This window comes from Rossellomorea aquimaris, from assembly GCF_008180865.1.
Classification (GTDB): Bacteria; Bacillota; Bacilli; order Bacillales; family Bacillaceae_B; genus Rossellomorea; species Rossellomorea yichunensis.
Map to the genome: position 1 here is coordinate 173015 of NZ_VTEX01000006.1, position 115343 is coordinate 288357.

Sequence of the window (115343 nt, forward strand, 5' to 3'; positions counted from 1 at the left end):
AATACTTCATCGATCATAAAGTACGGAACTATTACTCTGTATCGATTTCAGGCTATCATATCGCTGAAGCGGGAGCGAACCCGATTTCACAGCTTGCCTTCACATTGGCGAACGGGTTCACTTACGTTGAATACTATTTAAGTCGCGGAATGGACATCAATGCGTTTGCACCAAATTTATCGTTCTTCTTCTCGAACGGACTCGATCCCGAGTATACGGTGATCGGACGTGTGGCCCGCCGCATTTGGTCAACGGTGATGCGTGATAAATATGGCGCAAATGAAAGAAGTCAAAAACTGAAGTACCATATTCAAACATCCGGGCGCTCTCTTCATGCCCAGGAGATTGACTTCAATGATATCCGTACGACGCTTCAAGCCTTGATGGCCCTGCAGGATAACTGTAACTCCCTGCACACCAATGCCTATGATGAAGCCATCACGACACCTACAGAGGAATCGGTCCGCCGTGCCATGGCGATTCAGATGATCATCACGAAAGAACACGGATTATCGAAAAATGAAAATCCGCTTCAAGGATCGTTCATCGCAGAAGAACTGACCGATCTGGTGGAGGAAATGGTTCTGACAGAATTTGATCGCCTGAATGATCGAGGCGGCGTACTTGGATCGATGGAAACTCAGTATCAACGAGGCAAAATCCAAGAAGAATCCATGTACTACGAAATGAAAAAGCATTCCGGGGAACTTCCGATCGTAGGAGTGAACACGTACCTGAATCCAACTCCACCTTCAGAGGAACAAATGGACAGCATGGAACTTGCACGTGCAACGAAGGAAGAAAAAGAAACACAAATTCATAATCTGCGAGACTTCCAATCACAACATAAAGATCAATCCGAAGAAGCACTGACCCGCTTAAAACAAGCAGCAGTGAACGGAGGAAACATCTTTGAAGAACTCATGGAAACAGTAAAAGTGGCCAGTCTCGGCCAAATCACACGGGCCTTATATGAAGTTGGCGGACAGTACCGTCGCAATATGTAAAGAAATCATGAAGAAGATGAGACTACTGTGGGGGTGCAGTGGTCTCTTTTTCACTCAGTGGGGACTTCTATATGGTGGTCAATGGATATATTCATAGCGATGGGTGGGTTGTATTTTTTCTAAGACTGTTTTCTATATTAATTAGGTCTGCCTTGTGAATTTGAAAGTAATATTAGCTAAGTTGATTGGAGCGGAAGGTGCTCGACTCCTGCGGGAATAGTGGGACAGGTGAGACCCCACAGGCGAAGCCGAGGAGGCTCACCGCCCACCCCGCGGAAAGCGAGCATCCTGGAGCGGAAATCAACCACTACTCGCTCATGGGGAAGTAGCAACAAAGTCTAAGAAAAGAACCTAATCAATACAGAGCTATGTTAAATAATCGAAAATAAGTTTAAAAAGTCCATAAACAGTCTATCCTTTAAACAAAATCAACCAATTTTTAACACGATCTTAATAGTAGTCGGGTATCATTTCCTATATAATGAGAATTGTCAGATTAGTGAGAGGATAAGAACGATACATACGTTTGGATGTGAGACTGTGAAGACCATTTTTCGTTATATACTATTAGCCATCATCCTATTTGCTGCAGTACTTCTATATCAGCTGCAATTAGGAGCGATTCCTTTTCTTCTACTCTCTTTCTATCTTTTCTATGAAGCGTTCCGTGTAATTCGAAACGGTGAAAAAGAAGAGAAATGGGAAAGCGGCAGACCTTCCTGATTCCAGTTGTGAAAAAAATGCAAGAAAAACCAGATAGGTATAGCATAAAGTCTTTTCTATTGTTTATAATGATGAATATGGTTAGAATTGATAATGGAGAATTTTTGCCCTTTTTTACTCTACTTAGTAGAGTGTGAAATAGAGAAAGGAAGTGCGTTAATTGAGTCTTAAGCAGTTATCCAAAGAAGAATTACGTCAAACATCATTCATTGAGTTGGCACATGAGATTTTAACAGAGAAAAAGAAAGCGATGCCCTTCGAAGACTTAGTCAAGGAAATTAAAGGTTTGCTTGAAATCTCTGAAAAAGAGGTTCGCAGCCGCTTACTTCAATTCTACACGGACCTTAATGTCGAGGGACGTTTTATTGCAATGGGCGATAACAGTTGGGGATTAAGAGAATGGTATCCGGTGGATCAAATCGAGGAAGAAACGGTTCCAACGATGAAGTCCAGCAAAAAGAAAAAAGCGAAGAAGAAAGACGATGACGATTTAGATCTTGAAGATTACGATGATCTGGACGATGAAGATCTTGATTATGATGATCTTGATGACACGGACGATGACGATGATCTGACAGATGACGACGATGTAGACGCCGTTGACGACGATGCAGATGAAGATCTGGACATCGATGAAGACGAGGAAGAACTTGAAATCGATGAATTCGATGAAGTCGATGAAGACGAAGAAGAAGAAGAAGATCTTGATGAGGAAAAGGACGATAAATAATCCTCACCTCTTATAAGCATCAGACAAACCTATCAAAAAGGCGTTTTTTCCTTTTTGATGGGTTTTTTTATGGTCTCGAGCCTTGTGCATCGAGTGATGCCATTGATTGAAAATTCCCTCATCATTCTATGCTTGACTTCTTTCTTTGAGGAAGGTAGTATTTTATTTGGGCTCCTTAAAAAAGGACGAATTACGTATACAATGCTCCCCTTACATGTTTTGTAAGCGGGGCTTTTTTTATTTTATAAGAAGAAAGCTTTGACGTAACAGGGTATTTTCTATTCCTTTATGTGTGGCGGATCGATTCTTAAAGACCCCTTACATTTTTATGTATATTGATAATAAGAGGCTGTCTTAAAGCTTGAGTATGCAGATGAATTTATATTAAGAGAATGGACTTGTCCTTCTTTGAACAAGATAAATTCATGACATACCTACAATAGACACCCTCTACTTTTTTTGAACCAAACTTACTTTGAAGGGGGACATATACATGACTAAGTATATTTTCGTAACAGGCGGCGTAGTGTCGTCACTAGGGAAAGGGATCACAGCAGCGTCCCTTGGAAGGCTATTGAAAAACCGTGGCGTGAGTGTCACGATCCAGAAGTTCGATCCATACATTAACGTGGATCCGGGAACGATGAGTCCCTATCAGCACGGTGAAGTATTCGTAACAGATGATGGTGCAGAAACGGATCTTGACTTAGGTCACTATGAGCGTTTCGTTGACATTAACCTGACGAAATACAGCTCTGTCACAACAGGTAAAATCTATTCAACTGTACTGAAAAAAGAGCGTCGCGGTGATTATCTTGGTGGTACTGTACAAGTTATCCCACACATTACAAACGAAATCAAAGAACGCGTATACCGCGCTGGACGCGAGACGAATTCAGATGTCGTGATCACGGAAATCGGTGGAACGGTCGGGGATATCGAATCTCTTCCTTTCCTTGAAGCGATTCGTCAGATCAAGAGCGATGTAGGCCGTGACAATGTGATGTACATCCACTGTACTCTTGTACCTTACATCAAAGCAGCCGGTGAAATGAAAACAAAACCGACTCAGCATAGCGTAAAAGAGCTTCGCAGTCTAGGTATCCAGCCAAATGTCATCGTCGTGCGTACAGAAATGCCAATGACTCAAGACATGAAAGACAAAATCGCGTTATTCTGTGATATCGATAAAAATGCTGTAATCGAAGCAATGGATGCAGACACACTATACTCTGTTCCACTTGCGCTACAGGATCAAAAGCTTGATGAAATCACATGTCAGCACTTGAAGTTGAACTGCCACGAAGCAGATATGACCGAGTGGAATGAACTCGTTGATCGCGTGAAAAACCTGTCTCGTAAAACAAGAATCGCCCTGGTTGGGAAATATGTCGAGCTGCAGGATGCGTATATCTCAGTAGTGGAAGCCCTTCGTCATGCCGGTTATCATTTCGATAGCGACATCGAGGTAAGATGGTTGAACTCTGAGCTGATCGACAGCGCAAACGTAGCAGAAAAACTGGCAGATGTAGATGGAATCCTTGTACCAGGCGGTTTCGGTGACCGTGGGGTAGAGGGGAAAATCGCTGCCACTCAATATGCCCGTGAAAACAAGGTACCTTTCCTTGGAATTTGCCTAGGAATGCAGCTGGCATCTGTAGAATATGCACGTAACGTTCTTGGGTTGGAAGGAGCTCACTCAGCTGAGTTAAATCCTGAAACGCCATACCCTGTCATCGACCTTTTACCAGAACAAAAGGACATCGAAGATCTTGGTGGAACACTGCGCCTCGGACTATACCCATGTAAGCTGACAAAAGGTTCAAAAGCCTATACAGCCTATGATGGAGAAGTGGTATACGAGCGTCACCGCCACCGCTTCGAATTCAACAATCACTACCGTGAGCAAATGGAAAAAGCCGGCTTTATCTTCTCAGGCACAAGTCCTGATGGCCGTCTAGTGGAAATCATCGAGCTAAGCGACCACCCATGGTTCGTCGCGTCTCAATTCCATCCTGAATTTACATCACGCCCGACACGTCCACAGCCTCTATTCAGAGACTTCGTGGAAGCGTCACTTGCATATGGTGAAAAATAAGATTTGATTATGGAACTGCTCTCTCTGGTTTGGGAGGGCGGTTTTTTTGTTTGATAGGGTGGGGGTGGCCGATTTTTTTTAGGGGAATCGGAATTTATCGACCGTTATTGAAATGTATCAACCGAAATCCAAAATTATCGACCGTTAATCGGATTTATCAACCGTATTTTCAATTTATCAACCTAATTTTCACGATATAGATTGTTCTATAATAAACGACAAATTTCGCGACTTTCCTCTTAACTCTTGTCTAGAAAATTCCCTAAAAAGAATATTGACAATATTCCCACATATCGTTAATATATCGTTTATAGCGCATGCGAACTATATCAAATTTCATATTCTCTTATAAAGAGTTGGCAGAGGGACTGGCCCGATGACGCCCGGCAACCTACCGTACACACGGAAAGGTGCTAAAACCTGCAGGAAGAATTTCCTGAGTGATAAGAGTACGTTTATTTATACATAAACCTCTTTTCTCTTGGGAAAAGGGGTTTTTTTAATTGAAAAATTAAGGTATATCACCTCGGGAGGAGAAAAGAACGATGAAAAAAACGGCATCAATACTCGTATTACTCGCACTTATTTTCAGTTTAGTGGCTTGCCAGCCAAAGGTATCCCAGGAGGCGGACGCAGACAGTGGTAACAAAAAGGAAGCAACGTCTGATCATCCGCTAGCCAATAAAAAGATCGCACTAATTATGCAAATCAATTTAGGGACATTTTCCGCTCAATACATAGAAGGTGTCAAAGAACAGGTAGAGAAGTTCGGAGGAAAGGTTCAAGTATTTACGTCTGAAGGAGATTTGGCAAAAATGTCTTCCAACCTGGATGCGGCCATCAACCAGAAGTTTGATGGTATCCTCATCGATCATGGAACGAAAGAAGCACTGCAATCAGGGGTGGAAAAGGCGAAGGAACAAAACATCCCGGTTGTCGTATTCGATGCGGATGTTGCATCAAAAGGGGTGACGGTCCTCGAACAGGGTGATCAGCAAATGGCTGAACAGACCTTGACGAAGCTTTCAGATGAGCTTGGCGGCAAGGGTGAGATTGTGAAGATTTGGGTTGCAGGCTTTGCCCCGATGGAAAGACGCCAAGTGGCCTATCAGGAATTTTCAGAAAAAAATCCCGATATTAAAGAGGTGGCAGCCTTTGGAGCGGCTACTCAGAATACGGCACTCGATACACAGGCTCAAATGGAGGCGATTCTGAAACAGTATCCGAACAAAGGTGACATCGATGCTGTCTGGGCTGCATGGGATGAATTTGCAAAAGGGGCCGTTCGGGCAATCGAAGCGGCAGGACGAGATGAAATCAAAGTATATGGAATCGACATGAGTGATGAAGATCTGCAAATCATTCAAAAAGATGGAAGCCCGTGGGTGGCATCGGCAGCGGTCGACCCGAAAGATATCGGCCGAGTGCAGGTCCGTTTCTTATATCAAAAGCTAAACGGCGAAGAAACACCTGAGAAAGTAAAGCTCGAACCGGTCTTTATTGAAAAAGAAGCATTGCCTGAAGAAACGATCACCACAGATCAATTACACGAGCACTTAGATGGCTGGGGAGCAAGTGAGCAAGGCTATACAGATGATTTGAAAAAGCTTGAAGGATCATTCACAGAGTAGAAAGGAGTTAGAAGAGATGACGTCTCCACTGTTAGAAATGATCGATATCAATAAAACCTTCTCAGGAGTGAAAGCCCTAAAGAATGCAAGCTTCGATGTGAAAGAGGGAGAGGTTCATGCTCTGTTGGGGGCGAATGGTGCAGGTAAAAGCACGCTGATGAAGATTTTATCAGGAGCCTATGTGCAAGACAGCGGAGATATCATCCTTCACTCCGGGAAAAGAGACTATCAATCTCCGAAAGAAGCGAAGGAGCATGGGATTCATTGCGTATACCAGGAAGTGGACACGGCCATTGTCCCGGAACTTTCTGTAGCAGAAAATATCGTCCTTGATCAGTTTTCACAAAAAGGCTCCTTCTTTATTACAAAGAAGTCATTAAAGAAAGAAGCATTGGAGGCACTCAGACGAGTTGGGGCAGAAGCGATCCCCCTCGGGCAGCCTGCGTCACACTTAAGTCTCGCTGAAAAGCAGCTGGTGCTCATTGCCAGAAGCCTGCTTCAAAAAGCGAAGATATTGATTTTAGATGAACCAACAGCACCACTAAGTTCTTCTGAGACGGAAAAATTATTCCGTGTCATAGAAGATTTAAAGAAAGAGAGAGTGGGGGTCATTTTCATCTCTCACAGGCTCCCGGAAGTATTTCAGATTTCCGATCGTATTACTGTCATGCGAGACGGTGAGACCGTTGAAACGTATGAAACCTACCATACCACCTCCCAAAAGATCATTGAAGCCATGCTTGGAGGAACATATAGAGAGGAGTTTCAGAAAAGAAGGCTGCCAATCGGTGAAACGCTTTACGAAGTGAGAGGGCTGGCAGACGGGAAAAAGGTGAAGGACATCCATGTATCCGTGAAGGCAGGAGAAGTAGTCGGAGTGGTCGGACTTGTGGGAGCTGGAAAAACCGAGCTTGCCAAAGCCTTATTTGGAGCCTCTCAGGTAGAATCCGGTGACCATTTTCTGAAAGGAAAGAAGCTCACAATCCATTCTCCCCGGGACGCGGTTCAAAATGGCTTGGCGCTCATCCCGGAAGAAAGACGAAAAGAAGGATTGTTCATTCATGAATCTGTTCAGCACAACCTAAGCTTTCCATCTTTAAGAAAAGTCTCCAACTGGTTATGGATCAACGGTCGCAGAGAACGTGAGCTGGCTCGTGAAAAAATCCGATCCCTGGGAATTAAAACTGCTCATGAAGGAATCCAGGCTAACTTTTTAAGTGGAGGAAACCAGCAGAAGGTTTCAATAGGGAAATGGCTATCCGATGAAGCTTCGGTGTTTTTATTTGATGAACCGACGAAGGGTGTGGACGTGGGAGCGAAGAAGGAGATTTTCTCCCTGATTCAATCCCTTGCAGAAAAAGAGAAAGGCATTCTCTATTTTTCCTGTGAAATACAAGAAATCCTGGTGATCTCGGACCGGATTCTCGTCATGTATGATGGCCGGATCGTCAAAGAACTGACAAAAGAAGAAGCAACTCAAGAACTCATATTGTTTTATGCTTCAGGAGGGATCCAAGCGCATGAAAGGCAAGATACTCGACTTACTATTTAAATACGGAGCCATCGTGTTGATGGCTGCAATTCTTCTGTTTTTCAGCTTATATAACCCGTTTTTCTTCACATATGGAAATCTATCAGACATTCTCCGCTCGATTTCCATCGTCACATTGGTCGCCATAGGGGTCACCTTTACCCTTGTCGTTGATGGCTTTGACTTATCAGTGGGATCGACGGTTTCCCTGTCTACCGTTGTGACGGCTTCTTTGATGGTCTGGTATGAAGCGCCGTTGTGGATCGTGCTCTTTGTTCCATTGTTGGTGGGAGCGGGAGTCGGGTTATTCAATTCTCTATTGATCGTGAAGTTTGGAATTCCGGATTTGCTTGCTACATTAGGGGCGATGTATATCATTTCAGGTGTTCATCGGACGTATACAGAAGGATACTCGATCTACAATAATATGCCGATGACAACTGGCGGGACGGCCCCGGGGGAATTTTCCGAAGCGTTTCTCTGGATCGGCCAGGGAAAGTGGCTAGGGTTGCCGGTACCGGTATGGATCATGCTCGTGTTGGTCGGAATCGTCTATGTGATCATGCATTTCACTAGATGGGGACGGATTTTATACATGACAGGAGGTAACGCGGAAGCGTCACGCTTATCAGGTGTCAGAGTGACGCGGGTGAAATTGATTGCCTACGTTCTCTCAGGAGTATTCGCATCGATTGGGGGAATCCTGTTCACGGCCCGGGTCGGATCAGGACAGATGGATGCCGGTGCCCCGCTCCTGATGGAAGCGGTCGCCGCTGTGTTTGTCGGCTTTTCCGTCTTGGGTGCAGGAAAACCGAATATCCTCGGAACCTTCTTTGGAGCAGCCTTGATCGGGGTCCTGCTGAATGGATTGACGATGATGAATCTACCATACTATGCATTTGAAATTATTAAAGGAAGCGTACTGGTATTGGCACTGGCAGTGACGTATGTGCATGCCAAGAAAGTGCGTGGGGGTTGAAGATAGTAAGAGAGGCATCCTATTTGGATGCCTCTCCTTCTTTTAAGGGGGGATTACTCCTCATACTCCTCCAACATCTCACGGATCACAAACCCCAGGGCGAAATAAAGATAAAGCGCCGCCATGCTGGAAGGAAAGCTCACTCGCTCACCTATTTCATCGCCTGGAAGCATGCCCTTGACCACTTTTGTATCCAGGTGAACACCGGCTAAGTCCAGCAGGTTCTCTCCACCCTCTACCAATCCAGAAACTGCCACGAACGGCACACCTTCATCAGCCAGTTTTTTTCCTAACTCCACGGCATCCTCATCAGTTGAAAAGCGGCTGACGACTAATACTCGGTCAGCTTCCGTCAGCTCGGTGGAATCTTCGTATCTTTTAGCGGAAGGTAGAGGTTCAGCACCAAACAAGGCCTCGGCTGTGACAGCTTCCATTTCCCCGTAGCCCTTAATATAGATATTTCCTTGTCCGATGGCGGCTTGGGCCAGCAGGCGGGCACCGTCTTCGATTTCGAATTCCTGCTTATCATAAATGCGTTTGAACAGTCCCGTTAACTGTGTCGTGAACATTTTTATCATGGAATAAACTCTCCTTATATATTTAGCTTCGACATTTGTCATCGTAACGCTTATTATAAAGGGGAAAAAGGTCTTAAGTAAAATCTTGATTAAAAGCAGGATTTTTTACAGTAAAAAGAGAATTAGTAATAAATATACAATTATTAGTCGGTTATTTAGCTCAGTAATACATAATTTACTTTAATACGAAGGGGATTGGGATGAATGAACGAGAAAATTCTTATTGTAGACGATCAATTTGGTATTAGGATTCTATTAAATGAAGTATTACAAAAGGAAGGCTACCAAACATTTCAGGCAGCGAACGGTATCCAGGCGCTTGAAATTGTAGATCAGCATTCCCCTGATTTGGTTTTGCTGGATATGAAGATCCCGGGTATGGATGGGATCGAAATTTTGAAGAGAATGAAGCAGAAGGATGCTGATATCCGCGTCATTATTATGACGGCATACGGGGAACTGGACATGATTCAGGAAGCAAAGGATCTGGGGGCGCTTACTCACTTTGCGAAACCGTTTGATATCGATGACATCAGGCAGGCTGTGAAACAATATATTCCAGCTTGATAGTATTATTTGAATAGTGAAAATAGTAGTATTTTTATCAATTCGCCTCTGCAGTTGGTAAAATCAATTCTGTTTTGGTATGATACAAGTGAAATTGTAAACAATGTCACATGGTGCTATGAATATCACCGCCATTTCTACTAGAATGGTTCACTGACTGAATAAAAGGAGGAAATTACTATGCCTTTAGTTTCAATGAAAGACATGCTAATTCAAGCAAAAGAAAATAGCTATGCGGTAGGTCAATTCAACCTGAATAACCTTGAGTTCACTCAAGCGATCCTACAAGCTGCTGAAGAAGAAAAATCACCTGTCATCCTTGGTGTTTCTGAAGGGGCAGCACGTTACATGAGCGGTTTCAAAACAGTTGTGAAAATGGTCGAAGGTCTTATGGAAGACTTGAACATCACAGTACCTGTTGCGATTCACTTAGACCACGGTTCAAGCTATGACAAATGTAAAGAAGCAATCGATGCAGGTTTCACTTCTGTCATGATCGACGCTTCTCACGGTCCTTTCGAGGAAAACATTGAAATCACTTCTAAGGTGGTTGAATATGCTCACTCTAAAGGTGTTTCTGTTGAAGCTGAGCTTGGAACTGTTGGTGGACAAGAGGATGACGTAGTAGCAGATGGCGTTATCTATGCAGATCCTAAAGAGTGTCAAGAATTAGTAGAGCGTACTGGTATCGATACACTTGCGCCTGCACTTGGTTCTGTTCACGGTCCTTACAAAGGTGAACCGAATCTTGGATTCAAAGAAATGGAAGAAATCGGTGCAGCGACTGGAGTACCTCTAGTACTTCACGGTGGTACTGGAATTCCGACAAAAGACATCCAAAAAGCGATTTCTTACGGAACGGCGAAAATCAACGTAAACACTGAAAACCAAATTGCTTCTGCCAAAGCGGTACGTGAAGTACTTGCAGCTGACACAGAAGTATATGATCCACGTAAATACATGGGTCCTGCCCGTGAAGCGATCAAAGCGACAGTTGCTGGCAAAATGCGCGAATTTGGTTCTTCTAACCAAGCTAAATAATAGGTAATGTTTGGAAAGTTCTTGATGATAGATTACAGGCTTTCCGAATGTGGTAGAAATAGAATGAAGCTGTAGGATGGGACTGGCACCAGGAAAGGGTTGATACCTTTTTGGGTCAGTCCCTTCCGTTCATTAAAAGATGATTGAAAATTTTGTCGAAAATGGGGTATAGTTAATGAAATTTTTCATAGACACAGCAAACATGAGTGAAATTCAAGAAGCATTTGAATGGGGGATTCTTTCAGGAGTGACAACGAATCCGTCGCTTGTAGCGAAAGAAAAAAACGTGACATTTGAAGATCGTTTAAAGGAAATCACAGATTTAGTGCCTGGATCTGTAAGCGCTGAAGTCATCGCGACAGACGCTGAAGGAATGATCAAAGAGGGCAGGGAGCTTGCAAAGATCGCGCCTAACATTACGGTTAAGCTTCCTATGACGCCGGATGGCTTGAAAGCGACATCTACTTTTGCTAAAGAAGGAATTAAGACAAATGTGACGCTGATTTTCAGTGCGAACCAGGCGCTTTTAGCGGCTCGTGCTGGAGCGACGTATGTTTCGCCTTTTTTAGGAAGATTAGATGATATCGGTCATGATGGCCTTGAGCTTGTATCCAAAATCGCTGAAATCTTTGCGATTCACGGCCTGGAAACAGAGATCATTGCGGCATCGACCCGCCATCCACAGCATATTACAGAAGCCGCTTTAAGAGGGGCTCATATTGCGACAGTGCCTTTGAAAGTGTTGAAGCAATTGTTCCAGCATCCCCTTACGGATAAAGGAATCGATGCATTCCTGAATGATTGGAACAACCGCTAATTTAAGTCAATTTGTCTAAGCCAAAAAAAATTCGTTTATCCTATACATGTTTTGACGAATTATGTATACACTAGTAGACAATACCTCTTAGAACGTCTTCTTTTGGAAAAATAATCCTTTTTGTTTTTGGTGTGCGGAGTCTGACAGCCATTGGGTCTTCCTCATCAATGAACAGTGGAAGGGAGTTTAATATGGAAAAGCTAAAAATTGCAGGAGGTTATCCCCTTGAAGGTACCATTAAAGTCAGTGGGGCCAAAAATAGTGCGGTAGCCTTGATCCCGGCAACCATTCTTGCTGATTCACCAGTCACAATTGAAGGGTTACCAGACATCTCTGATGTACGGACGCTGAAAGATCTATTAGAAGAGATCGGTGGTTCCGTCAATTTGGAAGATGGGGATATGAGTGTAGATCCAAGTCAAATGGTGTCCATGCCTTTACCGAGCGGGAAGGTAAAAAAGCTTCGTGCTTCTTATTATTTAATGGGAGCGATGCTTGGACGATTCAAAAAAGCGGTCATCGGATTACCAGGTGGATGTCATCTTGGTCCACGTCCGATTGACCAGCATATTAAAGGCTTCGAGGCTCTCGGAGCAGAAGTGACGAATGAACAGGGTGCGATATATCTTCGTGCCGAAGAATTAAGGGGTGCCCGTATTTACCTGGACGTAGTCAGTGTAGGAGCAACGATCAACATCATGCTTGCGGCAGTACGCGCAAAAGGCAGAACGATCATTGAAAATGCGGCAAAAGAACCTGAGATCATTGACGTAGCTACATTACTAAGTAATATGGGTGCGAAGATCAAAGGAGCAGGGACCGATGTGATCCGTATTGATGGTGTAGACGAGCTTCACGGCTGCCGCCACACAATCATTCCTGACCGCATTGAAGCAGGAACGTTCATGATCCTTGCAGCAGCTGTCGGTAAAGGCGTACTTGTTGACAACGTTATCCCGTTACATATGGAATCGGTCATCGCCAAGCTGCGTGAAATGGGCGTACCCGTTGAAACAAACGACGACCAGATCTACATCGGAAGAGCGGACAAGCTCAAATCCGTTGATGTGAAAACACTGGTGTATCCTGGTTTCCCAACAGATCTGCAGCAGCCGTTCACCACGTTATTGAACCGGGCAGAAGGTTCCGCTGTCGTAACAGACACCATCTATTCAGCCCGCTTCAAGCATATTGATGAACTGAGAAGAATGAATGCGACGATCAAGGTGGAAGGTCGCTCGGCCATCGTCAATGGACCTGTACAATTACAAGGTGCCAAAGTGAAAGCAAGTGACCTCCGCGCAGGAGCAGCTCTTGTCATCGCCGGCTTAATGGCAGAAGGAATCACTGAAGTAACCGGTCTCGAACATATCGACCGCGGATACAGCGACCTCGTTGCCAAACTCGAAGGCCTTGGAGCAACAATCTGGCGTGAAAAGATGTCAGCGGAAGAACTGGAGCAGATGAAGTCGTAGTTTCGTAAAGCTGTACTATTGTAAAGGTGGTTAATTCCCTTAAATTTTTCCAATATGACCAGTTCTTTTTCGCCTGAATGAACCATTGTGTCCTACTTTTTTCTAAAAAAAGTCTCTCCATCCCCTTTAATGTGTTACAATAAATCTGTTAATATGTTATACAATTAAAGGATATTGTAAAACAAAAGGGAATACGGGAGGCTATATACATGGAAAGAAGTTTATCAATGGAGCTTGTTCGAGTAACAGAAGGGGCTGCCCTTGCATCAGCCCGCTGGATGGGTCGCGGTAAGAAGGATGAAGCAGATGATGCTGCAACCTCTGCCATGCGCGATGTATTCGACACAGTACCGATGAAGGGAACAGTTGTCATCGGGGAAGGTGAAATGGATGAAGCTCCAATGCTTTATATCGGTGAGAAACTAGGGACAGGCTATGGTCCACGTGTTGATGTGGCCGTCGATCCGTTGGAAGGAACGAATATCGTTGCTTCCGGAGGCTGGAATGCACTTGCGGTACTCGCGGTGGCAGACCACGGAAACCTACTGAACGCACCGGATATGTATATGGATAAAATCGCAGTAGGACCGGAAGCGGTTGGGGAAATTGATATCAACGCTTCTGTTATCGATAATCTGAAAGCCGTTGCAAAAGCAAAGAACAAGGACATTGAAGACGTAGTTGCTACCGTCTTAAATCGTCCTCGTCATGAGCATATCATCCAGCAGCTGAGAGAAGCGGGAGCCCGTATTAAACTGATCAATGATGGTGACGTAGCAGGAGCTATGAACACAGCATTCGATCATACGGGTGTAGATATTCTATTCGGTTCGGGTGGCGCTCCAGAAGGAGTACTTGCTGCCGTTGCGCTGAAATGCTTAGGTGGAGAAATTCAAGGTAAGCTTTTACCACAGAACGATGCCGAACTGCAGCGCTGTATCAGCATGGGGCTGGATGTGGACAAGATTCTTCGAATGGAAGACCTCGTATGCGGTGATGATGCGATCTTTGCAGCAACAGGTGTGACGGACGGCGAACTGTTAAGAGGTGTTCAGCTTAAAGGGACATACGGATTGACCCATTCGGTCGTTATGCGTGCGAAGTCTGGGACTGTCCGCTTCATAGACGGCCGCCACAGTCTTCAGAAAAAGCCAAACCTGGTCATGAGATAATATATATAAGAAACATTGAGAGAGAAACCAACTCTTCTTAATAAGAGATGAGGGATGGGCAGAGTGTCTTACCATTTCTGCCCATGACCACTCTTATCACTCACTTTTTTTCTTCATAGGTGAAAAAATGCTGCCTATCTACAAATTTACCTTCCTTTTTTTACCCAGTCATTGATTCTTGATTAAAAGTATGGTTACAATAGATAAGGTTTTTATCTTCAGCATTTTTTCTATTTGTTTATGCTTCAACATATTTCTTCATTTTTAGAAAAATCTACCCATATTTGGCTCTTTTCTAAAAGATAGATATTTATTTGTGAAAGAGATTAAAAGTAAGTTGATTGGAGCGGAAGGTGCTCGACTCCTGCGGGAATAGCGGGAAAGTTGAGACCCCGCAGGGCAAAGCCCGAGGAGGCTCAACTCACGCCCCGCGGAAAGCGAGCATCCTGTAGCGGAAATCAACCTCTACTCTCTCGTGAAAAATAACAACAAAGTTTTATTTTAAGGTAGGACAAATTAATAAAGCGTGGTGTCATGATGGAAGAGTTAACAATTTCTAGCTTAGAAAATATGAAGCTTAAAGAGCTTTATGAGCTGGCCAAACAATACAAAGTTTCTTATTATAGTAAATTAACAAAAAAAGAATTGATATTCGCTATCCTTAAAGTTCGAGCAGAACAAGAAGGCTTCTTCTTTATGGAAGGGGTTCTTGAAATCATCCAATCAGAGGGCTTCGGTTTCTTACGACCGATCAACTATTCTCCAAGCTCTGAGGATATTTATATCTCTGCGTCACAGATCCGCCGTTTCGATCTTCGTAACGGGGATAAGGTATCGGGTAAGGTGCGCCCTCCGAAGGAAAACGAGCGTTATTTCGGACTGCTTCATGTTGAAATGGTCAATGGAGAAGAGCCTGAATCTGCGAAAGAACGTGTCCATTTCCCAGGTCTCACGCCTTTATATCCTGACCGTCAAATGAAACTTGAAACAACGCCAAACAAAATCTCCACGCGTATCATGGATCTTATAGCGCCTGTCGGTTTTGGTCAACGTGGTCTAGTCGTTGCGCCACCTAAAGCTGGTAAGACGATGCTGATCAAAGAAATTGCAAACTCGATCACGACGAATCATCCTGAAGCAGAATTAATCATTCTTCTGATCGATGAGCGTCCAGAGGAAGTAACGGATATCGAACGTTCAGTCGAAGCAGAAGTCGTAAGTTCAACATTCGATGAAGTGCCGGAAAACCACATTAAAGTGGCAGAACTCGTTCTTGAGCGCGCCATGCGTTTAGTGGAGCACAAGCGTGATGTCATTATCCTGATGGATAGTATCACTCGTTTGGCACGTGCTTATAACCTCGTCATCCCGCCAAGTGGACGAACTCTTTCCGGAGGTATCGATCCTGCTGCGTTCCACCGCCCGAAACGATTCTTTGGTGCTGCACGTAACATTGAAGAAGGCGGAAGCTTAACGGTTCTCGCAACTGCGTTAGTGGATACAGGATCCCGTATGGATGATGTGATTTATGAAGAGTTCAAAGGAACAGGGAACTTAGAACTTCATCTTGATCGCTCTCTTGCTGAAAGACGTATCTTCCCGGCCATCGACATCCGTCGTTCCGGAACTCGTCGCGAGGAACTTCTCATCAAACCGGATCATCTTGAAAAGCTGTGGGCGATTCGTAAAGCGATGTCCGATCAGCCTGATTTCGCTGAGAAGCTTATGCGCAAGCTGAAGCAATCGAAGACGAATGAAGAGTTTTTCAATGTGTTGACAGAAGAGTCGAAGAAGCGTTAATCTAGTAATCGAATGATTTTCTTTAGGAGAATGATGTCTGTAACTTCCAATTTTTCAGGTTGCAAATATCACTTGTCCTTGTTATAATAGTGTCAATGTGTTTTAAAAAATGGATGTGGTAAGGGGCTGGCTATAACTCTCATGCTTATGCTCATATCACATATATCTTCGTAATAAATTACTCTGTCTCAGATGATTCAGGGCGGAAGGAGATGAAAGAAATGAAATCAGGAATTCATCCTAAGTACAACACGATCAAAGTTAGCTGTGCTTGCGGTAACGAATTTGAAACTGGTTCTGTAGCGGAAGAAATGCGCGTTGAGGTATGTTCTGAATGCCATCCATTCTACACAGGACGTCAGAAATTCGCTGACGCTGGTGGACGTGTTGACCGTTTCAACAAAAAATACGGTCTTAAAAATCAACAACAATAATGAAGAGCTGAAAGGTCATATCGAATTTCTTTGTGCGTAAGGCATAAATATATGAGATTGGCACTTCTCTTCTATTAGAAAAACAGGCAAGGATCTTCATGCTTGCCTGTTTTTTATTCTCTTTAAAGCAAATGGTTGAAGAAATAGAGGCAGTTCCAATTGAGCTGTGCCTCTTTTTTTCTGCCAAATTACAGGATTCTGAGCATTTTTCCCGTACATAAAGGAATGCTTTATACTAAAGAGTAGTCCGTTTTTACTAACAGTCAGACTGTTTTATTATAGAATATTGCATAAGGAAGGAGAGGCGCTTTCGTGTATGTCATGAAACAAACGGGTTGGGTAGAAGTCATTTGCGGCAGCATGTTCTCAGGGAAATCCGAGGAACTGATCCGCCGGGTAAGACGCACTCAATTTGCTAAACAAAAAATTGCTGTGTATAAGCCAAAACTAGATAATCGCTATAGCGATGAGTCGGTTGTATCTCATAATGGTACCTCTGTCATTGCCAAAGCAGTCGAGGGATCAAATGTGATCCTCGATGATCTGAATCCAGAGGTGGATGTCGTTGCTATTGATGAGGTCCAATTTTTTGACGAAGGCATTGTAGAGGTCGTCCAAAAATTAGCGAACAGTGGATATCGTGTCATCATAGCAGGACTTGATCAGGATTTCCGCGGAGAACCATTCGGTCCTATGCCGGACTTAATGTCCATTGCAGAACAAGTGACAAAACTTCAAGCCGTTTGTGCAGTATGCGGCTCTCCCGCAAGTCGAACACAACGTTTAATCAACGGCGAACCAGCTTGCTACGATGATCCCGTCATCCTTGTAGGTGCGTCTGAAGCATATGAGCCAAGATGCCGTCATCACCATGAAGTTCCGACTGGAATGAGCGTTACACCTGATATGGTGAAGGAAGTATAAATGAAAAGTCCCATGTTTGGGGCTTTTTTTTATTTCTGGTTATGGTCATTTGCCGAGTTATATTACCCCCTGGACTTTTGTATGAATAAGCACTTTCCTGTGGGAAATCCTAAAAGCAGGAGGTGTGAAAGTATGAAAAAGTTAGTATTAGTTTTATCCTTTACCGTATTCTTCATTTTAATCACCGCGTGTGGAGTGAATCAGGAATCGGAATTCGGTATGCACGAGGATCAAAATGGAACACGGTTCATTGATAATCGAAAAGATGATATGAATGATCGTCAAGATAGAAGCGTCCGAAATACGACAAATGAAAACCCGAACTTCCCTAACCTGACGAACTCACCAGGCACAACATCGACAACGACGGGTGTGTATGAAGATAAAGCGCGTGAGGTTGTGAAGGAGTATTCCAACTTCGAACCAGATGAAGTCTGGATCAATGGCGAACAAATGTGGGTCACGGCCCATACCCAAAATGAAATGAGTATGGCTGAGACGGATAAAGAAGAAGCGATGTTAAAAGAGAGACTGGAAAAAGCCATTCCAAAGTACGATATAAATGTGAAAATCACCGAAAGATAAAAAAGTGCAAGCGGGTCTGGATGCTGATCTGCTTGCCATCTACATAAAATCCACCCGTTTATGCCTTCTGCCCATTCCTGATCCTCCTTGTGTTTACATACTCCATATAATATAATTAGACTGTTATGGACTAAAATTGAGGTGAATAGCTGTGTTCGATCGTTTACAAGCAGTGGAAGATCGCTATGATAAGTTAAATGAACTATTGAGTGATCCAGAAATTGTGAATGACCCAAAGAAGCTAAGAGATTATTCGAAAGAGCAATCAGACATCCAAGCAACGGTAGAAGCATATCGAGAATATAAAGAACTTACTGGGCAGTATAAAGACGCTAAGGCGATGCTGGATGATAAGCTTGATGCTGATATGCGTGAAATGGTGAAAGAAGAAGTTTCCGAGCTTGAAGAACAAATTGAAGCATTGGAAGCCCGTCTGAAAATATTATTGATCCCTAAAGATCCGAACGATGATAAGAACGTAATCATGGAGGTTCGTGGTGCTGCAGGTGGAGATGAAGCAGCCCTGTTTGCCGGTGACTTATACCGTATGTACAGCCGCTATGCAGAATCACAAGGTTGGAAGACTGAAGTAATGGAAGCGAACTCGACTGGCGTTGGTGGATATAAAGAGATCATCTTTATGATCAACGGAAATGGCGCATTCTCCAAAATGAAATACGAAAACGGGGCACACCGTGTGCAACGTGTACCTGAAACAGAATCCGGCGGACGTATCCATACGTCGACCGCAACAGTTGCCTGCCTGCCGGAAGCGGAAGAAGTCGAAGTGGATATTCACGACAAAGATATCCGTGTCGATACCTTCGCATCCAGTGGCCCGGGAGGACAAAGTGTTAATACAACCATGTCTGCTGTCCGTCTGACTCACATGCCGACAGGAGTAGTCGTGTCATGTCAGGATGAAAAGTCACAAATCAAGAACAAAGAGAAAGCAATGAAAGTATTGCGTGCCCGCGTTTACGATAAATTCCAACGTGAAGTTCAAGCTGAATACGATGCAAACCGTAAATCAGCCGTTGGTACAGGTGACCGTTCCGAACGTATCCGTACGTACAATTTCCCACAAAACCGCGTAACGGATCATCGTATCGGATTGACGATTCAAAAGCTTGACCAAATTCTTGAAGGAAAGATGGATGAAGTCATCGATGCGTTAATCATCGAGGATCAATCCAAACTTCTTGAGAGACTGGAAGAATAGTGACGTCTGTTACCATATTTGAAGCCCTAAAATGGGCTTCTTCTTTTTTAGTCGAAAATGGCCGTGATGAAAATGTGGGAGAAATCTATTTGCGGCACTTAGTAGGGATGTCCCGTGCCCAGTTATTGGCTGAACAGCGAAGGTCCGTCCCGGGGGAGAATTGGGAAGAATTCCAGGAGGGGATTCGCCGGCATGTTGGTGGAGTGCCGATTCAGCATATTATCGGGGTTGAGGAGTTTTATGGTCGGGAGTTTGTGGTGAATGAGCATGTGCTGATTCCGAGACCTGAAACGGAAGAACTGATTTATTATGGCTTGCAGAAAATGAAGGGTCTGTTTAGTGATTCGGACACTTCTTTGCAGGCTGCTGATGTTGGAACGGGTAGTGGGGCGATTGCGATTACGTTGAAGCTTGAGGCGGATCGTTTCCCTCTTGATATGATGGCTGTGGATATTTCTCGTGAAGCGTTGGCAGTTGCCCGTGAAAATAGAGAGAGACTCGGAGCTGAGATTCGTTTTTTTGAAGGGGACTTACTGCAGCCTTTAATTGAAGAAGGAGTCAAGCTCGATATCCTCTTATCGAATCCCCCATATATTCCCCTGACAGATCGTGAAACGCTATCAGATGTAGTCATCGAGCATGAGCCTGAACTCGCTTTGTTTGGCGGGGAAGATGGTTATGATTTATACAAGAGATTAATGGATGAACTGCCATTGGTGATGAAGGAAAAATGTTTGATCGGTTTCGAAGTCGGAGTCGGACAGGGCGAGACGGTGGCTGACTTACTACGGGATACATTTCCTGATGCAGTAGTGGAAGTCGTTCATGATATCAACGGGAAAGATCGAATGGTGTTTTGTGAGAGAAAATAAGGATGTTGACCCTCGATTCGTGTGATCGGGGGTGTTTTTTGTGGAAAAGAGACTATTGTGGGATTAATTCAGAAATTGTAAGGTAGGTAGAATATAAAAAGTTGTTCTCATTATTTATCTCTGTGAAAGATAGATTCTAAGAAAGTTGATTGGAGCGGAAGGTGCTCGACTCCTGCGGGAAAAGCTGGACAGGTGAGACCCCGGAGGCGCAGCCGAGGAGGCTCACCGCCAGCCCCGCGGAAAGCGAGCACCTGGAGCGGAAATCAACTAGCACTCGCTTTTTTAAAAGTAACTATATTTTTAAAATTGAAATTCAGCAGATTTTCCAAACAAAAATGTTATTTTACTAGTTTAAGATTTCCCCTTTTTGACTAGACTGTTTTACTGAGGGGGAGAGGAAATGAAAACAAAACATACGGTTTTATTGTATATCTTGATTCTATCATTAGGAACGATTCTAAGTTTATATATACCGAAGCAGGAAATGGCGGCTCAGGAGACGATGGTGATTCCGGAAGAAGCGATTCGACTGCGGATCCTGGCAAATAGTGATCTGGAGCAGGATCAAAATGTGAAGAGACTCGTTCGTGATGAAGTAAATAAAGAGATTACGAATTGGGTAGCGACTCTTACATCACAGGATGAAGCGAAATCAGTGATTCAAGCAGGCTTGCCGCAGCTTCAGAAGATTGCAGAAGAGGTTATTGCTGAGCAGGGCTTGGATCAATCGGTGAAAATAGATTTCGGAAAAGTTGAGTTTCCTACTAAATTATATGGTCAGTATTTATACCCGGCAGGCGAATACGAAGCGGTGTTGATCACTCTCGGTGCAGGAGAAGGGGCGAACTGGTGGTGTGTTCTTTATCCTCCTTTATGCTTCCTTGATTTCTCGACTGGAAATGCAGTAAGAAGTCCTGGGTTTGAAACGAAAGTGGAAGCAAGTGGGAATGAGATTACTGAAGTGGATCCGGAAGATGTAGTTGGTGAAACGTCAGAAGTGGATTCAAGTACTAAATCAGTAGATACCCAAACTCCTGAAATCGTTATGGAAGATGTTATTGCCTTTAAAGAGGTCGAGATGGAAACAGTGGAAGCGGCAACGACGGAAGAGGCAGTAGTAGTTGAAGAGCATCAGAAAGAAGAACTTCCTGTAACTGAAGAGATAGAAACGGCGAAAGCACAAGAACAGCCAGTCTTTGTTGAAGAAGGAGATGAGGAAGAAGTAGAGGTTCGATTCTTTGTAGTCGATTTTTTCAAAGGATTATTCAATAAGTAAAATGTAGAGCTTCATCTACCTGAGATGGAGCTCTTTTTATGTTTGAAGGAAATCTATCGTTCTAGTATTTTTTCACAACAACTTGTTCTATTCTCTTTTTCCCCTCATACATTAACATTAGGGGATGATAGAAAAGGGAGGATGAAATGTGATGTTAAAAGTGATTCGCCAAGCAACACAGGAAGATATCCATGAAGTTGTAGCCTTCTTAATGAAAGCAGGATTAAGCACAGAAGGCATTAAAAATAGTATTGATTGCTTTTTAGTAGTAGAAGACTCGGACAACCAGTTAATTGGGACTCTCGGTATTGAGGTTCAAGAGAAGATTGGACTTCTTCGCTCCCTCGTTGTGACTTCATCATTTGAAAGTGAAGAATTGTTTGCTCTATTTCAAGAAATATTAAAGTTGGCACAAGAAAAAGAACTTACGCGTCTTTACTTGATCTCCAATCGAAAAGCGTCGCTGAACTTCTTTGACCTGCTGGGTTTTCAACAGGAAAAGGAGCCTTTTGTGGATGAGTTGCAGAAGTTTGTTCATGCGCAAAAGTTATCCACTGTGGATAACTGTATTACGATGAGGCTTGACCTATAGGATTTCGACAAATTCCACCTAGAAGAAATTAGTTTGCCATAGCAGTCTGCTAGTAGACTGAATCATTTTTATTTAGAAATGATTCAGTTTTTTTATGTGGAAAATTCGACAAAATGCGTGAAGTCCCGATTAATAACGTAAATATCTCTTTTTTCAGAATTATTCACACCATCCACAGGTTTATCCACAGTCTGGAGAGTATGTTTCACGTTTTGTGGACAATACTTGAGAATTTGTGGGGTTTCTTTTATACTTTCAAAAGAGTAAAGTAGTTGAACGCTTGTTAATTCTGTATCTATACACAGATATGAGTGTTGATAATAGAAGGTGGATGACGGAAATGATGAAACATTGGATTGTGGAAAGAGATGTGGATAACAATGAAAGTTATCCACAAATTGTGGATGCAGCGAAGGTTCTTCAACAGAATGAAGTGGTGGCATTCCCGACAGAGACGGTTTATGGTCTGGGTGCCAATGCGAAATCGGATACGGCTGTAGAGAAAATCTTCAAAGCGAAAGGAAGACCTTCGGATAATCCACTGATTGTCCACATATCAAATATAGATCAGCTGGATGAACTGGTGGAGGAGGTTTCTGATGATGCAGCGAAACTCATCGATGCTTTCTGGCCGGGTCCATTAACGATTATTTTGGAAAATAAGGAAAACGTACTTTCTGAAAAAGTAACAGCGGGATTACCTACCGTAGGGATCCGGATGCCTGATCACCCAGTAGCCCTGGCAATCATTGAAGCGTCAGGGCTCCCGATTGCGGCCCCAAGTGCCAACCGCTCGGGAAAACCAAGTCCGACAACCGCTCAGCATGTCATCGATGATCTGAAGGACCGGATTGCGGGAGTCGTCGACGGAGGCGAAACGGGTATCGGTGTGGAATCGACGGTAGTGGATTGCACCGGACCAAGCCCGATGGTTTTGCGTCCCGGAGGTGTCTCGATCGAACAGCTGGAAGAAGTACTCGGTAGAGTGGATGTGGATCCTTCTTTAAAAGAGGGAAAGGGGGCTCCGAAATCCCCGGGCATGAAATATACGCACTACGCACCTGATGCTCCTGTGTATTTAGTGGATGGTACGAGGGCAGATCTTCAGAAATTAGTGGATAACAAAAAAGCAGAAGGTCTCAAAGTAGGTGTGTTAACAACGGAAGAATTCATGGATGACTTCCGTGCAGACGTCATTCTCTCGGTTGGACGAAGAGAGGACCTGACAACAGTCGCTCGAAATCTCTACGATTCGCTGCGTGCTTTTAATAAAAGCGACGTAGATATAATTTTTGCCGAAATGTTTCCCGAAGAAGGAGTCGGACTGGCGATTATGAACCGGCTTCAGAAAGCTGCCGGATATCGGGTGATAAAAGGATAATCGTTACCCCTACGGTTTGAAAGAACTGTAGGTTTTTTTGTTTGAATGCAACGCTTTACAATAATGCCCAATTTTCAAAATCATTTACCATTCTATTTCCCTTTGGACGTGCATAAATTTGTTCTGTAGGCATGTCCGGAGGGGGAAAAACAAAAATGACAACGATAATTGGTGAACTGATTACCTTGATGTTAATGGCATTTGCTCTTGGGATGGATGCCTTTTCGATCGGAATCGGGATGGGTATGTTTCAGCTGAGATTAAAGCAAATCTTCTATATAGGATTGGTTGTAGGAATCTTTCATGTCTGGATGCCCCTCTTAGGGATGATGACGGGGAAATTCTTATCAGAAACATTCGGTGCCTTTGCAGGGTATGCCGGCGGGCTCCTTTTGATTGTATTAGGAATACAAATGTTCATGTCCAGCTTCAAAGAAGATGAGACGACGCTCATTTCCCCGGTAGGATTTGGTTTAGTGCTCTTTGCTTTGAGTGTAAGCCTGGATAGCTTTTCTGTTGGCTTGACCCTGGGGATATTCGGTGCCAGGACAGCTGTTGCCATCTTCTGTTTTGGAATAGCGGCGACGGTGTTGACCTGGGCTGGTTTATTCATAGGTCGTAAATTTCAAGGGGTGCTCGGGACGTATAGCGAAGCCCTTGGGGGAAGTATTTTGTTTGCATTTGGGATTAAGCTGCTTCTGCCGTTGTGAAATAAGGTGGTGGGCTGGAAGGTTGCGATTTAATTGAGGAAGTCCGTCCCTCTTGGGTGGGCTTTTTTTTGTGTCCAGCTCCAGGGCTTTGAGGCTCGAGGTCATAAGTCAAGCCGACCAAAAAGGCAAAGAGCACCGTTTTGGCCGCCTCCACTTTTCTTTTGTATTCTTTATGAATGGACTATGGGTCGATTGGAAAATATTTTATAATAGGTTGTAAGGAGGATGACGTGATGAAAATTTTATTTGTTTGTACGGGAAATACGTGCCGAAGTCCTATGGCAGAGGCAGTTTTGAAGCATAAGGGTGCAGAGAGGTTTGATGTGAAATCTGCAGGTGTTTTTGCCATGGACGGAAATGATGCTTCATTTCAGACTAAAGAAGTGCTGAAAGAGAACGATATAATACATAGACACCAATCGAGTTCGCTCTCAAAAGAGAATCTGGATTGGGCTTCCTATATTTTCACGATGACTTCGAATCATAAGCGGGCAATTGTGGATCAGTATCCACATGTGGCGGACAAAATTTTCACATTGAAAGAGTTTGTCCTTGAAGATCCTGCAGATTTGGATGTATCGGATCCTTACGGGGGAAGTGTGGACATCTATAGACATACATACAGAGAGCTGGATTCATTGATTGAGGAGTTAATTAAAAAGCTGGGTTGAGACAGGGAGAGAGAAAGAATGGGGAAAGAGAGAAGCTACAAATCGGGTCTTAGAAAGAAATTGGTCTTCTTTATCACGCTTCTTGCGATGGTGACGTATTCCACAAGTGCACTTTTTATTTATTTTATCAAACCTACTTTTGCACCTGAAATGAACGAATTTTTATTTACGAGCATGACGCTTGGGATGGGTGTGTTCTGGTCAGGTGTGCTTGCCTTTTTTGCAGCCGGATTCATCGTCAAACCACTTCAGCGTTTGGAACAGGCTGCGTTAAAAGCGGCTGAAGGGGACATTGCCGTAGAAGTGGAGGTACCTAAGTCGGATGATGAAATCCGCTCACTCGCATTGGCCTTCAATCGCATGCTGCATAATTTAAGAGACATGGTGTCGAGTATCGACGAAAACTTCACCAAGACAAATTCCAATGTCATCGAGCTGTCGAAAGCATCGGAATCAGCTTCCATTCAAGCGGATTCCATTTCCAAAACGATCAGCGAAATTTCAGCAGGTGCCGAAAGTTCGGCGATGGCGATTCAAACGACGGCTGAATCTGTTGAGGACGTGATCCGGATCGCACAGGAAGTACAGAATCACTCCAAATCATCAGAACAAATGTCCAAGCATATGGTGACGGAGCTCCAAGGAAGCAAGGAAGTCATTCATTCCCTCGTAGAAGGAATCAGTCGACTTGCAAGGGGAAATGAAGATTCCTTAGACGCTGTTCGCCGATTGGAAGACAATGCGAAAAAAGTGGAACAGATCATTCAATTGGTCGGTGATATCGCGAACCAAACCAATCTTCTCGCTTTAAATGCTTCCATTGAAGCAGCACGTGCAGGAGAGCACGGTAAGGGGTTTGCAGTTGTAGCAGAGGAAGTCCGCAAACTGGCAGATGAAAGCGGCAAGGCAGTCCAGGGAATTTCGGATCTCATCAAGAACATTCAAACCGAGGTTGGAAATGTAGTTGGACAAATCACGACTCAAGTTGACTCTGCAAATTCTGAAGTAAAAAAAGGAACTCAGACCAATGAGATGATCGAAACGATGACGAAAACGATCCATGAAGTAGCTGATGCGGTTCAAAATATATCCGTTCTTGTAGATCAGCAAATGAACAGCATCCAATTGACTTCCCAGCAATCACAGGAAGTTGCCGCCATCGCAGAAGAAACCTCCGCGGGGGCGGTGGAAGTGTCAGCCTCCACAAAAGAACAAGCGGCTGTGATGGGTGATGTAGAGAAGCTTGCGTTGAATCTGAAAGAGCAGGCAGAATCATTGAAGGGTACGATTACGCGTTTTCATCTATAAAAAAGACGGACATGAGGGACGGACCTCATGTCCGTTTTTTTGTAGTTGTCTGGCTTTCGACTCATTCTCTCAAAAACAATCCGAAAAACTTTATATAATCACGAGTGTGTGGCAAAATAATACGTATCAAAGGCTATAGGGAGTGGGATTAATTATGAAGATTGCAATTGCATCCGATCACGGCGGGGTAAATATCAGGGAAGAAATAAAATCACTACTGGAAGATCTGGGGCTGGAATATGAGGATTTCGGTTGTGAGTGTGGAACGTCCGTTGACTATCCGGACTATGCAGTGCCTGTTGCGGAGAAAGTAGCCAGCGGTGAATTCGATCGTGGAATCCTGATTTGTGGAACGGGCATCGGGATGAGCATTTCAGCTAATAAGGTCAAGGGAATCCGTTGCGCCCTTGTACATGATGTGTTCAGTGCGAAAGCAACGCGTGAGCATAATGACAGCAATATGTTAGCCATGGGTGAACGTGTGATTGGACCTGGGCTAGCGCGTGAAATCGCCCAAACGTGGCTGGTAACAGAATTTGAAGGTGGCCGTCATGCGAACCGTGTAGGGAAAATCACGGCATACGAAGACAAACAATAGGGAGTGGATTTCATGGAAATCGCTCAAATGAAGGAAGAACTGCAAACGATCCTGCAAGATTTCAGCAAACAGGTTCCAATGAAAAAAGGACAAGTGTTTGTTGTAGGCTGTTCAACATCAGAAGTGATGGGGGAGCGGATCGGAACATCAGGAACCATTGAAGTAGCGGAAATGATTTTTGATGAGTTAAAAGGATGGTCGGATTCAATAGGTGTATCGCTTGCTTTTCAATGCTGCGAGCACTTAAATCGTGCCATCGTTTTGGAAAGAGATGTGGCTGAAAGAAAAGGCTTGGATGAAGTCACAGTCATTCCTGTGCGAAAAGCAGGAGGAGCGATGGCGACCCAAGCGTACCATTCCTTTGAAGATCCCGTCATGGTCGAGCATATTAAAGGCGACGCCGGCATCGACATCGGGGATACCTTCATCGGCATGCATCTGAAACACGTAGCCGTCCCGGTCCGGGTATCACAAAAAAGCCTCGGTGAAGCCCACGTCACACTGGCCAAGACCAGACCAAAACTCATCGGGGGAATCAGAGCCGTATACGAATAATATTCTCTACTAAAAGGTCCGTCCCTCTGATTTGAGGGACGGACCTTTATTTCGGTGTTATCTTATATCAAGGTATAAATCCCGAACTATAAAGGAAGACATGGAGAATATGATTATGTTAAAGGTGAGTGAGGGAAATATATAGAACTTAATAAAATAACGGCACATGTGCATCTTCATTCGACAAGGTTAGTCATAATGCTACTTTTGGGAGTGTGTAGGAGAGCGGTGGAGGTGTTTGTGAATAAAATCACACGAGGTCCGTCCCTCTCAATACGCTCTAAACACGAACATTACGTTTTGACTAGAGGTTTTTATTTCGCGTTTTGCGGAATCGTGTTAGAATGAGAGTGAATGAATCAATGAGGCACCTAGAGCAGTTGTGCCTATGAATTAAAGGGGGATATGTATGAGTAAGATTGCCAAGCAAGATCCGGAAATTTATGCAGCGATTCAAGATGAATTAGAGCGTCAACGAACAAAAATCGAGTTAATTGCATCTGAAAACTTTGTCAGTGAAGCGGTTATGGAAGCACAAGGCTCCGTTCTGACAAACAAGTATGCAGAAGGGTACCCAGGTCGTCGCTATTATGGTGGCTGTGAGCATGTGGACGTAGCCGAGAATTTGGCTCGCGATCGTGCGAAGGAACTATTTGGAGCAGAACATGTAAACGTTCAGCCTCACTCAGGAGCACAAGCCAATATGGCAGTCTACTTCACGATCCTCGAACAAGGTGATACGGTTCTTGGAATGAACTTATCTCATGGTGGACATCTGACTCACGGAAGTGCCGTCAACTTCAGTGGAATTCAATATAACTTCGTAGAGTACGGTGTGGACGAAGAGAAGCACCTGATCAATTATGAAGATGTTAGACAAAAAGCGTTAGAGCACAAGCCGAAGCTGATCGTAGCCGGAGCAAGTGCATACCCAAGAGCGATCGATTTCGCGAAATTCCGTGAAATCGCAGACGAAGTGGGGGCCTACCTCATGGTTGATATGGCTCACATCGCTGGTCTTGTAGCAGCCGGTCTTCATCAGAACCCGGTTCCTTATGCAGACTTCGTGACAACAACGACTCATAAAACATTGCGCGGACCTCGTGGCGGTATGATCCTATGCAGAGAAGAATTTGCAAAGAAAATAGACAAGTCTATTTTCCCTGGAATTCAAGGTGGCCCGCTTATGCACGTGATCTCAGCTAAAGCTGTTGCTTTCGGTGAAGCGCTGCAGGATTCTTTCAAAGACTATGCGCAGAACATCATCGACAATGCGAACCGTTTAGGTGAAGGTCTTGTAAAAGAAGGAATCAATCTTGTATCAGGCGGATCTGATAACCATCTATTACTGATCGACCTGCGTTCACTAGGACTGACTGGTAAAATCGCAGAGAAAGTGCTTGATGAAATCGGTATTACCGTTAATAAAAACACGATTCCATTCGATCCTGAAAGCCCATTCGTTACAAGCGGTGTCCGTATCGGAACGGCAGCCGTTACATCCAGAGGCTTTGGACTCGAGGACATGGACGAAATTGCTTCCATCATGGCATTGACACTTAAGAACCATGAAGACGAGGCGAAACTGGAAGAAGCACGCAAACGTGTCATCGACCTGACGAGCAAATTTGAATTATATCCGGAAAAATAATAGATGACCTCTCCGCCAGGGACGGACCTCCCTGGTGGAGGGGTTTTTTTGATGGGAAATTAGTAGGGAAGTAGATTTTCAAACTTATAGTTGTCGGCTATAAAGCGATTTTGGGTAGAATCCAGCCTAAATATGTAATAATCCGGCCGTTTTTTCAGAGAATCCAGAGGCTTTTCAAGAAAATCCAGCCGATTCAGGCATTAATCCAACCAATTAACAAAATTAACCAGAACCAAACCGGATTCGCTCCAGCCCACACCCATCATCTCAATTCTAACGATTCCATTACACTTCCCATCTCATGTTGCTCTTAAATTGTCTTTTATGTACAATAGTCTGAGGTGTAAAGGAAGTAGACAAACTATTTTTACATAAAATCGAATTTAAAGGAGAGAGTCGAATGGGCAAAGTATATGTATTTGATCATCCGTTAATTCAACACAAATTAACGTTTATTCGTGATAAAGAAACAGGTACGAAGGAATTTCGTGAGCTTGTTGATGAAGTAGCGACATTGATGGCGTTTGAAATCACACGTGATTTACCGTTAGAGGATATTGATGTGGAAACACCAGTAAGCAACGCCAAGGCCAAGACTCTTGCAGGTAAAAAATTAGGGATTGTTCCTATTCTGCGAGCAGGGTTAGGGATGGTCGACGGAATTCTTAAGCTGATTCCGGCTGCAAAAGTAGGACATGTTGGTTTATATCGTGACCCGGAGACTCTTAAACCGATTGAATATTACGTAAAGCTTCCAAGTGATGTGGAAGAGCGTGACTTCATCCTGGTCGATCCAATGCTTGCAACAGGAGGATCTGCCGTTGAAGCCATCAACTCATTAAAGAAGCGTGGTGCGGTAAGCATCAAGTTCATGTGTCTCGTTGCTTGTCCTGAAGGGGTAGACGCAATCAAGGAAGCGCACCCTGACGTTGACATCTTCATCGCGGCTCTTGATGAGAAGCTGAATGAAAAAGGATACATCGTTCCTGGTTTAGGGGATGCTGGAGATCGTTTGTACGGTACGAAATAATTTGAAATAAGACAGGAAAGCCGGAGTATCTATAATTGATAACCCGGCTTTTCTATTTATATAACGACATAATTCCTACTGTTATTTAGTTGGAAGTATTTACATTAAATTCAAGGGTTACTCATAAAAAGAATTTTCTATATAATGGAGGGGCATGTGAAGGTAGAATCTATACATGAGCGAGACCACAGTCGCCTCCGCTTTTCTGTATGTTCAGCTCCGGCGGGTAATCCCTCGAGGTCACAACTGAAAAATCCCAAAAGGCAAAGAGCGCCTTTAGGGATTTTCCAGTTGTGCTTGTCGGGCCTGACCAACCCGCCTCCGCTTTTCTGTAAATGTGTTAAAAATGTGAACAATTTGGAAACGCGTGGATAGGTTGTGAACTTTTTAACTTGAACTCATTGACATAGATAATACCCTATTGTATGCTTACAAAGGGTATCAAATGATAAGGTTTTCACAAGGGTTGAACCCGTATGGAAACGGTTTTTCATCATTTGTACAGTGTGAACGATTTTCCACTAAATCACATGTGTGGAGATGAAAAAAATGCGTCAAAATGATCGACGCCCTTATCAATCGATGGTCTTGTATTCTGCTATTCTTTCCCAGCTTGTTGGTTCTATCTTAATAGGAATCTTCGGCGGGAGATGGTTAGATGGAATATGGAGCACCACACCACTTTTCTTAATTATTGGACTACTCCTTGGGCTCGCAACAGGAATCTACACCATGCTCCGTACAGTCCAACATTTCAATTCGGGAGATTAATGTATGCCAGAACTTCAGCAATTGTTTAACAGGCATCGTAAGTACATATTTTTCCTCCTTTCCCTTTACGTCCTCGGTTGGGGTTTTACTTCCTATCAGTCTATTTTCCTTGGGCTTTTTTTGGGGACAGGCATCAGTCTGTTTAGTCACTGGCTGATCATGAGGAGAACCGTGCGATTCGGTGATGCAGTAGAATCTGGTCAAAAGGTTCGATCTTTAGGAACCTTCTCAAGGATGGCAGGTGCGGCCTTTGCAGTCATTATTGCAACGGAATACCCTGAGCACTTTCATCTCCTGAGCGTCATTATGGGATTAATGACAATTTACCTTGTCATTATGATAGATTATTTTATTCAGCAGCTTTTAGCTCATAAATAGCGGGGAAGAGAGGTGAATTTCATTGCATCATGAAAATCCTACAGCCGAGTTTCTAGGGTTAACTTTTAACCTGGCGAACGTACTGATGATCACAGTGGCGAGTGCCGTTGTTTTCCTAATCGCCGTTCTGTCAACTCGTAGACTGGCCATGAAACCAACAGGAGTGCAAAACTTTATGGAATGGGTCATGGACTTTGTCAAGAATATCGTGAAAAGTAATATGGATTGGAAAACAGGTGGTCGTTTCCATCTCCTTGGACTTACTTTACTCATGTACATTTTCGTTTCAAACATGTTAGGACTTCCGTTCTCGGTAGTCATTGACCACGAATTATGGTGGAAGTCACCAACAGCGGATCCAGTTATCACTATGACCCTGGCAGTTATGGTCGTTGTGTTAACACATTATTATGCAATCAAGATGAAGGGCTTCGGTGAATACGGTAAAGACTTCTTCAGACCTATGTCGTTCTTATTCCCGCTGAAGATCATTGAAGAATTTGCCAACACACTAACGCTTGGTCTTCGTCTTTACGGTAACATCTACGCCGGGGAAATCCTGCTTACACTACTGGTAGGAAGCCTGGCACATATGGGAGCAGCCGGATTACTGGGTGCCATAATCCCAACGATTGTATGGCAAGCTTTCTCAATCTTTGTCGGCGCAATCCAATCATTTATTTTTGTTATGTTAACGATGGTTTATATGGCTCACAAAGTCAGCCTAGACCATTAATATATACCCTGTTCAAAATTGAACAAAACTACTCAAAACATTTTTTCATACATTTAAAGGAGGAAATTCAGAATGGGTCTTTTAGCAGCAGCAATTGCAATCGGTTTAGCAGCACTAGGTGCAGGTATTGGTAACGGTCTTATTGTTTCACGTACGGTAGAAGGTATGGCTCGTCAACCGGAAGCTCGTGGAATGCTTCAAACTACAATGTTCATCGGGGTTGCGTTAGTAGAGGCGATTCCTATCATCGCAGTAGTTATCGCATTCATCGTAATGGGTCAATAATAGCAGTTTAAAGTTCAAGATGGCGAAGATCATTCGATAAGAACCTTCGCCATTCCTTTATGTTTAGTACTTATGAACAATTGACTATGAATGATACGGCATTTGCCGATATTGTACAGCTTTCTTATGGAAGGCATTGACTCTTGAAGGGAGTGAAACCGCGTGCTTACAAACGCATTTGTCCTTGGAGCTGGTGGCGGCTTTACAGGTGGAGATATCGTATTCCAGCTTGCTATGTTCCTTATCCTTCTTGCGTTACTGAAGAAGTTTGCCTGGGGTCCTTTGATGGGCATCATGCAAGAGCGTGAGAATCACATTGCAAGCGAAATAGAAGCGGCTGAACAAAGCCGTCTAGAAGCAAATAAGAGCTTAGAAGAACAGCGTCAACTTTTAAAAGAGGCTCGTCAAGAAGCGCAAGCGATGATCGAGAACTCTAAGAAGCAGGGCGATGAGCAACGTGAACAAATCATCATTGCCGCTCGTCAGGAATCCGAGCGCTTGAAAGAATCTGCGAAACGTGAAATCGAGACGCAGAAAGAACAAGCGATGGCAGCATTACGCGAGCAGGTTGCTTCACTATCTGTTCTGATTGCATCGAAAGTGATTGAAAAAGAACTTTCTGTTCAAGATCAACAGAAGCTGATCAACGATTATATTAAAGAGGCAGGAGAAGAGCGATGAGCTACTCTACAGTCGCAAAACGCTATGCGTTAGCTCTTTTCGATATTGCCAAAGAACAGAATCAATTAGAAGCGATTGAACAAGAGCTTCGTGCAGTGAAATCCGTTTTTATCCAAAATAAAGAATTAAGCATTCTTTTGGAAAATCCGAAGTTTTCGACGGATAAGAAGAAAGACATGTTGAAAGAAGCGTTCTCAAGCGTTTCAGTACCAGTATTGAATACATTGCTTCTTATGACTGATCGTCATCGTGAAGATCAGGTAGTGGGCGTTGTCGATGCATTCATCGAGCTATCTAATGAAGCTAGAGGAATTGCAGAAGCAAAGGTGTACTCCGTACGTGCTTTAACAGAAGATGAGAAGACAGCAGTCTCAGCTTCTTTTGCTAAGAAAATTGGTAAACAATCATTAAGAATTGAGAATGTGATAGACGAGAACATACTTGGCGGACTTAAGGTCCGTATCGGCAACCGTATTTATGACGGAACACTTGCTGGCAAGTTGGATCGTCTTGAGCGTGAACTTGTTCGTTAACTTTCGTATAAATGAGGGGTGAAATTCATGAGCATCAAGGCGGAAGAAATCAGCGCGCTGATAAAAAAGCAAATTGAAAACTATCAGTCTGAGATGAAAGTAAGCGATGTAGGTACAGTTATCCAAATCGGTGACGGTATCGCTCGTGCTCATGGCCTCGACAATGTCATGGCTGGAGAGCTTGTTGAATTTTCTAACGGTGTCATGGGTATGGCGCAGAACTTAGAGGAAAACAACGTAGGTATCATCATTCTCGGACCATTTAAAGACATTCGTGAAGGCGATGAGGTTCGTCGTACTGGACGTATCATGGAAGTTCCAGTAGGACAAGAATTAGTAGGTCGTGTTGTAAACTCACTTGGACAACCAGTTGATGGATTAGGTCCAATTGCGACAACGAAAACACGTCCAATTGAAGGTGGAGCACCTGGTGTTATGGATCGTAAATCCGTACACGAGCCACTTCAAACTGGTATCAAAGCGATCGACGCTCTAGTTCCAATCGGTCGTGGTCAACGTGAGTTAATCATCGGAGACCGTCAAACAGGTAAAACATCTGTTGCGATCGATTCGATCCTAAACCAAAAAGGTCAAGACATGATCTGTATCTATGTTGCGATCGGACAAAAAGAATCAACTGTACGTAATGCAGTTGAAACGCTTCGTAAGCACGGTGCCCTTGATTACACAATCGTTGTAACGGCATCAGCTGCTTCACCAGCTCCAATGCTATTCTTAGCACCATACGCTGGTATCACAATGGGTGAAGAATTCATGCATAGCGGCAAGCACGTTCTTGTTGTATATGATGATCTTTCTAAGCAAGCATCTGCTTACCGTGAGCTTTCATTATTATTACGTCGTCCTCCAGGCCGTGAAGCATTCCCTGGTGACGTATTCTACTTACACTCTCGTTTACTTGAGCGTGCAGCGAAATTAAGTGATGCAAAAGGTGGAGGTTCCATCACAGCATTACCATTCGTTGAAACACAAGCAGGAGATATCTCCGCTTATATTCCAACAAACGTTATCTCCATCACTGACGGACAGATTTTCTTACAATCTGACCTATTCTTCTCCGGTGTTCGTCCGGCGATCAATGCAGGTCTTTCCGTATCACGTGTTGGTGGATCCGCACAAATCAAAGCGATGAAGAAGGTTTCCGGTACACTGCGTCTTGACTTAGCGGCATACCGTGAGCTTGAAGCATTTGCTCAGTTCGGATCAGATCTTGATAAAGCGACACAAGCGAAACTGAACCGTGGAGCACGTACTGTTGAAGTACTGAAGCAGGATCTTAACAAACCACTAAATGTTGAAAAACAAGTTATGATCTTCTATTCATTAACAAAAGGTCATTTAGATGATATTCCAGTAACAGATATTCGTCGTTTCGAAGGTGAATTCCTAAGCTGGTTAGATCACAACCATACAGAACTGTTAGACCATATCCGCACAACAAAAGGTCTTCCTGAAGACGATGCAATGGTCGCTGCGATCAACGAATTCAAGAAGACATTTGTAAAGTCTGAGTAATTTTATAAGATGTCGGTGTTCATTCTGATGACACCGGCTGATTATTCTATTATTTAGTTGGTTCTAGTGAATATGACTAACATTTTAAAAGGGTGGTGAGAACCAGTGGCATCGTTACGCGACATAAAAACTCGTATTACATCTACGAAGAAAACCAGTCAAATTACGAAAGCAATGGAAATGGTCTCTGCCTCTAAATTGAACCGTGCTGAATCGAATGCGAAAGCCTTCGTCCCATACATGGAGAAAATTCAGGAAGTCGTTGCTTCCATTTCCCTTGGTAGCACAGATGTAACGCATCCGATGCTAGTCTCCCGCCCCGTAAAAAAAACCGGCTACTTGGTCATTACATCTGACCGCGGTTTGGCGGGGGCTTATAACTCGAGCGTCATTCGTGCTGTAAGTAATGCGATTAAAGAGCGTCACAGCTCACAAGATGAATACGCCATTATTGCGTTAGGTCGTATTGGAAGGGACTTCTTCCAAAAACGAGGCGATAATGTAGTGGAAGGTATTGTAGGGCTACCAGATCAACCAAACTTTGCAGACATTAAAGACATTGCCAACAAGGCAGTCAGCATGTTCTCTGATGGTGCTTATGATGAGCTTTACATGTACTACAACCACTATGTCAGTGCCATTCAACAAGATGTTACCGAGAAGAAGGTTCTTCCTTTAACGGAGCTTGATTCTTCTTCATCGAACTTAACTTCTTATGAGTTTGAGCCTAATGCTGAAGAAATTTTGGAAGTGTTGCTTCCCCAATATGCTGAAAGCTTGATTTACGGAGCGTTACTTGATGGTAAAGCCAGTGAGCACGCTGCTCGTATGACAGCAATGAGAAGCGCAACAGACAATGCGAAAGAAATCATTAACAGCCTTACACTTTCTTATAACCGTGCGCGTCAAGCAGCGATTACCCAAGAAATCACGGAAATCGTCGGCGGGGCAGCAGCACTCGAATAGAAATGACATTCCGGTTCAGTGCCGGATTACAACATAGTTTTGTCGTCAAAAGCTAGTTAGGAGGGAAAGAGATGAACAAAGGACACGTTCTTCAAGTAATGGGTCCAGTTGTCGATGTCAAGTTTGCTAATGGCCAACTTCCTGATATCTACAACTCATTAAAGGTCCAAATTGCAGATAGAGCTGAACTTACATTAGAGGTTGCCCTTCACCTAGGTGATGATTCTGTACGTACAATCGCGATGGCTTCCACAGATGGTTTACAGCGTGGAGCTGACGTGCTTGATACAGGAGCACCAATCTCTGTACCAGTAGGGGATATCACATTAGGTCGTGTATTCAACGTTCTGGGTGAATCAATCGATTTAGACGAGCCTCTTGCAGCAGGTATCCGTCGTGATCCAATTCATAGACAAGCACCTACATTTGATCAGCTTTCTACAGAAGTTGAGATTCTGGAAACAGGTATTAAAGTAGTAGACTTACTTGCCCCTTACATCAAGGGTGGTAAGATCGGTCTATTCGGTGGTGCCGGTGTTGGTAAAACCGTATTAATCCAGGAGCTTATCAACAACATCGCTCAAGAGCACGGTGGTATCTCTGTATTCGCCGGTGTTGGAGAGCGTACTCGTGAAGGTAATGACCTTTACCACGAGATGAGCGACTCTGGCGTTATCAAGAAAACAGCGATGGTATTCGGACAAATGAACGAGCCGCCAGGTGCGCGTATGCGTGTTGCCTTGACGGGTCTTACAATGGCAGAATACTTCCGTGATGAGCAAGGTCAAGACGTACTTCTGTTCATCGATAACATCTTCCGTTTCACGCAGGCAGGTTCAGAGGTTTCTGCCCTACTAGGCCGTATGCCATCTGCCGTTGGTTACCAGCCGACACTTGCTACTGAAATGGGTCAATTGCAAGAGCGTATCACGTCAACTAACGTAGGTTCTGTAACATCGATCCAAGCGATCTATGTACCTGCCGATGACTACACGGATCCGGCTCCTGCTACAACTTTCGCTCACTTGGATGCAACAACGAACCTTGAGCGTAAGCTTTCTGAGATGGGTATCTATCCTGCGGTAGATCCATTAGCATCGACTTCCCGTGCTCTTTCTCCGGAAATCGTAGGAGAAGAACACTACAGCATCGCTCGAAATGTTCAACAAACATTACAGCGTTATAAAGAACTTCAAGATATCATTGCGATCCTTGGTATGGATGAGCTTTCTGATGATGATAAGCTGACGGTACACCGCGCTCGTCGTGTACAATTCTTCTTATCTCAAAACTTCCACGTTGCAGAACAGTTCACTGGACAAAAAGGTTCTTACGTTGAAGTGAAAGACACTGTTAAAGGATTCAAAGATATCCTTGACGGTAAATACGATCACATTCCTGAAGATGCGTTCCGTCTAGTAGGTCCGATTGAGGATGTATTAGCAGCAGCTAAAGAAATGGGCGTAGAGGTATAATTAGGGACCAGGAGGGAAGAAAATGAAGACATTAAAAGTCAATATTGTCACTCCCGATGGCCCAGTGTACGATTCAGAAGTGGAAATGGTGAGCACGAAAGCTCAAAGCGGTGAGCTTGGAATCTTACCTGGACACATTCCGATGGTTGCTCCACTACAAATCGGTGCGGTTCGCCTGAAAAAAGGTGGCAACACTGAGCTTGTAGCTGTCAGTGGCGGATTCTTAGAAGTACGTCCTGAACAAGTGACAATTCTAGCACAGTCTGCTGAAACAGCAGAAGCTATCGATGTACAACGCGCGAAAGAAGCAAAAGGCCGTGCAGAAGACCGCATGCAGGCACAACGCGACGACGTAGACTTCCGTCGTGCCGAACTTGCTCTTAAGCGTGCCATGAACAGAATTAACGTTTCCGAACGTAACTTCTAATATAAACACCAAAGCCGCCCTTTCCTTGTGGAAGGGTGGTTTTTTGAATAGAGGGACGGACCTCTGTTGGAAGTTTAAAACAGGTATCGAATCCACTTTCTCCTATTGTAAGGTCTCCAAAGACCTGGTTAAATTTCCACTCCCCAAACTGTACTAAAAAATTTGCAAATTCCATATGTCGTTACAGAATTATGTGGTAAAATGGACTTTGTGCGTCGAATTGATTATTAGGAGTGAGAAGAGTGATAGAAAGCTTTGGCCAGCAGGCCCTTATCAGCATGCTCGTGCATCTATTTGTATTCGGGATCACATTTTGGTCTTTGCAATCCATCCAGTTAGACAAGCTCCTCAAGAAAAATCGAGTCGCTCAAGGGAGACTATTGTATATCCTACTAACGGTCGCGATCGGATCAGCCGTCAGCCGATTTTTACTGGATTACTACCTGTGGTCTCAAAGCTTGCCTGTTTTCTTTGAATAAGTAGAGCTTCTGACAAAAAATAGGTCTTACTGCATGTTTTCAACGGGGCCTGTTTTAAGTAAGATTAATTTTGTGCTCGTTCCTTTGTGAAAAAGTTTCAAAGTGAAACGCTTTCATATAACAGCCTGCCGACAACTCAATATTTGTAAAAAGATGACGACAATTTTCAAGTATGTTCTTCTCCTATTCGGACAGACTTTTAGGTAAGGGGAGGAATGGAAAATGACTCGGTATCTTTACATTATTTTAATCTTTTTTGTTGGATTAGGTTTTCTTCCTGTTATTAATGGGAACAACACTATCGAAGCCAATCATTTATTAGACATTGAAAAGCTTGACCAAGCCATTATACATTCTCAAGGTCAGATAACTGAATGGTCTCTATATGCAAGAGAAAACAAAAAAAGCTTCACGAATAAAGGGTTTGCCAAATATAGTACTACTATGCAAGAAAGATTTTCTGATTTTGAGTGGGTGACGAAGAAATCAGCTGAAGAGGTAATGGTTGTGGGACAACGTCAGACGTCTCACGGGGAAGAAACCATTAAGTTGCAGCATACCCTCACAAACAAGCAGTCCGTTTCGTATAGTATGTATGAAATGCGCGGAGATCAGAAAGCGTTGGGAGAAAAGACGAAGCATTATATCAAGACTGAATTTATCCCAAATATGGAAATCATTTTTACTACTAAACCTATGATTTTCTCTTGTATAAAAGGCGAATTCAATGATAAGCTTGAGAAAGTTTTGTCGAATCAGGCTGTCGAACTAATGTCGAAATTAGACGCTAAAGAACTGGAATCACTTAAAGAAGAAGACTTTTATTCCATTTCAGCTTACTCGGAACAAATGTCACGGACTATACCAACAAAAAATGATGATATGAATATACAACTAGGTCTACGGAAAAGCGGAATGGGCGCTAAGACAACCTTTGTGATTGGCACACCCATCCTAATTATTGAATATTAATATAGAGAAATTGGACGCGGAGGGGAATACTCTTGGAAAAAATTATCGTCCGCGGCGGTCAGCGTTTAAGCGGTACAGTGCAAGTTGAAGGAGCAAAGAATGCCGTTTTACCAGTCATCGCTGCTACATTATTAGCAAGTGAAGGAAAAAGTGTCATTAAAAACGTACCACCACTCTCCGATGTATATACGATTAATGAAGTATTACGTCATTTAAATACAGATGTAGAGTTTAACCATGGTGAAGTCATCGTGAATGCATCAAGAGAGTTGTTTGTGGAAGCACCGTTCGAATATGTTCGAAAAATGCGTGCATCCGTTCTTGTAATGGGATCATTACTTGGACGTACAGGTAAAGCACGTGTTGCACTTCCTGGTGGATGTGCGATTGGATCAAGACCGATTGACCAACACTTAAAAGGCTTCGAAGCAATGGGAGCAAAAGTGAAGGTAGGAAATGGTTTCATCGAAGCTGAAGTAGACGGAAGACTGAAAGGTGCCAAGGTTTATCTGGACTTCCCAAGCGTTGGGGCCACAGAAAACATCATGATGGCTGCAGTCCTTGCAGAAGGAACAACAATCCTTGAAAACGTCGCAAAAGAGCCTGAAATCGTCGACTTAGCCAACTTCCTTAACAAAATGGGAGGAAGCGTAGTAGGTGCAGGTACTGGAACGATCCGTATCGAAGGTGTAGACCGTCTATACGGTGTCGAGCACAGCATCATCCCAGACCGTATCGAAGCGGGAACTTTCATGGTGGCTGCTGCCATCACTCAAGGTGATGTCCTGGTAAAAGGTGCGATTCCAGAACATTTATCATCATTGGTTGCCAAGATGGAAGAAATGGGCGTTACAATTATCGATGAAGAAGAAGGTCTTCGTGTCATTGGACCGGAGAAATTAAAATCTGTCGATATCAAGACAATGCCTCATCCTGGTTTCCCAACAGATATGCAATCTCAAATGATGGCATTACTTCTAGCAGCTGACGGCACAAGCGTCATCACTGAAACAGTTTTCGAAAATCGTTTCATGCATGCTGAAGAATTCCGTCGTATGGGAGCAGACATTAAGATTGAAGGCCGCTCTGTAATCATGAACGGACCAACGCCTCTTCAAGGAGCAGAAGTGGCTGCAACGGACCTACGTGCAGCAGCAGCTCTTTCGATCGCAGGTTTGGTAGCAGATGGTTACACTCGAGTGACAGAACTTAAGCATTTAGATCGTGGATATGTGAACTTCCATCAGAAGCTTGCAGGCCTTGGTGCCGATATCGAGCGTGTGAAAGAAGTGGAGGAAACACCTGTTTCCGAGCAAGACATGATTAAAGATGCGTAAGCATTAGATAGGAAGGTGAGCTTTTCTTTTATAGAAGAGCTTGCCTTTTTTGTTTGGATTGAGAGTCTGGCTGGGTGTGGAAGCTAGCTGTAACTCAGGTTGTTTTGGTAAAATAAGTTAATTGTCTGGATTATTGTTGATTTCGGCTGGATTCTTTCCAAGTTCACCAATCCCAAACAACTTCCCTCGTTAAAATCACTCTTAAAAGATTCATAATTGCTTGTCCACTACCATACATATGAAAGAGAGTGGAGAAGTGTGCTAGGACATTCTCCTATTTAATCTTTCATTGGAGGCCGCGAACATGAAGCATTTGAAACCAGTACTGATCATCTTCTCAATCTTTATCAGCATCATTTTTATTGTACCTACTCTTCTCGTGCTCCCATTTTCATCAGAAAAGGAAACGGCAAACTTAGACGAAAAGCTAAAAGATACGCCAACCGTTGAAAAGCTGGCGAACTCGGTTGAGGTAGCAGTCTATCGCTCCAACCAGGACCTGATCGAGAAACTTCCTTTGGAGCAGTATGTAGTAGGGGTAGTAGCTGGTGAAATGCCTGCAGATTTTGAAAAGGAAGCGTTAAAAGCTCAAGCACTTGCAGCAAGGACGTATATTGTGAATCAGCTTTTACTTGAGGACTCCACTGTTCCGAAGGGTGCCGATGTGACAGATACCGTCTCTCATCAGGTTTATAAGAACCAGAAGGAGCTTGCTGGCCTCTGGGGTGCCGACTATGACTGGAAGGTCAAGAAAATATCCGAAGCGGTGCTTGAAACGATGGGGCAGGTGCTGACCTATGATGGTAAGCCCATTACGGCAGCCTTCTTCTCAACGAGTAATGGTTACACAGAAAACTCAGAGGCTTATTGGCCGAATGAATATCCATATTTAAGAAGTGTCGAAAGCCCTTGGGACTCTACGTCACCCAAATACGAAGATCAAAAGGTTATCCCAATCAAAGAGTTTGAGCAGAAACTGGGCGTAACCCTGCCAAAGGATGGCTCGGTAGGAACGATCACATCAAGAACAGAAGGCAAAAGGGTAGCGAGTGTTGAAATAAACGGCAAAGGATTCTCCGGCCGTGATATAAGAGAAAAGTTAGAACTGAGATCCTCAGACTTCACTTGGTACCTGAAGGATGATCATATCGTCATCGCTACAAAAGGATATGGCCACGGAGTCGGTATGAGCCAATACGGAGCAAACGGAATGGCGAAGGAAGGCAAGGATTATCAAGACATCGTCACGCATTACTATAAAGACGTCAAAATAACAGAGTCAGATAAACTCCTGCAGAAAGTGACAGCACAAAGATAATAAAAAGGATTGAGTCTATAAGGTCAAGGTGACCAGACTCAATCCTTTTTTAAATATGCTTCAAACTTCTTCATCTTTCTCGTTAAAGCATGATCAGGCTTTTTAAAATATGTCCGGTTCACAATCCAGAAAAGGACAGTGACCCCGATCAGATCCTTGGCAGCATCAATCATCGTTGCCGACCGATACGGAACAAAGGATTGATGAATTTCATCTACAAACCCATAAAAGACCGCAATTAACGCAACGGTAAAATTCAAAGTGAATCGAAGCTTTCCATGTGCCAACAGAGCGACCACAAATAATCCATATAAAATACCGAATTCGATTAAATGAAGAGATTCTTTAATAAAACGATCCAACTGATTATCAGGAAAACGAATGACGGCATCATCCGGATTACTCGACATAATCCAGATAAGAATCATATAGAGAAAAGGCGCAGCTGTCAGCACATATGTAAGTAACTTCTTCATATGCAGCTCGTCCTTTCTATTTTTTTATATTGTATCATGCAGGATAGTATTTTCGTTAACAATCTAGAATTGCAGGACCTGCGCTATTCTTAAGGTTGTTGTTTTAAATTGTTATGTAAAAAAAGAATCTCAGTAAGTTGATTCTCGCTGCAGGCGCTCGACTCCTGCGGAAATAGCGGGACAGGTGAGACCCCGCAGGCGAAGCCGAGGAGGCTCACTGCCCGCCACGCAGAAAGCGAGCGTCCTGTAGCGGAAATCAACTACTACTGCTTCTGTTAAAATACGAAAAACGCATAATAAAAAGAAATATTTCATCTTATTTTTAAAATCATACATATTTTCCATCCCTTTGTCGAAAGATAAGAATTAAAAAATTTTTTTGCGAATGTGTATATATTTTCTGAATTCTGTTCAGAATGATTGCTGAGGTGATGAAAATGAGAGAGGAAGAAAAGAAACAACCTTCTCAAAACTTTTTGAAAAGACGTTGGGCATACCCAGCAATCTATTTAGCAAGTGCAGCAATCATTATCACGGGGATTCTGTGGTACCAGGCAGGAAATGATGTAAACGAGAAAGCCAAGGATTACAGCTATGATGGAGTTCCTACTGATAATGAGTTCAACCAGCCTGCAGAAGAAGTCAATCGTTCATTGGAAAACTTTGTAATGCCTGTTGCAAGCCCTGAAGACACAGTCATCGAAAAACAATTCTACGATACTGAAGCATCAGCGGAAGAACAGGAAGCTGCCCTAGTCGTTTATGGTAACATGTATTATCCGAACCAAGGAGTCGACATCTCTAAAGATGGAAAAGAATTCGATGTTCTGGCTGCCATGAGCGGTACAGTCACAAAGGTTCAAGAAGATTCCCTACTCGGAAACACGATTGAAATCGAGCACAGCAAAGGAATCGTTACTCGTTATCAATCAGTCAAAGACTTTGAAGTCGCGGTTGGAGATGTAGTAGATCAAGGACAAGCTATCGCTAAAGCAGGTAAGAGCTTATTCAATGAAGAAGCTGGTGTTCACGTACACTTTGAAATTCGTAAAGCAAATGTAGCAGTGAATCCACTGGAGTACTTCAATAAGTCCCTTGCAACACTTCAAGAAGCGCAATTAGAAGACAAGAAGGTTTCAGGTGAACAGCCCGATGCTGAAGCTGCACAGGAAAACGCAGCTGAAGATCAAGCTAGCGAAGACAAAGCCACTGAAGACAAAGCAACAGAAGATAAAGCAACAGAAGAAAACGGTGCTGACGATGCAGCTGAAGAAAAACCGGAAGCTGAGCAAAAGCCGAAACAAGAAAATGCTGATCAAAAAGACGACGCAGCCGGTAATGGCTCTGACGTAAAAGACGAAGAATAATCATATAGATGAAGAAAGACTGACCGGTGAATTCCGGTCAGTTTTTTTGTTTTCAGATATATTCCCTTTGTCGCCTCATCCATATAAAAATTTCCTCGGAAATTCGACAAAGGAATTATTTTACTGGTAAAGCATTTCCAAGCCATTCCATTCTACTAATGTAATTACTTATTTCAATATCTTTATTGTAGTAAAATGATTTATTTATATAGGGAAAGATCAAGTGCAGATTTGTCGTTTTTTCTTTATTGACCAGGCTTTTTTCAAAAAAGATAATGAGGGCATGAATAAAATTTCAGAAAATTAAATCTTTACTAGTGGGAGGTCGTGTGATTAAGGAGACGCTTACAAAATCAGGAGGTGAAACGTTGCTTTACTTCATCGCGATTTTACTCATAACAGGGGGAAGCATTTTTCTTGCGCTGAGAAAGAAACGGGCTTTCTTCTTAACCATTCCATTCTTGTCTTTATTCATTTACTTTATTTTTCAAATCGCCATGGTCCCGATTCCGTTTTTTGAGACCGTGAAATTTATTTTCAGTTTAAAATAATGAGCTTGAAAAGGGGTTACATAAATGAAGAAGATCGATAGAGCAAAAGCGGATCAGTATTTTAAGGAAAAAAACCGTTATATGGGAATGTATTTAGTGATTTGGCTCGTCTCTTCCTTTGGGGTCGTGCTGTTTGCTGAAAGCCTGTCAACAATCACCCTCAATGGCTTTCCGTTTCACTACTTTATGGGTGCCCAGGGGTCGATTGTCATTTTCATCATCTTACTATACGTAAATGCGAAGGTGAGCGATGGAATCGATAAAAAGTATGGAATAGATGAAAGTAAAAATGAACAGATCAGTTACGGAAAAACACTCGATCATTAAACGGCTTCAACCAAATATAGAGCATAGCAGGGGGAAACGATAAATGGATACTCAGTTTTTAGTATCAACGTCGATTATTCTGTTGACGTTTGCGTTATATATCGGAATTGCTGTTTATAACAAAGCGAAAGCGACATCGGACTTTTATGTAGCAGGCCGTGGTGTACCGCCAATCTTTAATGGGATGGCCATCGGGGCCGATTGGATGAGCGCGGCATCATTCATTGGACTGGCTGGTACCGTCATGATCCTCGGGTATGATGGACTTGCCTACATAATGGGGTGGACGGGGGGATATTTGCTGTTGACCTTCTTACTTGCCCCACAGCTCAGGAAATATGGACGCTATACAGTACCGGAATTCATCGGGGATCGTTACAACAGCCACACGGCCCGCGTCATTGCCGCGATCTGTACGATCATTATCAGTTTCACGTATAGCATCGGTCAGCTATCGGGTTCAGGAGTCGTAATCGGGCGTTTATTCGAAATCGATGCCAAAGTCGGTACGATGATCGGGGTCGTCCTCATCGCCTTCTACGCAGCCTTCGGGGGGATGAAGGGGATCACGTGGACGCAGGTAGCTCAGTATGTCGTTCTTATTATCGCTTATTTAATTCCTGTTATATTTATGTCCTTACAAATTACCGGAAACCCCGCACCTTGGATTTCCTATGGGGAACTGGTAGGGAAAATCGGGGAGCTCGATCGTGAGCTTGGGGTCTCGGAATACTTCGCTCCTTTTACAAACGGTACGAAGTGGCAGTTCATGGCTCTAATGTTTACGTTGATGGCAGGGACCGCGGGACTTCCACACGTCATCGTTCGATTCTATACGGTTTCTACAATGAAAGCGGCTCGCTGGTCAGGAGCATGGGCCCTTCTTTTCATCGGACTTCTCTATTTATCAGCACCTGCATACGCAGCGTTCTCCCGCTTTATTTTAATGACAAAGGTAGCGGGCAGCCAAATCAGTGACTTGCCTTCCTGGACGAAATCATGGGTGGATACAGGTAAATTACAGGTCGCAGACGCAAATGGAGATGGAATCCTCCAGTGGAAGGAAATCATCATCTCCAATGATATCGTGGTAATGGCAACACCGGAAATTGCGAATTTAGGCGTATTTGTTATTGGTCTCGTTGCGGCTGGTGCCATGGCAGCGGCGTTATCGACAGCAGGCGGACTGATGATCGCAATATCGTCTTCCTTTGCTCATGATATTTACTACCGTGTATTCAAACCGAACGCAACAGAGAAGAATCGTCTGGCGGTTGCCCGTTGGTCGATCGTCATCGCGACTGTGCTCGCCGGGATCGTGGCACTCAATCCTCCAGGCGTTATCACTCAAATCGTCGCCTGGGCCTTCGCACTGGCGTCAGGAACGTTCTTCCCGGCCCTCTTACTCGGAGTATGGTGGAAACGGTCCAATGCCCAAGGGGTAATCGCAGGGATGCTCGTAGGGTTAGGGGTGACCCTTACGTATATCTTCCTGGCAAGATCGGGAGTTACCCTATTTGGCATCATTGATACGGGGGCAGGAGTGTTTGGCGCAGCGGCAGCCACTATTGCCAACATTGTCGTGTCACTGATGACGAAAGCACCTTCTCAAAAGATTCAAGAAGAGGTAATGGATCTCCGTTACCCGGAACAAATGACCTTCAAAGACGGAGAAGTTTGGGTGAACGACGATGTCGACTTCAAGGCCTGACCAATCATTTCAAGAAGCTGTACTCCTTCATCCCTTCTTCAAGGGGATGGAGCGGAGTACGGCTCTTTCTCTTTTTACTGAGTGTAAGCGGCTTGAGGTGGGAAAGCACTCTACCATTCTTAAAAGCTTTGAACATCGTCTGGGACTCTATCTTGTTGTAGAGGGGGAAGTAGAAGTTGTTGTGACAAAGGAAAAAGAAGAGATTCTCGAAATGATTTCGAGGGATGGGATCGTCGGCTTATCGAGTCTGTATTCTGTACTGAATACAGATGTGGAGGATAGTGTGTATTCCTCGGTTGAGGTCAAGGCGAAAGAAGATTGCCTGCTCTGTCTCGTTCCGTATACTAGTTTGCAAAACTATTGGAATGAACCTTATTTGAAGAATTTTTTATTGGAGGAAACATCGAAACGACTTCAGGATGTTTATTATTCCTTGTCCCATCAAGTGGGAGTGGCGCACGGGCTTGAAGAGCGGACAACGATTCTGAAGCGGGTGAGTGATGCCATGACGAATTCAGTTGTAACTGTCAGCAGTGATGATTCCCTGGGGGAGGCAGCTAGAGCCATGGGAGAAAATCGGGTCAGCTCGGTCATCATTCTGGAAAACAATCGCATCACAGGAATCCTGACAGAAAGAGACCTCGTCTCCAGATGTCTTGCAAGGTCCGTCCCTCTCACCAAACCAGTAAACATGGCCATGACCCCCAACCCAACCGTCATCACCCGTTACGCCTACCTGTATGAAGCCCTCGCAGTCATGATCGATCACTCCATCAAACACCTGCCCGTTGTCGGGGGTAAGGAGAGGGACGGACCTATCGTCGGCATCATCACCCTCCACGATGTAATGAAAGCGAATCATATAGGTGCCCTGACGAGTGCAAGGAAATTGGAGAACAAGGATTTTCCCCTGGAAAAGGTTAAACCTATGGCAGAGTCGATGCTTGCGAGCCTTTGGAAAGCACAAGCTCCTGTGTTTCACATACTCGATTTCATGTCGGGGCTATTCGATCGTATATATCAGCGAATCTTAAGGCAGGTTGAGGAGGAATTGCATCAGGAAGGACGTGAAAGCCCTTGTTCGTATGCTTTTTATGTCATGGGCTCAGCAGGAAGGAAAGAGCAGTATATGCTCACCGACCAAGATCATTTCCTGGTTTATGAAAGACATAGTGAAGAAGCGGTGGACTATTTCTATGACTTTGCTGAAAGGGTCGTCGTTGCATTGGAAAAGGCAGGACTAAGTCTTTGTGACGGAGGAATGATGGCAAATCAGAGAGCGTGGACAGGAAGTATGGATTCCTGGCAGGAAAGATTGAGGGAATGGTCTCTCCATTCGTCAGAAGAAACACTATTGAAAGTGCAAAACTTCTTATCTTACCGTTTTTTATTTGGGGATGAAGCACTTCATTCAGCATTTGAAGAAGCCATAAAAGATCAGCTGCGCAGTGCGAAAATATTGTTGGTACGGCTGGCTCAAGTTGAAAATTCCAAGCAGGTTCCTGTCCTGCACTCCTCCATCCGATCAATATTAGGAATGGACCTAAAAATAGTGTCCATTAAGAAAGACATTCTGTTTCCTTTTCATCATGCCTTACAGATCTTGAACGCTGCTCATGGAAACACCTCGGGATCAACAAGAGAGAAGCTGGACTTTTTGAAAGAAAAACGGTCAATTTCGTCGGAATTTGCAGAAGAATTATCCGGAGCATTCGAGGAATTCATGAAGCTCTATATAGAGTTAAAGCGGATGGGTAAGGGAGATACGATACACCTCTCCTCACTCTCTACCCGTAAAAAAGAAAATCTATATAAGAGTGTGAAAACGATTCGTGAATTTCAACATATGATGCTGTCTCATTACTCATTAACATAGAAGGGATGTGTAGATCTTCATTTTTTCAAAGAAAAAGATCGAATGTCCGCTGCACTATGATTCAGTCCCCTTAAACAGTAAAATCAAAGACCTGAAGTTTGTTGTCTTCGATACAGAGACGACAGGATTCCGCGTCGGAGCGGAAGACCGGATGCTGGAAATCGGAGCGGTTATAGTGGAAGGGTATGAAGTAAAGGAAAACATCACATTTCAGACATTTTCCAATCCTCATCGACTCATTTCTCAGGAAATAATCCAGCTGACGGGAATTCAGTCAAAGGATGTCGAACAAGCTCCGGAAGCAGGGGATGCCATCCATGATTTCTTCGCTTTTTTAGAAGGGAGTACCGTGAATAGTCTGGTTGGTCACTATGTTAGCTTTGATGAACTCGTGCTGAAGAGTGAACTGAAGCGAGCCGGACTTCATCTACAGATGGCACCGAGCCTGGATACGCTTAATCTAATCGGATATCTTTCGCCCTCTTACGATATGAGAGATCTTGAGCGATATGCACAGTTATTCGGGACCAGGTTGTACCCGAGACATCGGGCGTTGAACGATGCCCTTATGACGGCTTATTTGTTTGTGGAACTATTGGAGCAGTTAAGAGATCGGAAGGTGGAAACCTGGGGGGAGTTGGTTCGGGTCAGCCGGGGTAGTGGGTGAAAGGTGATACATATCGGATATATTCCCGTGGACGATTTCCCTCCGGAAACCAAGTGAAGGTCCGTCCCTAAGAGTGATTTTTCAGAAAATCAACCTCAAACCTTGTCCTTATTGTGTTTTTTGTGCATATATGTGGGCACAAGCTAATAAAATGATACAAACCTATCAAAATAGAGAGTGTTTGAGGTGAGGAATCGTCGTTATATCATTGATCATTAGCTGAATATTTGTTTATATGTTGTAACATCAGAAAGCTGCCGTGCTTTAAATAAGGCTTTCTGCCGCTTGCGCATGGGTCTATGTGTGCATGCGGTCTATACTATTTCATTGATGCGAATGCGAGTCTCATTTCACACTTCTCACATCCAATTTAGGGAGGTCGAGTGGTGTGCACGATTACATCAAAGAGAGAACAATCAAGATTGGTAAGTATATCGTGGAGACGAAAAAAACTGTTCGTGTAATTGCGAAGGAGTTTGGCGTGTCCAAAAGTACTGTCCATAAAGATCTAACAGAACGACTGCCAGAAATTAATCCAGAACTCGCAAATGAAGTCAAAATAATACTTGATTATCATAAATCTATCCGGCATCTACGAGGTGGAGAAGCGACGAAGCAAAAATACAAAAAAGAAGAGCTCCACAGCTAACCAAAATACGCCAAGCCCCAGAAAGATGGGTCATGCTTGGTGTGTTTTTGTTTTATGTTGGTATATGAAGCGGTTTTGCCTGTTGAATTTACGTCTTTTTTTAACAGTTAAATATTGATTGGAATTTACCTGTTAAAAATCCTCTGAAGTTCAACAGTCTAATAAATACGGTATTTTAACAGGTAAACAAAACGCTCACTTGTAGCAGGTAAAAACCACCCCATCCCACCCAACTTCACCAAACCTTAACACTCCTGTAACATCCTCCTCCAATCTCCCTATACTTTTCCAATTAAATAACAAACTCAATACATTTTTTTGACAAAAAATATCTACCTTCGACATATTTATGGTAAAATAATTAATTAGGTGAAAGTTTTGACTTAACGTTTTTACGTAATGACATTAAGATGAAACCATAGATGAAATATGATGATGAATTTGTAAAAGAAGAAGGGAGAAACACAAGATGTTCGCGAAAGATATTGGGATTGACCTTGGTACGGCTAATGTTTTAATTCATGTTAAAGGAAAAGGGATTGTCTTGAATGAGCCTTCGGTTGTGGCTTTGGACAAGAATACAGGTAAGGTATTAGCGGTTGGAGAGGAAGCGCGCCGCATGGTTGGGCGTACTCCTGGAAACATTGTGGCGACTCGTCCGTTAAAAGACGGGGTCATTGCTGACTTTGATGTAACAGAAGCGATGCTGAAGCATTTTATAAATAAATTGAATGTTAAAGGGTTTCTTTCCAAGCCAAGAATCTTGATATGCTGCCCAACGAACATCACAAGTGTCGAGCAAAAAGCGATCAGAGAAGCGGCTGAAAAGAGCGGTGGGAAGAAAATTTATTTAGAAGAAGAGCCTAAAGTCGCTGCGATCGGTGCAGGAATGGATATTTTCAACCCAACCGGAAACATGGTCGTGGACATCGGTGGAGGAACGACTGATGTTGCGGTCCTTTCCATGGGTGACATCGTAACGAGTCAGTCCATCAAGATGGCCGGAGATAAGTTTGATCACGAAATCCTGAACTATATTAAAAAAGAGTACAAGCTTCTCATCGGAGAGCGTACAGCGGAAGATATCAAGGTGAACATCGGGACGGTATTCTCAGAAACATTAGATGAAGACCGAAAAGAAATGAGCATCCGTGGCCGCGACATGGTGTCCGGTCTGCCACGCACGATTACCGTAACATCAACGGAAATCGAAGGAGCCCTTCGTGAATCAGTGGCAGTGATCGTACAAGCTGCTAAGAATGTTCTTGAAAAGACTCCACCGGAATTATCAGCGGACATCATTGACCGCGGTGTTATCTTAACTGGAGGGGGAGCGCTTCTTCACGGAATGGATACCCTTCTTGCAGAAGAACTGAAAGTACCGGTCCTTATTGCTGAAAACCCGATGGATTGCGTAGCGATTGGAACAGGGTTGATGCTAGAGAATATCGATAAAATTTCAAGAAGAAGCATTATATAATTTTTTATAAAATATTGCACCATTCATCCGATATAAAAACGGCAAAGTTATGAGGTGAAAATATGTTTCGCGGATTTTATACAGTAGCATCGGGAATGCTTTCCCAGCAGCGAAAGACTGAAATGTTGACGAATAATATGTCGAATGCGAATACACCGGGTTATAAAGCGGACCAGGCATCGATGCGGGCATTTCCGGAAATGCTCATGGAGCGGATGGATTCTACGTCGATTCCCACAGAGAACAAATTATCCCTTCCATTCAATCAAAAAGTGGGAGCCCTCAATACGGGCGTGTATATGCAGGAAACAATCCCTTCCTTTTTACAGGGGGATCTGCAGGAGACTGGAAGAAGCCTGGACATTGCACTCCTGGACGTGTCGATGCCGGCTAATGAAGAAACGGGATCGAAGGGATCGGTGTTTCTGGCGGTTGAAGGTGCAGACGGAAATCCCCGCTATACACGAAACGGAAACCTGACTGTGAACGGAAACGGATTTCTCACGACAAACAGCGGTTTTTATATTTTGGATGAAAATGGCGAGCGTATTCAATTAGACAGTGATCAGTTCGCTGTTGGGGAGAAGGGTCAGATTCTAGTCGATGATAACGTTGTGGCTACTTTGGGTGTAGGCTATTCAGAAAATCCGAACCGACTTGTGAAACAGGGAGATGGGCTATTTGCAACAGAAGGAAATGTGCCTCTACCTGATGCCTATGAAGAAGCCGATGTTTCTTTTACCACCAAGCAGGGATTCCTTGAAAGGTCGAATGTCGATGCATCCCGAACAATGACGGATATGTTATCTGCGTATAGAGCCTTTGAAGCGAATCAGAAAGTCCTCCAGGCGTATGATCGAAGTATGGAAAAAGCAGCTAACGAAATCGGCCGTGTCAACTGATAGTTAAAGATTGTAAATGAATTTCGTCACTCAATACCTTATAATAGGGGGGAACACGTCATGAATCGAACAATGATTACAGCAACCAACACATTAGGTCAATTGCAGAAACAAATGGACATGATTGGTCATAATCTGTCGAACGCAGATACAAATGGATACAAGCGCCGGGAAGCGACATTCTCAGAGTTACTTGTGCAACAGGTGAACAATCAGCGTGTGGAAGAGTTTGAAACAGGCAGACTTACCCCTCTTGGAGTAAGGGAAGGCAGTGGTGCAAAGCTTTCACAATCTCAACTGATCCTGAATCAGGGTTCTTTGAAATCAACGGGTCGCTCGCTTGATTTTGCTTTAACCAGTGGGGGGCAGTTCTTTAAAGTCCTTGCTCAAGATGACAATTCAAGTGCCGTTCGTTATACGAGAGACGGAGCATTTTTTGTCAGTCCAACCGGGAATGGGGAAGCGATGCTCGTGAACGGAAGCGGATTACCGGTCCTGGATGAGAACGATAACTATATTACTTTTTCAGAAGACGCGTCTTCTTTCCAGTTAGGGGATAATGGAATCCTGACGGTTGCGGGTGCAGGCGGCGTAGAAGAGCAATTCAACCTGGGGATTGTCACGGTTGAAAAGTCTCAATTTCTACAGCAGTTTGGCGGCAATCTGTTAGGTTTTGCAGAGAACCTTAACGAACTCGGGGTTACGGAAGAAGAGGTCGTAACGAATATCGTTGGAGGAGCACGCTCTGATATTTCAATGGTTCAGAATTCATTAGAGTCCTCGAACGTTGATATCAGCAAAGAAATGACGGACATGCTGAATGTCCAACGATCATATCAATTTCAGGCCCGCTCGATCTCCCTTGCAGATCAAATGATGGGCCTTGTAAATGGGATACGCTAAAAGGAGTTAAATGCTATGAGTGAAAAAGAGCTACTACAAGAAGAAAAAATGACAAGAGAATCAGTAAAAACAGAAAAAAAAGCCAAGCAAAAGGACGAAACCAAGCCTGCTCGCTGGGTACGTGTCCGCATGCTGCCAATCTGGCTCAGAATCCTTCTGTTCATCCTCCTTCTTGCAGGAAGTCTCGTACTAGGTGCCATCATTGGCTTCGCAGGCATCGGAGACGGCAAAGCAGCCGACGTCTTCAAAGCAGAAACCTGGCAGCATATCATCGATATCGTAATGAAGAAATAACTTCTTGATAACTTCTTGAGGGACGGACCTCGAAATATTTAGCTTTTGGCAAAGAATCCTGGTATATCGGGGGTTCGTTGAGGATGGAGCTTTGTATTCGAGGTCCGTCCCTCTTTTTCAATTGTCGACAAAGTAGAGGGACGGACCTCAATTTTACGCTCATATCGAACAAAGAACCTTGATATAACGGGATTTAGTTTTTAAAGTTAGTCTGTTTTTGAGGTCCGTCCCTCTCCAGGCGTCCTCTCCTGTTGCTATTACACGCCCGGTTTCTGTACAATAAGGTGTACATACATATTGGTAGGAGGAATTATGAATGCTTGATATTAATGAGATTAAAGAGATTATTCCCCATCGTTATCCATTTTTGCTGGTGGATCGGATCCTTGAGGTGGAAGAAGGCAAGAAAGCGGTTGGGATTAAGAATGTGACGGCGAATGAGGAGTTTTTCAATGGGCATTTCCCTGATTATCCTGTTATGCCTGGTGTGTTGATTGTGGAGGCGCTTGCTCAGGTGGGTGCTGTTGCCATGCTGAAAGTGGAAGATAACCGTGGACGTCTAGCTTTCTTCACTGGCATTGATAAGTGTCGTTTCAAGCGTCAAGTAAAGCCGGGAGACCAGCTGAGACTTGAAGTCGAAATGATCCGTTTTAAAGGACCGATCGGTAAAGGAAAAGGCGTAGCGACGGTTGATGGTGAGGTTGCATGCGAATTAGAAATGATGTTCGCTTTAGGAGATAAACAATAAAAAATGTGCAAACTGGGCTTGTTGTGATTCGTTCACTTCATGCCCAGTTTTTTGATTCAACCCTTCGCATGCTTAAATTCAAATTAACCCAAAAAATTTTACTCAAAATGCAAGTAAATTTATTTTCAGGGAATGCTAACGAAAGACCAGAGTAACGGTCTTACATTAACTAACATACACGTTAGAAAGGAGTAATACATCATGAGCAAAAAATTACTTTCAATTCTTGGTGGATCAGCACTTGCTGCCATGCTTCTTGTAGGATGTAACGCAAATCAGGAGCCACCTCCGGAAGACGAGGCACCAACAGAAGAAGAAGTGCCGGAAGATGATGGCATGAACGAAGATAACGGGGACATGGGTGAAGAAAATCTCCCTGAAACAGAGGACCAAAACGAGCAAGGCGACAAAGATGCAGCGAAGGATAATAACACACCTGAAGAAGACGCTGTAGAAGATGATATGGATATGCAGGATCAGGATAAGAAGGACGAGTAATCACTTCAAAAGGCAGAGGCAGCTAAGTGTTGTCTCTGTTTTATTTTTTGAATCACATCACCCCAAAAATAGAGATGATGTAAGATGAAATTTCTAACCGGTTCCATTATTGAGATATTAGAAGACAAAAATGAAACATAATCTCCACACCAAAGGTTAACATTTTACTCAATTCTTTTAGCCTCAATAATATATCGTTCGGTTGAGGGACCAAGAATAGTAAAAGGGTAGCAAGTAGAAAGAGTCAGAATTTCCTCAGGACGTGTTGCCCGAATAACCGACGTGTCATTTTCATCTACAATATAAGTTTTAAAAATTTCATAGGAGTAAGTTCCGGTTGGCATAACGATGGAAAGGATATCTCCATGCTGGAGTTCACCAATGTTTCTAAATACCGTATCCCTGTGCCCGGCCAAAAAAATTTGATCCTTTTGTTCCGGTAGTGACGTTGATGAATAATGTCCTACCCCTTTCTTAAGTTCCTCCCCATCTGTTCCTTCAATAATTGCTACATCTCTTTCCAGTCTTGGAATCTGTAAAACCCCAATGACATCCCCTTTCTCAAAATGGTAATCGATTGAGGTATGAGAGGAACTAATTGGTTCTGAACTCTTATGTACTGAAGAATTTTCCATAATACTTGCTTTTGCTTTTACGAGAGCTTCATTTTCCGCTTCTTCGTTACTTTTCATCTGAAGGAATGAATATAGGATAAACGATAGTCCACTTGATAAAATGAAAATCCCTAAAATCAGAAAAACCTTCCTACTCATGATACTTCCTCCTTTTATACTGAAAAAAAGAAAGAAAATCGTGAAATTCCTCTTTTGTTAAGCCCTGGTTAATGGCCTTCTCAAGTGGTTCAACCCACTCCTCATCTAAAAAAACTTTATTCTTATCAGACGAAAGAATATTCTCTAGAGAAGTATCTAAAGTAAGAGCGATTTTTTTAAGAATCTTAATGGAGGGATTCTTTTGAATTCCTCTTTCAATAGAACTTATATATGATTTAGAAACATTTGAATGATGAGCAAGCTCGTTTATGGTTAACCCTTTTTGTTCACGAAGATCTTTAATCTTATCACCTACCATGTCGATAACTCCTTCACAATTCATTTAATTCATTATATAGAACAATTGTTATTTTATAAAGTACGAAATAAAGTGAATTTTAAAGGGATAAAGAGGAAAGTATCGATATCCACATTGTTTGACGGGTATTTCAATATTTTTGAAGATTTTCTTTTCATAAGTAAAATCTTATAATTAGCTAAGGTGTTCTTTAAAAAGAACAAATCGCTGATTCTAGGAGATGAAATGAATGAATCAAAAGAGAATTGCCGTAATATTATTAATCCTATTTTTTATCTCTGGAATAATGAATCATAAAACGTATGCAAATGAAGTAGACATCATATTAATACCTAACGAAAAGTTCTTATTTAATATTTCAAATATGAAGCCGGGTGATTGGGCAGAGAGGGAATTGAGGGTTAAAAATGGCGGGGAGAAAGATTTTAACTACTCGATTCGCGTTGACAATAAACAATCTGACCGGAAATTATTTAACGAATTGGATTTGAAGGTGTATGAAGGTGATAAATCCATATTAATCTTTGATGATAAACTAAAAAATTTCACTGGGTTTAAACCAAAGCCATTAAAAAAAGGTGTAACTGACAGTCTATTTTTCCAGGTTGAAATGCCATATGAATTAGGGAATGAGTTTCAGCAAACATCAGCATATTTTGAAATCATCATTGTAGCAGCTGCTAATACATCCACTACTCCCGAGGATTCAGATGATCCGGTAAAGCAACCAGACAGTAATGTTAAGCCGACCCCGGTGAACCCAGGAACAAATGATACCCAATTACCTGTAGCATCACAAGGCCCAAAGCTACCTAACACAGCAACCAACCTTTACCTGCTATTAACAGTAGGTCTTATATTAACTACAGTGGGATTGACAATAATATATGTAAATAAACGTTTATCAAATAAAAGAGAAACATAACCTGAATGAAGAGGTGACCTTATGTACAAAAAAATATGCAGACGATGTACAAGACCATCCTATAGCAGCACTGAAACAGGTGAATGGGTTTGTCCCACCTGTAAATTTGACATAACCGATCAGCCATTCTATGATTCTAGTAATTACCAAAATATTAATAAGAAAGTCCTTCCTCTTAGAAGGAAGTTAGAAGCATATAAAAATAGCATAAATTCGTAGTTTTTCGACAAACCTCAACATGCTCTTACACGATTTATTAATCCCAACATAGTTATATTTTTGTAAATGTCAGATTATAGTTGAATGTGTAGGAAAAAAGTGTAAATAAAATAATCAGAATAGACAAAAAACAACAAAAACTCGGGTGGTTTATTAGTATAATCGAATTAGTTCGAAGGGAAGTCAGATAAAGGCAAACTTATTGAAAAATAAGGACGCAAAGTCACAGATCTAAGGTGGGAAAGTAGGCATATCTTCATAATCATCTTGAATATAATGAACAGAAAATAGATGAAGAAGGTGTGGTTATTTGAGAACTATGATGGCTGGATTGCCTGGAATACATATATGTATTTTGGGAGGGTATTTATATTGACAAATCGTGAACTTGATCTTGAATGGATGGAACTAATTAAACAAGCCTTAGACGCCGGAATTTCTAAATCAGAAATCAGAGAATTTCTTCAAAATCAGTCCCAGGAAGTGAAAGCAGAGTACAAAGTGATTTAATATAAATAAAGTCTTGCGAATCGATTCGCAAGACTTTATTTATTGCCTAATTTCCACTTATTAAATTCAATGAATTCCCTGAACTGCTCCTTGGTAATTCCAGAATCCATGGCTTCTTCTGCAATCTTAAGCCACTCATGATCGATATTTTGATCATCTGGTTGATCGTGTAAAAGAGCATCCATCGGAATCCCTAAGGCAGCTGAAACTTTTTCGAGAAATTGAATGGAAGGGTTTTGTTGAAGGTTACGCTCTATTGAACTCAAGTAAGACTTTGCGACACCGGCTTTATCAGCAAGCTCTGTCATGGACATGCGTTTTTCTTGTCTGTATTTCTTTACTCTTTCTCCAATCACAGGGAACACCTACCTAAGAACTTCATATAAGAAGTCACAATATTAAATACAATTATATCATAATGAATCATACGGATATTACATAATTTCGCATAATTAAACGCTCGGTTTTGCCGTTGCCGGAATCCTAGGCTTCGATACCATTTTCTCACGGAACTCCCGGATTAGTTCTTCGCCCGAATACCCTTTTTGCACCAAGTCATCAAGGAGTAATTCTGCATATTCATTCCTCTGTTTTTTCAATTTCCCCTCAAACATAATACTGATATGCTCATCCATCTCTTTAATACAACGGATTGTAGTCATGAAAGCAGCCGGGTCATTGGCCTTGTGGGAAATCACGACCTGGATTTCCAAGTCTTCCTTACGTTGCTGAGCCTCTTGAAAGAACTCGATATATTCATTCGACAAGTACGTTTCGACAAGCCAAGTACTTTGCCCATCTTCTTTATTAATAATCAGACCGTCCACAATCTCAAAGTCACGCAGTTCATCGTTCTCCACTACTTGCAGTGAAATAACTTTAAAGGTTTTCATGAACGAACATCTCCCATTTAAAGGTTTTATAAAATTATATCATAGTAGGAATTGTTTCCCTAACAAATTCCTCGATGAAAAAAAGGACGAAAGATGCAATTTTGTGATTTTGACCCTGATTTTGATCGAAAACCGGGAAATCTCCCTAGGCGAATTTCCGAAATTCAAGCCATTTTTGCCTCGAATTTCGGAAATCCACGATTTTACAAGATGCGACAGAAGATTGTAAGATGAAAACACCTTAAGAGAAAGGAGGAAAGAATTCATTGATCAACCAAGTGACCCTCGTTGGAAGGCTGACCAAGGATCCTGAAACAAGAAAAACATTGGAAGGGAAATCAGTACTAAACGCAACGATTGCCGTGAACAGGCACTATAAGAATCAACAAGGTCAAGTTGATACAGACTTCGTGCTCTGCACCATATGGAACAGGGCAGCAGACAACACGGAGAAATACTGCCGGAAAGGATCTGTCATTGGCGTCACCGGTCGAATCCAAACCCGTTATTTTGACAATGATCAAGGAAAACGTACGTATGTAACCGAAGTTGTCGCTGAAAATGTCCGATTTATGGACAGCAGGCGGGAAACCGCAGAAACCCCTGAGCCAAGCAAGAAAGAGCCTATCGAATTACCGTTTTAATATTTTTTGAAAGGGAGATGGAGTTGTGGCCACACTGCAAGATCTTGAACAAAGAATTGACAGAATGGAGAAGTTAACAGAAGACCTCATTAAAAAAGTAGCAAGAGCAAACGTCGAAAATTTCTATTTATCTCAACGGGTGACAGCCCTTGAGCAAGGGTACGAATACCCCAATCCTGTTTTGAAATCCTCGTCATAAGTAAAACAACCTCACCCAGAATTCTTTCCATAAGAACAATCCAACCAACCTTATAAGCAGCTGTCTCAAAATCCAATGGTCACCGCAACATGCCCCAAACATACCTCATTAGAAATATACATGTGTAGCAGTGAGTAAAGTAAGCAGTTGTTCCCCTTATTGTCTTCTTATAGAGTCGGTTTCCTTTTTGGGGAGCCGGCGTTTTTTTTGATTAATTAGTTTTTCTGGAGGAGGAAGATGATTCCGGTTGTTCACATTTTGGCACGAGTTTTGTGGAAAGTGGCACAACAAGTGTTAAAAGTGGCACAAGTTTGCTCGAAAGTGGCACAACAGAAGGAAACTGCTTATTAAACGGTAATCATTTATACAATTATATTTGTAAAAACGATTCAAACCTAACCCTATTTTGTCAAACCCTTTTAAAATAACTCTATAAGCCCCCTTTTTTATGCAAGCTCAGCTCAATTCATCCTACACCTACAAAAAAACCTCTTTCCCAAAAAGGAAAGAGGTCACATACAACTACTCCAACACCAACAACGACTCCAAATCCTTATCTGACAATTCCGTAACCCATTGATCACTTCGGATGATCTCATCGTTCAATGCCTGCTTTTTCGTCAGCATGGCGTCGATTTTTTCCTCAAGGGTACCTGAAGAGACCAGTTTATGAACATGAACGAATCGCTGTTGTCCGATCCGATAAGCACGGTCCGTTGCCTGGTTTTCTACTGCCGGGTTCCACCAGCGATCATAGTGGACGACGTGGTTGGCTGCGGTCAGGTTCAATCCGGTTCCGCCGGCTTTTAGTGACAAGAGAAATACTGGGAAATTACCATTCTGGAATTTCTCCACGAGTTCATCGCGTTTTCCTTTGGCCATGCTTCCGTTCAGGAATGGGACATCGACGTTGAATTCTTCTTTCATCACTTCCTGGATCATTTCGCCCATTGAAATATATTGAGTGAAGATCAGGCAAGCTTCACCGGATTCCAGGGCGGTTTCCACGATATCCTTAAGCTTCTGCATTTTTTCAGAACGGGACAGGATCGATTTAGGATCCGGTTCCTTTAAGTAGAGAGCAGGGTGGTTACATAGCTGCTTCAGCTGGTTGAGCATTTGCAGGATTAATCCTTTGCGCTCAAATCCGCTCAATGTTTCAATTTTAGCGAGAGTGTCTTTCACCAGCTGCTCATATAATGCCGCCTGCTCAGTGGTTAGGTGACAATATTCTTTCTGCTCCAGTTTTTCAGGAAGATTCAATTCCACTTCAGGATCTTTCTTCGTCCGACGCAATAAGAACGGCTTGATTTTTGCCTGAAGCTCTTTGACTTTTTCTTCAGATTCATCCTTTTCAATCGGAGCAATATAGTTTTTCTGATACTGCGTGAATCCACCAAGGTACCCGTGGTTAAGGAAATCAAAGATCGACCACAGTTCGGACAACCGATTCTCCATCGGGGTCCCGGTCAATGCAATATGATGCTTTCCACTGAGTTTACGAATTGCCCGGGATTGCTTCGTATTGGCATTCTTGATATTTTGCGCTTCATCAAGGGAAATCGATGTCCAGTCGACTTCAGATAATTCTTCAAAGTCGATGTGGGACAAGCCGTAAGAGGTGAGGACCACATCTATGCCTTTGATCTCCTTGGCAAATTGTTCACCTTTCGTCCGGGTCGGTCCATAATGAAGGTGGACCTTCAAGTCCGGAGCAAATTTCTCCAACTCCCGCTGCCAGTTTCCGAGAACGGAGGTAGGGGCAACGATCAGGGAAGGTGTTTCCGGTTTCTCGGTTTCTTTTACATGTTGCAGGTAGGTAATCAGCTGTACCGTTTTCCCAAGACCCATGTCATCAGCCAGACACGCGCCAAAGCCGAATTTTCGTAAAAAGAGCATCCAGCTCATCCCCAGCTGCTGGTAAGGACGGAGCTCACCGATAAATGCGTCAGGTGTTTCTGTTAAAGGGATCGATGACACATTTGTCAGCTGATGGATCATTTTTTTCATCGATCGATTGAGTTCCAGCTGGATCTTGGCATATTTATAAGGATCATGCTCGTCATCATCGGGCTCAAGTTCCGATTCATCGGAATCGCGGGGAACAAGCTCCTGTTCCAGCATATCCTGGATCGAAATCCCTTCCTGCTTCGCTTTCGTCATCATTTGCTGAATCCTTCTTATCATAGCGGGATCAAGCTTCATCCACTGACCGCGGATCTTTACTAATCGTCGCTGATTATCGACGAGCTGATTAAAGTCATCCTCCGACAGATTGACGCCGTTCATGGATAATCGCCAGTCGAAATCAAGCATGGCATTCAATCCTACGAATGAAGGACGATAGCTTGTATCCGTGTTTTTCAGTTTGGCTTTTACCAGGACCTGAGCATCTTTCATCGCTTCCCACCAGGATGGCAGAAGGATTTCAATGTCCAAGTCGATGAGCTTCTCACTTAATACGGATAGGAAATCCCAGGCATCGTGCTCACCAAGAGCTGTGCGGAGGGACCCATCCACGTCACGGAGGATTGGCATCATCTTCATCCACCGTTCCTGTTCTTCGGATACATCAGGCAGATGCTTTTTCCAGGAAGGAGGGACTGTGTCTTCAGCCAGTGAAATGACGCGATTCGTTTTCTTGCGGTCTCTTAAGATCGTCTCAAGCTCCCATGACTCATCCTCATCAAGCGGTTCAGAAATCCTCAGACCGATCGAAAACGGTAATTCTTCATCCTCACCGGCAATCCACTCACTCCAACGCTTCTCATCAAAATACGCATCCAGCTCTTCAGACGTAAGCGTACTTTCCTTCAGCTTCTGAATCCTCTGCATCGCACTCGATCCGCCCGAAGCCATCGCCTCATTCAACGCACCCTGAAACCAATTTTCGGTGAGATTTTTGAGGGACGGACCTCCATCAGGAAGCTCTTCCTCCCAGAACTCATCATTGAAATTCGACCAGACTTCATCGGGGATATGAAACTGCAACCCTTTTTCCTGCCATTCCTCGAAGCGGGGCAGCCAGCGGCCGGCTTCCACAGCTTCGTAGATCACAGGGGCAATCGCAATACACGCCTGCCCGGTTTCGTCCCAGTCCCATTGGATCATGCTGCTGAAATGCTCACCGGCAAGCAAGGTGAGAAGCTGCCACTGAGTCACTGTAATTCCGTTTACGGAATCCTCAAGGAGTGTCCCGTAGTAACTCTCTTCATGCCAAAGAAACAACTGACTCTTCCATTCTTTTGGAGGCAGAAGTTTGCCTTCGTCGTTTTCCGCAGTGATGAAGAAACGGTCTTCATATTCAGTTGTGTTGACGTTGATTTTTACGGAAGACAGTTTAAGCATCGATTAACTTACCCTTTCTGCACTCTTCTTGGAACGCACGTAATCGCTTGTATTTATCTAAAATGTAGGGGAGATACACATCCCATTTGTCTGTTTTCTTCGTCTTTTTATAAATCGTCCGGATCTTTTTCATATAGCGGACCGCAAGCTTATAGCTGTCCCGATTCTTCTGATCGATCGCATCCATCACCCCGGCGTAATAGATTGGAAGGGCAAGCTCAGGCGCTTCCTTCGTCACGTCCCGGAGGCCCATGCCTTCCATCTCCTGAATGCTATAGCTCATATATTTCTGCAGCTCGACCCATTCACGATAAGCCTTCGCACTGATGAGATACTCATTGTACGAGAAGAAGCTATACGGAAGCATGGAAAGGAGGAGTTCATTGACAAGGGAGCTGTCCTTTTCCATCAGCCAATCCATCGGAAGGATCCTCACAAACCAGCGTACGAATCGGGTTGCTTCATAATAGTCGAGGGTTTCCAGGTGGTCCGGCATTCTGGATAATATATTGCGGACCAGGAAGAAGCCGACTTCGAAACGCTTCCCTACGAAAAATTTACGCAGCCAGAATTCACTGAACGCGACCAGCTCGGTACCCAGTTCATCCACCACTTCACTCGCCTTATTTAAATCTTCAAGGAGTAAATATTGATGAAGGATGGCCACGTTGTAAAAAGTGGAGTCCTGTGCGCTGCTTTCTTCTAAACGCGCAACCTCTTCACGGCGCCACGACTTCTGTTTGAACAAGTAATACCACAGGAAGCGGTACACTTCAGCTTTCATCATCGTACTATTTTCTGTGGAATCACTCATTTCAATCGTCTGCTTTTTCAAAAAAGCAACGTACGGATCGAAGCTGAATGGCATGGCATGTATCGACAGTTTTTCAACCGCGTCTTCCATTTCCCCTAATAGAAAATCATACATGCTGTACTGCTCGCGGCTCAGCTCTACATTCCTCTTTTGTAAATAAAGATCGATGTGAATCGATAAATAGAAGGTAGCAAAGAGCTGATAAAGAGGCTTCCACTCCCGTTCGAATGGAGCTTCCTTCATGAAGCGTTTTGTTATATTTTGAACGAGGACATCCATCAAATAGGGCTGTCTTTCAAGTAACTCCAAGTCTTCCTGCTTGAGGATAGAGTTAAAGAATTGCCACCATTCCTCAGGCGTGTTCCCCCGCGTTTTCCGTTCGTTTAACAGATCGCTTGCTTTCTTTAGAGCACCGGTACTGCTGTGCTTCTTCAATAAATCATCCAGTGTCTGGGATTCCTGACTAGGTGGAGCAGACTGACTCCGCCAATTTTGTATCCACTCACTGACCCGTCCAACCTTGTTATATAGCATAAAAAAGGTCGCCATTTGATGCCGGCACCATTTATCCTGAGGACATGAGCACTTGCTTAAAAGGGGAAACGAAAAATTCAGCTCGAGCGTGACAGGCGTGACATCCTGCACCTCTGCCGTCACTTCCTCATCCCGGACCTTTACGTTCGAAACCAGATTTTGACGGAACAAAAGAAGGCCCTTCGAAACGACATTCTTACTCTCGTCCTGATTCGGGTCCAGTTCACCCTGTATCGACTGACTCATGGGAAGTAACTTATCCTTCAACTCCTGAATACGAATCGACATCAACCAACCTCTCCAATCTATAAAATCGCATTCTTTTATTATAACGCAAAAGGAGGGGGAAAAGGAACATGTGGCGGGGGAAGTGGTGGAAGAGGGTGAGGTGAGGGTGGAGGAGTTTGTCGAATTGTGTAGTGACTGTTGGGTTTTGTTGGGAGGCAGAGTGGGATTGGGACGCTTGGGAGAGTGAAGTTGATAATATATTTAGAAAGTCGATAATAAAAGTAGCAAAGATAATAATATATGGTCCCATCTCGATAATAAAATCCTCAAAGTCGATAATAAAACTTGAAGATGAGTAAAAAACCTACAAAAAGTTGCTTGTTACAGGTTGATGGAGGTGGATTTGAAAATAAAAAGTGCGTTTTTGAAAATAAATCCCCTTAATTTGAAAATAAAACGCCAAAATTGAAAATAAACCGGTGGAATTTGAAAATAAAACTCCAGAATTAACTCAAAACCTCTCCAATCCCCACCTTATCCCTCCACATGCACATAAAAAGTCTTCCCATCGTACACATTCACACTCTTCAGCCTCACTTTTTCACCATTTTTCCAATAAAAATCCTTATTTTCAGGAAAACGCAGCTTTTCGTCCCCACGCTTCACCACCATCACAGGATTTTTCGAGGTCCGTCCCTCGATCTTCACGTCAAAACCTCTTTCACGATATAATTCCGCACCATTCACATACCAGGAGGCAAATTCACCTGATGATAATGAAAATCCTAGATACTTAGCAATCACTCTGGGTATATCGGTATTTTCTATAAGACCTACAGGCTTCCCAGGGCCATACGCGTATAAAAAGACATCCTCACCGGTGTGTCCATGAGTCGTAAAACCAAGATTGGCCCGCTTCGCCATAAGCTTCACCATTGCATCCTCCAGATCCTCTGCTTTTTTAGAGGCATCCTCCATCGCACAGAATTCTTTTTTACTCAAGTTCCCTAACCCATAGTTTGAAAGGACCTCTTTTAAATTTGAACGATCCTCCTTAAGCTGGGAAACGGCACCTTTAACCGTAAGCTCAGCTTTACGCAAAGGCTCCACAAACTTTTCAACTGGCTGATTTTTATAGTCCCCGTTTGTACCTTGATTCCCAAGTGTCAACCCGCTATTTCCGTGATCGGTCACGGCGACCACCATTGTATTTCGGTCCTCGCGCGCGAACTTTAAAGCTTCTCCAACGGCGTCATCAAAGCTCAATACCTCACTGATCATTCCTACAGGATCATTTTTATGAGCGGCCCAATCCACCTTACTGCCTTCAACCATCAAGAAGAACCCCTTCTCACTTTGAGAAAGGCGCTGGATGGCTGCACGAGTCATCTCCGCAAGGGAAGGTTCATCAGGCTTTAGAGACTTCCTGTCCATTTCATAGGCAATGTCCTCTTCAGCAAACGCACCCCATAATTTAGATGAGCCTTTTCTTTTTAGAAGTCCGTCCCTCTTCAAAACCAAATCATAGCCCTCTGAGCCGATGACCTCGACAAGATTTTCTCCATCCTCGCGACTGACTTCCTTGGTTTTAAGCATGCCGTCATCGTTTTTCACATGGTCTTTTGATTTCGGTTTCAACCAGGCGGCACCTCCACCTAAGATAACGTCGAGACCCTGATACACCTGTTGTTCCCCGATATCTCCAAATTCATCACGGTTCAAGACATGGGAAGTGAATGCAGCCGGAGTGGCATGCTGGACAGGTGAGGTAGCTACGATACCGGTTTTGTAGCCGGCCAACTTGGCACCCTCGAGGATGGTCAAAACGGGACGTCCATCCGGGTTCATTCCTATGTAATCAGCTTTCGTCTTCATACCGGTGGCCATGCCAGACCCGGCTGCAGCGGAATCGGTGATTGCTGATTGAGCTGAGTATGTCCGGGCGCCGCCGACCAGAATCTTATCCAGATGAAGGTCCGTCCCTCGGTACCAACGTGACAACGTGACGATGTCGGAGTTGGTGCCGTCCATGATCATGAGGATGACGTTTTTCTTTGGTGGATTTGGGGCTGCGAATAGGCAGGTGGATGGGAAGGAGAAGGCCAGGAGTGAGAGGAGGATGGTTAGGATGATGAGGCGTTTTAGTGTATTCATGGTGAGCGCTCCTTTATGTCAGTGATTAACCAATAGTATTTGTTGGTTGAGAAGGAGTATGTATAGAAAATGAAGCGTCTTCATTTACACATGTAGTCGACAAAAAAAGTCGCATCTAAACCTACCTGGCTTTAGATGCGACTAATCCCTATTATTTCCGTTCCAATATTCCAATTAGCAGGTTTTCTAATACCGTCGGGCGATCTACTTTCTTCAACTCACTCAATTTGATTTTATTCCAATCAATGCCCGTTACGAAAGGAGTACCGTTCTCTAAAGCAGGAATGTCCCCTGGATAAACAATGTAGTATTCTCCTGCCTTCACTCCTGACTTGATTTGTTGCTGCCCATTTACTTGAAGCCCTGTTTCAACTTTTCGCTTTTCAACGGTTCCTTTTTCTGTGAGGATCCAGACGTATGTAGAAGAACCTTCTTTTTCAATCGCAGTGACAGGCACGACCAATGCACCTTTTACTTCCTCCGTGATGATCGATAGGAAAACGTGATGACCGGGTAGAAGCTTATTCTCAGTGTCCTGAATTTTCACTTCCACAGGATACATGCTATCTGTTTGCAAGTGTGGATCGTTTTTTGGGAGAGTGGCAACACTGGTCACAATTCCTTTTTGAGTCTTTTTCTCAATGTCGGATTGAACGACTGCGCTCATATTTTCTTCCACGGTCACGATTTCTTTTTCCGTAAGATCAGTCGCTACAATGGTGGACTGTGAGGCAATCGTAATCAATGGATTATCAATCGCATGGGAGAGGTCCTTGATGGTCCCGTCCACACTGCTTTGCACCGTTAACGTTGTTTCATACGATTCCATATCTGAAATTTGGCGTTCAAGATTATCGATTTGATTTTCTAAGCGGTCAATTTCTAATTCTTTAGCGGCAATTTCTTTTTTTATTTCGTACTCCGACTGAAGTGCACTGGCGTCAATCGGAATTTTTTTGTCGTCCGATGAAGAGGAAGGAAGGGACGATTCCAGGCTTTCCAAATCATCGATGTTGTCTTCAATACTATCAATCTCATCTTCCAATTGCTCTACTTCTGATTCCAGAACACTTTTTTGTTGTGTTTGATCGGTTACTTCATATTCATAAAGTGGCGTTCCGGATTTTACCTGTTCACCTTCTTTAACAAGGAATTTCTTGAAGGAGCCAAATTCGTCGTTGAAATAGATGTAGCTTTCTTCTTCAGCTGTAACGACACCAGGTTTCGGAAGCTCTTTAACTAAATCGTCTTTTCCGCTGATTTCCCAATTGGCTACCCGGACTTCGCGATCGACCTTGCTGTTCGCTTTTTCAATTAGATATGTATTTGCACCGACAAACAAAAGAGAGAGTGTTAAAGTGCTATAAAAAATGGTTTTCCTTTTCATCATGTTCACAGCCTTTAGAAAGTTAAATTAAGGTTGAAATGTTTAAGAAAGCGAGTAGTGCGTTAAGAGACCACAAGAATAAATTGGTTAAGAGAATCACTAACCAGATGATCCAGTTTTTTTGATTGGTTAACTGTTTGATACCTTTGTATTGAATGTAGAAAACCCAAACTTTAAAAAGTGAGAAGCTTCCCATTAAATAGATGACATACGATTTTGATGTTATATATTGGGTGATGACTCCTAATGATAGTGGTGAAGAGTACCAGTCAAGGGATAAGAATAGGGATAATGGAATATAGGTTAGTTTTTCAACTAATAGAATCATTAAGACTATACCTTGAGTGATAGCCAGTTTACGGTATTCACCTTCGTCAGAAATGGTCCAAAAGATTAATGAAGAGAAAAAGAGGACTATCGCTGCATAAAGCAGTCCGGCTAGTAATCTACCTAAGAAAAACAGGAATTTCTCTAGTTCATAAGTGGTTGGTGAAAGTTTTGTCATTTCTTTGGAAAGAGGATCCATACCGATTCCAAAAGAAGAAATGAGTCCAAATACGATGATGGATAGTAAAAATAGGAAAAAGATACGTTTTCTATATCCCTTTATCACTTCCATCTTTTTCAATTGGTAAAAGAAGGTTGATGGTTGAGTAATACCCCTGAATAGTCTGACTTCTCTATGCATAAAATGTTGGCCTCCAACTTGTATAAATTCCATCTCTTATTCTATCGAAAATCATCGAACTTTTCCATAAATTGTAGAACGAAATCTGAAATTAAATAAAAAAAGCGTCGAATGGACGCTTTTACATCTGGTACGTAAGAACTGTAGTACCTGTTATGAGGATAATTGTAAATAAAAATAATCCTGCATATAATAATTTCTTCCTATTTTTCTTTCTCTTGTGCATTTCTTCCGGAGTTAAAAACGACGACAATTACAATCCCTCCTGGTTTTGGTAGCTGGCTGGCATGGTTAGCCCCTATAGCTTTGCGTCATCACCTTTCGATGATTTTGCCATTATTCAGAACCTTACTTCTATTCTATCGACAAATTACCGCAAGCTGTAATAGGTAATTGTTCCTTATTTAATGGAAATATTTTAAAAATAGTCTATCAATCAATGTATTTTTTTGGTATTATAACTAGTAATTGATGTTTGAACTTTCGTCTAATAGTGTAATAAAGTGATAGAAACTGTTTAATATTGTAGGAGGTTGTCTTTTTTGAAAGGAAACGTAAGCAAGGAACAATACGTTCTCTCTGTTATCCAGAAAGCTTATGACAAGGGTCAGCAAGGAGATATGAATACAGATAAAATGATTGATTGGCTAAAACAAGAATTGCAAACTGGATATGCTTTAAATCAACGAAAAGCGCTGTAGAATCCTTAATGGGAATCTCAGCGCTTTTTGTTTTATATAGAATCAAAAGCGAAATGACAATAATTCTTTCCGCTTTTGATTCAATGATTGAACGGTGTTATCCAGCTCTTCTATTTGAAGGGCGAGAGTTTTGTTCCTGTTTTGAATCATTCTTGAAACCTCATCCGGATTAGGACCTCCCTGGATATTTCTTATTTTTATAAAATATTCAGGGGAGATGATTTTCTTCCATTCATCATCGGTCAATGAAATATTGGCATGTTCTTGAATCATTTTATTGATTTCTTCAACATCCCAGTCGTAAAGTTCTTTTCGTTCCTGAATCGTTTTTCTGGAAATGGAACTGGCGATGGAATGTGCTTTTCGAAATGGAATCTGGTAATCCCTCGACAGGGTATCAGCGAGCTCGGTAATGGTAATGCTCGATTTCTTGGACATTTCTTTGGCATGATCCTTGTTTACTTTTAAAGTGGCAATGACCGCGTACATAAGCTTTAGGACACGGTTCGCGTTGTTGAATGCACGATAGAGATGTGGCTGCAGGTCATCCTCTGTATCGACGATGTCACCAAACGGAGTGTTATGCACCATGTTCATGGCGGCAAGAGCATCTCCATAAGCGCTGCTTGCGATGGAGCGGGAGTGTTCGATGGACACCGGGTTTCTCTTTTGGGGCATGATACTGCTGACCTGCACATATGGGTCTGCCACCAGAAACGTTCCGAACTCCCTCGTGACATGTTGAAGGAAGTCCTGGATCCACCTGCCTGTATTGACCATACAAGTCATAAGGGCTGTAGCGGTTTCTAATAAATAATCAGCGCCTCCGATCGAGTCATAGGAGTTTTCAATGATTGAATCGAAACCCAACAATTCACGTGTTCGTTCCCGGCTGATTGGAAATCCGGTAGTCGTGAGGGCTGCTGCTCCCAGTGGAGACTGGTTCACGGTTGTATAGGCCTCTTGCAGGCGTTTAATATCTCTTTGTAACACATCGTAAATGGCTAAGAAATAATGCCCCAGGGTGGTAGGCTGTGCCGGCTGGGTATGTGTGTATCCCGTCATATACGTTTCTGTGTGCTGTTCTGCTTGAGCGAGTAACACTTCACTTAATTGATTGGATGTTCTTAGAAGGTGCAGAAGGTGCTCTCTCAATACAAGGCGATACATGGCCACACCCATATCATTCCGGCTTCTTCCTATATGGATTTTACCTGCCAGTTCGTCTCCGATTTCCTCGCCGATCTTGGCTTCCATCATAAAGAACAGGTCTTCAAATTGGGGCTGATAACAGACTCCTGCGACCTCTGTTTCTGCGACATGATTAATTCCCTCCAGCATCTTTTTCGCCTCGTTCTGTGAAATGATGACCTGCTCGGAAAGCATGATGACATGCGCCCGATGAATATCAAACATGACATGAAACAGATAATCCCTCTGGTCGTTAAATACAGGCATCAACAGCTCTTCCACATACGTTTTACCCGGAAAAGAGCTGCCTTCATTTTTAATGAAATCTTCTAAATTAATCATTCTTTCAACTCCGATTCTAGGATAATGATTTTTCAGCTTTCACACCGAAAAACTTATTTGAAATGAACAGAATGACAGCGATGATGGCGATTTGAATCATTCCGTAAGCAGCAGCCTGCCCCATATTAAACATGCGAAGCTGGTTCATGATTTCAATGGAAATAGGGCGGTTGGATATGGTGTACAACAATACCGAAGTCGGAAACTCTCCTACGGACTCTACGAATGCAAGGAGTGTCCCGGCAAGAACACCAGGCATGATGATAGGCAAAATCACTTTTCTAAAGGTATAAAACCATTTTGCCCCTAAGCTTCTGGCAGCTTCTTCGATCGAGTCATCGAGCTGCTCAAGTACCGCATTAGTTGAACGGACGACCAATGGGATATGCCTGATGAAATAAGCTAACGGCAAAATCCAGAATGTGCCGACAAGAATATTTCCGAAAGAAAAAATAGTCGGCTCGTTAAAAGCGAAGATCAAGTTCATCCCGATGACGGTGGCTGGAAGTGCCCAAGGGATCATCACTAAAATATCGACAAAGCTCTTGCCGACAAATTTGCGTTTTACCAATAAGTAAGAAGTCAATACTCCGAAAACTAGGTTCCCTGCTGTTGCAATGAACGAAAGGATCAAACTATTTTTGAGCGGTTTAAATATATTCGGGTCCTCAAAGAGTAACCGGTAATTTTCGAAATTAAAAACGCTTGGATACGTCTGCCATGTCCATGTACCATCCGGAACAAGAGAGAGAAGCAGGATGGTGAAGTGAGGCAGGAGAAGGATAACGACCCCGACAACACCTGCAGCGACCAATGTCCACTTCATGAATGGATTCTTCACTTCACTTCGATGAGCACCGATCCCTTTCAAAGCCATACGATAATCTTTTCGATTTTGATACCATCTCATGAAAAGGAAGAAACTGATGGACACAATCGAGAGAATGACAGATTGGGTAGCGGCGACTTCCATATCACCATTAATCTTGGAAAAATAAATTTGTAAACTTAAAACGCGGAATCCCCCTGCCAGTAAAAACGGAGCACTGAAGGATGCCATTGAAATCATAAATACGAGCAATGAGGCCGCAACGATCGCTGGAGTCAATAATGGAAAGGTCACCTTCCAAAAGACTTTGAATCGATTGGCCCCCAAGTTAAAGGCCGCTTCCTCCAAGGATGGATCAATCTTATTGATAGCTGAAGAGACAGTCATATAGAAATACACATACATGGTGTATGCGTGTACAATCAAGATTCCTGAAACACCGCCAATTTTAAAAGGAACGTCCTTCAATCCAAACAAATCTTTGATGGCGTTCGGTATTAATCCCGTCTCACCGTATAAGAACATAAAGGCCATGACTCCGACCAGGGAAGGGAGAACGATGGGCATAATGGCGGCAGTTGAAAAGAAATTGCGACCCGGGAAATCATAGCGATTAAAAATAAACGCAAGTGGAATTCCGATCAGGGCAGCGACCAGGACACTTAAAACAGAAATATAAACAGAGTTCCATAAAGCTTCCAGATTTGTTTTCGATTCTTGAGTGAAAAAGTCTGCGTAGTTTTCAAACCCTATGCTGCCGTTTTTGTTCAAGCTTTCCAGAAACGTCCGCAGGGAAGGATAGAGCACATAAGCAATCAACACCAGGAGTACAGGCAGCAGCAGCCACAAAGTCAAGCGGGTGTCACGATTTTTGATCATGGGCTATCACCGCTGATCACCGGGATGAGGCGCATATGTTCTTTAGGTAATTCAACACTGATTTCATCACCTGGTTGAAGTTTATTGGAAAGAAGAGTATTCAATGTGTGAACCTGTAAGGGCTGCCGGTCTACTTCGATCTGTACGTTAATGACGGATCCGAAGAAATGAACTTCCTTAACGGTTGCTCTGAACACATTTTCCCCTTCACGATTTTGATCCACAAGCTTTATGACTTCTGGACGAATCGAGAGGGCGATGTCCCCTTGCTCATTCATTTCTCTAACGGCAGGGTGGTTATGTACAGCGATCTCTTTGGTGATCGTACCGCTTTTTTCAGAGACATACACACTGTCTTCCTCGACGCGGTCAAGGGAAACAGGAAGTAGATTGATCTCTCCGATAAAACGGGCGACAAAGTCATTGGCAGGTTCGTTATAGATTTCAGTCGGTGTCCCTACTTGATGGCACACACCAAAGTTAAAAACGGCAATCCGGTCACTCATGGAGAGGGCTTCGGCCTGATCATGGGTCACGTATATAGTGGTGATGTTATATTCTTTTTGTAACCGTAGAATTTCACTTCTCATTTCGTCACGAAGTTTCGCATCCAGATTACTGAGGGGTTCATCTAACAGAAGGATTTCCGGCTCAATCACCAATGCACGGGCTAAGGCGACACGCTGTTGTTGACCTCCGCTTAATTGACTCACTTGACGATCGGAATATTGTTCAAGTCTGACTTTAGTCAAAACATCTTTAACCCGGGCCTTTACTTCTTTAACAGCCAGCTTTCTGACTCTTAATCCGAAAGCAACATTTTCAAATACCGTCATGTGAGGAAAAAGGGCATAGTTCTGGAAAACCATGCCCGTATTTCTTTTTTCAGGAGGTACACGCGTCATGTCCTTTTCACCAAAACGGACGACACCTTTAGTAGGATAGTAGAATCCGGCAATCATCCTGAGGGTGGTTGTCTTTCCACAACCGCTTGGCCCAAGGAAGGTAAAGAATTCCCCGTCCTTGATATCCAAGTTTAATTGATCAACTGCTACAACCTTTCCAAAGGCTTTTTGGACATTATCTATTTTTATCGACGCCATACCGGTTACACTTCCTATTCTTTGATTTCTTTCTCTCCGTTTTTGATGTTTTCGTCCCAATGCTTCATCCACTCATCGCTTTTTTCCTGGAATACCTTCCAGTCGATGTCCATACTCTTGATTTCAGTTTCCGTGATCCACTCAGGAAGTCCCTCGACATCGTCCCTCGTCGGGATGCGATAGAATTCTTCTGCCAGGATCTTAGCGGCTTCCGGTGTATTGACAAACTCGTAAAATGCTTCTGCAGCCTTTGGATGAGGTGCGCCTTCAACAAGTGCGATCCCCTCTGTTAAAACAGGTGTCCCGCTTTCAGGGATGATGAATTCGAAGGGATAGTTCTTGTTTTCTTTTAACATGACGACATCCGGCATCGCCCAGACAGAAAGGGCACCTTCGCCTTTAGCGACCTTGTTGTACATCATTTCAGGGTTTGCTGAATATTCCTTTGTGTTCGCGTCTAATTTCTCGAGCCACTCATATCCTTTAGCCGGATCGTTTGAATCTTTATAATCGCGATAAATCATCGCTGAGAAAATCGTTCTCATTGTTCCGGAAGCAAGAGGATATCGAATGATGATTTCGTCTTTCCACTTCGGATCCAATAATTCATCCCAGTCTTTCGGTGCTTCTTCTTTAGAGATTTCTTTGCTGTTATACATGATTACTTCCGGAGTCTGGCTCGTACCGGACCAGTTCCATTCCGGATCGTGGAAGCCTTCGTCTAAGCTTGACGCATAGGACGGTTCGTAAGGTTTCAATAATCCTTCGTCTTTTGCCTGATCGAAGTTAGTGGAAGGGGCCCCCCACCAGACATCTGCCTGCGGGTTATTCTTTTCGGAACGGATCCTGTCCAGGATTTCCTGTGACCCCATATCGAGCCATTCAACGTCGACATTGTATTTTGCCTCGAATTGCTGTTCGAATTTAGACAGGATGTCTTTTCCATGAGGAGAGTACACAACAATCTTTTCTTCAAGCTTGTTTTCTTTTTCATCAGAGCTTCCTGAACTGGACCCTTGTTCTGATCCGCCACAAGCTGAAAGCAATAAAGCAGCAGATAGAGACAGCGTTGTCATCACCGATAATTTCTTGTTCAATTTCATGAAAAATCCCCCTTATTATCAAAAATTAATAATACCCTCGTGCTCGCGTAAAAACAGTGAAACTGCACCTAAAACGCCAACATTTCCCCCTAATTGTGAAATCTTCAATTCTACTGAACTTGGAAGATACTGATCAACCATTTTCCGTAATCTTGGAAGAATAAAATCGGATGACTTTAACACACCACCTCCTAAAATGATGACCTCTGGATTTAACAGGCTCGCTGCGTTGATGATCCCGTAACCCAGATGATTGATCGCCTCATTCACGACGGAAAGGGCTGTCGGGTCTCCGGACTTTGCGAGATTAAACGCCGTTTCCCCGGATAACTCAGAGGTTTTGGCTTCTTCATAAGCCGGATGATCAGGATTTTCCAATACCCTGGTTGTAAGTTTATGTCCAATGGACTTGCCGCCGGCTACACTTTCCAGATAACCATACCGATGAAACATGGGTTTAAAGTCATTCTGGATGTCATCTTTATCCGTCACCATATAACCGATCTCCCCTGCGGCGTTGGAGTGTCCCCTGTAAAGCTGGTTATTGATGATGATGCCGCTTCCGATACCAGTCCCCACGGCCATGAATAGAACATGGCGATTGTTTTTTGCGCTTCCGACCCACTGCTCCCCAAGTGCGGCAACATTCACATCGTTGTCCACGTGGATGGGGAAGGGGAAGTGTTTTTCAGCTTCTGAAAGAATCGGGTACCGGATCCAATTGAGGCTCGGGGCCTCAAGTACTATCCCGTTTTGTGTGATTCCAGGTACGCCCATGCCCATTCCTAAAACGTCACTGGTTTGGATTTGGAGATGATCAAGCATGCGGAAGACATCTTTTGCAATCTGCTCCAAAAGGCCTGTCTGCAAATAATGTGATGTAGAAAAACTCTTTGAATGAATGATATTTCCACTTAAATCGGAAACAATCGTTTTCACTTTTGTTCCGCCAATATCTGTTCCGATCACATAGGCGGCTTTTTCATTGAAGAATAACTGAATCGGCTTCCTTCCTCCTTGGGAAGAAGAGGGACCGATTCCTTTTTCATAGATCCATTTTTCTTTTATCAATTCATCTACAATCAATGAGATGGTCGGCTTACTCAAGTTCATTTGTGCAGCAATTTCCGCCCTGGAAATAGGGGAGTTTTCTTGAATGCACTGAAGTACTCTTTTTTTATTCAACGATTTTATCTGCATAGGTGCCCCTCTTAAACTCATTGCATCACGGCCTTCTTTATTTTGGTTAGTAAAGTTTACTAATTAACAAGAAATATACCTTATTATGGAATAAGTTACAATAGTTATTTTAATTTTATGATAATTTAAAATATTAATATGACAACAGTTTGAATTTTCTGTAAAATATTTATTTACATTATTATCCTTGTGTGATACTAATTAGGAGAGGTTGCTGGGTTTAGTTAGTTAGGCAATTTAACTAACATACTAAAGACCTATGACGAAGGGAGTGTGAGATAAAGGTTCAACGTTTTACTAAATTCCTGAAAATGAAAGGGGTTACACGATGAAGTTCATGAGTTATTTGCTTTCGCTATTGTTGGTGCTTTCTTTTTTACCTTTTAGTGGTGTCGTTCATTCAGAAGAGCATGATGTTGAGTTATGGAATGTCGTCAAACCTTTGGATACGACCGTTACGTTCTTGAACACAGGGGCACATCCTGATGACGAACGAAGTGATTTCCTGGCCTACCTATCCAGAGGTCTTGGAGTGAAAACCTCAAGCTTGATTGCGAATAGAGGAGAGGGCGGCCAGAATGAAATAGGGCAGGAGCTCGGGAATGGACTTGGCATCATCCGCTCCAGGGAAATGATCGAAGCCGCCAAGATTACTGGCGTAAAGTCCTACCACCTCAGCGAAACCACCTCAGATCCGATTTACGACTTTGGATTTTCCAAAACCCCTGATGAAACGTTGGAGAAATGGGGAGAAGAACTAACTTACGAAAGACTCATCCGCTTCATCCGGACCTACCAGCCAGATATTTTAATGCCTTCCTTCAGAGACTCCGACTCCCAACATGGACATCATCGATCCATCACCATACTTAGTGAACGCGCGTTCGAGGACGCTGCCAATCCAGACGTATTCCCGGAACAGCTGGAAGAAGGCTTGTCGGTTTGGCAGGTGAAAAAGTTCTATTTACCTGCAGAATCAGAAGAAACAGCCACTACATCCCTGGAAATTGGGGATTACGATCCCATTTATGAGATGTCTTATCCGCAAATAGGGGAAGAATCCCGCTATATGCATAAGAGTCAGGGGATGGGGAATGACATCGGTGTGTCCCCGAGACAGACTCATTTGGAATTAGAGAAGAGTTCTGTAGAAACTACAGGCACTGATGAATTGTTCGAAGGAATTCCATATGATTTTAAAGAGTGGGCAGAAAAAATGCCTAAGGGGGAGAAATCCCTCAAGGTTCACTTCACTAAGTTTCAAAAGAGCCTGGAAGGGATCATTTCAAGCTATCCTGACCGGGGCGAAGCGTTCAAGAAAACACAGAAAGCATTGAAAGAAGCAGAAAGACTCCAGAAGAAAACCGAGAAATCAAAGCTTGAGGAACAAATGAAGAAAGACCTGCTTCATAAAATTTCTTTGAAGAAAGAGCAGCTGAATGCGGTGAGCTTTGTCGCTTCGGAATTAAGTGTCGATGCCTCTGCAGAAACGACCGTTCTGACAAAGGGGCAAGAAGTGCAGGTGAAAGTTCAATTAGCCAATCAGGGAGATGAGAAGCTGAAAAAGGCGGAAGTCGAGCTCGTTACACCGGAGGATTGGGTTGTCGAGAGCGGTGGAAAAGCGGTTGACCTCAAGCCTGGTGAGGAACGTGAAGTGGTATTTGACGTTGAAGTTCCGGGTGATGCCGAGTATTATCATGCTTACGATGAGCCGGTAATCCAGGCTAAGGTAAGCTTTGAGGCAGCTGGTGCAAAAACGACTCACGTTCAAGATCTAGAAGGAACCATCGCCGTCTTGCCTGACGTAGGCATAACCCTTAACCCGGAAGATATCGTGGTCAACAGGGCTGAAGTTCAGGAGGAAATTCCTGTAGTCGCGAAGGTGAAGAACTATCGCAATGGAGCCACTTCTTCACAGGTATCGTTAACGGCTCCTGAGGGCTGGGAGGTATCTCCTCAAGAGGTGACGGTTCAATTTACTGAGTCACTTGAGGAGAAAGAGGTATCCTTTACACTCAGTCCTCCGGAAGATATCGGTGAAGGGAATTTCGAGGTGGATGCACAAGCCGTCGTGGGCGGTCAAACCTTCTCTTCAACGGTCCAGGAAATAAGCTATGACCACATCGGGACATTTTATTACTTGTATGATTCAAAAGTGAATGGAGTGGCGTTTGAATTGCTGACTCCTGAAAATCTGAAAGTAGGCTACATCGAAAGCGGCTTTGATAAAGTGGCAGACTATCTTCGCAATGTCGGGATGGACATCACATCACTGACAGACGAAGATTTAGCGTCGGGAGATCTTAGTCAATACGATACAATCGTGACAGGGATCCGTGCTTATTTATCGAGGGAAGACCTGGTGGCGAATAATCCGCGTCTGAAAGAATATGTGGAAAACGGCGGACATCTGGTTGTTCAGTATCATAAACCGAACGACGGATGGGATAAAGATACGACAGCACCATACCCACTAACCATTGGTAGCCCGTCGATCCGCTGGAGAGTGACCGATGAAAATGCGGACGTGACGGTATTGCAGCCTGAATCACCATTATTTAACTACCCCAATGCGATTACCGGATCGGATTGGGATAACTGGGTACAAGAAAGAGGCTTATACTACCCAATGGAATGGGATGACCGCTACGAGACATTTGTCAGTATGGCAGACCCCAATGAAGAACCATTCGACGGAGGAATCCTCATGACCGAATACGGACAAGGAACCTACCTATACACCAATCTCGTATTCTACCGCCAAATCCAAGGCGGAATCCCCGGAGGCTACCGAATCTTCACCAACCTCCTGAGCTACGGACAAAACTAAGAGAGGGACGGACCTTTGTTCTTTTCGTAGCGTGGTGGAGAAACGTTGTCCACTCAGCGTTAACGTGATTTGATGTGCAGGGAGTGTGCAAGGAGAGTGCTGGTAGGGACGGACCTAAAGTAAGGTGGTTTTTCTTTAGAAATCCCCGATACCAAAAGGGTTATCAATCCATTTGAGGTTAATAGAGGTCCGTCCCTCTAATACCAATCCTTCATCGTCTGGTAAAGGTGATTGACATGTGTGATGAATTTTTCTTTGCGTTTTTCTGTGAAGTAGGTGAGGGAGGATAGGGTACGTTTGAATTTGGGGTAATCTAATCCTGAAGGATCTTCAGGATTGCCCTATTTTCTTAGTCTTCGAAGTTTTCTCTTAGAATCATGGGATTGTGACTATTCCCAATCCCTTCACTTTCCTCGCCGTACATAATTCGATTCATTTCATGAGTAGGGATTTTATAGACTTCCTTAAAGGTAAGGAGCATTTTATACGGGATGTCTCTTGTGCCATTTTCATAGTTTGATAACGTACTCTGATTGATATTTAAACGAATGGCTGCTTCTCTCTGAGTAAGCTCCAATACGCCATTCCGATAACGCTTCAACTCTATATGTAAGTCCATTCTATTCACCGACTATCCCTTTTTTCTTCAAGGTAAAGGTTTTAATAGACATCAACGTGAAATTACACAATATGAAACATGATTATTGATTACAAATACAGATATTTTGGAAAAGGTATACAAAATTACATGAAAACGTATTAAAATGTAAATATAATTGTAATTTTGTCGAATTGGGGGTAAAGGTGGAAGATAGAATGGGAGATCAGAACAAAGGGAAAAAGATTAGAGTTATAGGAAACACGAAACCCGGTTTAGAGGGAAAGGTCAAATGGATACCTTTGAGGTCAGAGTCAAATCTGGTATTCAGTACTAAAAATAACGGCAAACATCTTGTGATCTACTATTCTCAAAACAGCTTTACCAGCGAGGGAACGAACAGAAAAGATTACTTATTAATAGATAGAATAGAAGAATAAAGGTGGTTCACTAAAAAGATGAGGGACGGACCTCCAAAGTATAACTTGAAGCCAAGAAGCTTAATTTAACTTCTTTTGTGAATTACCAGAGGTCCGTCCCTCAAAAAAAGAGGATTTTTCGGAGTTGTGTCGAATAGGTAATTGTACGAAATTTAGTTTAAACCAAGAGAAGGAGTGATGTTATGGTACGAACGCCTCGGGATTGGTGTCCGAGAGCCACTTATCATGTGACGGCGAGAGGGAATCGGAAGCAAGATTTGTTTCATGATATTGAAGACCGAAAGAAGTATTTATCCTACCTGCAGGAAACGAAAGACAAGTATCCCTTTACTATCCACGCTTACTGTTTGATGTCCAACCACATTCATCTTCTAATCGAAACCCATGACATTCCACTCGAGCAGATCTTCAGAATCCTTCATACCCGTTATGCGATTTATTTCAATAAAAAATATGATTATGTCGGACATGTTTTTCAAGGAAGATATGGCTCAACCAAGATTGATACACCTGCCCATTTCATTAAGGTCAGCAGATATATTCACCAAAATCCTGTCAAAGCCAAACTCACTGTCGTCCCCGAATATTATCCCTGGAGCAGCTACCCCTCATATGTTCATTCCATCGACAATCCGCTTCTCTCAAAGGAGAGGACCCTGGCCTATTTTCCAGATTCAGAAGTGAAGCTTTATAAAGAATATGTAGACAAAGACGAAGAGAAGGAAGACCCAAACAAGGAATTTGACGAAAATACAACTAAAGTTGTAAAAAAATAAAATATTTTTGTAAAAGTTTAAAGGGAATTAGATGTTTATGTCGAAATTCATGTTAGTAGGACCAAATTCCTATACCGAGGAGGAGGAAGTATGAAAAAAGACTTTATATTGGTGTTTGAGGATTTTCATGTTTCAAAGAGGAGTATCAAGAAATCGAAAAAACATTTAGTCGTCTTTCAAGGTCAGCATTATTACAATAAGTTAGTCGTTGTGAATCAGCCACCCGGATTTTCCCATGCACTGGAAAGCATCATGTATTCTGATAAGATACTTGAAACAGTTGGGTTTACCACCTTGTTTGCCGTTCCAATCGATCGTAATCATTCCATCCCATTTAAGTTTGTCCGAATAGGTGACAACACACCAAAGGAATGTAAGGTTGTTCTGGAAAAGCGGGAGGGAGTGGAGCAACTGAATATACGATCTTTATACCCTATGGATGACCGTCTTGCCAATGAAGACAAACAGGATATTCTGTCCTACCTGAGCCTGAAGTCTGATGATGGAACCGTCACCTATCTCATGAACAACCCGCAAGTGTTCAAAGGAAAAGGCAAAAAACAAGAAGAGTAAAGGAGGAATGAGGCGAACCTAAATTGAATAGGTACGTCTTTTCTAGTTCTTATTGTTTATGAGGGACGGACCTCCAACCGTTTGAACTAGTGAACACCCCCTACGCCTCTGCCAGAGAAGCTCTCCAAAACCCTTTACCACGCTACCAAACTACCTCTCTAAGTTTCTAAAATCACCACTTTTTTCGTTGACCTCTTATGAAACAGACCATACAATATAAGTAGTTATTAGTATTTTTAGAATTTTCACGTAAGGTGCGAATGCCACTTGGATAAGACAGATCATACTCGTATCGGAAAGAATGCCATGCTTCTTCTCCTCGTAGATAAAGAGGAAGAAGAATGGAATCGTCATTTCAATGAACTGAATTGGAGTTACTGCACTGGGAAAATCGGTTCCATGGATAGTCAAAAAATCGTGGCTGCGATTGAAACGGCAGCGAAGCGAAGTGATCTTGTCCGGGAAGATTTGTACCGTGAAATGCATGCCTTATATCACGCCATCATGGAGGCATTGACGGGTGTGACCCGCGGCCATACGCAATTAGGTGAGGTTCTGCGCACAGTGGGATTGCGCTTCTCTGTTGTACGGGGGACTCCATATGCAAGTGAAGATGAAGGCGAATGGATCGCAGTAGCGTTATATGGAACGATTGGTGCGCCAATTAAGGGGTTGGAGCACGAGACAATCGGACTTGGAATTAATCATATTTAAATAATCTAGAGCCTAGAGATATTAGTTGAAAGGAGGCTCGACCAACGGCAGAAGTCTGTCTTTGGTCGAGCCTCTTTTTGTGTGGAGTTTTTGGGGTCAAGATTTTCGGGAGTGGACTGTGCAGATTTGGAGGTCCGTCCCAGAGTGGTTTAAAGCGTTAAAGAATGAAACAACAAACATAGCGATTCAGAGGGGTTTGGCCAGATTGAGGTTGTGCAGAGGCGACTTATGGAGGTCCGTCCCTAAAAATATGAAGAGGTGATTGTAATGGTTGAGTTGACGGGTTGTAGTTTGACGCTGGATGAGGCGAAGAGGGTTATTTATGGGAAGGAGCAGGTGGAGCTTTCGCCGGTTAGTATGGAGCGGGTGCGGAAGAGTCGTGAGGCGGTTGAGCGGATTGTGAAGGAGAAGCGTGTGGTGTATGGGATCAACACGGGCTTTGGGAAGTTTAGTGATGTGTTGATTGATGCGGATGATGTGGAGGAGCTTCAGCTGAACCTGATTCACTCTCATGCTTGTGGAGTGGGTGATCAATTTCCTGAAAACGTTTCACGTGCCATGCTTCTACTGAGATGCAACGCTCTTTTAAAAGGCTATTCTGGTGTTAGGCCAGTGATCGTCGAAAGGCTAGCGGAGTTCTTGAATAAAGGAATCCATCCTGTGGTCCCGCAGCAGGGATCACTTGGAGCAAGCGGAGACTTAGCGCCACTTTCACACCTTGCCCTAGCATTGATGGGAGAAGGAGAAGTTCACTATCAAGGAGAGGTACATCAAACCCTTCCTGTCCTATCGAAAGAAAATATCTTCCCAATCCAGCTTCAGGCGAAAGAAGGATTGGCACTCATCAACGGAACACAAGCGATGACTGCAATGGGAGTAATCGGATACCTGGAAGCGGAGGAACTTGCTTTCCAAAGTGAGATGATCGCAAGTCTGACCTTGGAGGGACTTAGAGGAATCATGGATGCCTTCGACGAAGATATTCATTTAGTAAGGGGTTATCCTCAGCAGGTCGCAACGGCCAAAAGAATCCGGGATTACCTGGTAGACAGTAAACTGACAACGAAGCAAGGAGAACTCAGAGTCCAGGACGCATATTCGTTACGATGCATCCCGCAAGTACACGGAGCATCTTGGCAGGCGCTTGACTATGTAAAAGAAAAGCTGGAAATCGAAATGAACGCCGCAACCGATAATCCACTCATTTTTGATGACGGAGAAAAGGTCATTTCAGGCGGGAACTTCCATGGCCAGCCAATCGCATTCGCCATGGATTTCATGAAAATTGCCATTGCTGAGCTTGCCAACATTTCAGAAAGACGGATCGAACGACTCGTGAATCCGCAGCTCAATGATCTGCCACCGTTCCTGAGTCCACAACCAGGACTTCAATCCGGTGCCATGATCATGCAATACTGTGCAGCATCACTCGTATCCGAAAACAAAACACTCGCCCATCCAGCGAGCGTCGATTCCATCCCGTCATCAGCCAACCAGGAAGATCACGTCAGCATGGGAACCATCGGATCGAGACACGCCTACCAAATCCTGCAGAACTCAAGAAGAGTCCTCGCCGTCGAACTTATCTGCAATCTGCAGGCAGCAGAACATCGAGGGACGGACCTCATGGCAAGCAGGACACGACAATTTTACGAAGCAGCGAGAAAGGTCATCCCTTCCATTACAAAGGACCGGATCTTCTCGAAAGATATAGAAAAAGCCAACCAGTGGCTGCAACAGATCTCGTTAAGCACACTCATCAAACCTAACAAAACAAAGGAGGAAACGACAAATGGTTAAGGCAAACAAACGAATCGTACAAATCAAAACAGGGACGGACCTTGAATGTAAAGGATGGGAGCAGGAAGCAGTTCTTCGCATGCTCTATAACAATCTTGATCCTGAGGTAGCTGAAATTCCGGAAGACCTTGTTGTATATGGTGGTATCGGGAAAGCGGCCCGTAACTGGGAGTCCTTCGACGCCATTGTTCACACGCTCAGAAACTTGGAAAACGATGAAACCATGCTTGTTCAATCCGGGAAACCGGTTGGTGTGTTCAAAACCCATAAAGCGGCTCCGAGAGTTTTACTTTCTAACTCGGTCCTTGTACCAAAATGGGCAAACTGGGAGCACTTCCACGAACTCGATCAAAAAGGACTCATGATGTACGGCCAAATGACGGCGGGAAGCTGGATCTATATCGGGACGCAAGGAATCCTGCAAGGGACATATGAAACGTTCGCAGCACTAGCGAAGAAACATTTTAACAACTCACTTAAAGGGACGATCACCCTCACAGCCGGCTTAGGCGGAATGGGTGGAGCACAGCCTCTCGCTGTCACCATGAACGGTGGAGTCGTGATTGCAGTCGACGTTGATGCAGAACGCGTCCAAAAACGTCTCGACACGAAATACTGTGATGTGAAGACAGATTCCATCGATGAAGCGTTAATGATGGCCTATGAAGCACGGGACCAAGGTAAACCACTATCCATCGCATTACTTGGAAACGCGGCAGAGGTTCATCATGAACTTTTAAAAAGAAACGTTCAGATCGATATCGTGACTGACCAAACATCAGCCCACGACCCTTTAAACGGCTATGTACCAGAGGGATATTCGCTTACAGAAGCAGCAGAGCTCCGCAAACAAGACCCGAAAGCCTACACAACGCTTTCACAAAAAAGCATGGCCAAACACGTGGAAGCGATGCTTGAATTCCAGAATAGAGGATCGATCGTATTCGACTACGGCAACAACATCCGTCAGGTAGCGAAGGATGAGGGAGTCGACAATGCCTTTGATTTCCCTGGCTTCGTCCCAGCCTACATCCGTCCATTATTCTGTGAAGGAAAAGGACCTTTCCGCTGGGCGGCGCTGTCAGGTGATCCAGAGGATATCTATAGAACAGATCGCCTGATCAAAGAGCTTTTCCCAGAAAACGAAGCCCTCAATCGCTGGATCGATATGGCACAGGAGCAAGTGGCATTCCAGGGACTGCCTTCCCGAATTTGCTGGCTTGGATACGGTGAGCGAGTGAAAATGGGTCTTGCCATCAATGAGCTTGTTCGAAACGGAGAACTGAAAGCGCCAATCGTCATCGGTCGTGACCACCTGGATTGCGGATCCGTTGCTTCACCGAACCGTGAAACCGAAAGCATGAAAGACGGCAGTGACGCAGTAGGAGACTGGGCAATTCTGAACGCCCTCATCAACACAGCGGCAGGCGGCTCATGGATCTCCTTCCACCACGGCGGCGGAGTAGGCATGGGTTACTCACTGCACGCTGGTATGGTGGTTGTGGCAGACGGGACGGACCTTGCACAGGAAAGATTAGAACGCGTGCTCACAACAGACCCGGGAATGGGTGTCATCCGCCACGTCGACGCAGGCTACGACATAGCAGAAAAAACAGCCGAAAAACACAACATCCACATCCCGATGAACAAAGGAGGAGAATAATATGACCGCAGAAAAACACTTCGACACCATCATCGACAATATCGGACAGCTCCTGACGATGGATCATGGGGATCATGGGGACGGACCTCTTAAAGGGGAGGATATGAGTAAACTCGAGGTTTCAGAACATGCAGCCCTTGCCATCAGGGACGGACTTGTCGCATGGATCGGAACACATGAAGAAGCACAATCCCTCAAAGCAACGGAACGAATCGACGCAGAAGGAAAGCTGGTCACACCAGGTCTAGTAGATCCGCATACACATTTAGTCTTTGGCGGCTCACGTGAACACGAAATGGCCCTCAAACAGCAGGGAGTTCCATACTTAGAGATCCTGAAACGCGGGGGAGGTATCCTATCTACAGTAGGTGCCACCCGCGAAGCATCAGAAGAAGAGCTGCTCACTAAAGCGCGTTTCCACTTAAACAGAATGATTTCATACGGAGTCACAACTGTCGAAGCGAAAAGCGGCTACGGCCTTGACCGCCCAACTGAACTAAAACAGCTGCGAGTTGCCAAACAACTGAACGAATCGCACCCGGCAGACATCGTTTCCACATTCCTTGGAGCACACGCGATCCCACCGGAATTCAAAGGTCGCTCCGATGAATTTTTAACGGAAATGCTCGAGCTGTTGAACGATATCGAAAAAGGACAGCTGGCTGAATTCGTTGATATCTTCTGTGAAACAGGGGTATTCACAGTAGAACAGTCCCGCGAGTTCCTAACAAAAGCCAAAGAAAAAGGCTTCTCCGTTAAAATTCACGCCGACGAAATCGATCCACTCGGCGGAACAGAAATGGCAACGGAAATTGGGGCAACAAGCGGAGACCACTTAGTTGGCGCATCCGAAAAAGGTATCCAGGCACTGGGCGAGACGGACACCATTGCGGTCCTCCTGCCAGGCACGTCCTTCTATCTGAACAAAGGCAAGTTCGCCAACGCAAGAGGCATGATGGAAGCGGGAGCGGCAGTCGCCCTGTCAACAGACTTCAACCCGGGCAGCTCACCAACAGAGAATCTGCAGTTCATTATGAATCTAGCATCCCTGCAGCTGAAAATGACGCCGGAAGAAATCTGGAACGCTGTAACAATCAACGCAGCACATGCCATCAACAGAGGGGATTCAGCAGGAAAACTAATCCCGGGCAGAAAAGCCGACATCGTCCTATGGGATGTACCTAACTATCATTACGTACCGTATCACTACGGGGTGAACCACACCCACACCGTCATGAAAAACGGTCGGATCATCTACCGCAAGGAGAAGCTTCATGAGCACATTTCAACACATTAAGCAGGCGGGTAAAGCTCAATTCAAAGACCGCTACACAACCAAAGCAGCAGAACTTCTGACACCATGGGTAGAAGGAATAAAAGGGGACATCGCCATCATTGGCGCTCCCCTTTCCAAACCTTCCATTTCACACTCAGGGGCAAGCTTTGCACCCGATGCGATCAGACGATGCCTGAACTCGTTTACGACCTACAACATCGAAAGAGGGACGGACCTCGCCAAAGACAAGAAAACCATCATCGACTTCGGCGACATCACCATGCACCCGACATCAATAGAAGACTGCCATCAACGAATCTATGAATCAGTCAAAGATGCAACCAACACAAACGCAGCACCCTTCACCATAATCCTTGGAGGCGACCATTCCATCACCACATCAACGGTGAAAGCTATCAAGGAAACGAAAGGGACAGTCGGGATCATTCAGTTTGATGCTCACCATGACCTCCGTAACACGGAAGACGGGGGACCAACGAACGGAACACCTTTTAGAAGGTTAATAGAAGAGGGGCACATCAAAGGTGAGCACCTCATCCAAATTGGCATTCGTAACTACGCCAACGCAAAAGCCTATTATGACTATGCCATCGAGCAAGGTGTTACAGTTTATACCATGAAGGACGTCAGACAACAACCCATGACAGAGCTAATCAATAATGCTCTAAACCAACTTCAAGACAAAGTCGACACCATCTACCTCTCAGTAGACATGGACGTCCTCGATCAGGCTTACGCTCCAGGCTGCCCGGCAATCGGTCCAGGAGGCATGCATCCTGATACGCTGACACAAGCGATCGAAACCGCCCTGCAGCATCCTAAAGTCCACACCATGGACATCGTAGAAATTGACCCGACTCTCGACACCCGAGACATGACGAGTAGAGTCGCAAGCCTTCTTATCATTAATTCACTTCTATAACAAAGGTCCGTCCCTCACCGCTTTAAAGTGGTGAGGGACGGACCTTTGACGGTGTTGCCCTGATCGTCTCCCCTCCATCTCATCTGTTATGTTGAATTGTCCTTTATCTTTTGTTTCAGTAACTTCTATTGTCAATCACTCTCTTTCCTATTTAGAATCCGAGAAGATACAACATTTTTAATCAATTGTTAAGTCAGTTAATAACAAGATTCGTTTTTTTGTTAAATAATCTCAAAAAATGAGACACCTAAATCCCGACAAACGTCTAATTCAAGAATAACTTACAAAAATGTAAAAAAATTCATTAAACTATAGCGGATGGGGAACGGACCTGGGTATAATGAGGACTCGGAAATAGCAGCCATCCAGCCTAATCAAGGGGGATATAAAATGGGAGAAGTTATACAGCATGAGAAGAGGGGAGTGATGCAGATGGAAGTAAGTGGGGAAAGGCTGATTGAGAATTTGATTGACGAGTATGAAGCACAGGTTACAAAATTGGTGTATTTGTATGTGAAAGACTGGTCAACTGCTCAGGATATTACGCAAGAGGTATTCATTAAAGCATTTCATGCTCTCCATCAGTTCAATCAAAAATCCTCCTACAAAACGTGGATTTACAGAATAGCCATTAACCAGTGTAAGGATTATAAACGCTCAGCTTATTTCAGGAAAAATATGATTGTGAATAAATTCCATAGCATTCTTAATAAAGAGACGGCAGTTACCCCGGAACAAGAAATCATAAAAAACGAAGAAAATGACTCTGTTGCATTTCATATCTTCTCATTGCCCCTGAAATATAGAGAAATCATTTTATTATACTACTACGAGGAATTATCGACCCAGGAAATCGCTGAAATGCTGGGTATTAACCCTTCAACGGTCCGGACAAGGTTAGATCGCGGAAGAGAAAAGCTGAAGAAAACAATGGAAGGGAGGTTTCCCAATGAATAAGGACCCTTTGCACAATTTGAAGAATGAAATAGAACGGGAAGTATTCAAGAACACCGACCCTGTCAGTCAAAAAAGGGCCATACTGACGAAGATAAGGAGTGAAAAACAAAAGAAGTCATCTGTTAAGTCCATCTTTATCAATCTTGGCGTCCCTTTATGCATCATCCTGATCCTTTCTATCCTGGGCAGCAGCTATTTATTCAAGGAAGATTTGGTGAAAGAAAATGAAAAAGAAATAGAAGAAGAGCCTACAGATCAACTCACATACATACCAACTGACGAGTGGGATGAAAAGATCATAGACGAAAAAGCCTCCATCAGAAAATCGGCGACTCCCATCGATGAAGTAACAGAGGAACCAAAGCAAGAATCAGAAGCACCACAAGAGAAGAAAGAAGAGGAAGACAAGACGGAACCGATGGATGCGCCACCTCTACCTGCCTTTGACTTTTCTATGATCCTGATCAATCCAAATGATTTCAAGGAAAAAGCAGCCAATGGAACGTTCGTCGGAACTTCCTTTACGATTGGAGACTCCATGGATGAGATACAGGAGGCATACAAGGACAGGTATGAGGATCTCAACATCATGAAGGGTCACAGAAGTTATGACCAAATTGAGAACTATCTTCTCCACTTTCAAGCTGAAAAGAAGCTAGCACAGGTCCGTTCCGATATCAGACCGTCTTATAAGTTGGATAAGGTCATTTCGACCTTGGGTGAACCGTATTATTTCATGAATGCTTTAGAAGGTGTATATTCAGCGAATTATCTGTATGGTGAATATATAGTGGAAATGGAGTTCCAAGGTAATAACAAACTTAAGCCATATTCGATGGAAGAGATTCAATTCATTGATCGTGAATCTATCATTACCTCAGTAGCTCTTTTTAAAAATGACGGACGTACCGACTCCCTGAGTAAGGATGTAAAGTATCTAGGAGAAGAAGAACTGATGGAATTCCGTCCTGAATGGTTCAACGAAGCGAGAGACTATATCGTGCAAAATACAGTATCTCACGCAGTCATCCTTCACTCTCAACAGGACCCGTTGGAATTTAACATCGTCGTCCCACAAGAAACACCAGAGGACGAAATGAGAGCTATAGCAAATCAATTCCTGAAGAGATTGACGGATGTTTCGAACGAAGCAATCGAAGAAGGAACAATATGGAATGATTATACCTATGTTATTCATATTGAGAATAGTATAGACGGTTATTACGATACGGGATCGAGCAGTTCGAAAAGTACTCATGAAGGGGGTTATCCAGACATCAATTGGACCGGTGATTTAAGCTCCATTGAGTAAGGTCCGTCCCTCACATAAGAACTTTGGCATATGCCAAAGTTCTTTACGTATGTATGCGACGCGTGAAACATATATGCAGTTCAAACTTCATTGAAAAAATGAGATTGGCAGGAGTTTTGTTAAGAAAAGGTGAAATGAATCATAGGTAAGATTTTATGAAAATGAGGAATCATTATGATTGAAGCACTTATAGGCTTATTATGTGCCATGCTCTTCCTGCTCCTTTCATCCATAATCGTTGCAGTAATCCCGGCATATTTGTTTAAAAAGAAATTAACCTATGAAAAGAGGGTAGTAGTGGAGGCAGTGTTATGGGGCTTATGCTCAATGGTGGTATTCATACTCAATCTACCATACTTTTTAATCAATTCATTTGCCTGCGCAGCCCTTACAATCAACGGAGTGAAATTAGTTTCCCTTCCAGTATTGGGTATGTTGAAACGCTCGAATAAAAGAAGGTATATCGTTTTGAGACGATTTATGAGGAAATTTTAGAATGTCAGATGCAAAAAGAGGCAGCCCAGATGGGATAGCCTCTTCAATCTAAACAACATTCAATTACTAATTCTTTCCCGCGTCATGTCATAACCAGAATGAATTTCTTTCATCCCGATCACTTTCAGAAAGTGGCGGAGCTTGTTCATGCAGGATTCCCCAAGGCCACCTGCGATTTCGAACTGATCAATGACGGCACACTTCTCAACTTTAGAAGTTGTTACGCTTTGGGTTTTACGATACTCCACATGGTTGTTAATGGCGTACGTGGATACCATGGCTTGCCCGACCTTACAATCACCTTTGGAAAATTCGAATTGGAACTGGATCGACATATCCAAATCCGAGTATAGAGGATTTACTTTCATGCTTATGCTTTTCATCATGAAGCCCCCTTTCTTTTATTGTACTTTTATCCTAACAAATTTAATTGAATAAGGTATTTGGCACCAGAAAGCAATACAGGTGATATTGGTTTTGAAATCTCCTCCAATGGTCACTTTATCTCCATTAATATAACTCCGGGCATATTCTTAGAAGAATATTTTAGGACGTGAATCATCATGTGAAAGGAGGATGGTTCCAAAATCACATTCCTTCTAAAGTTCTCTTTTAATGAAGGATATCAACACATAAGAATAGAATAATATTCAGTAAGGAAGCGATTTTTAATCAGGAAGATAGAAGATCTGATGTCAGGAATCTTATTATTAAACTGTATAGTCAGTAGGTAGTATAACATTTATACTAGTAAAGTTGTCCTTTTGATATGCGCTCTATAAAATACTGACTTTAGTAAAGAGAGGAAATCGTGAGAAGAACTTGAGGTCGCTAATGGTCATGATTGGCTGTGGCATGAATGTATAGACCGGTTACATAGCATCAAAAACACTCATTTTGAAAATGGCTAATATGTAAGAGTCATTGAGGTTATATATCGATCGGTTTGTCCTTATCTACAAAACATAGGCTACCCAGTGAAATATTCCTCGTTTTTGTTTTATGATAGGGAAAACTTTCTAGACATATGCTTAAAAGAATATAGTGAGAGTGTAAATTCATATTATAATGAAAAAAAAGCCTCCTGCGTTTGAAGGCTTGTCATCTCTCTAAGTTGGAGTATTAGTAAACAGATGGAAGTTCTTTAGAATAAACAGAAGGCAATTCAGCTGCATTCTCAGTAGGGGCTTTGTACACAGATGGAAGCTCTGCTACAACTTTAGAGTAAACAGAAGGTAATTCTGCCACTACATTTGGAGTCGAGTAAACAGAAGGTAGTTCAGCTACATCATTAGAGGGTGCTTTAACTGCTGCGAAAGCTCCAAGAAGTAAGACAGAAGCAGTAATAACTGTAAGAAAACGTTTTTTCATAGGTATTTCCTCCCTTTTTCAAAGTGAAAGTTTTTGGGTATGATTGATTAAAAGATTGTTAACTATATTAAAGCATATTTAACAAATGCATACATCCCGATTCTAGGGGCTTATTCACCAATTTTAGTGATGAAAGATAAGCCATACGGCTGATTATAATGAAAAATATAATTATAGGAATATTTTTTTCTTAGGGGAGATTGACATGGACTTTAGTATCGTAGGTCAAAAAATAAAAGAACTACGTAAGAATATAGGTCTTTCACAGGAAGAGCTGGCAGAAGGGATTTGTACCCAGGCTCAGATAAGTAAAATCGAAAAAGGAGATGTCTTTCCGTACGCATCGACGTTGTTTCTAATATCCAGGAAGCTTGGAGTAGACGTTAACTACTTTTTTGATATAGGAATGACTCCTCGACTTGATTATGTTCTAGAGGTTGGAAGACAGTTGCAAATTGCGAGAAGAAATATGGATTATAAAGAAATGAAAGAAGTGGTCACAGCTGAAGAAGAAAATCCTTTATTCTTTAATAATAACAGAAATTTGCAGCTTCTGAAGTGGCATAAAGGAATTTATCAATTTGAGCTCGATAAGGATCTTGAGAAAGCAGAAAAAACACTCCGTAAATCCATTACTCTCACCCACACAACAGATAAAATTTGGACAGAAAGGGAAATTGAAATCCTCCTGACCATTGGGGTTATGTATTTTGAAGAAGGAATTTTCGAAAGAGCATTGAACATCTATCAAGAAGTGAAGGCGCATATTGAAGCGCTGCCTCACCTGACAGATTATACAATCAAAACGAGACTTTACTATAATATTGCCAGGGTTTTGACCAGGCTTGAAGAAATAGATCAATCCACAAAGTACTGTAAAGACGCCATTGACTGGTGCATCCTGAAGGACAATATGTATCTTCTTGGAGAACTTCACTATCACATCGGTTACAACTATGAACTACAAGGGAAAGTGGCAGCAGCCGAGAAATACATGCAAAAAGCACTCATCGTCTTCGAACTTCAAGGAGATGACAAATTCATCCAATACATCCGTCGAAAAATAGAAAAATTAACGATATAGGGACGGACCTCCATTACATGAACGGGATGGGAGTGATAGACAATGAATAAAAGACAAAAATTGTGGTTGAAAATAAGTATATCTTTCCTATTATTAGGAACCATCATCATGTCTATCGTAGCTTATTTCCTTATCCAATCCATAAGAGAGGTCTTTTATCAACGTGCGTTTGAGAAGCAATATGACTATGTGTCATTAGAGGAAGAGGGATCGATTGATGCGGTCCAGGTCTTTCACGGGGTGAAAATAAATACCTATGTTGAAAGTGAGAGTAACGCGAGCATCGTTCTAGAAATAAATGACGAAGTGGAAGCGAAGATAAAAGGACTTAAGGTTGACCCTGAGGAAGAGGGCATGCAGCCTTTTTCGAATGTGATCCAATATAAATCAGTAACAGACATTCAATCAGGCAAAGAGCAGTTCATCGTCAGCCTGCAAACGACTCCCGCTAACAAAAGGGACGGCAACATTAAATACAGGGCCTACACGATCAATGAAAATGGCATCGTTAAGAAGAGTAATTTCACAGCAAGCACCAAATCAAAGCTTGAAACCCAATGGATAAGGGGGATCCCGGAGGTAACACAAGGATATTATACCAATGTACCCTATCAGGATGGTTCAGTGGGAGCTATTTTGTTCCTTACTCTTATCGGGCTGGCAAGTATTGCAGGTGGGGTCCTATTGAGAAGAGCGGTTATTATAAATGAAAGAAGCACAGCTGCTTAGGGAGCTGTGCTTCTTTCATTTTGGTCATTTTAAAAACACTAACACATAAAGTTTAATTCAAATCCAAATGATCCTTTAAATCACTCTGAACCTTTTGCTTTTCTTCTTCAGGGACAACGTAATAATAAATATTACTGATCATTTGCCCTTCGCCGGCAATCTGACTTTGAGAAATATCTTTCGTTGCGCTTTTATAATTCTTTTGGATATCGACCATTTCGTCCAGTGATAAGTTCGTTTTAACATTATTACCTATCGCACCGAAAATATCGCCGAAGTTCCATAAAGAAGAGACACTGGCACCCTCTTTGATAACGGCTTGAATCACTTGGCGTTGACGGGCTTGGCGCCCAAAGTCGCCGCGGGGGTCTTGTTTCCTCATCCTTGCGTAAGCAAGGGCTTCTTCACCAGTCAGTTGATTTTGTCCTTCATTAAAGGAATAGCCTCCGGATGAAAAGGCGAAATCATTTGAAACCGTTACACCGCCAACAGCATTTACGATATCCTTAAAGCCTTCCATATTGATCTTTGCATAGTAATCAATTGGAATATCCAGAAACTCTTCTACTGTATCCATCGCCATTTCAACGCCGCCAAAGGCATAAGCGTGGTTAATCTTGTCTTCATATCCTTTTCCGACTATATTTACGAGAGTATCACGCGGTATGCTTAGCATTTTCGTTGTTTTCTCGTGAGGATTTACCGTTACAACGATCATGGAGTCGGAACGTCCTTTGTCACCGTCTCGTTCATCGACACCTAACAGCAAAACGGAGAATGGATGTTTCTTATCGAATTTCACTTCTTCCGTCCGTTTCTCGGATTTAGGTCGATCAATATTTTCATTCATCGTTTCAGCTGTCTTATTTAATGAATGATATATGGAATAGGCGTAGCCTCCACCAGCTAATAGCAGTAGGAGGAAGAATATTCCAACCACTTTTGGCCACTTGCGTTTTTTTCGATGTTTATCCGCTCTCAAATTATTTCCCACCTATAAAGTAATAAATTTTACACATAAGAAAAATATACTAGAAATCAGCTGAAAAAGAAATACATTAGTAAATTTTTGTCTCTATATGACTAATAATTAGGAAAATACCAATTAATTGTCGATTAGACCCGAGAGTGTTGGATTAATTTGGTATACTTAATACATAAAAAGAGAGGAGTGGATATTTTGATAAAAAAAGTTGGATTACCCATTATAATATTCATCCTTGCTTTCAGTTTGATACAAATGGATCGTGTAAAAGCGAATTCAAATGTAGAACGAATAAGCGGAGATAGCAGGTATGATACTGCAGGTGTGATATCTATATGGGGATGGAACCAGTCGGATGATATTGTACTTGCAAGTGGAGAGACATTTCCCGACGCCCTCGCAGGCGGCCCCCTTGCTTATAAACTAAACGCTCCTATATTACTTACGTCTAAACATCGATTACCTTCAATAACAAAGGAGAGAATCGAGCAACTACAAGCAAAGCATGTGTATATATTGGGTGGGGTCGGGGCAATTGACCAATACGTTGAACAGCAGTTAAAGGATTTAGGCATGAAGATTACAAGAATCGGAGGCGACGATCGTTTCCAGACAGCTGCCAAAATAGCAAACTATTTACCGTCCAACAAAGCCATCGTGGCAAATGGAAGGAACTTTCCGGATGCCCTGGCAGTGGCACCTTATGCAGCAAAGCATGGAATTCCCATTGTGTTAACCGAGTCCGGAAATTTACCGACTGCTACAAAAACGATAACAGATAAAAAAGAAAAAACGATTTTAGTAGGAGGAGCAGGAGTCATTTCTTCGAGTGTTGCAGCAAAACTCCCTCCCAATACCCGGTATGGCGGTGCAAATCGCTATGACACCGCGAAGAAAATCATTGAAGGCCTTCCAATGAAAACGGATCGTGCCTACGTGGCAACCGGTGCAAACTTTGCTGATGCATTGTCGGGATCTGTTATGGCAGCAAAAGATAACGCACCAATCCTTTTAGTGAAAAAAGATCAAATTCCTTCTTCAATGAAAAGTCTAGTAAACTCTTACCCGGCATTTTCCATTTTAGGGGGGAGCAATGCCGTTGCTTCTGGGGTGGAGGAGGAATTGATAGGCAGTACTGAAGAATTCCAATTCCAAGGAGTTCATATCAATGCGACAGAAGCATTTCTGCGCTCTGCTCTCGGAAATCCCCAGCGAATAGATGAGAGCAGGTTCAGCTTTGATTGGTATGTTTATAATGAAGATCCCAAGACGTATATCCAATTTGGTGTATTTCAGGGATTGGTTGTGGCTCTCTATTCAAATTCGGATAGCTGGATTTCCCAGTCAGGGCTTAAGCTGGGTCTGGCGAAATCGGAAGTAGAAGCTCTTTTGAAACAAATAGGTGCGGAACATAATCAGGGAAACGATTATTATGATGATGAAATGCTCATACGTACTTATTTTGATAAAAATGATGGTAATACACTTTCCGGTATCTTACTCATGAGGGACGATTTTACGATAACCAATCCCGATGTGAACGAAACAGCATTAAGAGATAGTTTGGAGAAGCAGCTTCTTGATCAAGCAAACGCATTACGGGCACGACATCTTATCGCTCCTCTTCAAGCAGATTCGGAGGCCCGGGAAGTGGCAAGGGCCCATAGCAAAGACATGGCCGAAAGAAATTTCTTCAGTCACGATAACCCGGATGGCCTCTCGTCCTTTCAACGAATGGACCAGGCCGGCATCCCCTACTCATCAGCAGGAGAAAACATCGCGGCAGGTCAATTCAATGCCATCGCTGCACACGATGCCTGGGTTAACTCCTCCGGTCATCGTAAAAACATCCTGAGCCCGCTATTCAAAAATTTGGGTGTGGGAGTGCACTTTGGCGGAGAGTATGGGGTGTACTATACTCAGGATTTCTATACACCATAATAAAAGACCCCGATGACGATAATGTCCTCGGGGTCTACTATTCTATAATTCATAAAATTTCTTAAATCCATCAAATTTAGATTTCCAGTAGGAATTATCCAAACTGGTAATCTCAACGCCATTATCCCCTGCATGAATGAATTTATTATTCCCTACATAAATGCCTAAGTGAGAAATGCCTTTTTTATATGTATTTTCGAAGAATACAAGATCCCCCGGCTGAGGGTTATTCACGTAATAAGAGCGACTATAGTACCCTTCACTCGAAAGACGCTTTACACTGTCTGCACCAGCCTTTTTGAATACATAATAGATGAAGCCGCTGCAATCGAAACCGCCGGCCGATGAACCTCCCCAAACGTAAGGAGTTCCCATATGAGACGTTGCCTCACTTAATAATTTATCAACGCTAAAGGAAGCAGGAGTTCCAGGCTTATCCTGTTTTGGTGGATCTGCTGGTTTCTTCCCTGATTTGACTTGAAGGACCTGGCCAACTCGCAGGAAATCATTCTTAAGCCCGTTCCAGCTTTTTAACTGAGCCACTGAAACATCAAACTTCATACTGATATGGGATAAAGTATCTCCCGATTGTACAGTATAGGCCTGCTGGGTTGATCCAGAATCAGGTTTGGAAGGTGAAGGAGCTGTCGGAGCAGGAGCTTGGCCATTTCCATTCGCCAGCTTCAAGACTTGTCCAGGGTAGATCAAGTGTCCCTTAATTCCATTCCAGGATGATAATTCATTTACGGATACAGAGTAAGTAAGCGCGATTTTCCCAAGAGTATCACCTGACTTCACGGTGTAAGACCCTCGATTTTCCTGTGGTTGACTGGGAGTTGGTTTCGGTGCGGGAGAAGGATTAGAACTAGAACCCTTTGAAACCTTTAGTACCTGTCCAGGATATATCAAATGACCTTTGATCCCATTCCAGCTTGATAACTCCGAAACCGATACAGAATGGGTAAGAGCAATCTGTCCCAAAGTGTCCCCGGATTTTACGGTGTAGGTTTTGTTACTGGAGTTACTCTTCTTAGGGGGCGAAGCAGCGCTAGTCGAATCGCTTTGAGCGACCTTCAGAAGCTGGTTAGGGTAAATAAGCTCTGAGTTCAGCTTATTCCAGCTCTTTAGGTTCGATACCGTCGTGTCATACTCACGAGCGATTGTCCATAACGAATCACCTGATTCTACCTTATGGGTACTAGCAGCCGCATAACTAACAAAGGAAGATGAGAGAACAGCCGTAGCTGCTACAGTGGTAAGCGTCTTTTTCACAGATATTTCTCCTTTATTGTCATAGTTTGGTAGATAATATTGTCATTTTATCACATTAAAGAGAGAAATTGAGGAAAAAGTTTTCAAAAAACTAGTACTAAACGCCTTATTTTGTAATATGTAATGGTAATAATATGTAATTAAGGAATTAACCTTATAAAAAATGAGGTAATAATTTATCATATGTAACAAATAGTTTCATTTATGTTAATAATATTACAGGAATCGACTGGAAATAGAACTAAAATATGATATAATATGACAGGAATTTTTTTATTTTCGACTCGGATAATTAGATGAGACTGGTTGCTTAAAAGTTCAGCAATCAGTTGTTTTATATTGAGACGAAACTCACAAAAATGCAATTTTTCAAGGAAGAATGTAATAAGCAATTTTAGACGATGCCAAAAATGGGGCTATCCCCGTATTGACTTGGATCGAATGATGGAACAATTAGCTCTAACTCTGTTCAAGCTAGTGATAGAAAAAATATAAGAAAATTTTCACAAATAACATAGAAACAATTAATCATGAAAAGTATTGGTGGGGTTGGATGAAGAAGATTTTAATCATTTCACAGAATTTTTATCCGGAAATAGGCAGTGCCGGCAATAGGATGAAGAATATTTTCCTATTGTTAAAAAAACGCGGATATGATGTGGAAATACTGACGACAGAACCTACCTACCCTACCAAGAAAATTTATGAAAATGATGATTTCTGGGATGACCCATCGATCAATGAATATGAATCTTCTATTAAAAGGATCAAAATCGGGAATCGGAAATATTCGAGAAGCATCTTCAATCGCTTGTTATTTTACTTGGAAATGTACTTTAAATTTATCTTTGAAGTGCTAATCAATCGAACCAAATATGAAGTAGTATTTGTGACCTCTCCAGCGATATTCGTAGCGATGGTTGGTGTCATTGCCAAGTGGAGGTTTAAAGCTAAACTGATATTGGACGTACGTGACCTTTGGCCGGAATCATTAAAAGGAGTTGGTGTATTTAACAACCAGCTTATATTAGCCTTTTTTAATATGATAGAGTCTTGGATCTATAAATTCTCCGATGAAATCATTATTAATAGCCTTGGCTTTAAAGATCATATTGTGAATAAGCGTAAAATTGATTCTTCCAAACTATCATTTATGCCAAATGCAGCCAGGTTAAGTGAGATAAGATCGATTACAACCAATACGGACCGGTTTAAAGTCATTTACGCAGGCAACATCGGGTTGGCACAAGATGGAGACTTATTAATCGAATTAGCCAAAAAGTTATGGGAGAGAAACATAGACTTTACCATCATTGGTTATGGAATTAATAGAAAAGAAGTGTATGAAGAAATTAAAAGAAATAATTTATCAAACGTTCAATTCATATCACCGAAAACCAGGAAAGAATGCTTGGATATTATGGCACAACATCATGTGGGAATCGTTACGTTAAATGAAAAATCTGTATTTGAAACGGTGCTCCCTGGGAAAGTTATTGATTATATGACGTGTGGAGTTCCCATTGTTGCTGCAGTATCTGGTTATTCTAAACAGGTTATTGAAGAGGAACATGTTGGATTTGTAGTGGCTGATAGAGACGGTCAGAAGCTTGTTGACTTAATAGAATTTCTCCAGCGTAACAAAAAGGTACGGAATGTGATGTCTCAGAATGGAAATAAATACGTGAAGAAAAATTTCAATTGGGATGCTAACATAGACACATTGACAAAAATAATAGATAAATCTATCAATTCAGAAAAATACAATAAAAGAGATAAGGTTGAAAACATATGAAAAAGAGCGTATGTATGTTTGTTTGGAATCACTTTACGAACGACGCCCGTGTCATGAGAGAATGCACAGCACTGTCTGAAAATGATTATAAAGTAGATTTAATATGTATTGATGATCCAAAGGATGATAGCATAAGTCGGTTTGAAGAAATCAATCCAAATTTTCATGTATATCGAGTGAGAAGATATCCGCTATTATTAGAACTTTTACAAAAGGTTTACAGAATCAGCTTGAAGCACAAGATGATTGGATTACTATTATTATTAGCCTGGCTCTCTGTAACTGTTGTAGCACCACTAGTTGTTTTGCCAGTTAGCGCGATTTTGTTTTTATTTTGGCGAACCAAGTTAAGCGTTATTTGGGTTAGAGGAAGCATCATTTTAAGAATGATAGCAAGAGGATGGCAAAAGAAATACGATATTTACCACTCTAATGACCTTAATACCCTTCCTCAAGGATATATATGCGCAAAATGGCGTGTTAATAGAAAGAAGTTAGTGTACGATTCTCATGAAGTACAGACGAGTCGAACTGGTTACGATAGTGGCGCATATGCAAAGATGGAAGGCTTTCTTATTAATAAAATCGATACAATGATTGTGGAGAACCATACGAGAGCTAAATATAATGAGGAATTGTATGGGTTTTATCCAGGAGTGGTTTATAACTATCCTTTTAAACAGGAAGAAAGCTTAATAAATGAAGAGAAAGTTAATCTTCACGTACTTTTGGGGTTGCCTAAAGAAGAAAAAATACTCTTGTATCAAGGTGGAATCCAGACTGGACGAGGTTTGGAAAACTTGGTGAAGGCAGTTCCTTTATTCAAGGAAGGTACCCTTGTCTTTATTGGTGATGGTCGTATTAAGCCTACTTTATTAAAAATGGTTGAAGAGATGAACCTTCAAGATCGAGTGAAGTTTCTTCCTAAGGTTCCTTTGAGAGAACTACCTAAATATACAAGAAACGCATATCTTGGGTTTCAAGTATTGAATAATGTTTGTTTTAATCATTATTCTGCTTCGTCTAATAAGTTATTTGAATACTTGATGAGTGGAGTGCCAGTGGTTGCTTGTAGTTTTCCGGAGATTAAGAGAGTGGTTGAAGGTGAAAATGTTGGTGTTTGTGTAGATTCACATGATTATGAGGATATTGCTAGAGGTGTAAATGTACTTTTAGTTGATTCTAACCTAAAGCAGCGTCTTAGTGAAAATACTGTTAAAGCTCGTGAAAACTACAATTGGGATGTAGAGAAGAATAATTTTCTAAATATTTATACATCACTGGAAGGAGAATTTGCTTGAGAAATACAAAAGTGGATTACGAAGTGAAATACTATGAATTAGATAAAGAACTAATAGATTTTAAGCAAAGAACCTTCGCCTATTTAGATGCTTTAAATGATGCCCTTGATCAAAATAACCAAAAAGATGAGATTATTTCTCAAAATAAATATGAATTATTAATACTAAACAACAAAATCTCCAAACTTGAGACAGAGTTGTTGATGACTCAGAAAAAACTTTCGGCTTTGCAAAATTCTAAGTTAGGTAAGTTGACCAGAAAATACTGGAAGTTGCGGAAAAGTGTCAAAAAGGGAGTGTAGTAATGGTTAAAATGGTCGACTTAAAGACGGGTGTATTAAGTTTTCAAAAAGAAATTTTGAATGATTTAAATAAGTATATGGTGAAAAAAGAAAACTTTTTAGACCATTTAAATTGGCACAAGTCTAGTGAAAATATTGATGTTATAAATCAAATAGGAAAACTATTAATTTCCTCTCAAACCAAATCTAAATCCTATATTTCTTTCTTGGAAAAAAATAATAGTTTTTCTGTTTTGCCTAACGAAATTATCAGAGCATTACCTGAAGAAACAATAGAGCTAGAGCTTAAAGCTAAGGCATTTGGAACAATAACAGCTAATTTAATGCTTGTTGAATATAATAATGTAAATAAAATTAAAACACATATGGTTGAAGTAAATAAATTAACCAGATTAAAGTTTTCTAAGGAAACAAGAAAGATAAGGTTTGCAATTAGGATTTCTGGTGAGGGTTTTCTTTCTATTGAAGATATTTTAATGGAGCGTTTATTTGAAAAAAATACATTTACATCGCAATCTAAAAAAGTAATCAGTAATAATAAAACTCCTAAAGGTCTAAAAGACGTTAAAATAGCATGTATTTTTGATGAGTTTAGTATGACTTGCTTTCAAGAACAAGTTGAGTTGATCACCTTTACTCCGGATAACTGGGAAGAAGTTTTAGGTAAAAACCCACCAGATGCATTAATTGTAGAATCGGCATGGAAAGGTAACTTTGGCGCATGGGAATATATGATTGCAAAATATAATAATCAAGACCAGAGTGCTCTGCACTCATTAATTAAATGGTGTAATGATAATGATATTCCTACATCCTTTTGGAATAAAGAGGATCCGATACATTTTGAGAAATTCATCCATACTGCGAAGTTGTTTGATCATATTTTCACAACTGATTCTAATATGATTGCTGAATATAAAAAAGCATCAAAAAGAGACACAGTTTATGCTCTGCCGTTTTCCGCTGAACCAAAGCTTCATAATCCAATTAAGTTAGACGAAGAAAGAATAAATAAAATTAGTTTCGCAGGCTCTTATTACGCAAATCGCCATGAAGATAGAAAAAAAGATATGGATGATATGCTAGATATCGCTGCTGAATTTGGATTGCATATATATGATCGTAATTTTTCAAGGAGCAAAGGTAAGAGAACGGATTTCAGCTTCCCTGAGAGGTTTGAGGATAATATTATTGGAAGCCTTAGATATGATGAAATTGGGAAAGCATACAAAGGTTATAAAGTAATGTTAAATGTTAATAGTGTCAAGTATTCACCAACAATGTTTTCTAGAAGAGTTTTTGAAGGTCTTGCCAGCGGAACACCTATATTAAGTAGTTATTCAGAAGGTGTTAGGAGAATTTTCAAGGACATAGTTATGATTTCAGAAAATGAGAGCGAATTAAGAGAGAATCTGCAAGCTATTTTCAATAACGATACTTTATATAGAAGTAAATCATTAGAAGGTATTAGAGAAGTTTATTTAAACCACACGTATAAACATAGATTAATTTACATGCTTGAGAAATTGGGATTATCTGTGATAAATAAAGAAAAAGAGGTAACTGTAGTCTCAATCATAGAATCTAAGGAAGAATTAAAAAAAGTCTTATCTTATTATCAGAATCAAACATGGGATAAGAAGAAGCTAGTTCTATTTCTGGATTTATTTGAAGGGTATACAGATATATTAAATGAGTTCAATACTAAAGATATTAACTCTTATGTATTGAGCTATATGGACCACTACGACAGAATCAATCAACTAGTGGAGACAGAATACATCTCATATTTTGATTCAAACAATTTTTATGGCGAAAACTTTTTATTAGACTTAATGATCGCTTCTGAATACAGCCAATCCGAAATAATTGGTAAATCCCATTATTATAATATTAAAAACAATAGATTAAATGAAGTAAACAAAAAAAATGAGTATATTTATGTTAATGATTTGAATATTGATGCTGCCATTCTACAAATCGATATATTTAAAGGTGAAAACATTACCAACATTCTAGAAAATTTCAGGAAAAACAATTCTTTAAATTCTTATTTTAGAAAAGGTTACAGACTATTCAGTTCTGACAAATTCAATTTTATTCAGAATTTCACTTCAAAGAAAAAAGATGTCTCGCTAACTAATATAGAAATATAGGTGGTAAATTTTGAGGAAATTAAGAGTATTATTATACGGTGACGTAGATTTAAATATTATGGATGGTTCTGCAGTTTGGTTAACTTCTCTAGCGAATGTATTAAACAAGGATGAAAATATAAATATAGATGTACTTTTAAAAGCACCAAATGTAAAAAAAAGGATATCAGATAGCATTCAAAATTTAAATCGTGTAAATGTTATTGATACATTTACACGATTTAAGGATAGACCCTTTGATAATAGGAATAGAATGAATGTTAATGAGGCTCTAAAACTTATTGAAGAATTAGATTCTTCCAACGGTTATGATTGCATTATCATTAGGGGAATTAATATAGTAACTCAAATGCATAATAGTAACTTAAAGAATAAAACTATACCCTATGTCACTGATTTTACACATGATAAGAGTAAAATTGAAAATAGTGAAATTGAGTTATTAAAAAGCTTTTACAATGATTTTCCATATATGTTTGTTCAAACAGAACAAATGAAAAATACGTTGTCAGAAATGATATCAGTAGCTGGAGATAAATTTAAGCTTATTTCACCTATGATTCCTGATTATGTAACTATACCTAAATTTAGAAACCAAAATAATTCATTGATATATGCGGGGAAATTTGCTGAAGAATGGAATACAGAAGAGATTTTAGATTCTTTTAAAGGAATCCAAGAACTAGACCCGACCATTACCCTGAATATTGCAGGAGATAAATTCCAAGGGAACTTGATACAAAATAAGGATAATATCATAGAACGGTTTAAAACTCAAAGTGGAGTTAATTGGGTTGGTGGTGTTTCGAGAGACATAGTTCAGGAATTACTAACTGAATCTGATGTGGGTGTTGCATGGAGAAGTATAGAAATTGATAACGACAATAGTGTCGAATTATCTACTAAGCTTTTGGAGTACGGACGAGCTGGTAAACCAATTTTACTAAGAAGAACAAAAATTCATGAAGAGGTTTTAGGAGCAAACTATCCACTTTTTGTTAATACTGAAGAAGAATTTATGGAGAAGGCTATAAAAGTATTATATGACCGTAATTTATATAGAACGGCTGCTAAAATAGTCTTTCAAGCTTGTAAAAGGTACACCTTCTCTGAGATCTATCAAACCATAAAACCTTTACTGTGGAGTTTTCACAAAGGAAAAACCAATATTTTATTTGCAGGACATGATCTGAAGTTTCTAAGACACACAATAGAGTTTTTCGAAAGATCAGAAAGTTTTAATGTGAAAATAGACCAGTGGAAAGGTCATAATACTCATGATGTCGATACATCTAAACAATTAAGGGATTGGGCCGATATAGTATTTTGTGAATGGGGATTAGGAAATGCAGTTTGGTATTCCAAAAATAAAAAAGAAGGCCAGAAGCTGATTGTCAGAATGCATTTACAAGAAAGAGAAACTGAACACCCCAATAACTTTAATATGGAAAAAATAGATCGTATTATTGCTATTTCTCCATATATTTATGAAGAATTCAGTAGAGTGTGTAAGATACCAAGGGAAAAAATGACAATGATTTATAACATGATTGATACGCAAAAATTAGATTTACCGAAAGGAAATCTAAATGAAGTCAAATATAATCTTGGTATATGTGGGGTTCTGCCATCTCGTAAAAGATTAGATAAAGCTATAACTATTTTTGAAAAGCTATGGGAAAAGGATAAGAGGTACAAACTTTTTATTAAAAGTAGGTTACCGAAAGACTTACCTTGGCTTAAAAATAGAACAGATGAAATGGAATTCTATGATGAGGTATTTGAGAAGATTGAGAATTCGCCTTGGGCAAAAAATGTTATCTTTGATCAGCATGGAAGCGATATGCAAGATTGGTTTAGAAAAATAGGTTATGTATTGTCAACCAGTGACTTTGAAAGTTTCCATCTTGCTCCAATGGAAGGGATGTCTTCAGGTAGTTTACCCGTTGTTCTACACTGGCCAGGTGCAGAAACTATTTATTCAGAAGAGTTCTTATTTAAAGGTGAAGAGCAGGCCGTAAAATTTATTCTCGAAAATAAGAAGTTCATTGGAGATAAGAGTATCAAGGAGTACCCTAAGAAAAATTTTGATATAAAAGTTATTAACGAGAAAATTCATAATCTAATAGTAGAAACACTTTAAGAATATATATTATTAGGGAGAGTAGTACATTGGAAATTACTACAAATCATATTCCGAGAGAAATGTATAATGCGTTAATGAATATGCTTCCTAAAAGTAGGAATAAAGATTATTTAAAATCAGCAAATTTAATTTTAAATGATAATAAATACATTATTCCTCCCTTTGGAACCATTCATTACTTTGAAGGTATTCAGTGGAAAGAAGACAGATCAAGAAGTTACTTAAGACTTTTACATGCTTTAACACCTTTAGGATGTTTGACTGATGCATTCTCAGACACAAAAGAAACTAAATATGTAAAAAAAGGCTTAGATATAATAAAGGATTGGAAAAGCATACATGAATATTCCAAAGATAAAAATACAATGGCGTATCATGATGAGACAACAGCTCTTAGGTTACAGTACCTACTTAGATTCTATATTATTTCTCAAGAAGCCCTAAACCCTGAGGATAAAATCATGTTAGAAGAAGAGATGTTCTCTACTAATCAATTATTGTCACAAGAACACTTTCATTCCACTAATACAAATCACGGGATGTTTCAAGATATAGCTTTATTGTTGTATTCTTGCTACTTTAATCAAAAGCAATATATTCAATTAGCACTTGATCGTCTACTAAATTATTTCAATCATGTATATACTACAGAGGGTGTCCATAAAGAACATTCACCTGCTTATCATTTAGTAGTTTCAAATAATTTAATGAAATTAATTAATTTTCTTGCTACTTTTGATACTAATGTAAGTAATAAGTTGAAAGAAATATTTGTTAAAACCGAAGAGTTCGCAACATTTATAATTCGACCTGATGGAGTTCTCCCTCCCATTGGAGATACAGAAGAAAAAAAGTTCTCTAAGTCAGGGTTTAAGAATCTATATAGTAGTGAGCACTTTAAATTTGCTTCTTCAAAAGGTGAAGAAGGAGAACCGCCAGTGAATACTGACAGAGTATTTAAAGAGTCGGGATATGCAATATTTAGAGATGATTGGTCAAAAAAAGAGAATTCAACGTATGTCCTCTTTAATGCAGCATATCATGTTGATTATCATAAACATAGCGATGATTTAAGTGTATATATATATTCAGATGGAGAAGACATAATTACGGAAGCCGGCCCGAATGGATATAATTATAAAGATTCTTTCACACAATATGCTTATTCATCTTTTGCCCATAACACTCTAATTGTAGACGGAGAAGGTTTACTTAGAACAGATGGACAATATGAAAAGTTGTATATAGAAGATTATAAAATTAGTGAAGAAACATCAGAAGCTACTGGAGTAAATAAAAGGTTTTCAGATGTTATACACAAGAGGAATGTTAAGTTTAATAAAGTTGATCAACAAGTTGTTGTAACAGATAACATAATTGCAGGTAGTAAACACAACTATAAACTATTGTGGCATGTTGCAGAAGAGATAGATGTACATCTTAGGGATACAGTTATTGAATTATTTAGAAGAGATAAAAAGATAATGGAAGTTGAATTTCACTGCCAATCACCCTTTAAATTAAAAAAAGTCAAGGGTCAATCTTCTCCTTCTGTTCAGGGTTGGAAGTTCCCTAAAATGGAGGAAAAAGTACCCTCATCGGTAATTGAAGTAGAATTTACAGATAGCAACACAATGTTTAAAACGGAATTTAGGTTGGCAAATTTTAAGGTGAATACAAAAAAACCTCCTTTCGAATTAGAAAAAGTTTTTAGCAGTGTTCATAATGTAAGATATCATTTTCAAGAAGCAACTGATGATAATCTAAAAGATCATCTAATAATTATTTTTTCTAGTCTTGCAGAAAAGTACCAGTATAAATACAACTATATTCGAACACTTGAAAATATACCTACAAATAAATTATATATTTTAGATGATTTTGGTGATCAAGGTGCTTACTATTTAGGTAACAAGAGAGATTTCTCCATAGAAACAACAGTAAATTCATTAATACAATTTATCATGAAAAAATACAATATTGTCCATAGAAATCTTACTGCGGTAGGCTCGTCTAAGGGAGGTTATGCAGCACTGTATTTTGGCATAAAAAACTATGTAGGAAATATTATAGCGGGTGCACCTCAGAGCAGATTAGGACATTTTTTAATTAATCAAGCAAAGCATCATAATATTTCTAACTATATTTCTGGGGGCTCTTCTAAAGCAGATCAGGTATTTTTAGACCAGTTACTCTTTAGTCTTCTCCAGCAACCTTCAGAATTAGGTCCCAGAATAAGCATAATGGTAGGGGATAAAGATCACCATTATGAAAACCATGTGCTACCACTTGCTGAGGCTTTAAAAACTAGTGGATTCGGGGTGGATGTTGAAGTTGAAAGAAGTTTAGACCATAATGGCTTGAAAACTCATTTCCCTAAATATCTTACCAAAAAAATATTAGAAGTATTAAACTATAAAATAGAATTACCTGAAATATTGAGTGCAGATATTATTAGAGAAAATGCTTCAACATTAAAAATTTCTTGTACTAGTAGTGGTGAGAATCTAGAGTATGCTTTTTATATTTATAGAGATAATGAACTAGTTAAAAAATTTATGTATTCGACGTCCCCTAAAATTGGATATAAAATTACGGAAAACGGAAAATATATGTCCAGAGTTTTTGTTAGAGACAAATCAGGTAATAGGGTTACGAAATATACGGAAAGTATAACAATCGATATTTAGGAGGAATTTTTAATGAAAATTTGTACAGTAGGTCTAGGATATATCGGATTACCTACTTCTATTATGTTTGCAAAATATGGTGTAGAGGTAGTAGGGGTAGATATTAACCAAAGTGTAATAGATTCATTGAACAATGGACAAATTCACATTGAAGAACCTGGTCTTCAAGACGCCCTCGAAGAAGTATTAGAAACACGTAAATTCCGTGCATCTATGGCACCAGAGAAAGCAGACGCATTTATTGTATCTGTACCAACACCAAATAATGACGACGAATATAAATCGTGTGACCTTACTTATGTACTTAGTGCTGTAAAGAATACTATTCCATTTCTTGAAAAGGGAAATGTACTAATAGTTGAATCTACAATCGCTCCAAGAAGCATGGATGATTACGTAAAGCCACTTGTTGAGGAAGCTGGATTAATAGTTGGTGAGGATATTTTCCTTGTTCATTGTCCAGAACGTGTATTACCTGGGCAAATTATGCATGAGCTAATTTATAACAATAGAATTGTTGGAGGGGTAACACCTGCATGTACAGAAGCTGGCGTAAAAGTTTACAGCACTTTTGTTAAGGGAGAGATTATTAAGACAAATGCCAAAACAGCTGAAATGTCTAAGTTAATGGAAAATACTTTCCGTGATGTAAATATCGCTTTAGCAAATGAATTAACAAAAGTTTGTACGGAACTAGATATCAATTCATTAGACGTAATAGAGATGGCGAATAAGCATCCGCGTGTTAACTTACACACACCAGGCCCTGGAGTTGGTGGTCACTGTTTAGCAGTTGATCCTTACTTTATTGTTGCAAAAGCCCCGGAACAAGCTCAACTAATTAACCTGGCGCGTAATATCAACACATCTATGCCTTCATATGTAGTTGAGAATGCAAATAAGTTAATGAGACAAGTTGATGGAAAAGTAGTTACTATATTTGGTTTAACCTATAAAGGAAATGTAGACGATATTCGAGAAAGTCCTGCAATGGAGATTAAGGAAATGCTTGAGTTCCAAGGTGACTATGAAGTCCGTTCTTATGACCCACATGTTGAGAAGGATTTTGTTTATAACAATTTAGAAGAAGCAGTTAGTGGTTCAGATTTAATATTGATTCTATCAGATCACAATGAGTTTAAAGAGTTAGATTGGAAAAGACTTGAAGGAATGAATAGTAAGCAAATACTAGATACAAAAAATGTTGTTAGTAACCGTTCTGATGACTTCAACTATATTAACTTTGGTAATTTATACGAGAATACTAAGAAAGTTGCAGCACTTGTATGACCCATATATACCAAGTGCTGAAAGAACAGATCCAAAATTTTCATTTGATCTTACGTTTATCATCGTATGAGTTAAAAGGTAAATATCAAATGCACTATTTGGGAATTCTATGGCAATTTCTTAATCCAGCCCTCCAAATTTTAATCTATTGGTTTGTTTTTGGTGTTGGGATTAGAAATGGAAACCCGGTTGGAGATGTTCCATTTTTCGCTTGGTTAATTACAGGGCTGATACCTTGGTTTTTTATCAGCCCTTCTATCATTCAAGGTTCCAATAGTGTATATTCTAAAGTTAATTTAGTTTCAAAAATGAATTTTCCAGTAAGTGTGTTACCCAGTATTGTGATTTTTAGTAATATCATTCAATTAATTGTTATGTTGCTTGTCCTTGGAATTGTATTATTCCTATATCAAATGAACCCGGGTATTTATCTACTTCAGCTGCCATATTATTTATTTGCACTCTTGCTATTTCTTTTTGCTTTTACTACACTTTGCTCTACCATTTCAACGATAGTGAGGGACTTTCAAGTAATATTGCAATCAGTAATGAGGATGATGCTTTACTTAACTCCTATTTTATGGGAAACGGGACAACTTCCTAAACTTCTGGAAACCATCCTTAAATTAAACCCTTTATATTATTTAATTGAAGGGTTCAGGAAGACTTTCTTAGGTCAAGGATGGTTTTTTAGTGATATAGAATATACTATTTATTTCTGGATTGCTACATTACTAACTTTATTTATTGGTGCAGTAATACAGTCCAAATTCAAAGATAAATTCATTGATTATATATAAACTGGAGGCTTATATATGAAGCCCAAAGTAGTTTTTAAAAATGTTACAAAAAAATATTCTCTTTATGCTAAAAAAACTGACAAAATTTTAGAATTAATTCTACCAAACAAAAAAACAAAAAACTTTTATGCTTTACAAGATATTTCTTTTGAAGTCTTTGAAGGTGAAACGATTGGAATAGTGGGGATAAATGGCTCAGGTAAATCAACACTATCAAACTTACTCGCTCAGGTTGTGTCCCCTACAAGTGGTACCATCGAAATGGATGGAACACCTTCTTTAATTGCAATCTCTGCTGGATTAAACAATCATTTAACTGGAATGGAAAATATTGAATTGAAATGTTTAATGCATGGATTAAGTAAGAAGGTAATAAAAGAACTTACTCCAAGTATTATCGAGTTCGCTGAAATTGGAGACTTCATTAATCAACCAGTAAAAAATTATTCTAGTGGTATGAAATCGAGATTAGGGTTCGCCATTTCTGTTCATACAAATCCAGATATTCTCGTAGTAGATGAAGCATTATCAGTAGGTGATCAAACCTTTTACCAAAAATGCATAGAAAAGGTTGACGAATTTAAAAAAGAAGGTAAAACAATCTTTTTCATTAGTCATTCCCTTTCCCAAATGGCATCGATATCAGATCGTGTAATGTGGATGCATTATGGAAAAGTAAAAGAATTTGGAGATTCATCCCAAGTTATAAAAGATTACAAAGAGTTTATCAATTGGTTTAATAAATTAAGTACGAATGAAAAAAAAGAGTATAAGAAAAGCCAATTAAACGAACAATCCTTAGGAAAAACAATTTCAAACAATAGTGACTATCGCAGATCTCGAAATGGAAAGAAATCCTCGGGGTTGTTATTTTATTTGCAGACAACCATAATAATCGCTTTATTTTTGGTGTCTTCATCTTTTATGTTTTTTAATGATCCTGTAAAAAGTATCATGAGTTATGTAAGTGATGTAACAATTAAAGAAAATAGAGGGGATTTATCTACTAATAAGCCAGATAATCAGATAAAAACCACCGAGTTAAAGAATGTTGATAAACAAGGTATTGTCCAGTCTAAATCAGCAAAGTTATTCGACAAAGTTAACCAAGAAAATGAGAAGCTTAACTTGGACTTTGGCACAAAGGTTTGGATTCAAAAGTCTAATGGGGATATTCACCAAATCTTAATTAACAATCAATCGTACTATACAAATGCTGAGAACATTGGTGATAATCTTAAAGACACCTCAAATGTTCAACTGAACGATTTTAGACCTACGTTTGATAGTTCATTGGACCAAACCTATCAATATTTCCTAGCTTTCTTTGGAAGTGATTATAGTGAAATTAAAGATAGTTTAAACGGTTTAACATCAGAATCATCAGATTATTTAAAGTATGGATATGATGGTGTAACTTATCATTTTAATAATAATAAAATTGCAGATGAGATTATATTTGATGGAATTGATTTAAGTCAACTTGACTCTCCAGATTTATTGAATCAAGCAGAAATAATATCTTCTAGTAAAGAAAACTATTATTTCATAGGAGAAAAATATGATTTAGTAGTGTCTAAAGAAAACAATACTATTAAAGTTATATTAAACCAGGAGGGCTCTTAATTTTGACTAAAAAAATAACTAAAGCAATAATACCTGCTGCAGGATTGGGTACACGATTTTTACCCGCTACAAAGGCAATGCCAAAAGAAATGTTACCGATCGTGGATAAACCGACAATTCAGTACATCATTGAAGAAGCAATTGAATCAGGTATAGAAGATATAATAATTGTAACTGGAAAAGGGAAACGTGCGATTGAGGACCATTTCGATAGTGCACCGGAATTAGAAATGAATCTTCTTGAAAAAGGAAAATCAGATCTCTTAGAAAAAGTACAATATTCAAGTAACCTTGCTAACATTCATTATATTCGTCAGAAAGAACCAAAAGGTCTTGGTCATGCTGTCTGGTGTGCACGGAAATTTATTGGGGACGAACCTTTTGCAGTTTTATTGGGAGATGACATTGTAGTAAGCGAAAAACCTTGCGTTAAACAATTAATTGAACAATATGAGCAAAATAATTCTTCTGTTATAGGGGTACAAACAGTACCAGATAAAGAGACCCATCGCTATGGAATAATAAATCCATCTGAGAATGAGGGTCGTCTATATAAGGTTAGCAACTTCATTGAAAAACCAGCCATTGGAACAGCTCCATCTAATCTGGCTATAATGGGTAGATATATTCTTACTCCCAAAATTTTCGATTTCTTAGAAAAACAAGAAACAGGTGCTGGAGGAGAAATTCAATTAACGGATGCAATCCAACAACTTAATGAAAAAGAAAATGTATTTGCTTATGATTTCCTCGGCAAGCGCTATGATGTTGGTGAAAAATTAGGATTTATTAAAACAACAATTGAATTCTCACTAAATAATCCTGAACTAAAAGATGAGGTACTTGAGTTTTTACAACAAGAGTTGAAAGAGAGAATGGTAAAATTATAAATTTTAAGGAGTTTGATTCATGTCTACCCCCATCAAAGTAATGACAATCTTCGGAACAAGACCAGAAGCAATCAAAATGGCTCCACTTGTTCTTGAACTGGAGAAACACCCAGAAAAATTCGAATCAATCGTCACAGTTACGGCTCAACACCGCCAAATGCTTGATCAAGTTTTAGAAATATTTGATGTTAAGCCTGACCACGATTTAAATATTATGAAAGACCGCCAAACGCTTACCGGTGTTACAACTCGTGCATTGGAAGGTTTAGACAAGGTAATGAAAGAAGTAAAGCCTGATATTGTATTGGTTCATGGTGATACTACCACAACATTTGTTGCGAGTATGGCAGCCTTTTATAACCAAATAGCAGTTGGGCATGTTGAAGCGGGATTACGTACGTGGGATAAATATTCTCCTTTCCCTGAAGAGATGAATCGTCAATTAACAGGTGTTATTGCAGATCTTCACTTCTCACCAACAGATAAGTCTGCACAGAATCTATTAAATGAAGGTAAAAAGGAAGAAGCCATCTTTATTACCGGTAATACTGCGATTGATGCTTTGAAAACGACAGTTCAAGAAGAATACTCTCATGAGATTCTAGATAAGATTGGTGATGACCGTTTAATCCTACTGACAGCTCATAGACGTGAGAATCTTGGAGAGCCAATGAGAAATATGTTTAGAGCGATCAAGCGTATTGTTGAGGAACATGATGATGTTCAAGTTGTCTATCCTGTGCACCTTAACCCGGCTGTTCGCGAAGCTGCGGATGAGATTTTAGGAAACGATCCACGCATTCAACTCATTGAGCCACTGGGCGTTATTGATTTTCATAACTTCGCATCAAGAGCTCACCTGATCTTAACTGACTCTGGCGGGGTTCAAGAAGAGGCTCCATCATTGGGGGTTCCTGTCCTAGTATTGCGTGATACTACTGAAAGACCAGAAGGAATTGAAGCGGGTACTCTGAAACTGGCTGGAGTGGAAGAAGAGAATATTTATAACCTTGCTAAAGAGTTGCTTACGGATGTTGCTCATTATGATAGTATGGCAAAAGCGGTAAATCCATATGGTGATGGTCAAGCATCCAGAAGAATTGCAGAAGCCATCCATTATTACTTTGATAAGAAGAATAATGATCGACCTGATACATACAATCCTTTAGAAGGTTAAGTGAAAAAACCAATAGAAAACATCCCCGTTAAACATATCGGGGATGTTTTCTTCTACCTATGCCAACGACTCTCCCCATACTTCCCAGCCTCCACAAAATAAGACTCCACCGAAGTATACCCAATACGATAAAACCCTTCACCAGGCTCCCAAATCCGATAAGCATCCAAACTCTTAGTATATTCATCAGAGAGATCGTCAGGCACGGGATATGTGTCCTCGTACTCCAAATGCTCAAACTCTTGAACTGGGAGGTAATAGAGGGCAGATTGTATGGTCCCGTCTTCAACCAGCTTTTTCAAGGCTTTCCCCGAAGTGGCATGGTCTTTGTGAGGATCGTTGTAGGTTAACGCATGATGTCTGGCTTCAGGATATCGTTCATTCATTTCTTTCATGACCTCGATGACATCATCTTCCTTGATTTCGCCATCGGGTAGGTCATATACGAAAACGTTCTCTGGCTCGACTCCCAATTCTTCAACGGATTTCTTAAATTCCATCACCCGTGAGTCACCGAACTCTTCTTTAGAAATAGGTGGCAAATTTTTTTCTCGTAAGTTTTCGTTGACTTTATTAATGGATTGGCTGGCTTCACCGTGTGATAGCAGCACCACGGCTACTTCATTTCCCTTGTCGATTTGACGAAGGATAGAAGGCCCTAAACTGAGCGTTTCGTCGTCTGCGTGTGGAGCATAATAAACCGATGTTTCTGGTTCTTTTTCAAAAAGGGTACAGGCGCTGAGGAACGCGGATAGTAATAAAATGATAGAGAGATAGACAACTCGCATGTGGACCTCCAGGTGAGAAAAATAGTTAAATCTTTACTAATTGATTCTATCAAAGTTTTGGGGCCTGGTGTATACTTTCATAGTAGGAAAGTATAGAACGTGAAGTGAAAGGAACGGAGTATGGAACAAGTTCAACCAACAGAGAAACAGGTACAAGTAAAAAAGAAAAAAAGAGTCTATTCCCTTGATATGCTGAGAGGGATTATTGTAGCATTATCCGTATTTTTAAGTACGATTCCTTATGGGAAGGTGGACTATCCTTATTTCCGTCATGCGGATTGGTATGGGGTCACTTTGATTGATATCATTTTACCGACGTTCATCACCATTTTTGGTGTGAGTATGGCGATTGCGTATCAGCGCGGGGTGAAATGGGAGAAGATTTTAAAGCGGACCGTTCGATTGATCGTGTACGGTATCATTTTTACGATTATTGTGGAATGGACGTTGGATTTCCCGACTATCCGACTGACCGGTGTATTACAGATGTTCGCACTTCTGGGAATTGTTACGGTGGCGATCACCAAGTTTGTACAATCTCCTTTGAAGTTAATGATGATTGCCTTGTTGGTGTCGTCGGTGTATGGGGGGCTGATCCTATACACAGGTCAATCGTGTGAAGGAGGGTTGCCTCAGCCGGAATGCAATGCTTCACATGTGGTGGATAGTGCTGTGTTTGGGGAGAGTCATTTGTATCATCATGGCGAGCGGGGATATGACCCTGAAGGTTTGGTCACCAGTTTGTCGGCCTTATCGAATGTCCTCTTCGGATATGCGTTTGGACGATTAATATTGACCCGTAAAGAGACAGGGGCATGGCGGGAGTTATTAGGGATAGGTGTTCTATTGATTGCCGTTTCTCTCGCTTGGGATCATTTCCTGCCCTATAACAAACGTTTATGGACGTCTGCGTTTGCTCTATTGGCAGCTGGATTCGCAGCTAGTATGCTATCGATTCTTTATCTAATATTCGATAAACGAAAAGTAGACGCCAAAGAGACGGCGCTTAAGCCGGTTGTTTGGTTCCTGGAAGCCTATGGACGGAATAGCTTCTTGATTTATTTTGGTAAATTCATGCTCGGTTCTGTGCTGATCCATCTTTCAGTCACGGATGACGGTATAGAAAAATCGCTTTCCAGGGTTATCAATGAATGGGTAGCAACGTTTGCCCCTCATCCCCAGCTGGCTTATGGCTTATTGAACCTGATTTTCTGGACAATCGTTGCATTTGTCTGTCATAGGAAAAAGTGGTATTTGAAAGTATAAAAGAAAGAAGGTCCGTCCCTCTCATTGAGGGACGGACCTTCTTCTATTTCTGATTTAAAGTCTTTTCAAATAT

General features: G+C 41.8%; 111 protein-coding genes and 3 riboswitches (2 of these 114 running past the window's edge). Of the genes, 87 read left to right on the forward strand and 24 right to left on the reverse strand.

All coding sequences use genetic code 11. The features are described 5' to 3' along the window. The 7 genes from icmF to FZC88_RS21105 form a co-directional block, all read left to right on the forward strand. Nucleotides 1–1007, forward strand: the final stretch of a protein-coding gene (gene icmF, locus FZC88_RS21075; RefSeq protein ID WP_148970676.1) for a fused isobutyryl-CoA mutase/GTPase IcmF. 2260 nt of this gene lie to the left of the window's left edge; only the last 1007 of its 3267 coding nucleotides appear in the window; its start codon lies off the left edge, out of view; its stop codon occupies nucleotides 1005–1007. A gap of 540 nt (nucleotides 1008–1547) precedes the next feature. After that, nucleotides 1548–1730 (forward strand): hypothetical protein, encoded by a 183-nt coding sequence (locus FZC88_RS21080; RefSeq protein WP_148971213.1) that lies wholly within the window; start codon nucleotides 1548–1550, stop codon nucleotides 1728–1730. Between the two features lie 160 nt (nucleotides 1731–1890). After that, the gene (rpoE, locus tag FZC88_RS21085; RefSeq protein WP_148996322.1) at nucleotides 1891–2460 is read left to right on the forward strand and encodes a DNA-directed RNA polymerase subunit delta; all 570 of its coding nucleotides are present in this window, start codon (nucleotides 1891–1893) and stop codon (nucleotides 2458–2460) included. A gap of 493 nt (nucleotides 2461–2953) precedes the next feature. Continuing rightward, nucleotides 2954–4558, forward strand: coding sequence for a CTP synthase (locus tag FZC88_RS21090; RefSeq protein WP_148996323.1), 1605 nt, complete (start codon nucleotides 2954–2956; stop codon nucleotides 4556–4558). 343 nt (nucleotides 4559–4901) lie between these two features. After that, nucleotides 4902–5008, forward strand: a riboswitch (SAM riboswitch). A 95-nt stretch (nucleotides 5009–5103) separates the two neighbouring features. Beyond that, nucleotides 5104–6189 carry a sugar ABC transporter substrate-binding protein gene (locus tag FZC88_RS21095; protein ID WP_148996324.1) on the forward strand — a complete coding sequence of 362 codons (1086 nt, stop codon included), beginning with the start codon at nucleotides 5104–5106 and terminating at the stop codon, nucleotides 6187–6189. 16 nt (nucleotides 6190–6205) lie between these two features. Then, a complete protein-coding gene (locus tag FZC88_RS21100) occupies nucleotides 6206–7741 on the forward strand; it encodes a sugar ABC transporter ATP-binding protein (RefSeq protein WP_148996325.1) in 1536 nt (511 codons plus the stop codon). Then, nucleotides 7710–8699 carry an ABC transporter permease gene (locus FZC88_RS21105; protein WP_148996326.1) on the forward strand — a complete coding sequence of 330 codons (990 nt, stop codon included), beginning with the start codon at nucleotides 7710–7712 and terminating at the stop codon, nucleotides 8697–8699. Before FZC88_RS21100 ends, FZC88_RS21105 begins: the two co-directional genes overlap by 32 nt. A 53-nt stretch (nucleotides 8700–8752) precedes the next feature. Here the strand turns inward: FZC88_RS21105 and FZC88_RS21110 are convergent, their stop codons facing one another. Then, complete coding sequence (locus FZC88_RS21110; RefSeq protein ID WP_148996327.1) at nucleotides 8753–9277, reverse strand: DUF2529 domain-containing protein; 525 nt, start codon at nucleotides 9275–9277, stop codon at nucleotides 8753–8755. A gap of 204 nt (nucleotides 9278–9481) precedes the next feature. On the opposite strand from FZC88_RS21110, the gene FZC88_RS21115 reads away from it, so the two are divergent. From FZC88_RS21115 to spoIID, 35 genes are all read left to right on the forward strand, one after another. Next, nucleotides 9482–9844, forward strand: coding sequence for a response regulator (locus FZC88_RS21115; RefSeq protein ID WP_148971206.1), 363 nt, complete (start codon nucleotides 9482–9484; stop codon nucleotides 9842–9844). A 180-nt stretch (nucleotides 9845–10024) separates the two neighbouring features. Continuing rightward, the gene (fdaB, locus tag FZC88_RS21120; RefSeq protein ID WP_148996328.1) at nucleotides 10025–10885 is read left to right on the forward strand and encodes a class IIb fructose-bisphosphate aldolase FdaB; all 861 of its coding nucleotides are present in this window, start codon (nucleotides 10025–10027) and stop codon (nucleotides 10883–10885) included. Nucleotides 10886–11060: 175 nt separating this feature from the next. Next, the gene (gene fsa, locus FZC88_RS21125; RefSeq protein WP_148996329.1) at nucleotides 11061–11702 is read left to right on the forward strand and encodes a fructose-6-phosphate aldolase; all 642 of its coding nucleotides are present in this window, start codon (nucleotides 11061–11063) and stop codon (nucleotides 11700–11702) included. 191 nt (nucleotides 11703–11893) lie between these two features. Further along, nucleotides 11894–13177, forward strand: a complete 1284-nt coding sequence (locus FZC88_RS21130; RefSeq protein WP_148971203.1) for a UDP-N-acetylglucosamine 1-carboxyvinyltransferase — start codon at nucleotides 11894–11896, stop codon at nucleotides 13175–13177. Nucleotides 13178–13386: 209 nt separating this feature from the next. Further along, a complete protein-coding gene (gene glpX / locus FZC88_RS21135; RefSeq protein WP_034765120.1) occupies nucleotides 13387–14349 on the forward strand; it encodes a class II fructose-bisphosphatase in 963 nt (320 codons plus the stop codon). A 537-nt stretch (nucleotides 14350–14886) separates the two neighbouring features. Then, the gene (gene rho / locus FZC88_RS21140; RefSeq protein ID WP_044340561.1) at nucleotides 14887–16149 is read left to right on the forward strand and encodes a transcription termination factor Rho; all 1263 of its coding nucleotides are present in this window, start codon (nucleotides 14887–14889) and stop codon (nucleotides 16147–16149) included. Between the two features lie 221 nt (nucleotides 16150–16370). After that, complete coding sequence (gene rpmE, locus FZC88_RS21145) at nucleotides 16371–16583, forward strand: 50S ribosomal protein L31 (RefSeq protein WP_034765123.1); 213 nt, start codon at nucleotides 16371–16373, stop codon at nucleotides 16581–16583. A 312-nt stretch (nucleotides 16584–16895) separates the two neighbouring features. After that, nucleotides 16896–17507, forward strand: coding sequence for a thymidine kinase (locus tag FZC88_RS21150; protein ID WP_148996330.1), 612 nt, complete (start codon nucleotides 16896–16898; stop codon nucleotides 17505–17507). 132 nt (nucleotides 17508–17639) lie between these two features. Next, entirely contained in the window at nucleotides 17640–18092 is a 453-nt protein-coding gene (locus FZC88_RS21155; protein ID WP_148996331.1) for a hypothetical protein, read from the forward strand. A 151-nt stretch (nucleotides 18093–18243) separates the two neighbouring features. Beyond that, on the forward strand, nucleotides 18244–19314 hold the full coding sequence (gene prfA / locus FZC88_RS21160; protein ID WP_148996332.1) for a peptide chain release factor 1: 1071 nt from the start codon (nucleotides 18244–18246) through the stop codon (nucleotides 19312–19314). Continuing rightward, the gene (prmC, locus tag FZC88_RS21165; protein WP_148996333.1) at nucleotides 19314–20186 is read left to right on the forward strand and encodes a peptide chain release factor N(5)-glutamine methyltransferase; all 873 of its coding nucleotides are present in this window, start codon (nucleotides 19314–19316) and stop codon (nucleotides 20184–20186) included. The genes prfA and prmC overlap by 1 nt, the downstream gene beginning before the upstream one ends. Before the next feature lie 400 nt (nucleotides 20187–20586). Next, nucleotides 20587–21462, forward strand: coding sequence for a stage II sporulation protein R (gene spoIIR / locus FZC88_RS21170; RefSeq protein ID WP_148996334.1), 876 nt, complete (start codon nucleotides 20587–20589; stop codon nucleotides 21460–21462). Nucleotides 21463–21613: 151 nt separating this feature from the next. Continuing rightward, entirely contained in the window at nucleotides 21614–22054 is a 441-nt protein-coding gene (locus FZC88_RS21175; RefSeq protein WP_187443715.1) for a GNAT family N-acetyltransferase, read from the forward strand. Nucleotides 22055–22394: 340 nt separating this feature from the next. Next, complete coding sequence (locus tag FZC88_RS21180; protein ID WP_397541209.1) at nucleotides 22395–23435, forward strand: L-threonylcarbamoyladenylate synthase; 1041 nt, start codon at nucleotides 22395–22397, stop codon at nucleotides 23433–23435. A gap of 155 nt (nucleotides 23436–23590) precedes the next feature. Further along, nucleotides 23591–24145 (forward strand): manganese efflux pump MntP, encoded by a 555-nt coding sequence (locus tag FZC88_RS21185; RefSeq protein ID WP_148996335.1) that lies wholly within the window; start codon nucleotides 23591–23593, stop codon nucleotides 24143–24145. Nucleotides 24146–24378: 233 nt separating this feature from the next. Then, the gene (locus FZC88_RS21190; RefSeq protein WP_148996336.1) at nucleotides 24379–24816 is read left to right on the forward strand and encodes a low molecular weight protein arginine phosphatase; all 438 of its coding nucleotides are present in this window, start codon (nucleotides 24379–24381) and stop codon (nucleotides 24814–24816) included. Between the two features lie 18 nt (nucleotides 24817–24834). Further along, nucleotides 24835–26124, forward strand: a complete 1290-nt coding sequence (locus tag FZC88_RS21195) for a methyl-accepting chemotaxis protein (protein WP_148996337.1) — start codon at nucleotides 24835–24837, stop codon at nucleotides 26122–26124. Between the two features lie 154 nt (nucleotides 26125–26278). Beyond that, nucleotides 26279–26722 (forward strand): ribose 5-phosphate isomerase B, encoded by a 444-nt coding sequence (rpiB, locus tag FZC88_RS21200; protein WP_148971193.1) that lies wholly within the window; start codon nucleotides 26279–26281, stop codon nucleotides 26720–26722. Between the two features lie 12 nt (nucleotides 26723–26734). Continuing rightward, nucleotides 26735–27277 carry a TIGR01440 family protein gene (locus FZC88_RS21205; RefSeq protein ID WP_148996338.1) on the forward strand — a complete coding sequence of 181 codons (543 nt, stop codon included), beginning with the start codon at nucleotides 26735–26737 and terminating at the stop codon, nucleotides 27275–27277. 409 nt (nucleotides 27278–27686) lie between these two features. Next, nucleotides 27687–28928 (forward strand): serine hydroxymethyltransferase, encoded by a 1242-nt coding sequence (locus FZC88_RS21210; RefSeq protein ID WP_148996339.1) that lies wholly within the window; start codon nucleotides 27687–27689, stop codon nucleotides 28926–28928. Nucleotides 28929–29328: 400 nt separating this feature from the next. After that, the gene (gene upp, locus FZC88_RS21215) at nucleotides 29329–29958 is read left to right on the forward strand and encodes a uracil phosphoribosyltransferase (protein ID WP_034765147.1); all 630 of its coding nucleotides are present in this window, start codon (nucleotides 29329–29331) and stop codon (nucleotides 29956–29958) included. 549 nt (nucleotides 29959–30507) lie between these two features. Beyond that, complete coding sequence (locus FZC88_RS21220; RefSeq protein WP_113969237.1) at nucleotides 30508–30729, forward strand: AtpZ/AtpI family protein; 222 nt, start codon at nucleotides 30508–30510, stop codon at nucleotides 30727–30729. 3 nt (nucleotides 30730–30732) lie between these two features. Continuing rightward, the gene (locus FZC88_RS21225; RefSeq protein ID WP_148996340.1) at nucleotides 30733–31107 is read left to right on the forward strand and encodes an ATP synthase subunit I; all 375 of its coding nucleotides are present in this window, start codon (nucleotides 30733–30735) and stop codon (nucleotides 31105–31107) included. A gap of 22 nt (nucleotides 31108–31129) precedes the next feature. Then, nucleotides 31130–31843 (forward strand): F0F1 ATP synthase subunit A, encoded by a 714-nt coding sequence (gene atpB / locus FZC88_RS21230; protein WP_148996341.1) that lies wholly within the window; start codon nucleotides 31130–31132, stop codon nucleotides 31841–31843. Nucleotides 31844–31915: 72 nt separating this feature from the next. Beyond that, complete coding sequence (atpE, locus tag FZC88_RS21235) at nucleotides 31916–32128, forward strand: F0F1 ATP synthase subunit C (RefSeq protein WP_044339990.1); 213 nt, start codon at nucleotides 31916–31918, stop codon at nucleotides 32126–32128. Nucleotides 32129–32290: 162 nt separating this feature from the next. Continuing rightward, the gene (locus FZC88_RS21240) at nucleotides 32291–32809 is read left to right on the forward strand and encodes a F0F1 ATP synthase subunit B (RefSeq protein WP_148996342.1); all 519 of its coding nucleotides are present in this window, start codon (nucleotides 32291–32293) and stop codon (nucleotides 32807–32809) included. Continuing rightward, nucleotides 32806–33342, forward strand: a complete 537-nt coding sequence (locus tag FZC88_RS21245; RefSeq protein ID WP_148996343.1) for a F0F1 ATP synthase subunit delta — start codon at nucleotides 32806–32808, stop codon at nucleotides 33340–33342. Before FZC88_RS21240 ends, FZC88_RS21245 begins: the two co-directional genes overlap by 4 nt. A 27-nt stretch (nucleotides 33343–33369) precedes the next feature. Further along, nucleotides 33370–34878, forward strand: coding sequence for a F0F1 ATP synthase subunit alpha (gene atpA / locus FZC88_RS21250; protein WP_148996344.1), 1509 nt, complete (start codon nucleotides 33370–33372; stop codon nucleotides 34876–34878). A 105-nt stretch (nucleotides 34879–34983) separates the two neighbouring features. After that, nucleotides 34984–35844: a F0F1 ATP synthase subunit gamma gene (locus FZC88_RS21255; RefSeq protein ID WP_148971185.1), complete on the forward strand. Its 861-nt coding sequence runs from the start codon at nucleotides 34984–34986 to the stop codon at nucleotides 35842–35844. A gap of 71 nt (nucleotides 35845–35915) precedes the next feature. After that, nucleotides 35916–37319 (forward strand): F0F1 ATP synthase subunit beta, encoded by a 1404-nt coding sequence (atpD, locus tag FZC88_RS21260; protein ID WP_113969230.1) that lies wholly within the window; start codon nucleotides 35916–35918, stop codon nucleotides 37317–37319. Between the two features lie 22 nt (nucleotides 37320–37341). Then, nucleotides 37342–37746 carry a F0F1 ATP synthase subunit epsilon gene (locus FZC88_RS21265; protein WP_044339984.1) on the forward strand — a complete coding sequence of 135 codons (405 nt, stop codon included), beginning with the start codon at nucleotides 37342–37344 and terminating at the stop codon, nucleotides 37744–37746. A 242-nt stretch (nucleotides 37747–37988) separates the two neighbouring features. Further along, the gene (locus FZC88_RS21270) at nucleotides 37989–38225 is read left to right on the forward strand and encodes a DUF1146 family protein (protein ID WP_148971184.1); all 237 of its coding nucleotides are present in this window, start codon (nucleotides 37989–37991) and stop codon (nucleotides 38223–38225) included. Between the two features lie 222 nt (nucleotides 38226–38447). Further along, the gene (locus FZC88_RS21275) at nucleotides 38448–39197 is read left to right on the forward strand and encodes a YwmB family TATA-box binding protein (protein WP_148971183.1); all 750 of its coding nucleotides are present in this window, start codon (nucleotides 38448–38450) and stop codon (nucleotides 39195–39197) included. A 32-nt stretch (nucleotides 39198–39229) separates the two neighbouring features. Further along, nucleotides 39230–40534, forward strand: a complete 1305-nt coding sequence (gene murA / locus FZC88_RS21280; protein ID WP_113969226.1) for a UDP-N-acetylglucosamine 1-carboxyvinyltransferase — start codon at nucleotides 39230–39232, stop codon at nucleotides 40532–40534. 304 nt (nucleotides 40535–40838) lie between these two features. Further along, complete coding sequence (spoIID, locus tag FZC88_RS21285; protein WP_148996345.1) at nucleotides 40839–41852, forward strand: stage II sporulation protein D; 1014 nt, start codon at nucleotides 40839–40841, stop codon at nucleotides 41850–41852. A 38-nt stretch (nucleotides 41853–41890) separates the two neighbouring features. Here the strand turns inward: spoIID and FZC88_RS21290 are convergent, their stop codons facing one another. Next, nucleotides 41891–42328: a VanZ family protein gene (locus tag FZC88_RS21290; RefSeq protein ID WP_148996346.1), complete on the reverse strand. Its 438-nt coding sequence runs from the start codon at nucleotides 42326–42328 to the stop codon at nucleotides 41891–41893. A gap of 437 nt (nucleotides 42329–42765) precedes the next feature. On the opposite strand from FZC88_RS21290, the gene FZC88_RS21295 reads away from it, so the two are divergent. The 13 genes from FZC88_RS21295 (at nucleotide 42766) to FZC88_RS21355 (ending at nucleotide 54301) form a co-directional block, all read left to right on the forward strand. After that, complete coding sequence (locus FZC88_RS21295) at nucleotides 42766–43695, forward strand: M23 family metallopeptidase (protein WP_148996347.1); 930 nt, start codon at nucleotides 42766–42768, stop codon at nucleotides 43693–43695. 368 nt (nucleotides 43696–44063) lie between these two features. After that, on the forward strand, nucleotides 44064–44246 hold the full coding sequence (locus FZC88_RS21300) for a hypothetical protein (protein WP_148971215.1): 183 nt from the start codon (nucleotides 44064–44066) through the stop codon (nucleotides 44244–44246). Between the two features lie 24 nt (nucleotides 44247–44270). After that, on the forward strand, nucleotides 44271–44573 hold the full coding sequence (locus FZC88_RS21305) for a DUF4212 domain-containing protein (RefSeq protein ID WP_148996348.1): 303 nt from the start codon (nucleotides 44271–44273) through the stop codon (nucleotides 44571–44573). Between the two features lie 43 nt (nucleotides 44574–44616). After that, on the forward strand, nucleotides 44617–46284 hold the full coding sequence (locus FZC88_RS21310) for a sodium:solute symporter family protein (RefSeq protein ID WP_148971178.1): 1668 nt from the start codon (nucleotides 44617–44619) through the stop codon (nucleotides 46282–46284). After that, nucleotides 46265–48160, forward strand: a complete 1896-nt coding sequence (locus tag FZC88_RS21315; RefSeq protein ID WP_148996349.1) for a DUF294 nucleotidyltransferase-like domain-containing protein — start codon at nucleotides 46265–46267, stop codon at nucleotides 48158–48160. Before FZC88_RS21310 ends, FZC88_RS21315 begins: the two co-directional genes overlap by 20 nt. A 49-nt stretch (nucleotides 48161–48209) precedes the next feature. Then, complete coding sequence (locus FZC88_RS21320) at nucleotides 48210–48827, forward strand: 3'-5' exonuclease (protein WP_316247554.1); 618 nt, start codon at nucleotides 48210–48212, stop codon at nucleotides 48825–48827. Between the two features lie 388 nt (nucleotides 48828–49215). After that, nucleotides 49216–49476: a sporulation transcriptional regulator SpoIIID gene (spoIIID, locus tag FZC88_RS21325; protein ID WP_064091916.1), complete on the forward strand. Its 261-nt coding sequence runs from the start codon at nucleotides 49216–49218 to the stop codon at nucleotides 49474–49476. Nucleotides 49477–49945: 469 nt separating this feature from the next. Then, complete coding sequence (gene mreB / locus FZC88_RS21330; RefSeq protein WP_113969218.1) at nucleotides 49946–50956, forward strand: rod shape-determining protein; 1011 nt, start codon at nucleotides 49946–49948, stop codon at nucleotides 50954–50956. Nucleotides 50957–51018: 62 nt separating this feature from the next. Further along, nucleotides 51019–51858: a flagellar hook-basal body protein gene (locus FZC88_RS21335; RefSeq protein WP_148996351.1), complete on the forward strand. Its 840-nt coding sequence runs from the start codon at nucleotides 51019–51021 to the stop codon at nucleotides 51856–51858. 60 nt (nucleotides 51859–51918) lie between these two features. Then, nucleotides 51919–52761 carry a flagellar hook-basal body protein gene (locus tag FZC88_RS21340; protein ID WP_148996352.1) on the forward strand — a complete coding sequence of 281 codons (843 nt, stop codon included), beginning with the start codon at nucleotides 51919–51921 and terminating at the stop codon, nucleotides 52759–52761. 15 nt (nucleotides 52762–52776) lie between these two features. Next, the gene (locus tag FZC88_RS21345; protein WP_148996353.1) at nucleotides 52777–53055 is read left to right on the forward strand and encodes a DNA-directed RNA polymerase subunit beta; all 279 of its coding nucleotides are present in this window, start codon (nucleotides 52777–52779) and stop codon (nucleotides 53053–53055) included. A 316-nt stretch (nucleotides 53056–53371) separates the two neighbouring features. Next, nucleotides 53372–53803: a 3-hydroxyacyl-ACP dehydratase FabZ gene (fabZ, locus tag FZC88_RS21350; protein WP_034765205.1), complete on the forward strand. Its 432-nt coding sequence runs from the start codon at nucleotides 53372–53374 to the stop codon at nucleotides 53801–53803. Nucleotides 53804–54004: 201 nt separating this feature from the next. Beyond that, complete coding sequence (locus FZC88_RS21355) at nucleotides 54005–54301, forward strand: hypothetical protein (protein WP_148996354.1); 297 nt, start codon at nucleotides 54005–54007, stop codon at nucleotides 54299–54301. A gap of 164 nt (nucleotides 54302–54465) precedes the next feature. Here the strand turns inward: FZC88_RS21355 and FZC88_RS21360 are convergent, their stop codons facing one another. Next, the gene (locus FZC88_RS21360; protein WP_148996355.1) at nucleotides 54466–55074 is read right to left on the reverse strand and encodes a class D sortase; all 609 of its coding nucleotides are present in this window, start codon (nucleotides 55072–55074) and stop codon (nucleotides 54466–54468) included. Continuing rightward, nucleotides 55067–55393: a helix-turn-helix domain-containing protein gene (locus FZC88_RS21365; RefSeq protein ID WP_148996356.1), complete on the reverse strand. Its 327-nt coding sequence runs from the start codon at nucleotides 55391–55393 to the stop codon at nucleotides 55067–55069. The genes FZC88_RS21360 and FZC88_RS21365 overlap by 8 nt, the downstream gene beginning before the upstream one ends. A 229-nt stretch (nucleotides 55394–55622) precedes the next feature. On the opposite strand from FZC88_RS21365, the gene FZC88_RS21370 reads away from it, so the two are divergent. Together FZC88_RS21370 and FZC88_RS21375 are read left to right on the forward strand one after the other, a co-directional pair. Beyond that, nucleotides 55623–56318, forward strand: coding sequence for an LPXTG cell wall anchor domain-containing protein (locus FZC88_RS21370; RefSeq protein ID WP_148996357.1), 696 nt, complete (start codon nucleotides 55623–55625; stop codon nucleotides 56316–56318). A gap of 401 nt (nucleotides 56319–56719) precedes the next feature. Next, nucleotides 56720–56876, forward strand: a riboswitch (cyclic di-GMP riboswitch). Nucleotides 56877–56909: 33 nt separating this feature from the next. After that, entirely contained in the window at nucleotides 56910–57047 is a 138-nt protein-coding gene (locus FZC88_RS21375; RefSeq protein ID WP_262372011.1) for an anti-repressor SinI family protein, read from the forward strand. 35 nt (nucleotides 57048–57082) lie between these two features. On the opposite strand, the gene FZC88_RS21380 is transcribed toward FZC88_RS21375, so the two are convergent. After that, nucleotides 57083–57403, reverse strand: a complete 321-nt coding sequence (locus tag FZC88_RS21380) for a helix-turn-helix domain-containing protein (protein ID WP_148971166.1) — start codon at nucleotides 57401–57403, stop codon at nucleotides 57083–57085. Between the two features lie 96 nt (nucleotides 57404–57499). Further along, a complete protein-coding gene (locus FZC88_RS21385) occupies nucleotides 57500–57940 on the reverse strand; it encodes a YwpF-like family protein (protein WP_148996358.1) in 441 nt (146 codons plus the stop codon). A gap of 266 nt (nucleotides 57941–58206) precedes the next feature. Between FZC88_RS21385 and FZC88_RS21390 the strand changes: the two genes are divergently transcribed. Together FZC88_RS21390 and FZC88_RS24160 are read left to right on the forward strand one after the other, a co-directional pair. Further along, nucleotides 58207–58584, forward strand: coding sequence for a single-stranded DNA-binding protein (locus FZC88_RS21390; RefSeq protein WP_148996359.1), 378 nt, complete (start codon nucleotides 58207–58209; stop codon nucleotides 58582–58584). A 25-nt stretch (nucleotides 58585–58609) separates the two neighbouring features. After that, entirely contained in the window at nucleotides 58610–58783 is a 174-nt protein-coding gene (locus FZC88_RS24160) for a hypothetical protein (RefSeq protein ID WP_187443452.1), read from the forward strand. A 522-nt stretch (nucleotides 58784–59305) separates the two neighbouring features. Here the strand turns inward: FZC88_RS24160 and FZC88_RS21395 are convergent. The 6 genes from FZC88_RS21395 to FZC88_RS24625 form a co-directional block, all read right to left on the reverse strand. Then, nucleotides 59306–62131, reverse strand: coding sequence for a DEAD/DEAH box helicase (locus FZC88_RS21395; protein ID WP_148996360.1), 2826 nt, complete (start codon nucleotides 62129–62131; stop codon nucleotides 59306–59308). Then, nucleotides 62124–63767: an SWIM zinc finger family protein gene (locus FZC88_RS21400; RefSeq protein ID WP_148996361.1), complete on the reverse strand. Its 1644-nt coding sequence runs from the start codon at nucleotides 63765–63767 to the stop codon at nucleotides 62124–62126. Before FZC88_RS21400 ends, FZC88_RS21395 begins: the two co-directional genes overlap by 8 nt. 474 nt (nucleotides 63768–64241) lie before the next feature. Next, complete coding sequence (locus tag FZC88_RS21405; RefSeq protein WP_148996362.1) at nucleotides 64242–65861, reverse strand: alkaline phosphatase; 1620 nt, start codon at nucleotides 65859–65861, stop codon at nucleotides 64242–64244. 151 nt (nucleotides 65862–66012) lie between these two features. Next, on the reverse strand, nucleotides 66013–67251 hold the full coding sequence (locus FZC88_RS21410) for an efflux RND transporter periplasmic adaptor subunit (RefSeq protein ID WP_148996363.1): 1239 nt from the start codon (nucleotides 67249–67251) through the stop codon (nucleotides 66013–66015). 19 nt (nucleotides 67252–67270) lie between these two features. Continuing rightward, nucleotides 67271–67936, reverse strand: coding sequence for a hypothetical protein (locus FZC88_RS21415; RefSeq protein WP_148996364.1), 666 nt, complete (start codon nucleotides 67934–67936; stop codon nucleotides 67271–67273). A gap of 121 nt (nucleotides 67937–68057) precedes the next feature. Continuing rightward, nucleotides 68058–68189 (reverse strand): hypothetical protein, encoded by a 132-nt coding sequence (locus FZC88_RS24625; RefSeq protein WP_262372012.1) that lies wholly within the window; start codon nucleotides 68187–68189, stop codon nucleotides 68058–68060. Nucleotides 68190–68206: 17 nt separating this feature from the next. After that, a riboswitch (cyclic di-GMP riboswitch) is annotated at nucleotides 68207–68281 on the reverse strand. Nucleotides 68282–68478: 197 nt separating this feature from the next. Here FZC88_RS24625 and FZC88_RS24165 point away from each other — a divergent pair. Beyond that, on the forward strand, nucleotides 68479–68637 hold the full coding sequence (locus FZC88_RS24165; protein ID WP_187443716.1) for a YwzD family small protein: 159 nt from the start codon (nucleotides 68479–68481) through the stop codon (nucleotides 68635–68637). Between the two features lie 42 nt (nucleotides 68638–68679). Here the strand turns inward: FZC88_RS24165 and argH are convergent, their stop codons facing one another. Genes argH through FZC88_RS21440 form a run of 5 tightly spaced genes read right to left on the reverse strand, consistent with a single transcriptional unit; the run spans nucleotide 68680 to nucleotide 75284 of the window. Continuing rightward, a complete protein-coding gene (gene argH, locus FZC88_RS21420; protein ID WP_148996365.1) occupies nucleotides 68680–70170 on the reverse strand; it encodes an argininosuccinate lyase in 1491 nt (496 codons plus the stop codon). Nucleotides 70171–70186: 16 nt separating this feature from the next. Next, the gene (locus FZC88_RS21425; RefSeq protein WP_148996366.1) at nucleotides 70187–71878 is read right to left on the reverse strand and encodes an ABC transporter permease; all 1692 of its coding nucleotides are present in this window, start codon (nucleotides 71876–71878) and stop codon (nucleotides 70187–70189) included. After that, nucleotides 71875–72981 carry an ABC transporter ATP-binding protein gene (locus tag FZC88_RS21430; RefSeq protein ID WP_148996367.1) on the reverse strand — a complete coding sequence of 369 codons (1107 nt, stop codon included), beginning with the start codon at nucleotides 72979–72981 and terminating at the stop codon, nucleotides 71875–71877. Before FZC88_RS21430 ends, FZC88_RS21425 begins: the two co-directional genes overlap by 4 nt. Nucleotides 72982–72995: 14 nt before the next feature. Further along, entirely contained in the window at nucleotides 72996–74084 is a 1089-nt protein-coding gene (locus FZC88_RS21435) for an extracellular solute-binding protein (RefSeq protein WP_148996368.1), read from the reverse strand. 18 nt (nucleotides 74085–74102) lie between these two features. Further along, nucleotides 74103–75284: an ROK family transcriptional regulator gene (locus tag FZC88_RS21440; RefSeq protein WP_148996369.1), complete on the reverse strand. Its 1182-nt coding sequence runs from the start codon at nucleotides 75282–75284 to the stop codon at nucleotides 74103–74105. A gap of 328 nt (nucleotides 75285–75612) precedes the next feature. Between FZC88_RS21440 and FZC88_RS21445 the strand changes: the two genes are divergently transcribed. After that, nucleotides 75613–78114 (forward strand): PIG-L family deacetylase, encoded by a 2502-nt coding sequence (locus FZC88_RS21445; RefSeq protein ID WP_148996370.1) that lies wholly within the window; start codon nucleotides 75613–75615, stop codon nucleotides 78112–78114. Nucleotides 78115–78463: 349 nt separating this feature from the next. Here the strand turns inward: FZC88_RS21445 and FZC88_RS21450 are convergent, their stop codons facing one another. Continuing rightward, nucleotides 78464–78733: a helix-turn-helix domain-containing protein gene (locus FZC88_RS21450; RefSeq protein ID WP_148996371.1), complete on the reverse strand. Its 270-nt coding sequence runs from the start codon at nucleotides 78731–78733 to the stop codon at nucleotides 78464–78466. 197 nt (nucleotides 78734–78930) lie between these two features. Here FZC88_RS21450 and FZC88_RS21455 point away from each other — a divergent pair, with 197 nt between their 5' ends. The 11 genes from FZC88_RS21455 to FZC88_RS21505 all read left to right on the forward strand — a co-directional run bounded on the left by FZC88_RS21455 (nucleotide 78931) and on the right by FZC88_RS21505 (nucleotide 89661). Continuing rightward, nucleotides 78931–79152 carry a hypothetical protein gene (locus FZC88_RS21455; RefSeq protein WP_187443717.1) on the forward strand — a complete coding sequence of 74 codons (222 nt, stop codon included), beginning with the start codon at nucleotides 78931–78933 and terminating at the stop codon, nucleotides 79150–79152. A gap of 182 nt (nucleotides 79153–79334) precedes the next feature. Further along, nucleotides 79335–79928, forward strand: a complete 594-nt coding sequence (locus FZC88_RS21460) for a transposase (RefSeq protein WP_262372013.1) — start codon at nucleotides 79335–79337, stop codon at nucleotides 79926–79928. Between the two features lie 90 nt (nucleotides 79929–80018). Further along, nucleotides 80019–80501: a hypothetical protein gene (locus tag FZC88_RS21465; RefSeq protein WP_148996373.1), complete on the forward strand. Its 483-nt coding sequence runs from the start codon at nucleotides 80019–80021 to the stop codon at nucleotides 80499–80501. A 267-nt stretch (nucleotides 80502–80768) separates the two neighbouring features. Beyond that, on the forward strand, nucleotides 80769–81215 hold the full coding sequence (gene hutP / locus FZC88_RS21470; RefSeq protein WP_262372014.1) for a hut operon transcriptional regulator HutP: 447 nt from the start codon (nucleotides 80769–80771) through the stop codon (nucleotides 81213–81215). A 267-nt stretch (nucleotides 81216–81482) separates the two neighbouring features. Further along, nucleotides 81483–83015 (forward strand): histidine ammonia-lyase, encoded by a 1533-nt coding sequence (hutH, locus tag FZC88_RS21475; protein ID WP_148996374.1) that lies wholly within the window; start codon nucleotides 81483–81485, stop codon nucleotides 83013–83015. Then, a complete protein-coding gene (hutU, locus tag FZC88_RS21480; protein ID WP_148996375.1) occupies nucleotides 83008–84678 on the forward strand; it encodes a urocanate hydratase in 1671 nt (556 codons plus the stop codon). The genes hutH and hutU overlap by 8 nt, the downstream gene beginning before the upstream one ends. A 1-nt stretch (nucleotide 84679) precedes the next feature. Further along, nucleotides 84680–85975, forward strand: a complete 1296-nt coding sequence (gene hutI, locus FZC88_RS21485) for an imidazolonepropionase (protein WP_148996376.1) — start codon at nucleotides 84680–84682, stop codon at nucleotides 85973–85975. Then, nucleotides 85953–86897 carry a formimidoylglutamase gene (hutG, locus tag FZC88_RS21490; protein WP_148996377.1) on the forward strand — a complete coding sequence of 315 codons (945 nt, stop codon included), beginning with the start codon at nucleotides 85953–85955 and terminating at the stop codon, nucleotides 86895–86897. The genes hutI and hutG overlap by 23 nt, the downstream gene beginning before the upstream one ends. A 390-nt stretch (nucleotides 86898–87287) precedes the next feature. Further along, on the forward strand, nucleotides 87288–87854 hold the full coding sequence (locus FZC88_RS21495; protein WP_187443718.1) for a sigma-70 family RNA polymerase sigma factor: 567 nt from the start codon (nucleotides 87288–87290) through the stop codon (nucleotides 87852–87854). After that, nucleotides 87847–89166, forward strand: coding sequence for a hypothetical protein (locus FZC88_RS21500; protein WP_148996379.1), 1320 nt, complete (start codon nucleotides 87847–87849; stop codon nucleotides 89164–89166). The genes FZC88_RS21495 and FZC88_RS21500 overlap by 8 nt, the downstream gene beginning before the upstream one ends. 174 nt (nucleotides 89167–89340) lie before the next feature. Next, nucleotides 89341–89661: a hypothetical protein gene (locus FZC88_RS21505; RefSeq protein ID WP_148996380.1), complete on the forward strand. Its 321-nt coding sequence runs from the start codon at nucleotides 89341–89343 to the stop codon at nucleotides 89659–89661. Nucleotides 89662–89720: 59 nt separating this feature from the next. Here FZC88_RS21505 and FZC88_RS21510 read toward each other — a convergent pair whose 3' ends face one another. Continuing rightward, nucleotides 89721–90044 (reverse strand): hypothetical protein, encoded by a 324-nt coding sequence (locus FZC88_RS21510; protein WP_187443719.1) that lies wholly within the window; start codon nucleotides 90042–90044, stop codon nucleotides 89721–89723. A gap of 739 nt (nucleotides 90045–90783) precedes the next feature. Beyond that, nucleotides 90784–91032 carry a hypothetical protein gene (locus tag FZC88_RS21515; RefSeq protein WP_148996382.1) on the reverse strand — a complete coding sequence of 83 codons (249 nt, stop codon included), beginning with the start codon at nucleotides 91030–91032 and terminating at the stop codon, nucleotides 90784–90786. A gap of 205 nt (nucleotides 91033–91237) precedes the next feature. Between FZC88_RS21515 and FZC88_RS21520 the strand changes: the two genes are divergently transcribed. Next, entirely contained in the window at nucleotides 91238–92116 is an 879-nt protein-coding gene (locus FZC88_RS21520; RefSeq protein ID WP_148996383.1) for a helix-turn-helix domain-containing protein, read from the forward strand. Between the two features lie 42 nt (nucleotides 92117–92158). Beyond that, nucleotides 92159–92845 carry a hypothetical protein gene (locus FZC88_RS21525; RefSeq protein WP_148996384.1) on the forward strand — a complete coding sequence of 229 codons (687 nt, stop codon included), beginning with the start codon at nucleotides 92159–92161 and terminating at the stop codon, nucleotides 92843–92845. A gap of 52 nt (nucleotides 92846–92897) precedes the next feature. Here FZC88_RS21525 and tagU read toward each other — a convergent pair whose 3' ends face one another. Next, nucleotides 92898–93827, reverse strand: a complete 930-nt coding sequence (tagU, locus tag FZC88_RS21530) for a polyisoprenyl-teichoic acid--peptidoglycan teichoic acid transferase TagU (RefSeq protein ID WP_148996385.1) — start codon at nucleotides 93825–93827, stop codon at nucleotides 92898–92900. A gap of 198 nt (nucleotides 93828–94025) precedes the next feature. Between tagU and FZC88_RS21535 the strand changes: the two genes are divergently transcribed. Then, complete coding sequence (locus tag FZC88_RS21535; RefSeq protein ID WP_148996386.1) at nucleotides 94026–95771, forward strand: cell wall-binding repeat-containing protein; 1746 nt, start codon at nucleotides 94026–94028, stop codon at nucleotides 95769–95771. 42 nt (nucleotides 95772–95813) lie between these two features. On the opposite strand, the gene FZC88_RS21540 is transcribed toward FZC88_RS21535, so the two are convergent. Beyond that, entirely contained in the window at nucleotides 95814–97043 is a 1230-nt protein-coding gene (locus tag FZC88_RS21540) for a C40 family peptidase (RefSeq protein WP_148996387.1), read from the reverse strand. A gap of 553 nt (nucleotides 97044–97596) precedes the next feature. Between FZC88_RS21540 and FZC88_RS21545 the strand changes: the two genes are divergently transcribed. From FZC88_RS21545 to wecB, 11 genes are read left to right on the forward strand one after another with little or no spacing between them, the layout of a single operon-like run. Beyond that, nucleotides 97597–98838 carry a glycosyltransferase family 4 protein gene (locus FZC88_RS21545; protein ID WP_148996388.1) on the forward strand — a complete coding sequence of 414 codons (1242 nt, stop codon included), beginning with the start codon at nucleotides 97597–97599 and terminating at the stop codon, nucleotides 98836–98838. After that, complete coding sequence (locus tag FZC88_RS21550; RefSeq protein WP_148996389.1) at nucleotides 98835–100139, forward strand: glycosyltransferase; 1305 nt, start codon at nucleotides 98835–98837, stop codon at nucleotides 100137–100139. The genes FZC88_RS21545 and FZC88_RS21550 overlap by 4 nt, the downstream gene beginning before the upstream one ends. Beyond that, the gene (locus FZC88_RS21555) at nucleotides 100136–100441 is read left to right on the forward strand and encodes a hypothetical protein (RefSeq protein WP_148996390.1); all 306 of its coding nucleotides are present in this window, start codon (nucleotides 100136–100138) and stop codon (nucleotides 100439–100441) included. Before FZC88_RS21550 ends, FZC88_RS21555 begins: the two co-directional genes overlap by 4 nt. A 2-nt stretch (nucleotides 100442–100443) precedes the next feature. Beyond that, nucleotides 100444–102597, forward strand: coding sequence for a CgeB family protein (locus FZC88_RS21560; protein WP_148996391.1), 2154 nt, complete (start codon nucleotides 100444–100446; stop codon nucleotides 102595–102597). Nucleotides 102598–102607: 10 nt separating this feature from the next. After that, nucleotides 102608–104740, forward strand: a complete 2133-nt coding sequence (locus FZC88_RS24265; protein WP_148996392.1) for a glycosyltransferase — start codon at nucleotides 102608–102610, stop codon at nucleotides 104738–104740. Nucleotides 104741–104769: 29 nt separating this feature from the next. Next, nucleotides 104770–107433 carry a heparinase II/III domain-containing protein gene (locus tag FZC88_RS21570; RefSeq protein WP_262372015.1) on the forward strand — a complete coding sequence of 888 codons (2664 nt, stop codon included), beginning with the start codon at nucleotides 104770–104772 and terminating at the stop codon, nucleotides 107431–107433. Between the two features lie 12 nt (nucleotides 107434–107445). Further along, on the forward strand, nucleotides 107446–108723 hold the full coding sequence (locus FZC88_RS21575; protein WP_148996393.1) for a nucleotide sugar dehydrogenase: 1278 nt from the start codon (nucleotides 107446–107448) through the stop codon (nucleotides 108721–108723). Next, entirely contained in the window at nucleotides 108720–109523 is an 804-nt protein-coding gene (locus FZC88_RS21580) for an ABC transporter permease (RefSeq protein ID WP_148996394.1), read from the forward strand. The genes FZC88_RS21575 and FZC88_RS21580 overlap by 4 nt, the downstream gene beginning before the upstream one ends. A 15-nt stretch (nucleotides 109524–109538) precedes the next feature. Continuing rightward, a complete protein-coding gene (gene tagH / locus FZC88_RS21585) occupies nucleotides 109539–111149 on the forward strand; it encodes a teichoic acids export ABC transporter ATP-binding subunit TagH (RefSeq protein WP_148996395.1) in 1611 nt (536 codons plus the stop codon). Between the two features lie 2 nt (nucleotides 111150–111151). Continuing rightward, nucleotides 111152–112039 carry a UTP--glucose-1-phosphate uridylyltransferase GalU gene (gene galU, locus FZC88_RS21590; RefSeq protein ID WP_148996396.1) on the forward strand — a complete coding sequence of 296 codons (888 nt, stop codon included), beginning with the start codon at nucleotides 111152–111154 and terminating at the stop codon, nucleotides 112037–112039. Between the two features lie 19 nt (nucleotides 112040–112058). After that, nucleotides 112059–113216 carry a non-hydrolyzing UDP-N-acetylglucosamine 2-epimerase gene (gene wecB, locus FZC88_RS21595; protein WP_148996397.1) on the forward strand — a complete coding sequence of 386 codons (1158 nt, stop codon included), beginning with the start codon at nucleotides 112059–112061 and terminating at the stop codon, nucleotides 113214–113216. A 53-nt stretch (nucleotides 113217–113269) separates the two neighbouring features. On the opposite strand, the gene FZC88_RS21600 is transcribed toward wecB, so the two are convergent. Further along, entirely contained in the window at nucleotides 113270–114004 is a 735-nt protein-coding gene (locus FZC88_RS21600) for a PIG-L deacetylase family protein (protein WP_148996398.1), read from the reverse strand. A 120-nt stretch (nucleotides 114005–114124) separates the two neighbouring features. On the opposite strand from FZC88_RS21600, the gene FZC88_RS21605 reads away from it, so the two are divergent. Beyond that, nucleotides 114125–115270, forward strand: a complete 1146-nt coding sequence (locus FZC88_RS21605) for a heparan-alpha-glucosaminide N-acetyltransferase domain-containing protein (protein ID WP_148996399.1) — start codon at nucleotides 114125–114127, stop codon at nucleotides 115268–115270. Nucleotides 115271–115313: 43 nt separating this feature from the next. Here the strand turns inward: FZC88_RS21605 and FZC88_RS21610 are convergent, their stop codons facing one another. Beyond that, nucleotides 115314–115343: the end of a hypothetical protein gene (locus tag FZC88_RS21610; RefSeq protein ID WP_148996400.1), read on the reverse strand. 528 nt of this gene lie beyond the right edge of the window; 30 of the gene's 558 nt are visible here — the last part of the coding sequence; the start codon falls outside the window, past its right edge; its stop codon occupies nucleotides 115314–115316.

Coding starts and splice junctions, on each gene's coding strand:
- FZC88_RS21310 (WP_148971178.1), top strand. CDS start 44,617: ATGGATACTCAGTTTTTAGTATCAACGTCGATTATTCTGTTGACGTTT.
- FZC88_RS21340 (WP_148996352.1), top strand. CDS start 51,919: ATGAATCGAACAATGATTACAGCAACCAACACATTAGGTCAATTGCAG.
- FZC88_RS21415 (WP_148996364.1), bottom strand. CDS start 67,936: ATGCATAGAGAAGTCAGACTATTCAGGGGTATTACTCAACCATCAACC.
- FZC88_RS21090 (WP_148996323.1), top strand. CDS start 2,954: ATGACTAAGTATATTTTCGTAACAGGCGGCGTAGTGTCGTCACTAGGG.
- FZC88_RS21425 (WP_148996366.1), bottom strand. CDS start 71,878: ATGATCAAAAATCGTGACACCCGCTTGACTTTGTGGCTGCTGCTGCCT.
- FZC88_RS21335 (WP_148996351.1), top strand. CDS start 51,019: ATGTTTCGCGGATTTTATACAGTAGCATCGGGAATGCTTTCCCAGCAG.
- fdaB (WP_148996328.1), top strand. CDS start 10,025: ATGCCTTTAGTTTCAATGAAAGACATGCTAATTCAAGCAAAAGAAAAT.
- FZC88_RS21295 (WP_148996347.1), top strand. CDS start 42,766: ATGAGAGAGGAAGAAAAGAAACAACCTTCTCAAAACTTTTTGAAAAGA.
- FZC88_RS21100 (WP_148996325.1), top strand. CDS start 6,206: ATGACGTCTCCACTGTTAGAAATGATCGATATCAATAAAACCTTCTCA.
- FZC88_RS21305 (WP_148996348.1), top strand. CDS start 44,271: ATGAAGAAGATCGATAGAGCAAAAGCGGATCAGTATTTTAAGGAAAAA.
- glpX (WP_034765120.1), top strand. CDS start 13,387: ATGGAAAGAAGTTTATCAATGGAGCTTGTTCGAGTAACAGAAGGGGCT.
- FZC88_RS21220 (WP_113969237.1), top strand. CDS start 30,508: ATGCGTCAAAATGATCGACGCCCTTATCAATCGATGGTCTTGTATTCT.
- tagH (WP_148996395.1), top strand. CDS start 109,539: ATGAAGCCCAAAGTAGTTTTTAAAAATGTTACAAAAAAATATTCTCTT.
- rho (WP_044340561.1), top strand. CDS start 14,887: ATGGAAGAGTTAACAATTTCTAGCTTAGAAAATATGAAGCTTAAAGAG.
- spoIIR (WP_148996334.1), top strand. CDS start 20,587: ATGAAAACAAAACATACGGTTTTATTGTATATCTTGATTCTATCATTA.
- FZC88_RS21445 (WP_148996370.1), top strand. CDS start 75,613: ATGAAGTTCATGAGTTATTTGCTTTCGCTATTGTTGGTGCTTTCTTTT.
- FZC88_RS21365 (WP_148996356.1), bottom strand. CDS start 55,393: ATGGTAGGTGATAAGATTAAAGATCTTCGTGAACAAAAAGGGTTAACC.
- FZC88_RS21190 (WP_148996336.1), top strand. CDS start 24,379: ATGAAAATTTTATTTGTTTGTACGGGAAATACGTGCCGAAGTCCTATG.
- FZC88_RS21130 (WP_148971203.1), top strand. CDS start 11,894: ATGGAAAAGCTAAAAATTGCAGGAGGTTATCCCCTTGAAGGTACCATT.
- FZC88_RS21560 (WP_148996391.1), top strand. CDS start 100,444: ATGGTTAAAATGGTCGACTTAAAGACGGGTGTATTAAGTTTTCAAAAA.
- FZC88_RS21395 (WP_148996360.1), bottom strand. CDS start 62,131: ATGCTTAAACTGTCTTCCGTAAAAATCAACGTCAACACAACTGAATAT.
- FZC88_RS21510 (WP_187443719.1), bottom strand. CDS start 90,044: ATGAAAAGCATAAGCATGAAAGTAAATCCTCTATACTCGGATTTGGAT.
- FZC88_RS21095 (WP_148996324.1), top strand. CDS start 5,104: ATGAAAAAAACGGCATCAATACTCGTATTACTCGCACTTATTTTCAGT.
- FZC88_RS21550 (WP_148996389.1), top strand. CDS start 98,835: ATGAAAAAGAGCGTATGTATGTTTGTTTGGAATCACTTTACGAACGAC.
- FZC88_RS21500 (WP_148996379.1), top strand. CDS start 87,847: ATGAATAAGGACCCTTTGCACAATTTGAAGAATGAAATAGAACGGGAA.
- FZC88_RS21345 (WP_148996353.1), top strand. CDS start 52,777: ATGAGTGAAAAAGAGCTACTACAAGAAGAAAAAATGACAAGAGAATCA.
- FZC88_RS21605 (WP_148996399.1), top strand. CDS start 114,125: ATGGAACAAGTTCAACCAACAGAGAAACAGGTACAAGTAAAAAAGAAA.
- FZC88_RS21575 (WP_148996393.1), top strand. CDS start 107,446: ATGAAAATTTGTACAGTAGGTCTAGGATATATCGGATTACCTACTTCT.
- rpiB (WP_148971193.1), top strand. CDS start 26,279: ATGAAGATTGCAATTGCATCCGATCACGGCGGGGTAAATATCAGGGAA.
- FZC88_RS21360 (WP_148996355.1), bottom strand. CDS start 55,074: ATGAGTAGGAAGGTTTTTCTGATTTTAGGGATTTTCATTTTATCAAGT.
- FZC88_RS21115 (WP_148971206.1), top strand. CDS start 9,482: ATGAACGAGAAAATTCTTATTGTAGACGATCAATTTGGTATTAGGATT.
- FZC88_RS21520 (WP_148996383.1), top strand. CDS start 91,238: ATGGACTTTAGTATCGTAGGTCAAAAAATAAAAGAACTACGTAAGAAT.
- wecB (WP_148996397.1), top strand. CDS start 112,059: ATGTCTACCCCCATCAAAGTAATGACAATCTTCGGAACAAGACCAGAA.
- FZC88_RS21505 (WP_148996380.1), top strand. CDS start 89,341: ATGATTGAAGCACTTATAGGCTTATTATGTGCCATGCTCTTCCTGCTC.
- fabZ (WP_034765205.1), top strand. CDS start 53,372: ATGCTTGATATTAATGAGATTAAAGAGATTATTCCCCATCGTTATCCA.
- FZC88_RS21155 (WP_148996331.1), top strand. CDS start 17,640: ATGAAAAAGTTAGTATTAGTTTTATCCTTTACCGTATTCTTCATTTTA.
- FZC88_RS21460 (WP_262372013.1), top strand. CDS start 79,335: ATGGTACGAACGCCTCGGGATTGGTGTCCGAGAGCCACTTATCATGTG.
- hutH (WP_148996374.1), top strand. CDS start 81,483: ATGGTTGAGTTGACGGGTTGTAGTTTGACGCTGGATGAGGCGAAGAGG.
- argH (WP_148996365.1), bottom strand. CDS start 70,170: ATGATTAATTTAGAAGATTTCATTAAAAATGAAGGCAGCTCTTTTCCG.
- FZC88_RS21430 (WP_148996367.1), bottom strand. CDS start 72,981: ATGGCGTCGATAAAAATAGATAATGTCCAAAAAGCCTTTGGAAAGGTT.
- FZC88_RS21105 (WP_148996326.1), top strand. CDS start 7,710: ATGAAAGGCAAGATACTCGACTTACTATTTAAATACGGAGCCATCGTG.
- FZC88_RS21405 (WP_148996362.1), bottom strand. CDS start 65,861: ATGAATACACTAAAACGCCTCATCATCCTAACCATCCTCCTCTCACTC.
- FZC88_RS21185 (WP_148996335.1), top strand. CDS start 23,591: ATGACAACGATAATTGGTGAACTGATTACCTTGATGTTAATGGCATTT.
- FZC88_RS21290 (WP_148996346.1), bottom strand. CDS start 42,328: ATGAAGAAGTTACTTACATATGTGCTGACAGCTGCGCCTTTTCTCTAT.
- FZC88_RS21410 (WP_148996363.1), bottom strand. CDS start 67,251: ATGATGAAAAGGAAAACCATTTTTTATAGCACTTTAACACTCTCTCTT.
- FZC88_RS21515 (WP_148996382.1), bottom strand. CDS start 91,032: ATGAAAAAACGTTTTCTTACAGTTATTACTGCTTCTGTCTTACTTCTT.
- FZC88_RS21580 (WP_148996394.1), top strand. CDS start 108,720: ATGACCCATATATACCAAGTGCTGAAAGAACAGATCCAAAATTTTCAT.
- FZC88_RS21210 (WP_148996339.1), top strand. CDS start 27,687: ATGAGTAAGATTGCCAAGCAAGATCCGGAAATTTATGCAGCGATTCAA.
- atpA (WP_148996344.1), top strand. CDS start 33,370: ATGAGCATCAAGGCGGAAGAAATCAGCGCGCTGATAAAAAAGCAAATT.
- FZC88_RS21545 (WP_148996388.1), top strand. CDS start 97,597: ATGAAGAAGATTTTAATCATTTCACAGAATTTTTATCCGGAAATAGGC.
- FZC88_RS21195 (WP_148996337.1), top strand. CDS start 24,835: ATGGGGAAAGAGAGAAGCTACAAATCGGGTCTTAGAAAGAAATTGGTC.
- hutG (WP_148996377.1), top strand. CDS start 85,953: ATGAGCACATTTCAACACATTAAGCAGGCGGGTAAAGCTCAATTCAAA.
- upp (WP_034765147.1), top strand. CDS start 29,329: ATGGGCAAAGTATATGTATTTGATCATCCGTTAATTCAACACAAATTA.
- FZC88_RS21315 (WP_148996349.1), top strand. CDS start 46,265: ATGTCGACTTCAAGGCCTGACCAATCATTTCAAGAAGCTGTACTCCTT.
- FZC88_RS21225 (WP_148996340.1), top strand. CDS start 30,733: ATGCCAGAACTTCAGCAATTGTTTAACAGGCATCGTAAGTACATATTT.
- FZC88_RS21355 (WP_148996354.1), top strand. CDS start 54,005: ATGAGCAAAAAATTACTTTCAATTCTTGGTGGATCAGCACTTGCTGCC.
- FZC88_RS21370 (WP_148996357.1), top strand. CDS start 55,623: ATGAATCAAAAGAGAATTGCCGTAATATTATTAATCCTATTTTTTATC.
- FZC88_RS21175 (WP_187443715.1), top strand. CDS start 21,614: ATGTTAAAAGTGATTCGCCAAGCAACACAGGAAGATATCCATGAAGTT.
- FZC88_RS21265 (WP_044339984.1), top strand. CDS start 37,342: ATGAAGACATTAAAAGTCAATATTGTCACTCCCGATGGCCCAGTGTAC.
- FZC88_RS21205 (WP_148996338.1), top strand. CDS start 26,735: ATGGAAATCGCTCAAATGAAGGAAGAACTGCAAACGATCCTGCAAGAT.
- spoIID (WP_148996345.1), top strand. CDS start 40,839: ATGAAGCATTTGAAACCAGTACTGATCATCTTCTCAATCTTTATCAGC.
- FZC88_RS21440 (WP_148996369.1), bottom strand. CDS start 75,284: ATGCAGATAAAATCGTTGAATAAAAAAAGAGTACTTCAGTGCATTCAA.
- FZC88_RS21435 (WP_148996368.1), bottom strand. CDS start 74,084: ATGAAATTGAACAAGAAATTATCGGTGATGACAACGCTGTCTCTATCT.
- hutI (WP_148996376.1), top strand. CDS start 84,680: ATGACCGCAGAAAAACACTTCGACACCATCATCGACAATATCGGACAG.
- FZC88_RS21455 (WP_187443717.1), top strand. CDS start 78,931: ATGGGAGATCAGAACAAAGGGAAAAAGATTAGAGTTATAGGAAACACG.
- FZC88_RS21275 (WP_148971183.1), top strand. CDS start 38,448: ATGACTCGGTATCTTTACATTATTTTAATCTTTTTTGTTGGATTAGGT.
- atpD (WP_113969230.1), top strand. CDS start 35,916: ATGAACAAAGGACACGTTCTTCAAGTAATGGGTCCAGTTGTCGATGTC.
- FZC88_RS21450 (WP_148996371.1), bottom strand. CDS start 78,733: ATGGACTTACATATAGAGTTGAAGCGTTATCGGAATGGCGTATTGGAG.
- FZC88_RS21180 (WP_397541209.1), top strand. CDS start 22,395: ATGATGAAACATTGGATTGTGGAAAGAGATGTGGATAACAATGAAAGT.
- FZC88_RS21400 (WP_148996361.1), bottom strand. CDS start 63,767: ATGTCGATTCGTATTCAGGAGTTGAAGGATAAGTTACTTCCCATGAGT.
- FZC88_RS21245 (WP_148996343.1), top strand. CDS start 32,806: ATGAGCTACTCTACAGTCGCAAAACGCTATGCGTTAGCTCTTTTCGAT.
- mreB (WP_113969218.1), top strand. CDS start 49,946: ATGTTCGCGAAAGATATTGGGATTGACCTTGGTACGGCTAATGTTTTA.
- FZC88_RS21600 (WP_148996398.1), bottom strand. CDS start 114,004: ATGCGAGTTGTCTATCTCTCTATCATTTTATTACTATCCGCGTTCCTC.
- FZC88_RS21110 (WP_148996327.1), bottom strand. CDS start 9,277: ATGATAAAAATGTTCACGACACAGTTAACGGGACTGTTCAAACGCATT.
- FZC88_RS21465 (WP_148996373.1), top strand. CDS start 80,019: ATGAAAAAAGACTTTATATTGGTGTTTGAGGATTTTCATGTTTCAAAG.
- FZC88_RS21525 (WP_148996384.1), top strand. CDS start 92,159: ATGAATAAAAGACAAAAATTGTGGTTGAAAATAAGTATATCTTTCCTA.
- fsa (WP_148996329.1), top strand. CDS start 11,061: ATGAAATTTTTCATAGACACAGCAAACATGAGTGAAATTCAAGAAGCA.
- FZC88_RS21385 (WP_148996358.1), bottom strand. CDS start 57,940: ATGAAAACCTTTAAAGTTATTTCACTGCAAGTAGTGGAGAACGATGAA.
- FZC88_RS21495 (WP_187443718.1), top strand. CDS start 87,288: ATGGGAGAAGTTATACAGCATGAGAAGAGGGGAGTGATGCAGATGGAA.
- atpE (WP_044339990.1), top strand. CDS start 31,916: ATGGGTCTTTTAGCAGCAGCAATTGCAATCGGTTTAGCAGCACTAGGT.
- rpmE (WP_034765123.1), top strand. CDS start 16,371: ATGAAATCAGGAATTCATCCTAAGTACAACACGATCAAAGTTAGCTGT.
- hutU (WP_148996375.1), top strand. CDS start 83,008: ATGGTTAAGGCAAACAAACGAATCGTACAAATCAAAACAGGGACGGAC.